Origin of the sequence: Pseudactinotalea suaedae (genome assembly GCF_009733815.1) — a bacterium.
Lineage (GTDB): Bacteria > Actinomycetota > Actinomycetes > Actinomycetales > Beutenbergiaceae > Pseudactinotalea > Pseudactinotalea suaedae.
Window position 1 is genome coordinate 113,376 of record NZ_WNXY01000004.1, and the last position, 113,836, is coordinate 227,211.

The following is a 113,836-nucleotide window of genomic DNA, read 5'->3' on the forward strand; positions in this document are numbered from 1 at the left end:
GAGGGTGAGCTCGCCGTCGCAGGCCCCGACGACCGCGGCCAGCACCGTGTCGGCCCGGACCACGCGGCCGAGCCCGCCGCCCTGGCGCAGCAGGATCACGCTGGGGTCCGGCTGCCCGGGGATGTGGTGCCGCTCCTCCGTGACGTCGGTGGCCACCACCGGCGCCAGGTCGAGCTCGCAGCCGTCGTCGAGGGATGCGAGCAGGTCGGCGACGCGCAGCGAGGTGGCGATGCCCTGCCCGAGCGCGGGTCCGACCGGCCCGTCGAGCTCCTCCAGCCGGTGCCGGCGGGTGCCGTCGTCGGACAGCGGTCGCCGCAGCACCAGGTACCCGAACCCGATGCCCATGACCTGCCGGCTCGCGAAGTCGGCCATCCACGCCTCGGCGGCCGTCTCCCAGTGGGCGCGGTCGCGCTCGGCGGTGATGCCGCCGTCGCGCAACCAGGTCTCGGCGTAGTGCGCCGGGTCGAGCACCTCGCGCTGGATGACCCAGCCGTCGAGTCCGCTCGCATCGAGCCACTCCCGCACCCGCTCCGTCCATCGCCGCCCGCGCGGGATCTCCCAGTTGCCGAGCATCTGCACCAGCCCGCCCGGCGCCAGGACCGAGCCGACCGAGGTGACCAGGTCGCGCACGAGGTCGTCACCGGAGCGGCCGCCGTCGCGGTAGGTGTAGGTGTCGAGCGCACCGCCGCGTGGCGTGATGACGAACGGCGGGTTGGAGACCACGAGGTCGAACTGCTCGCCGGCCACCGGCTCCAGCATCGACCCCTCCCGCCACTGCGCCGTCATGCCGTTGAGGGCGGCGTTGAAGCGGGCGTACGCCAGCGCCCGGGGCGAGATGTCGGTGCCGGTCACGGTGCCGGCGTGCGCGCTCAGCGCCAGCGCCTGGACGCCGCACCCGGTGCCGAGGTCGAGCGCGCTGCCGACAGGTGTGCGCACCGTGAGCTCGGCCAGGGTGCGGGAGGCACCGCCGAGCCCGAGGACGTGGTCGGGCAGCACCGGGCTCGCGGTCGCCGACGAGTCCTGGTCCGAGGCGAGCCACCAGCCCTGCCCGCCGATGTCGACGGGGCTGAGGTCGAGCACGGCCCTGACGCTCTCACCGTCTCCGGTCACCAGCCCGAGCCGGCGGGCGCCTTCGACGCCGAGGCTCGGCAGCGCGCCCTCGGCGAGCTCGACCGGCACCGGGTCGGCCAGCGTGAACAGCCGGGCCAGCGTGGCGGCCGGGTCCTCGGTCGCGCGCGCGGCGAGCACGGCAGGCAGGCCGTTCTCCCGTTCCAGCGCGGCGACCGCGGTGGCCCCGAGGACCTCGGCCAGGTGGCCGACGTCGTAGTGCGCCGCCTCCAGGTCGGCGCGCAGCCGCTCGAGGAGCCTGTGGTCGGTCACCGGAGGATTCACCCGGTCACCCTAGAAGGCCGCGCGTCGCTCGAGCTCGCCCCTGCCTGGCGAGGTCAGCTGCGTGCGGCCGCGCGAGCGGCTGCCGCGGCGCGCTCGGCCCAGGCCGGCAGGTCGCCGTAGCGCTGTGACGGGATCAGCCGGCCCGCGGCGCAGTCGGCCACGAGGGTGGCGAGCCTGTCGGCCCGGGTCTGCTCGCGCTTGGCGCTCGAGAGCCAGCGGATCACGATCTTCCTGTACGACGGCGTCGCCTCCTCCCAGAACGCGCTCGCCGCCGGGTCGGCGGCCAGGGCGGCGGCCTGCTCGGGGCTGAGCTCGCCGGCGGCGTTCTCGTAGGCGTAGACGCCTGACCGCTCGGGGGTGCGGCGCTCGTACGCCGCGATGCCGGCGGGGCGCATCTTCCCCTCGGCGAGCAGCCGCTCGACGTGCGCGATGTTGACGGCGCTCCAGTTCGACGTCGGCTTGCGCGGTGTCCAACGCTGACGGCGGGAGTCCTCGTCGATGCGCTGGCTGACCGAGTCGATCCACCCGAAGCACAGCGCCTCGGGCACCGCCTCCGCCCACGTCAGCCCGCGGTCGGGCACGTGCTTGGCGCGCAGCCCCATCCACAGCTCGGTGGCGGTCTCGTGGTTGACCTCGAGCCACGCGCGGAACTCGTCGGGACCGGTGAAGAAGACCGCCGGCCGCTCGTCGCTGCCGCCGGCGCGCCCGATCGTCGGGTGCTCGCCGCCGTCGGTCCCCGGGGTAGCTGTGCTCACGCGCACAGTCAAGAGGGCGGCGGCACCCGCGTCAACGTGCCGTGACGGCGCGCCGGGGAGCCCGGACCGGGCGTGGAGGTTCAGGGTCGGACGGTGCGGCGCATGACGGTGTTCCTCAGCCCCTTGGAGCGGACGAACTCGAACCCGGCTTCCTCGTACATCGTGCGTGTCCCGTTGTAGACGAACGAGTTGCTCATCCGCTTCTCACCGATCTCGTGGGGATAGCCCTCGACGACGCCGCCGCCCCGCGCCGCGATCAGGTCGAGCGCGCCGGCCAGGGCCACCTTGGCCAGACCGCCTCGGCGGTGACGCTTGTCGACGAAGATGCAGGTGATGCGGTAGTCGGGCAGCACGTCGAGCTCGGCGAGGTACTGCTTGCTGTGGTGGATGTTCGGCAGCTCGTCCGGCGTGCCGAACGCCGCCCATGCGATCGCCTCGTCGTCGAGCATCACCAGCGCGGCATGAGCGCGCCCTGCCTCGACCAGCTGCTTCTTGAACACGCGGCTGCCTTCGTACCCCGGCCCTCGCTCGGCGCACCCGGGGTGGAAGTAGGTGCACCAGCACCCGCCGAAGATCCCGTTGTGCCGCTCCACCAGGCCGGCGAACGCCTCCCACGAGTCAGCGGTCAGTGGCTGGATGGAGTGCTCGGTCGTCGCCATGCGACGACCCCAGCACGACACCCGGACGATTCGCGTCCGCATCGACACTGGTGCGTACGTCGGCTGCGGTGGACGGTGCTCGCGGTGCTGGTTGGCCACCGCCGCCGCACGCCCCTACGTTGTGCGCATGACGAACGTGCCGACCGCGGCGCCCCAGGACGACGAGCTGGCCCCGGTCCCCCGCCGCGTCGTGCGCGCGTGGAGCCTGTGGGACTTCGGGCAGCAGTCGTTCAACACCGTCATCCTCACGTTCGTCTTCAGCGTGTACGTGACCGGCACCGTCGCCGACAGCGAGCTGCGCGGCACCCAGGTGTTCTCGAACACGCAGGCGTGGGCAGGCCTGGCGATCGCGCTGCTCGCGCCCGCGATGGGGACGTTCGCCGACCGGCTCCGCAACTCCCGCCTGCTGCTGACGATCACCACGGTCGCCACCATCGCGTGCATGGCGGGGCTGTGGTTCGTCAAGCCCGAGGACAGCTACCTGCTGCTGGGCTGCCTGCTGATCGCGGTGGCGTCGGTGTTCTCCGAGCTGGCCGGCGTGTTCTACAACAGCATGCTGCTGCACATCTCGACCCCGAAGACCTACGGCCGCATCTCCGGCACCGCCTGGGGGCTGGGCTACATCGGCGGGGTCATCGCGCTCGTGATCGCCCTGTTCGGGTTCATCCTCAACGGCGGCATGCTCGGCCTGCCCACCGACGAGGCGCTGAACGTGCGCGGTGTCGCGGTGATGTGCGCGATCTGGTTCCTGGTCTTCGGGATGCCGTTGCTGCTGCTCGCCCCGAAGGAGCCGCCCTCGACGCTGACCGGCCGGTTCAACCTGCTCACCGCCTACCGCGACCTGGGCAGACGCATCGTGCAGCTGTGGCGCACGGAGCGGTCGCTGCTGCACTTCTTCCTCGCCTCGGCCGTCTACCGGGACGGGCTCGGCGCCGTCTTCACCTTCGCCGGCGTGCTGGCGGCCAACGCCTACGGCTTCAGCACGACGATGGTCATCATCTTCGGGCTCGCCGCGAACCTGGTGGCGGGCATCGGCACCTGGTTCGCCGGCAGGCTCGACGACAAGCTCGGCCCGCGCCCGGTCATCGTCGGCTCGCTCGCCGTCATCCTCGTCATGGGCGCCGGCATCATCGTCTCGGACGCCGACATCGTGTTCTGGGTCGGCGGTCTGGTGATCGCCTCGTGCGTGGGCCCGATCCAGTCGGCGTCGCGGTCGATGCTCGCGCGGATGACCTCCACCGAGACGGCGAGCGAGAACTTCGGTCTGTACGCCACCGCGGGCCGTGCAGTGAGCTTCCTGGCCCCGGCCGCGTTCGCCTCCTTCGTGGCGATCACCGGTCAGGAGCGGCTCGGCATCATCGGCATCGTCGTGGTGCTGGCGCTCGGCCTCGCGCTGTTCCTCTCCATGCGGTTCACCGAGCAGGCCGAGGAGCGCCGCCGCGCTCAGGACCCGACGCCCGACCGACCCTGACCGCTCTCACTCGGACTCCTCCGGCGGCGGCTCCTCCGCCACCCGGGCGTGCCTGAAGCCGGCGGCGAGCAACGACAAGGCCGTCACCAGGAACAGCACCGCCGCGACCAGCAGCATCGGCCCCAGCCCCACGCGGTCCGCGAGCACCCCTGCCACGGGAGAGACGACCACCACGACCGCGCGGTTGAAGGACCTCATCGTGGTGTTGGTGCGCGCCTGCAGGTCATCGGGCGTGAGCGACTGCCGGTAGGACATCTCGTGGCTGTTGCTGAGCCCCATCGCGAACCCGTGCAGCGCCTGACCCGCCCCGAGTGCGATCGCCGCGGCGAGCGGGTTCGCGGCCAGCAGCAGCGCCGAGGCGATCACCAGCACGCCGGCCACGGAGACGCTGTGCGAGAGGATGATCGCGCCGCCCGTGCCGACCCGGTTCCCGATCCGGCCGCTCGTGCTCGCACCGACGAGCGCACCCACGCCGGCCGCGCCGGCGGCGAGGCCGAAGGCCACGGTCGAGAGCCCGAGCTCGCGGAGCGCGAACGGGGCCAGCACCACGCCGAGCACCGCGTTCGCCGCGAACCACAGGTGGGTCGCCAGGGCCAGCACCCGCAGCCCCGACTCGCGGTAGACCCGCTGCACCCCGACGGCGATGTCCCGCCCGAGCGACCGCAGCGGCTTCTCCCGACGCGGCGGGCGCGGCGGCTCCTCGGTCTTGAGCGTGGCCACCGCGAGCACCGAGGCGGCGTGCCCGAACGCCGAGACCAGGAACGTCAGCGGCGCACCGAGCAGGCGGATCAGCACGCCACCCACCGCCGGTCCGCCGGTCTCGGCGACCGCGGCCGCGCCGTCGAGGCGGGCGTGCGCGGGCTGCAGGTGCTGCCGAGGCACCAGCCTCGTGACGAAGGACTGCGAGGCGGCATCGTTGGCCAGCGAGGCCAGCCCGTAGCAGGCGACCAGCCCGAGCACGAGCGGCAGCGACAGCACCCCGGCCGCCCACGCGGCCGGGATCGCCAGCAGCAGGAGCAGCCGGATCACGTCCGTGACCATCATGACCGGCCGCCGTCGGACACGGTCGACGAGGGCTCCGACCAGGAGCCCGAAGGCCAGGTAGGGCAACCACCGAGCAGAGCTGAGCAGACCGGTCTCGGTCGCTCCGCCGTCGAGATCGAGGACCACCAGGGTCTGCAGCGCGAGACCGGTGATGGCGGCCCCGAAGCCCGTGACCGCCTCGCCGGCCCAGAACCGCCGGAAACCCGGCGGCGGGAAGGTCGCGGACGCGGTGGGCGGTGGCGGCACAACCCCTACCCTGCCGCACCGCGACACCCCCGAACCGCCGGCGGGACGGCCCTACGACGACGAGATCGCACCTGCGGTCCGAGATCGCACCGCCGGGGGTGCGATCTGGAACCGAAGGTGCGATCTCGTGGTGAGGGGTGAGGCGATCAGGCGTCGACGGCGTCGCGCTCGGCCTGCTCCTCGTTCTCGGCGTCGGTCCTGGACGCCCGGATCCGCGAGGAGATGATCGCGGCGGCCGCCACGGCTGCGGCGACCAGGGCGATACCGATGCGGAGCGTGTGGTCGCCCTCGATGCTGACGGCCACGATCGCGGGTGCGATCAGCACCGAGACCAGGTTCATGACCTTGATCAGCGGGTTGATCGCCGGACCGGCGGTGTCCTTGAACGGGTCACCGATCGTGTCACCGATCACCGCGGCCTCGTGGGCGGGTGAGCCCTTGCCGCCGTGATGACCGTCCTCGACGATCTTCTTCGCGTTGTCCCAGGAACCGCCGGAGTTCGCGAGGAACACCGCCATCAGCACACCGCACGCGATCGCACCGGCGAGGAAGCCCGCCAGCGGGCCGACGCCCAGGCCGAAGCCCACGGCGATCGGGGCGAACGCGGCCAGCAGGCCGGGGGTCGCGAGCTCGCGGAGCGAGTCCTTGGTGCAGATGTCGACGACCTTGCCGTACTCCGGGCGGGTCTCGCCGGTCATGATGCCGGGGATCTCGCGGAACTGGCGGCGGACCTCGAGGACGATCGCACCCGCGGCCCGGGTGACGGCGTCGACCGCCAGGCCCGAGAACAGGAACACGACCGAGGCTCCGATGATCACGCCGACCAGGGTCATCGGCGAGATGATCGAGTAGCTGAACAGCGCGGCGACCACGTCGTCGGCGAACTCGCTGGTCGAGCCGAGCGCCGTGATGACCGCATCGGCGTAGGAGCCGAAGAGCGCGGTGGCGGCGAGCACGGCGGTCGCGATCGCGATGCCCTTGGTGATCGCCTTGGTGGTGTTGCCGACAGCGTCGAGGTCGGTGAGGGTCTGAGCGCCCTCCTCGTTGACGTCACCGCTCATCTCGGCGATGCCCTGGGCGTTGTCGCTGACCGGGCCGAAGGTGTCCATCGCGACGATGACACCGACCGTGGTGAGCAGACCGCAGCCCGCGAGCGCGATGAGGAACAGCGACAGCCATAGGTTGCCGGAGGCGAGCAGGAACAGGCCGCACAGGGCGGCGCTGATGACGCCGGCGGTGTACACGGCCGAGTGGAACCCGACGCCGATGCCGGACAGCACCACGGTGGCGGCACCGGTCCGGGTGGAGGCGGCCACCTGGATGGTGGGGCGCTTGTTGGTGTCGGTGAAGTAGCCGGTCAGCCAGAGGATGACTCCCGCCAGGACCACGCCGATCAGCACCGCGACGGCGGCGACGAGGCGAGGATCCCCGGTGAGACCGGAGAGGTCGACGATCTCGCTGCCGGGGGTGAGCGAGCTGAACGCGCTCGGCAGGTAGACGAAGGCGGCGACGCCGGCGAGCACCGCACCGACGATCGCGGAGATGTAGAAGCCGCGGTTGATCGCCGTCAGGCCCGACTCGTCACCACGGACGCGCGTGATGACCACGCCGAGCACGGCGACCAGCGCACCGATCGCCGTGACGATCAGCGGGAAGATCAGGCCCTGCTCGCCCATGGTCGCCTTGCCCAGGATGAGCGCTGCGACCAGGGTGACGGCGTAGGACTCGAAGAGGTCGGCGGCCATGCCGGCGCAGTCGCCGACGTTGTCTCCGACGTTGTCGGCGATCGTGGCGGCGTTGCGCGGGTCGTCCTCGGGGATGTGCTGCTCGACCTTGCCCACCAGGTCGGCGCCGACATCGGCGGCCTTGGTGAAGATGCCGCCGCCCACGCGCATGAACATCGCGAGCAGCGCCGCACCGAACCCGAAGCCCTCGAGCACGGCGGGCGCCTCGATGCCGAAGAGGAGCACCACGGCGGCGGCACCGAGCAGGCCGAGGCCGACCACGCCCATGCCGACCACGCCACCGGTGCGGAACGCGATCCGCGCCCCCTCGACCCGGCCGTTCGGGTGCATCGCGGCCGCGGCGACCCGCAGGTTCGCGCGCGTGGCGAGCCACATGCCGAGGTAGCCGATCGCGGCGGAGAACGCGGCCCCGAACAAGAAGGCGACCGAACGGCCGACCTTGATCCCGGTGTCGCCCGGCAGCAGGAACAGCAGGCCGAAGACCAGCACCGCGAAGATCGCGAGGGTCTTGAACTGGCGCGTGAGGAACGCAGACGCGCCCTCCTGGATCGCGCCGGCGATCTCCTGCATCTTGGGTGTGCCGTCGGGCGCAGCGAGGACCTGGCGCCGCAGCACGGCGGAGATCACCAGGGAGGCGATCGCCACCACGCCGATGATCGCGACAATGACAAGACTGCTCGTACCGAGCGAGGGCATCCGTCCTCCATGACGTGGTGCGTACCGGTGGCTGTCGGGGTCATCATCGGGAACGTCCCCCAGCGCCTGAGGCGGCAGTCTAGGCCAGCCCGGAGGTTGCATCGAACACAGGCCCGGGCGCGCCCGGGAACGGCCTCGACGTGCCGCCGGATGGTGTTGGCTACCGTGGCCCGCGTGAGGCAGACGTGGGGGTGCCGGTGCTGATCGCGGGCGCCGTCGGTGCGGCCGTGTTCCTGCTCGTCTCGACGCTCGAGGGACTTGCGCGCCCGGGTTACAGCCTGGTGCGCCACCCCGTGAGTGCACTCGCCCTCGGCAGCCGCGGCTGGGTGCAGACGGTGAGCTTCCTGGTGTGCGGTGCGCTGGTCGCCCTGGGAGGTGCGGGGCTGTGGGCGACGTCGTGGCTGCTGGCCGTGGGTGTGGTGGTGCTCGGCATCGGGCTCGTCGCCTCCGGCGTGTACCCGATGGACCCGGGGCGGGGTTACCCGCCCGGTACCCCCGACGGCGACCCGCCGTCGTTCTCCCGGCGTCACCAGCGCCACGACCAGGCCGGCGCCGTCGTGTTCCTCCTGCTGCCCGTGCTCCCGCTCCTCGCTGCCGCGACGCCGGAGCTGCCGACCGCGCTGCGATGGGTCTCGGGGGTGCTGGCGGTCGTCATCGGGATCGGCGTCGCCGCCTTCGTCCGGGCCTGGGAGGCGGGCTCGCCGCGAGCGGGGATCACGCAGCGGCTCACGCTGACCGGTGCGCTCGGCTGGCTCGCGTGGCTGCTGCTGGTCGTCGCCGCTCAGCCCGGCTGACGCGGGGACGTTCGAGGAGAAGCTGACCCTGTCAGCGGCTCCGTGTGCGCGGTGGCAGCCGGTGCAGCCGGACGTCCTCCACGCGGCCCGCGAGGAGGGTCGCCGTCATGAACGTGCAGTGCGGCTGCCGCCGCCGGTCGGTCGGCGAGCCGGGGTTGAGGAGCCGCAGCCCGTCCGCCTCGGTGTCCCACGGGATGTGGCTGTGGCCGAACACGAGCAGGTCGAGCTCGGGGTACGCCGCCCGCATCCGCGCCTGCCTGCCGGTGCTCGCGCCCGTCTCGTGGACCACCCCGATCCGCACGCCCGCGACCGTCGCGACAGCCAGCTCGGGCAACCGCGCCCGCAGCTCGGGACCGTCGTTGTTCCCCCAGCACGCGAGCAGCCGACGTGACCGGTCGACCAGCTCGTCCAGCAGCCCGGCGGTGACCCAGTCGCCGGCATGGATCACCAGGTCGGCGGACTCGACCCGGTCCCACACCTGGGCGGGCAGCACACGGGCCCGGGCCGGCACGTGGGTGTCGGCCAGCAGGAGGACCCGGACCGGACCCTCCGTCTGCGCCGGCTCGGCGCTCTGGCGGCTCGGCTCGGGCTGGACCTCGCCCCCGGTGGTGCGCACCCGAAGACGATACCGACGGCGGGCTGGCGGTGGTGGGCTGTGGGGTGCGACGGGAGATCCCGCCGTCGAAGTATCGGATGGCCCGCAGGGCGGCTGCACCCCTACCCTCGCCAGCATGCCGACGATCACCGACTCGCTCGACCGTGCTGCCCACGAGAACAGGTTCACGGGGGTCGTCGCCGTCCTCGGCGGGTCCGACGAGCTCGTCCTGCCCTACGGGCTGGCGAACCGGAGCACCGGCACCCCCGTCACCCGTGACACGCGGTTCGCCGTCGCGTCCGGCTCGAAGGGCATGACGGCGCTCGTGATCGCCTCGCTGGTCGAGGAGGGCGCCGTCGGCTTCGACACGCTCGCGCGCGAGCTCCTCGGCGAGGACCTGCCGCTGATCGACGACGCCGTCACCATCCGCCACCTGCTGACCCACACCTCGGGCATCGGTGACTACCTCGACGAGGAGGAGCTCGACACCGCCGACTACGTGCTGAGCCGCCCGGTCCAGGAGTACCTGACGACGTCGGCCTTCCTGCCCGATCTGGCCGGGCACCCTCAGGCGTTCCCACCCGGTGAGCGGTTCGCGTACTGCAACGGCGGATTCCTGGTGCTCGCGCTGCTCGCCGAGCGCGCCTCCGGCAGCATGTACCACGAGCTCGTCCGCACCCGGGTGCTGGAACCGGCAGGCATGGTGGCGTCCGGGTTCTTCCGCTCCGACCGACTCCCCCCGGACACGGCGCTCGGCTACCTCAGCGAGGACGAGGACGCGATCAGCAACGTCTTCCACCTGCCGATCCTCGGCAACGGTGACGGCGGTCTCTACACGACCGTGGCCGACATGCACCGGTTCTGGACGGCGCTGCTGGCCGGCTCGATCGTGACCGCAGGGACGGTCGAGGAGATGATCCGCACCCAGGTCGAGGTCCCCGACGGACCCAGCGACTACGGCCTCGGCTTCTGGCTGCGGCCCAGCGCAGAGGGCGACATCGACCCCCAGCTCGTCGGCGAGGACGCCGGGGTGTCCTTCCTCAGCCGCCACGACCGCAGCGAGGGCGTCACCCGCACCGTGCTGAGCGGCACCACGGAAGGTGCCTGGGAGATGTGGGACACGCTGCTCTGAGCCTGCTCAGCGGCGGCTCAGAACGCCATGCCGCCGCCCTGGTGGAAGAGCAGCGCGTGGCGGCAGCGGTTGCACACCCGGATCGTGAAGATGTGACTGCCCATCCCCCACCGGGTCTGCATGCGGCCCTCCTCCTCGCTGAAGGAGACCCCCGAGCACGCGGGGCACGTCAGCGCAGGGACGGGGTCCGGCTGGCCGAGCACAGGCTCCTGCCGATCCGGCTCGGGTGATCCCCAGGGCGGCACGTCGTGCGTCATGGCGCCATCCTGCCAACGCGGCGTCGCACGCGCGAGGTCACGCTGCCGTGTCCGCGGGTAGTTCTCCCCGCGCCGATGTCGGCGCGTCGGATTAGTGTGCCGAAGGTCTCATGAGCCACGGGATGGTGGCACAGATCGCGGTCGTCGCTGGGGGGCACGGTCGCGTCGGTCGAGCCTGGGACGCCGCGCCGGGGGCGGTCGCGAACGTTGCGACCGCCCCCGGCCGCTGGCCCGCGGTGCGCTCGTGTCGGTGACGGCGCGCACAATGGGTGGGTGCAGGCAGGTGGTGCGGTGGCGGCGTCCGCCTCGCGCACGCTCGGCGTGCTGCTGACCGGTGAGCGCGAGCGCGACTGCCTCGTGCACCTGGAGCACCTGCCGGCACGCGAGGCCGTCACGGGAACCTGGCCCGGGTGGGCCGACCGGGAGCTGGTCGCCGGCTACCGGGCGCGGGGCATCGAGCTGCCGTGGCGGCACCAGACCGAGGCCGCCGAGCACGCGTGGTCGGGTCGGCACGTGGTGATCGCGACCTCGACCGGTTCGGGCAAGTCGTTGCCGGCGTGGCTCAGCGCCGTGACGGCGATCCGGGCATCCCGCCCGGAGGGTCGGTTGTCCGAGCTCTCGCGCCGCCCCACCGCGCTCTACCTCTCGCCCACGAAGGCGCTCGCCGCCGATCAGCTGCACGGGCTGCAGACGCTCCTGGACAGTGCCGGGATCCGTGACGTCCGGGCCACGACGGTCGACGGCGACACCGGCATGGAGGAGCGGGACTGGGCGCGCTCGCACGCGGACATCGTGCTGAGCAACCCCGACTTCCTGCACTTCTCGATGCTGCCGGGGCACCGCAGGTGGCAGCGGCTGCTGCGCGGGCTGCGGTTCGTCGTGGTCGACGAGTGCCACGCCTACCGCGGCGTCATGGGTGCGCACGTGTCGTTGGTGCTGCGGCGGCTGCTCCGGGTCGCCGAGCACTACGGCGCGAGCCCCACGGTGGTGATGGCCTCGGCGACCACCGGGGACCCGGCCGGGACGGCCGCTCGGCTGCTCGGTGTGGAGCCCGGAGCGGTGGCGGCGGTCACCGAGGATGGTTCGCCGGCCGGGCGGCGCACGGTGGCGCTGTGGCAGCCGCCGCTGGTCGACGGTCTCGATCCCGAGGATCCCCACGGCATGAACGGGATCGCCGAGGTCGACGACGACGCCCCGATCTCGGGAACGCCCGACGCCCCACGCCGGTCGACGCTGAGCGAGGTCGCGGATCTGCTGGTGGACCTCGTCTCGGCACGGCGGCGGACCCTGGCGTTCGTCCGCTCGCGGCTCGGTGCGGAGGTGATCGCCGACCACGCGCGCAGCCGGCTGAAGCCGCAGTGGCAGCCGCCAGGTGGGGCCGGCACCGCGCAGCGGCAGGGCCTCGGGCCGGCCGAGGCGGCGGCCGCGGACCCGGGCCCGGGCCCGGACTGGGATGAGCAACCAGCGGTCGGGTCCGGCTCGGTGGCCGCGTATCGCGGCGGCTACCTGCCCGAGGAGCGGCGCGAGCTGGAGCGGGCGCTCCGCAGCGGAGAGCTGCTGGCGCTGGCGACCACCAACGCGCTGGAGCTGGGGGTCGACATCGCCGGCCTCGACGCCGTGCTGATCGCGGGCTGGCCAGGTACACGGACATCGCTGTGGCAGCAGATCGGCCGCGCCGGGCGCGCGGGGGCTGAGGGCCTGGCCGTGCTGGTCGCCTCGGACGACCCCTTGGACACCTACCTGCTCCGCCACCCGCAGGCGATCTTCGGTGCGCCGGTCGAGGCCACCGCGTTCGATCCGGCCAACCCCTATGTGCTGGCGCCGCACCTGTGCGCAGCCGCGGGCGAGCTGCCGATCACCGCCGCCGACCTGCCGCGGTTCGGCCTTCCCGACGACGTCCTGCTCGACGAGCTGGTGGCACGCGGGCTGCTGCGCCGCCGCGGTCGGTCCTGGTACTGGAACTACGACCGCCAGGAGACCCCGCAGAGCCTGACCGACCTGCGCGGTGGTGGCGATGCCGTGGTCGCGGTGGTCGAGGAGGCCACCGGCGCCGTGGTCGGCACGGTCGACGGCGCGCGCGCCGACGCCGTGGTGCACGAGGGCGCGATCTACACCCACCAGGGACGCACGTTCCGGGTGACCCAGTACGAGGACGACGTCGCGCTCGTGGTCAGCGAGCGGCCGCCGTTCCGCACGCGGGCACGGTCCGACCGGCACGTGCGGATCCTCGGGGTCCGGGACCAGCAGGCGTGGGGGCCGTTCACGTGGCATCGCGGATCGATCGAGGTGACCTCGCGGGTGGTCGGGTACGACCGCCGTCGGCTGCCCGGTCTCGACCTCATCGGCACCTACCCGCTCGACCTCCCGGAACGCGTGCTGCGGACCGCGGCCGTGTGGTGGACGGTCGAGACCAGCGTGCTCGCCGACGCCGGCATCGGCCCGGACGAGCTGCCCGGAGCCCTGCACGCGGCCGAGCACGCCAGCATCGGGTTGCTGCCGCTGATCGCCACGTGCGACCGATGGGACATCGGCGGCCTCTCGACCGCGCTGCACCAGGACACCTTCATGCCCACCGTGTTCGTCTACGACGGCTATCCCGGAGGCGCCGGCTTCTCCGAGCGCGGCTTCACCGCGGCGCGCTCGTGGATACGGGCGACGCGTGACGCGGTGGCCTCGTGCCCCTGCCGCGACGGCTGCCCCGCGTGCGTGCAGTCCCCCAAGTGCGGCAACGGCAACAACCCGTTGAGCAAAGCCGGCGCTCGCCGCGTGCTCGACCTGCTGCTCGCGCAGTCCGCCGCTGACGACCGGTCCGGCCCGGGCGCTCGCGCTCGCGCTGGTGCGCCAGCCCGGTAGCGGCTCGACCCGCACCACCACGTCCACCTCGACGTTGCCACCGGGCTGCACCCGACAATGCTGCAGGGCAGCACCGTTGACCCCGACCACGCGGGCGGCGACGGCACACGGGTCGCCGTCGCCTGGCCGCTGCGCTGCCTGCGCCGCGGCGATCGCTGCGAGATCGGCGGCTGCCTGGGCGGTGCCCCGAGCGTTCGCCGCTCTCGCCAGCGCGACGGCTCCCACGGCCACGACCAGCGCGACCGCCACGACGGCCAGGAGCAGGACCGTGGCGGCGCCCCGCTCGGGGTCGCGCCTGCGCGGCGGTGTCATGGGTCGCCCGGCTCTGCGGGGATGCTGACCTCGGCGCGCGCCGTCAGCATCGACCCGCCGAGCCACCCGGTCGAGAGCGGTCGAGTCACGATCACGGTGAGCCACCCGCCGGACTCGCTGACCGCTACCTGCGCCTCCTCACCTGCCAGATCGGTGGCGATCGCGACCACGGTGGCGTGGTCCTCGCCGAGCGCTGCCGCCCGGGCGGCGGCGCGCGCGGCGTCGGTGCACCTCACCTGCGCCACGGCGGCGGCTCCCACGAGCAGCACCACGACGAGGGCGAGCACCACCGCCGGGAGGCCGAGCGCCAGCTCGGCTGTCACCGAACCGCGGTCACGCGGTTGCCGGCGCTGCCTCCCGACGGCGGCCATCTCAGCCGCCGACCGAGAGCGCGCTCTGGACGATGCCCAGCAGCATCGAGCGCACCTGCTCGCTCCGCAGGATCACCAGCAGCAGCCCGGCGAACCCGACCGCGGCCAGTGTGCCGATCGCGTACTCGGCGGTTGCCATCCCCGCCTCGCCGCGCTCCTGCAGCGCCCGCCACCGGACGCGCAGGGCAGCCGCAGTGCGGCTGAGTCGTGAGTCCCTCATCCATGACCTCCTCATGCCTGGGTGGTGCGCGGTTCGCACCACCGGACCACGAGCGTCGCGGGGTCGGGCAGGTTCCCGCTGCGCCGGTGACCCACTGCTGTGGATGCAGGTGCATCGGGGGGTACCTGTGGATGACCGCGGACATCGAGAGCCCCCGAAACCCCAGGGCGGTGGCGAGGAGTCAGCGCACGGCGAGATTCGTCATGTCCACGACGGCGCGGTAGCCCAGTGATCGGTGAACGGGTCGACCCACCCACTCCGGCGCAGGCGCTCGGGAGCAGAGACTCAGGCACCCCAGAGCTCGAGGCCGGCGGCGAGCAGCACCGGTACCAGCCCGAGCAGCACGAACGCGGGCAGCAGACACAGGCCCAGCGGGAGCACCAGGCGCACCCCGAGGCGAGCGGCCGCCTCCCTGGCCCTGGCCTGCCGGGTACGGCGGATCGCCGCTGCCGCGTGAACCAGCAGCGGCTCGGGGTCGACGCCATCGGTCCAGGCAGGTGCCAGCGCGTCTGCGGCCGCCGACGGCACCGGCCAGGCGACCTCCCAGGCGGCGCCGAGCCGCAACGCCTTCGCCGCGCGCAGGTAGGGCGTGCCCTGATCACCGGGCAACGCCGCGCCCACCGCCTCGATCGCACCCACCACGTCGACGCCGGAGGCCAGCGCGGCACGGACGAGGTCGAGCACCACCGCACCGTCGACGAGCTCGCGCGCGGACCGGTGGCGCCGCGACGCGCGGACCGGCAGCGCGCGCGACGCCCGCAGCGGTCGACGTGCCCACGGCAGGCAGGCCAGCACCGCGAGCGCGAGAAGAAGCAGCCCGACGTCGGGCTCCGGCCAGCTCACCTGCCCGCTCGTTCCGCCTCAGCGACGAGCGCCCGCACCCAGCGGTGCCCGAGCAGGAACAGCGCACCACCGCCCACCAGGCACAGCCCGCCCACACCGCCGCCCAGCAGCACCGCGAGCGGGTCAGCACCCAGCATCGTCCCGAGAGCGATCCCGCCGGCGGGCAACCAGGCGAGCAGCCGCGCGGTGGCTCGGGGGCCGGCGAGCGCGGTGCGGCGCAGCTCGTCGGCATCCGCCGCCTCCGCGACACCCGCCACGACCACGTCGATGATCTCGGCCAGCGGCGCACCCGTCCGCGCGGCCAACCGGCACGCCGCCACGGCCGCGGCGACGTCGGGACCGGCGTGCGGCGCACGTCGACGCCACCACCTGCCCGGGGCCGGTGCCCGCGCTCGCGGACCGGTGACAGCGGTCGCCGCGATCATCCCCGCACCGGCCGCGCCCATCACCTCACCCGCCCACGGCGGTGCCGGGTCGGGGAGCGACCGCCGCCACGCCTCGGTCAGCTGGGTGCCTGCGCGTAGCCGCGTGGCGACCTCGACCAGCACCCGGGTCACATCCGGGCGGCCGCGTCGGGTCACCCGACCGAGCCGCCAGGTCCGGAACCGGTGCTGCCACCCCGGCCGGTCCCGCGGGCTGGACCGGCCGGAGACCGTGAGCACCCAGCCCGCCAGCAGCAGCAGCGCCACCACCAGGACCCGCATCAGCGGGCTCCGCGATCGAGGACGCTGCCGAGCTGGTCCCATGCCGCGGCGGTCACCATGCCGCCCGCTGCGCGAGTGAGCGCAGCCTCGCACCGCATGCCATCGGGGCCGTCGGCGACGAGCACACCCACCTGGGCGAGCACGCGGCGACCCTCGGCGTCGCGCCGCAGGTGCAGCACCGCGTCGATCGCCGCGCGCGCCTGCACCGCCACGGCGGCCGGCGTCAGCCCGGCGAGCGCGCCGAGCGCCACCAGCCGCGCCGGCACGTCGTCCGCGGAGTTGGCGTGCACGGTGGCCCAGCCGCCGTCGTGGCCGGTGTTCAGCGCGCCGAGCACCTCCCGCACCTCGCCGCCACGGCACTCGCCGAGGATCAACCGGTCCGGCCGCATCCTCATCGCGGTGCGCACCAGCACGTCGAGCCCGATGCCACCGGCGCCCTGCACGTTCGCGCGACGGACCTGCAGGTGCACCACGTGCGGGTGCGTGGGCGCCAGCTCGGCGGCCTCCTCGATGCACACGATCCGCTCCGTGGCCGGGACCAGGGACAGCGCGCACGCCAGCAGCGAGGTCTTGCCCGACCCGGTCGCGCCGCTGACCAGGACGTTCGCCCTCACCTCCACCAGGCGTTGCAGCACCTGGGCGCCGACGTCGTCGAGGAACCCCAGCCGCCGCAGGTCCGCCACCGTGAACGCCCGACGCCGCAGCGTGCGGAGGCTGATGTGCGCGCCCTCGGCCGCCACCGGCGCGAGCACGGCGTGCAGCCGCGACCCGTCGGGCAACCGGCCATCGACCACCGGCACCGCGTCGTCGAGCCGTTGGCCCGCCAGCGTCGCCAACCGGGCAGCCAGCGCCCGCGCGTCCTCGACCACCACATCCGTGCGCTCCAGACCCGCGCCGCGGTCCACCCAGACGCCGTGCCCGCCGTTCACCAGCACGTCCGTGACGAGCGGGTCCTCGAGCAGGGGTTGCAACGCCCCCGCGCCCAGCAGCTCGGCGCGTGCCGCACGGTCCAGCTGCAGCCGTGCCCGGTCCCCGACCACGCCGCTGCCGCGGACGGCTCGGTCGAGACCCGGCGCGTCGAGCAGCCGGGCACGCACGCCGTCGAGCGGCTGCGTGCTCGTCACGGCGCCAGGCCCAGCGCGTCCACGATCTTCCGGGCGGCACGGACCAGCGGTCCACGGCGGTGATCCCCGGGTGCGACCCCACGCTCCAGCGCTGCGGCCAGCGATCGCTCCGGTGCCATCCCGTGCAGCAGCGGCACACCGCACGTGGCTGCGAGGTCCGCCGGCTGCAGGCCGCCCGGCGCCGGTCCGCGCACCACGAGCCGCAGATCCAGACCGGACAGCGACCGCGCCAAGGCCTGCGCCCCCGCCGCGGACGGCACGTCGCACACGGCGACCGCCAGCACCGTGTCGCACCACCGACCCGCCAGCCCACCCGTGCGTGCGGCAGCCCGCGGCAGGTCGAGCACGACGACGTCGTGCGCGTCACCCAACGCCGTCAAGGTCTCCTCCGAGGGCGGTGAGCCCACCGAGCGCAGGTCGCCCGACAGCAGCCGCACGCCGTGCCACATCGGCAGCCCCGACGCCAGGTCCGCGGGTGCGAAACCGCCCTGCTCGCCGCCCAGGTCGGCCCACCGCAGGCCCGCCTCGTGCTCGGAGCCGATCAGCACGTCGAGGCCGCCGTGGTCCAGATCGAGATCGACCAGCGCCACCGACAGCTCCCTGTCGGCGCACGTGCGCGCCAGCACGGCGGCGAGGCTCGAGGCCCCCGCGCCGCCGCGCGCACCGACGACACCGATCACCCGGGCACGCCGACGAGCGCTGACCGCCCGGATCCTGACCAACAGCTCCTCGGCGGTCTCGGGAAGCACGAGGCACGCTCCGCCGTCGGGCGCCGTCAGGCCACGCTCCACCGCCACCCAGGCGAACCGCCCGCCCGGCCGGCGCCAGTCCGGGTCGTCCGCGCTCACCTCCGCCACGCTGTCCAGCAGCAGACCCGCCTCCGGCAGCGCTGCACCGGGTGGATGCACCACCAGCGGCAGCTCCGCGAGCGCCGCGATCGACCGCACCGCCTCGACCACCGCAGGATCTGACGAGCGCAGCGCGACCGCGACTCCCGACATCACCGACCCCTTCCGTCGTCCTGGCCAGCCAGCATGCGGCGCCCCGCCACGACACGCTCCGGCGCGGTAGGGGTGCTGTGGACAGCGGTGCATCGGGCCGCACCTGTGGACAACCGACGAGCACGGTGCCGAGCCCCGTGGAAGTCCGTCGAAGTCCCTCCAAGTCCTTCCCAAATGCCGCCGAGAGGAGTAGACAAGGAGCACAACTTCATCCCGGCGGTGGGAACCCACGCGCGAACAGTCCACGAATAGGACTGGGCGAACGGCTAGCCCGTATCGACCCTGTGCACGCCTGCTAACCCACCGTCGGATGAGGTCGACGACGGCGCCGCGCAGGCGCCGTCGTTGCGAGGACCGGCTACGGCGCGCCACCCGAGCCGCCAGCACCCCGGCCGTTACCGTGAAGGCGTTCCACGACAGCTGGGAGTACCTCATGAGCACCGACGAGAACCGCAGCGGCCCCGCTGACCACTCGGCCGAGACCGGCCAGGGGTCGGTCGAGCCACGCCCGGTCGAGCAGACCGGTGAGGAGCCCACGCGCGTGGAGCCCCGCCGCGTGAACGAGACGCCCGCGCACGAGGCCACCCTCGAGCAGCCCGCTGAGACCGGCGCGCCCGCGCAGGACCCTGACGAGCGCCCGGGCACCTCCTACCCGGCCTCACCGGCTCCCCTCCCGGACGAGACCCACGTGGGACAGCCCACGCAGCAGCGTGACGACCCGTTCGCCGAGGTCGACGGCGGCGAGTCCGACCGCGGCGCCGCCACGACCGCGTTCCCCACGGCCGAGGAGGACGACGCGATCCGCGACGAGCGCGCCCGCCGCTTCGGCCGGCCCCGCAGCGAGGGCGACGCCGGCTCCGAGAACCAGGCCACGTCCTCCGGCGAGGAGCAGACCTCCCGCGTCCCGGTCGCCGCTGCAGCAGGCGCGGGTGCCGGCGCGGTCGCCACCCGGGGCGCCCCGGGTGTCGCCGACCCGGCCGGCACCGACTCCTCGTCCACCCGGACGATGCCCGCCACCACCTCGACGTCCACCACCGGCGAGGAAGACCCCTTCAAGGACTTCGACGAGGGTCCCGCCTCCCGCGCCGCCGCGCACTGGTGGAGCATCCTCATCTCGATCGTGTTCGCGCCGGTCGCCTGGTACCTGATCGCCGACGGCGGCGAGCGGATGAACTTCAACCTCACCAACGGCGGCGAGTTCAACTGGGCCGGCCCGCTGGAGCTCGCCGGTGGCCTGCTGTGCCTGTTCTTCGTGCTGCTCGCAGCACGCTGGTCCTCGGTCGGGGTGATCCTGGTCGGCACGATCACCGCGGCGGTCGGCATCGCCTTCATCGTCTTCAACACCGAGGCGATGGATCTGGTCACCGAGTACCAGGGAACCCTGGTGCAGGCGCTCGAGCAGCTGGGGCAGAACATCGTCGACCACCTGCTGGCGGACGCCCGTTCCGGCCGCCTCGCCGTCTACGGCGTGGCCCTGATCATGGTCGGCGTGGTCTCGCACGGCGCCCGCCGCCAGGGCCGCCGCGAGGAGCGTCGCAAGGCCGCGATCGGCGCCTGAGGCACCGCTCGACGACCAGGGGTCGAGACGCCGTCGGGCATCTCGCGGCACCGAAGTCGGCCGGTGGTTCTAGGGTGGTCCCGGATTATCACCACCGTCGTCGTTGGAGTGCTGAAGATGACCGACCAGACCCCGCCCAGCTCCCCCGCCCTGGAGAACCTGCTTCACGAGACGCGGCGTTTCCCACCCAGCGAGGAGTTCGCCGCGCAGGCCAACGCCGGACCGGAGCTCTACCAGGAGGCGGCAGCCGACCGGCTCGAGTTCTGGGCGAAGCAGGCCCGCGAGCTGCTCAGCTGGTCGCGACCCTTCACGCAGACCCTCGACTGGAGCAACCCGCCGTTCGCGCAGTGGTTCGCCGACGGCACCCTCAACGCCGCCTACAACGCGGTCGACCGGCACGTCGAGGCCGGGAACGGCGACCGGGTCGCGATCCACTTCGAGGGTGAGCCGGGCGACGTCCGCACGATCACCTACGCCGACCTGCAGCGCGAGGTCAGCAAGGCGGCCAACGCCCTCGGTGAGCTGGGCGTCCAGACCGGCGACCGGGTGGCCATCTACCTGCCGATGATCCCGGAGGCGGCGATCGCGATGCTCGCCTGCGCCCGGATCGGCGCCACCCACTCGGTGGTGTTCGGCGGCTTCTCCGCCGAGGCGCTGTACAGCCGGATCACCGACGCCGAGGCGAAGCTGGTCATCACCTCCGATGGCGGCTACCGCCGCGGCAAGCCCAGCGCCCTCAAGCCCGCCGTGGACGAGGCGCTCGCCAAGGGCGAGACCACCGTCGAGCACGTGCTGGTGGTCAAGCGCACCGGTCAGGACGTGGAGTGGACGCCCGGTCGCGACGTGTGGTGGGAGGAGGCCGTGGGCGGCGCCGCCGAGGTCCACCAGCCGGTCGACCTCGACGCCGAGCACCCGCTCTTCATCCTCTACACCTCCGGCACCACCGGGAAGCCCAAGGGCATCCTGCACACCACCGGCGGCTACCTCGCGCAGTCCGCGTTCACCCACAGGTACGTGTTCGACCTCAAGCCCGAGACCGACGTGTACTGGTGCACCGCCGACATCGGCTGGGTTACCGGTCACAGCTACGTCGTCTACGGGCCGCTGCTCAACGGCGCCACCCAGGTCATGTACGAGGGCACGCCCGACAGCCCGGACAAGGGCCGCTGGTGGGACATCGTGCAGAAGTACAAGGTCAGCATCCTGTACACCGCACCCACCGCGATCCGCACCGTCATGAAGTGGGGAGAGTCGATCCCGGCCGGCTACGACCTGTCCTCGCTGCGCCTGCTCGGGTCGGTGGGTGAGCCGATCAACCCCGAGGCGTGGATCTGGTACCGCCGCGTGATCGGCGGCGACAAGGCCCCGGTGGTGGACACCTGGTGGCAGACCGAGACCGGCGCGATCATGATCTCCCCGCTCCCCGGCGTCACGGAGGCCAAGCCCGGGTCGGCGCAGGTGCCGCTGCCCGGCATCACCGCGCAGGTGTGGGACGACGCCGGTCAGGCGGTCGGCCCCGGTGGCGGCGGCTACCTCGTGCTCAACGAGCCGTGGCCCTCGATGCTGCGGGGCATCTGGGGCGACCCGGAGCGCTTCAAGGAGACGTACTGGTCGCGCTTCCCCGGCACCTACTTCGCCGGCGACGGCGCCAAGCTCGACGAGGATGGCGACGTCTGGCTCCTCGGGCGCGTCGATGACGTCATGAACGTCTCCGGCCACCGGCTCTCGACGACGGAGATCGAGTCCGCGCTCGTCTCCCACCCGTACGTGGCCGAGGCCGCCGTGGTGGGTGCCTCCGACGACACCACCGGTCAGGCCGTGGTCGCGTTCGTGATCCTGCGCGGCGAGGTCGTCGAGCAGGCGGACGAGCCCGGCGAGGGCCAGGACATCGTGCAGGAGCTGCGCAACCACGTCGCCAAGGAGATCGGCCCGATCGCCAAGCCGCGGTCGATCCTCGTGGTCGCCGAGCTGCCCAAGACCCGGTCCGGGAAGATCATGCGCCGGCTGCTGCGCGACGTCGCCGAGAACCGTCAGGTCGGCGACGTCACCACGCTCGCCGACTCCAGCGTGATGCAGCTGATCCAGGCCGGGTTGTCCAGCTCCGCCGGCACCGCCGACTGAGCCACCTCTCGGACGAGAGCCCGACGGCGGAGGTGAGCTCCGCCGTCGGGCTCGCGTGCGTCTGTGGTCGAGCGGGTCCTCAGACCTTCGGTGGTGAGGGTTCCTCCCTACGGATGACGCGCGGGATGACGTGCGCCGGTAGCGTGGTCGGCCGTGACAGTGGACCCCGCGATCGTGACGCCTGCCGGTCCGTGGACGCATCGGATGGTCGCTGCCAACGGCGGCCGCTTCCACGTGGCGGTGACCGGCCCTGACGACGCCGATGCCCCGCTCGTCGTGCTGCTCCACGGGTTCCCGCAGTTCTGGTGGGCGTGGCGGCACCAGCTGGTGGCGCTGGGTGAGGCCGGCTACCGCGCTGCGGCGATGGACCTGCGCGGCTACGGCGCCTCGGACAAGCCGCCGCGCGCCTACGACCTCCCGGCGCTGGCCGCTGACGTCGCCGGGGTGATCCGCTCCCTGGGCTCGAGCAGCGCGGTCGTGGTCGGCATGGGCCTGGGCGGTCAGGTCGCGTGGGCGATGCCCTCGCTGACACCCACCGCGGTGCACGCGATCGGTGTGCTCGGGGCGCCCCATCCGCACTTCCTGTACGACCTGGCGCCACGGGCCCTGTCCGCGGCGACGCTCGCCCGGGTGGCCCAGTTCCAGCTGCCCTGGTTCCCCGAGCGGTCGATGACCAGCGGCGACCTGGTGGCCCGGTTGCTGCGCACCTGGTCCGCGCCGAGCTGGACCAGCCCGGACGTCGAGCTCTACACGCAGGCCGCTCGGCTGCCGTTCGCGGCGCACAGCCAGATGGAGCAGCTGCGCTGGCTGGTCCGCTCCCGCCCGCGCCCCGATGGCCGCCGCTACCGCGAGGCGGTCGAGCAACCGGTCGACGTGCCGGTCCTGTCGCTGCACGGCCGTCTCGACGGAAACATGTCTCCGCGCGCGTGTCGGCGCGACGGCGAGATGGTCGCGGGCCCCTACAGTCGAGTGATCGTGGACGGCGCCGGCCACTTCCTCCCGGAGGAGGCTCCGGAGGCGGTGACCGACCTGCTGCTGAGCTGGCTGCCGCGGCTTCCCGGGAGCTGAGCGGCGCGGCCCGTACGCACCACCCTGTGAACCTGGCAGACTGTGGCCCACGTCACAAGCTGCCCCAAGCCGTCAGAAGATGAGGAGGCGCTCGGTATGGACGAGGCCGTCATTCGCAGCTCACCGCTGTTCGCCGAGCTCAACGACGCCGGATACCTGGCGATCCGTGAACGGATGACGGAGCACACCTTCCGCCGTGGCGAGGAGATCTTCCACGAGGGCTCGCCGGGCGACAAGCTGTTCGTCCTGGGCGCCGGCAAGGTGAAGCTCGGTCACACCGCACCCGACGGCCGCGAGCACCTGCTCGCGATCCTCGGCCCGGGCGAGATCCTCGGCGAGGTCTCGCTCTACGACCCGGGCCCACGCACCGCGACCGCCACGGCGCTGGCGAAGACGGCGCTCGTCTCGCTCCAGCACGCGGACCTGCTGCGGGTCCTGGACGCCCGGCCGGAGATCTCCCAGCACCTGCTGCGCTCGCTCGCGCAGCGGCTGCGCCGCACCAACGCGGCGATGGCCGACCTCATCTTCTCCGACGTGCCCGGTCGCGTGGCCAAGACCCTGCTCGACCTGGGGCAGCGGTTCGGCCAGCCGGCCGACGGCGGTCTGCGCGTCACGCACGACCTCACCCAGGAGGAGCTCGCCCAGCTCGTGGGCGCCACCCGGGAGACGGTCAACAAGTCGCTGGCGGAGTTCAGCAACCGCGGCTGGCTCCAGCTCGACGGTCGCTCGGTCGTGCTCCTGGACATCGAGCGGTTGCGTCGCCGCGGGCGCTGACGCCGTGGACCGGCGCGCCCGGTGAGGTCGCGGTCAGGCGACCTCGAAGACGACCTCGACCTCGACGGGTGCGTCGAGCGGCAGCGCGGCCACCCCGACGGCGGAGCGGGCGTGGACGCCCGCGTCACCGAAGATCTCCTGCAGCATGGTGGAGGCGCCGTTGATCACGGCCGGCTGGCCGGTGAAGGACGGGTCGGAGGCGACGAAGCCGACGACCTTGACCACGCGCGTCAGGTGGTCGACGCCACCGACCAGCGAGGCGGCGGCAGCCACGGCGTTGAGCGCGCACAGGCGCGCCAGCCCGGCGGCGTCCGCGGGCGGCACCAGCCCTTGGGCCTCGCCCACCTTGCCGGTCGAGGCGAGCACGCCGTCGGCCATCGGGAGCTGGCCGGAGGTCATCACGAGGTTCCCGGTACGCACGGCGGGCACGTAGGACGCGACCGGTGGGACGACGTCGGGAAGGACGATCCCCAGATCGGCCAGGCGCTCGGAAGCGCTCACCTCAGGCCTTCTCGCGCTTGAGGTAGGCCACGAGGCCCTGCCCGTCCGGGCCGGGCACCACCTGCACCAGCTCCCACCCGTCGGCGCCCCAGGTGTCCAGGATCGCCTTGGTGTTGTGGATCATCAGCGGGATCGTCGCGTACTCCCATGCGGTCATACGGCGATCCTAGAGCCGCCCCGCAGCGGGCGGCACCTCTCAGTTGGAGGAGTGCTCGTGGCGGGCGGCCTTCGGGACCGGCCAGCGCTGCGTGATCAGCTCGGTGATGTGGTCGCGGTCGAGGTCGGCGAGCGTGGCCCGCCAGGAGTCGACCGACGGCGCCCGGCGCAGCAGGGCTCGCCGCTCACGCTCGGTCATGCCACCCCAGACACCGAACTGGATCCGGTTGTCCAAGGCATCGACCAGGCACTCCAGCCGGACTGGGCAGGCGAAGCAGACCTCGCGGGCCTGGCGCTGAGCCGCACCCTGCACGAACAGCTCGTCGGGTGAACGCCCAGCGCAGGCAGCCTTGGCCGTCCAGCTCTCTTCGTATGTCGTCGTCATATCGACCTCCCCGAGATTGGGTCCAGCGCCTTCGCTGGTACACGGTGACCGCTTGATCCGAACCTAGACCGAAGCACCACTGTTACGCAAAGGTCAGTTCTGGAAGGGGTCACGTGGATGGGGAGAAACGGCGCAGGGTTGCGGCCCTCACGTGGCACCTTCGGGCGCGTTACGTATGATCCGAAGCATGGCTTCGCCCTCACGCGCGTCCGGGCGCTCCGTCAACGTCGCGCAACTCGTCTCCATGTTCCTCGCGTTCCTGCTGGTCGCGGGTCTCGCCGGCGTCCTCTCGGCCGGGTTCGTGATGCCGATGGTGGCCGCGGTCGGCGCCACCTCGCAGGCCGGCGTGGACATGTTCGACGAGCTGGACACCGACATCGGCGACATGACGCTGTCCGAGCGCAGCGTGATCCGCTACAGCGACGGCAGCCTGATGGCGACGTTCTACGCCGAGGACCGCATCGTGGTCCCGCTCGAGGAGATCTCGCCCTACGTGCAGCAGGCCGTGATCGCCACCGAGGACAAGCGGTTCTACGAGCACGGCGCGATCGACCCCGAGGGCATGCTCCGCGCGGTGGTCTCGAACCTCAGCGGTGGCGACCTGCAGGGTGCCTCGACCCTCACGCAGCAGTACGTCAAGAACGTGCTGCTCGAGCAGGCCAAGGTCGAGGGTGACGCCGAGGCGATCGCGGCGGCCACCGCAGCGACGATCGGCCGCAAGCTCCGCGAGGCCAAGCTCGCGATCGCCCTCGAGCAGACCTACACCAAGGACGAGATCCTCACCGGGTACCTCAACATCGCGCAGTTCGGCCCGTCGCAGTACGGCATCGAGGCCGCTGCCCGGTACTTCTTCTCCAAGAGCGCGATCGACCTCAACATCGGCGAGGCGGCGCTGCTCGCCGGGATCACGCAGTCCCCCGGCAGCTACAACCCGATCGTCAACCCCGAGAACGCCCTCAACCGACGCAACACGGTCCTGGGCCTCATGGAGGACCAGGGCTTCATCACGCAGGAGGACTTCGACGCGTTCTCGGCGGTGCCGATCGAGGAGATGCTCGCCGTCCAGCCGATCCCGCCCACGTGCGCCACCGCGGAGATCTCTGCGTACTTCTGCGACTACGTCGTCAAGACGATCCTGACCAGCCCGGAGTTCGGCGAGACCCCCGAGGCGCGCCGTCAGATGCTGCTGCGCGGCGGCCTGGACATCACCACCACGCTCAACCCCACGCTGCAGGACCAGGGCTACGCCTCGTTGACCGCTGCAGTGCCCGTCGACGACGAGTCCGGCATCTCCAACGCCATCTCGACCGTAGAGCCCGGGACCGGGCGCATCCTGGCCATGGTCCAGAACACCCCGTACGGCGAGGGCGGCGAGGAGGGCGACCCGGCCCGCACCACCAAGGTCAACTTCAACGCCGACGCCAGCTACGGCGGCTCGATCGGCTTCCAGACCGGCTCGACGTTCAAGGCGTTCGTGCTGGCGGCATGGCTCGAGGCCGGTCACTCGCTCTACGACACGATCAACGGCGCCCAGGGACAGAGCTTCCCGGTCTCGTCCTGGAACTACGACGGGTGCCAGTCCTTCGCCAGCAAGTACGACCCCAAGAACATCGAGGGCATCGGTACCGGGCGGATGCGCGTGATCGACGCGACCATCCGGTCGGTCAACACCGCGTTCGTCGACATGGCGAACCAGCTCAACATGTGCGACCTCTACGACCTGACGCAGCGCCTGGGGCTGCACGTGGGCTCCGGGATCCACCCCGACTCCGAGCTCGCGCTGTACCCCTCGCCGTCGATGGTGCTCGGGTCGAACAACATCGCCCCGCTGACGATGGCGGCGGCGTTCGCGACCTTCGCGTCCAACGGCACCTACTGCTCCCCGATCGCGATCGACTCGATCATCGACTCCGACGGCAACCCCGTCGCGGTGCCGGCCTCCGAGTGCAGCCAGGCCCTGACGCCGGAGATCGCCTCGACCGTCACCTACGCGCTCCACCAGGTCACGGCGAGCAGCGACCGCGGTGCCACGGGCCGTGAGGCGCGTATCTCGGGCTACGAGATCGCCGGCAAGACCGGTACCGCGAACGACGACTCCGCGGCCTGGTTCATCGGCTACACGCCGCAGGTGACGACGGCGGTGTGGAACGGCTTCTCGGACCGCCTCGACGCGATGATGAACATCACGATCAACGGGCGGTACTACCGTCTGGTCTACGGCGGTGCGTTCGCCGCTCCCATCTGGCAGAACTACATGAGCCAGGCGATCGACACCCTCGGGCTGTCGCCGCAGAGCTTCCCGGACCCCAGCGACAAGCTGCTCTACGGCGAGCGCAAGTGGGTCCCCAACGTGGGTGGCATGAGCGTCGAGCAGGCCACGGCCACGCTCGAGGGTGCTGGTTTCCAGGCCAGGACCGGCAGCGAGGAAGAGAGCGACTCGGTGCCGGAAGGTTCGGTGATCCGCAGCCAGCCCGGTGCCGGTTCGCTGCAGACGCAAGGAACGGTGATCACGCTGGTCACCAGCTCCGGCGCCCCGCCGGAGCCCGACCCCACGCCGGAGCCGCCTGACAACGGTGGCGGCGACGGACCCGGCGGCGGCGGCGGCGGCGGCGGCGGTGGCGGTGGCGGTGGCGGTGGCCGAGACGACGACGACTGAGCCGGCGCCATGACCACGATCGTGAGAGTCCCCTGAGCGCGCGTGCCTGGGCGAACGGTGTCGGTGCGCTCGCCCTGACGGGCGCCGCTGGGCTGACCTGGGCGCTGCTGGAGGCCCAGGCGTTCACGCTGCGTGAGATCCGGGTGCCGGTGCTCGCGCCGAGCGCTCGGGAGATCCGGGTGCTGCACATCTCCGACCTGCACCTGATGCCCGGTCAGCACCGCAAGGTGGCCTGGGTGAGGCAACTGGCGGAGACGCGGCCCGACCTGGTGGTCAACACCGGCGACAACCTGTCGCACCCGGCCTCGCTGCCGGTGCTGCTGCGGGCGCTGGGGCCGTTGCTCGACGTGCCGGGTGTGTTCACGCTCGGATCGAACGACTACTTCGGGCCGGAGCCTCGCAACCCTGCGCGGTACCTGTTGCCGGATGCTCGCAGCGAGGGCTCGCACCGGGGCAAGCCGAACCTGCCGGGCCGGGAGCTGCAGGCGGCGCTCGCCGCTCGCGGCTGGACGGACCTGGCCAACAAGCGTGCCGTGCTCGACGTGGCCGGCCAGCAGCTGAGCTTCGTCGGGACCGCGGACGCGCACATGAACCTCGACCGGATCCCGGCGGCGAGCGACGGCGACAAGCCGAGCTCCGCCGTCGCCCACCTCGGGGTGGCGCACGCACCGTACCGGCGGGTCCTCGACGGCTTCCGCGCCGACGGCTGCGACATGGCCCTCGCGGGCCACACCCACGGCGGCCAGCTGTGCCTGCCGCTCGTGGGGGCGCTGACCACGAACTGCGACCTCGACACCGGCAGGGCCAAGGGCCTGCACGGCTGGCCAGGCGCCCGGCCGGACGAGGACCCGAGCTCGATGTGGCTGCACGTCAGCGCGGGCCTGGGCACCAACCCCTACACCCCGGTGCGCTTCTTCTGCCGCCCCGAGGCCACCCTGCTGACGCTGACGGCCCGCTGATGGCCCCGACGATCCGCCACCCGCGGCCACCGCGCCCGCAGCAGCACCGAGTGCGGCAGTTTCCACCGAGTGCGGCAGGTGCGCCTGCCGTAGTCGGTGGAAACTGCCGTTCTGGGCAGCGCGTGGCGCGTGTCACACCCCGGTTTCAGAGTGGGGCCAACTTGCGGCTATCCTTGCCAGGCTGCTCCGGGGTGTGGCGCAGCTTGGTAGCGCGCTTCGTTCGGGACGAAGAGGCCGCAGGTTCAAATCCTGTCACCCCGACACACTGAGAAACCGCCCGGCGAAGCCGAGGCGGTTTTCTCATGTGTCGGCGGCGACAGGATGCCGGGAGGAGGAGCGTTCAGCGAGGAACGAGCTGGGTGCGACGACGGCTCCTGTCACCCCGACAGATCGACAGACCCGCCCGGTGAAGCCGAGGCGGGTCTTGTCATCTGGCAGGGGTGCGCAGCTGCCGGTCGACGCCTCGGCTCCCGTCAGCCCCCAGCGTCTTCCGCACAGCCGGCCCGTGCGCACCCACCCGTGCGGCCGTGACAGCATGACGACATGCCGATCCCTCCGTTCATCGAGTCTCTCCGGACGAAGGTCGGGACCGACCTGCTGTGGCTCGCAGGAGTCACGGCGGTGGTGCTCGACGACGAGGGCCGGGTCCTCATGGGGCAGCGTGTCGACAGCGGCCTGTGGGCGCTGATCTCCGGGATCCTCGAGCCCGGTGAGCAGCCTGCCGTGGCGATGGTGCGGGAGATCAAGGAGGAGACGGGGGTGGACGCCGTCGTCGACAGCCTTGCCGCGATCCTCGTCCAGGACCCGATGACCTACCCGAACGGGGACCACGCGCAGTACCTGGACCTGCTGTTCGTGTGCCACGCCACCGGCGGCGAGCCGCACGCGGCCGACGACGAGTCGCTCGCCGTCGGCTGGTTCGCGGTCGATGGCCTGCCCGAGAACACCGGGCACTACACGCTGGAGCGGCTGGCGGCGCTCGCCGAGTACCGTGCCAACCCCGGCGCCGGCCCCCGGTTCACCCGCGCCGCGTCGAGCCCAGCCCTGGCCCCTGCAGCCCGCCGGGACGGGACCGCCGTGAGGCAGGCGACCCCCGCGGACGCCGGCACCGTCGGAGCCCTCCTGCACGACTTCAACGTCGAGTTCGAGACCCCCACCCCGAGCGCCGCCGAGTTCGCGACCAGGTTCGCCCGGCTGCTCGAAGGCCCGAACGTCGTCGTGCTGCTCTCGGAGCAGGCTGAAGAGGCGACCGGTTTCGCCTACTTCACCCTGCGCCCCACCCCGTACTACGACGGTCCGCTCGCCCAGCTGGAGGAGCTCTACGTCCGCCCCGACCTGAGGGACCAAGGCATCGGGACCGCACTGCTCACGACCGCCGTCGAGCGCTTCACGAGCCAGGGCGTCGGTGAGATCCACATCAACGTCGACGAGATCGACACCGACACCCGCCGCTTCTACGAGCGGCACGGCTTCGTCAACATCGAGCCCGGTGAGGACTACCGGATGCTCTGCTACATCCGCGAGCTCTGACCCTCGAGATCGAGACGGCCGACAGGCACACTGAGCTCGTGACCACTCCTGTCTGGTACGACGTCTTCCTCGACGTCCCCCGCGCCGGGTGGCAGCGCTCGGTCGAGTTCTGGGCTGCCGCGACCGGTCTCACGCCGTCACCGGCACGGGGCGAGGACGGCCAGTTCCTCACCCTGCTTCCCGGCGGCGGCACCTCCTGCGTGCGGATGCAGGCGATCGACGGCGGCCCTCGAGTGCACCTCGACGTCGCCTCCCATGATCGGGATGCGCTGCTGCAGCGTGCACTCGGCCTCGGCGCGACCCGGGCGTGGCACTACCACGACGTGCCGGTGCTGCGCTCACCCGGCGGCCTGCTGCTGTGCCTCACGCTTGCCGAGCCGGAGCCACACCTGGCTCGCACCGGTGAGCCGATCCTCGATCAGGTGTGCCTCGACATCCCGCCGAGCCAGTGGGAGACCGAGGTCGCGTTCTGGCACCAGCTCACCGGGCGGGACATCACCACCGGCCGCAGCGACCCGTTCGTCCGGCTGGTCGACCCCGACCCCGCCGGCGGGCTGCGGTTCCTGCTGCAGCGTCTCGACGAGGACCGTCCCACGGTCTCCGCCCACGCCGATATCGCCGTGGCCGACCGCCCCGCTGAGGTGGCGCGTCACCGCGAGCTCGGTGCCGAGCAGGTTGCCGAGCACCAGGCCTGGACGATCATGCGCGCGCCCGAGGGCCACATCTACTGCCTCACCGACCGCGACCCCGGGACCGGGCATCCGCGGCCCTGAGGCGTCAGCGCGGCGGCACCTCGCGCCGCTCCGGCCCCACGTACTCGCTGAGCGGGCGGATCAACGCGTTGGAGGCCAACTGCTCGATCACGTGCGCGGTCCAGCCCGTCACCCGTGAGGCGACGAACAGCGGCGTGAAGGTCGGGGTGTCGAAACCCATCAGGTGGTACGCGGGACCGGCCGGGTAGTCGAGATTCGGCTTGATGTTCTTCGCCTCGCCCATCGCCGACTCTAGCGCCGTGTACATCTCGCCGAGGTCGGGGCGCTGGTAGTGGGCCACGAGGTCGTCGAGGACCGCCTTCATCGTCGGCACCCGCGAGTCGCCGTTCTTGTACACGCGGTGCCCGAAGCCCATGATCTTCTTCTTGGTCGCGAGCGCGTCCTCCAGCCACGCGTGCGCCGCGTCGGCGGAGCCGATCTCGTCGAAGGTGTGCATCACGGCCTCGTTCGCGCCGCCGTGCAGCGGCCCCTTCAGCGCCCCGATCGCACCGGTGACCGCCGAGTACAGGTCCGCCAGCGTGGAGGTGATCACCCGGGCGGTGAACGTGGAGGCGTTGAACGAGTGCTCGGCGTACAGCACCATCGAGACCTCGAACGCCTTGACGACCTCCGCTGCCGCGTCCTCCCCGAACGTCATCCACAGGAAGTTCTCCGCGTACCCCAGGTCCTCGCGCGGCGGCACGAGCTCCTGGCCACGACGGCGACGCTGGTCGTAGGCGACCACCGCGGGCAGCATGGCGAACAGCCGCAGCGACTTGGCGAGGTTCGCCTCCACCGACGCGTCCTCGGCCTGCGGGTCGTTGGCGCCGATCACCGACACCGCGGTGCGGCAGACGTCCATCGGGTGACAGGTGGTGGGCAGCGCGCTGATCGCGTCGACCACGAGGTCCGGCAACGCTCGCTGCGCCCGCTCGGCGGCGTTCTGCTCGGCCAGCTGCTCCGCCGTCGGGAGCTCGCCGTGCCACAGCAGGTAGGCCACCTCCTCGAACGAGCGCTGCGCCGCGAGATCCTGCACGGGATAGCCCCGGTACAGCAGGGAGTTGGTCTCGGGGTCGACCTTGCTGATCGCCGTCACGTCGACGACGACGCCCGCCAGCCCCTTCTTGATGTCCTCGCTCATGCTGTGCCTCCTTCTCCCGGCTCCGGCGCCGAGTAGGTGAAGATCTCCGAGTCGAACGTGTTGTAGCCCGCGTAGTCGATGACCTCGTACAGCCGCGCCCGGGTCTGCATCCGCGGCACCAGCCCGGCCTGGGTGCCGGCGTCGCGGATCTCCTCGAGCCCGCGCTCCACCTCCCCCATCGCCAGCCGCAGCAGGGTGACCGGGTAGATGACGACACGCACGCCCGCGGAGGCGAGCTGCGCCGTCGTGAACAGCTCGGACTTGCCGAACTCGGTCATGTTCGCGAGCACGGGCACGTCGACGGCGTTCGCGACCTGCTCGAACTCGCCCAGGTCGGCCATCGCCTCGGGGAAGATCGCGTCGGCCCCGGCGTCGACGAGTCGCTTCGCGCGCTCGACGGCGGCCCTCACCCCCTCGAGCGCTCTCACGTCGGTGCGTGCCATCACGAGGAAGTCGGGGTCGCGCCGGGCGTTGACCGCCGCCCTGATGCGCTGCTCGGCGGTGCCGACGTCGACGACGGCCTTGCCGTCGAGGTGCCCGCAGCGCTTGGGGTTGACCTGGTCCTCGATGTGGCAGCCGGCGAGCCCGGCGTCCTCGAGGACCTGCACGGTCCGGGCGACGTTCATCGGCTCGCCGAAGCCGGTGTCGGCGTCCACGATCGCCGGCAGGTTGGTGACCCTCGCGATCTGCCCGGCGCGGCCGGCGACCTCGGTGAGCGTGGTCAGCCCGATGTCCGGCAGCCCGAGGTCCGCGGCGAGCACCGCCCCGGAGATGTAGACACCCTCGAAGCCCTTGTCCTCGATCAGCTGCGCCGAGAGCGGGTTGATCGCGCCCGGGAGGCGCAGCAGCTCACCGGAGGCGAGCCGCTCCCGCAGCTGCCGGCGCTTCTGGCTCGCGCTCATCCCGGCGTGCAGCATCAGAACAGTCCGCCCGGCGACCGCACCGTGCCCAGCAGCCCGGGCCGTGCCGTGATCGTCAGCTGCGCGAGCTCGTGCGACTCCAGCTCGGGCAGCCGCTGCGCGACCTGCAGGAAGCGGTCGATCTCCGCCGGCTCCAGCACCCCCTCGGCGAGCGTGCGGAACTTCTCCACGTACTGCGCCCGGGCGAACGGACGGGCCCCGAGCGGGTGCGCATCGGCCATCGCGATCTCCTCGACGATCGTGCGGCCGTCGGTGGTGTTGATCTCGATGCGGCCGCCGAACGCCTTCTCGGCCGGGTCGCTGGAGTGGTACCGACGCGTCCACTCCGGGTCCTCGGCCGTGGTGATCTTGCGCCACAGCGCGACCGTGTCCGGTCGTTGCGCCCGCTCGGGCGCGTAGGAGCGCTCGTGGTGCCACGTGCCGTCCTGCAGCGCCACCGCGACGATGTAGGGGATCGAGTGGTCGAGCGTCTCGCGGGTGGCGCTCGGGTCGTACTTCTGCGGGTCGTTGGCGCCGGAGCCGATCACGTAGTGGGTGTGGTGGCTGGTATGGATGACGACGGACTCGATGCGATCCGGGTCGGCGAGCTCGGGCCGCGTGCGGTGCAGCCGCCGGGCAAGGTCGATCAGCGCCTGGCTCTGGTACTCGGCCGAGTGCTCCTTGGTGTAGGTCTCCAGGATCGCGCGCTTGGGCTCGCCGGGCGCAGGGAGCACGACCTCGTAGCTCGCGTCCGGGCCGTCGAGCATCCACGCGATGACGCCGTCCTCGCCCTCGTAGATCGGCTCGGGCGAGGTCTGCCCGCGCATCGCCCGGTCGACCGCCTCGATGGCGACCTTGCCGGCGAACGCCGGGGCGTAGGCCTTCCACGTGGAGATCCGGCCCTTGCGGGACTGCCGGGTGGCCGTGGTGGTGTGCAGCGCCTGCCCGATGGCGGTGAAGATCACCTGCGTGGGCAGCCCCAGCATCGTCCCGATGCCGGCGGCGGCGCTGGGGCCGAGGTGGGCCACGTGGTCGATCTTGTGCTTGTGCAGGCTGATCGCCTTCACGAGGTCGACCTGGATCTCGTAGCCGGTCACGATGCCGCGCACCAGATCGGCGCCGCTGCACGCACGGTGCTGCGCGACGGCCAGGATCGGCGGGATGTTGTCGCCCGGGTGGGAGTAGTCCGCCGCGAGGAAGGTGTCGTGGAAGTCGAGCTCGCGCACGGCCACGCCGTTCGCCCAGGCCGCCCACTCGGGGCTGACGCGCAGGTCGGAGCTGCGTCCGAACACCGTCGCGCCCGGTGAGTACGGATGGGTGAGCGCCTGCGCACGCGCGGCCACCACGGGCGCACGCAGCAACGAGGCCGCTGCCACCGCCGCGTTGTCGATGACACGGTTGACGACCATGTCCACGACGTCGTCGTCCACCGCGACGGGATCGGTCGCCAGCTCGGCGAGCTTCCACGCGAGCTGGTCGGTCTGCTCGAGGTTGTCCTCGCTGCGATGCACACGCAGCTGATGGGTGAGGGGCACGGTTCTCCTAACGCTCTCTCACCCCACCGTAGAGCGGCCGAGCGGTCTCCGGGTCACCGTTCCCCGTGGTTCACCGACACCCCCGGCGGCCGTAGCCTGTGACCGTGGTGCTCTCACGCAGATTCTCGACGGCGTCCCTCACCTTCCTCGTCGTGATGCTCACGACGGCGGTGCTCTGTCTGGTCGTGGCCGGCACGGCTCAGGCGCACAGCGCGCTGGTCTCCTCCACCCCCTCGGACGGCAGCTCCACCTCGGAGATCCCCACCGAGATCGTGCTGGAGTTCAACGAGGACATCCAGAACATCGGCAACGAGATCGTCGTGGTCGACTCCGAGGGCACCTCGGTGACCGACGGCGAGATGGTGGTCGACGGCCCGATCGTCACGCAGCCGATCGGGGTCGGGGCGCCGGGCGCGTACACGGTGACGTGGCGCGTGGTCTCGCTGGACGGCCACCCGATCTCCGGCGAGTTCAGCTACGAGCTGCAGGTGCCCCAGACCGTCGAGGCGACCGAGACCACCGAGGCGTCGCAGGAGCCCACGACCGAGACCACGGACGCCGCGACCACCGAGACCTCGGTGGCGCCCTCGAGCGTCGACGCCGAGGAGGACGACACCGCGAGCGGGCTGGGCGCTGCCGCCCCGATCGCCATCGGTCTGGCGGTGCTCGCGCTCGTGGTGGTCGTCGTGCTCGTGGTCCGCCGCAGGCGCGCCCGATGAGCTCGGCCGCGCGCGACTGGCCGCCTCCCCCGTGGGAGCAGCGGTTCCGCGCGGGGCGCGTCAGGCTGCCGCAGTGGGCGGCGGACAACCCGGACCGCGCTGTCGTGGTCATGACCGACGAAGGTGCGCTGCAGGCGCACTCGTGGACGCCCTCCACCGGCCGGGTGCTCGCGGCGACGGACCGCACCCAGGGCACGAACCTCGCCCAGATCGACCCCGGCGGCAACTGGGTGTGGTGGTTCGACGACAACGACGGCGACGAGTTCGGCACCTGGCGGCGGCAGCCGTTCGGATCCACGCCGGGCCGACGCGTCGAGACACCGATCGACCTGCCGGCCGCCTACCCGCGCGGCCTGCTGATCGGACGCGACGGGACCGCCGTGATCGGGCGGGGCGACGCCCGCTACGGGACCCAGATCCACGTCGTCCCGGTGGGCCGGTCCGCGCACGGCACCGACGGGCCCACGCTGATCTACGCGCACCGCAACTGGGCGGCGGCCAGGGCGATGAGCCACGACGGGCAGCTCGTCGCCGTCGAGCACAGCGAGCACGGCGACTCCCGGCACCCCTCGATCCGTGTGTACCGGCGTGACGGCTGGCCGGTCGCCGAGCTCGACGACGGCGGTGACCGGGGCCTGTGGGCGCTCGGCTTCGCGCCGGCTGCCGGTGACCAGCGGTTGCTGGTCCGGCACGAGCGCGGCAACACCCCGAAGCTGCTGATCTGGGACGTGGCGAAGCTGATCCAGCGGCCGGTCGATCTCGGCGTCGACGGCGAGATCGGCGACGCGTCCTGGTACCCGGACGGCCGGCACCTGCTGGTCTCGGTCGATCATCACGCCCGGACCCGGCTGTACCGGGTCGACCTGTTCTCCGGCTCGGTGCTGGGGGTGGGGCCGATGGAGGGGACCGCGGAGGACGCCGTCGCACGCCCCGATGGTGACGCGTGGGTGCTGCACAGCTCGGCGGCCCGCCCGCCGGCGGTGCTGTCGGCCCGCAGCGGCCGCGAGCTGCTCACGGCACCGGGTGCGGGGTCGCCGTCCTCGGTCGGGGTGCGCGACGTCTGGGTCGACGGCCCGGGCGGTCGGATCCACGCGCTGCTGCGGGTGCCGACCGCGGGCACCGCTCCCTACCCCGTGATCGTCAAGGTCCACGGCGGCCCCACGCTGCACGACTCCGACTCCTTCTCCCCCGCGGCGGCCGCCTGGGTGGACCAGGGCTGGGCGGTGCTCGAGGTCAACTACCGCGGTTCCACCGGGTACGGGGTCGACTGGCGGGACGCGCTGGAGGCGAAGGTGGGCTTCACCGAGCTGGCCGACGTCGCCGCCGTGCACGACCAGCTGATCGCCGAGGGCACGCTCGACGCCGACCGCTCGGTGCTGGTGGGCCGCTCGTGGGGCGGCTACCTGACGCTGCTCGGGCTGGGCACGCAGCCGGACCGGTGGGCCGCGGGTGTGGCGGCGGTGCCGGTCGCCGACTACGTAGCCGCCTACGAGGACGAGATGGGATCGCTGCAGGAGTTCGACCGGGCACTGTTCGGCGGCTCGCCGGAGGAGGTTCCCGAGCGCTATCGCGAGTCCTCGCCGCTGACGTACGTGGACGCCGTCAGGGCGCCCGTGCTGATCAGTGCCGGCGAGAACGACCCCCGCTGCCCGTACCGGCAGATCCTCAACTACGTAGAAGCACGGCGGCGATGCGGGGGAACGGTGGAGACCCACATCTACGACGCCGGTCACGCGAGCCAGGTCGACGACGAGCGTGTCACCCAGATGCGCCTCGAGCTGGACTTCGTGCGTCGGCACGTCTCCTGAGACGCGCGAGGGGAACAGCGCGCGTGAGCCGCGACCGAGCCGTCATCAGCCTGCGCCGCGGGGAGATCTCCGCGACGCCCATCACGCTGCCCGACCCGCTGCCCGCGGGATCGCCGCGCACCCTCGTGCTGCGGGCGATGTGGCGCACCAGGCGGTTCTCGCTGCCTGCTGCCGGGTCCGCGGTGGTGCACCAGGTGTGCGAGGCGCTGGTGCCGGTGATCATGGGCCGCGCGATCGACACCGCGGTCGTGGACAGCGACGTGCGCGGCCTGCTGGTGTGGCTCGGGCTGCTGGCCGTGAACTTCATGCTGCTCGCGCACGTGGTGCGGTTCGGCGCCTGGTACGGCCAGCTCGGCGCCGACACGATGCAGCATCAGATGCGCACCCGGGTCACCGACCGGCTGCTGCACCCGCGGGCGCGTGCCGACCGGTTGCCCGGCAGCGCGCTGTCGCTGGCGACCAACGACGTCCGGCAGCTCACCAGCGCGACCATGCTCATGGTCTACCCGGTCGGGGAGGCGGCGGCGATCGTGGTCGGCGGGACGCTGCTGCTGCTGCAGTCGGTGCCGCTGGGCGTCGCGGTGCTCGTCGGGGCGCCGCTGCTGCTCGTGCTGCTGGACCTGCTGGGCCGGCCGCTGCGGCGCCGCGCGGAGGCGGAGGCCGCCGCGGTGGCCGATGCCTCGGGGGCGGCCGCGGACATGCTGGCCGGGCACCGCGTGCTCGCGGGCATCCAGGCGCAGGACGTCGCGGCCGGCCGGTACCAGGAGACCTCGCAGCAGGCGCTGCGGGCCACGATGAGGGCCCGCGCCCACGAGGCCGGTCTGACGACCGGGCTGGGCGCCATCACCGGGCTGTTCATGGTGGGGGTGGCCGTCGCCGGCGGTGTGCTCGCGGTGCGCGGGGAGATCACGATCGGCGGGCTGATCACGGTCGTCGGGCTCACCCAGCTGCTGCTGATCCCGATCACGGGGTTCGCGCGGAACGTCGCCCCGATCTGGTCCGCGGCGCAGGCCAGCGCGGCGCGCCTGCTCGCGGTGCTCACCGACGACGAGACCACCGGCCGCACCTCCTCCCCGACGGCGACGCCGGGCGCGCTGCCCGTCCGCATCACGGGGGTCGACCTGGGCGACGGCGATCTGCTCGACCTGGAGGTCGAGCCGGGCGAGCTCGTGGGCATCGCCGTCGACGGCTCGCGGGCGGTGGTGCTCGCCGACACGCTCGCGGCACGTCGGGCGCTCGACGACGGCGCCCAGGTCCTGGTCGGTGACGTCGCCGTGATGCCGGAGGCACCCGAGGCTGCTCGGGCACGCATGCTCGTCGCCCCGCACGAGGCGTCGCTGTTCGACGGCACCGTGGCCGAGAACCTGGCGCTGCCCGGGCACCAGCCCGAGCTGCTCGAGCGCGCGCTGCACGCGGCCGCGTGCGACGACGTGCTGCGGGTGCTTCCCGAGGGTCTGGACACGGTGGTCGGCGAGGGCGGCCTGCGGCTCTCCGGCGGGCAGCGGCAGCGCGTCGCCCTGGCGCGGGCGCTCGTGATGGACGCGCCGGTGCTCGTCCTGCACGAGCCCACCACCGCCGTCGACTCGGTGACCGAGGCGGTGATCGCCGAGCGGATGCCGCGGCTGCGCTCGGGCCGCACGACGATCCTGCTGACCACATCCCCCGCACTGCTCGCCGTGTGCGACCGCGTGATCGCCGCGGGCGAGACCGACGAGGTCGCGAGATGAGCGGGCACGCCGAGTCGCCCGAGGCGCCCGCCACCATCCCGGTGGCGACCACGCGCGAGGTCTGGCGGACCTGCGCGGCGCTGCTCCGCCGTCGGACCTGGCTCGTGGTGCTCGTCGGGCTGGCGTTCGTGGTCGCGGCGGCCGCCGGTCTGGTGCTGCCCACGGCGCTGGGGCGCATCGTCGACCTCGCGACGTCGCCGTCGAGCACCGAGGCGGACGTGTGGCGGCTGGGCGGGTGGATGGCTGCCGGTGCACTCGTGCAGGCGGTCGCCACCGGCGCCGGTGCCATCGGGGCGGCCGCGCTGGTGGAGAACCTGCTCGCTGAGCTGCGGGAGCGGCTCGTGCGCCGGTCGTTGCAGCTGCCGCGCCGGGTCGTCGAACGGGTGGGTACCGGCGACCTCACCTCGCGCGCGAGCGACGACGTGGCCCAGGTCGCGATGGGGCTGCCGAACGCGATCCCGACCGTGGCCGCCTCGGGTTTCACGCTCGTGCTCACGGCGATCGCGCTGACGGTGCTGCAGCCCTGGTTCGCGCTCGTGGTGGTCACGGTGGTGCCGCTGCAGGTGCTCGCGCTGCGCTCCTACCTGCGGAAGGCGCCGCCGCTCTACGCCGCCGAGCGCGCGGCCCTGGGCGTGCGCGCCCACCACGTGCTCGCGGCGCTGCGCGGGCTCCCGACCGTGCAGGCGTTCGGGCTCGGCGCGCTGCACGCGACGCGGATCGGCGTCGCGTCCTGGGAGGTGGTGCGGCTGTCGCTGCGGGCGCGCGCGGTCCTCAACACGTTCTTCGCCCGGCTCAACACGGCCGAGCTCGTGGGCATGTCGACGATCCTCGTGGTCGCGTTCGTGCTCGTGGGCCGCGACGAGCTGACGATCGGTGGCGCCACCACGGCGATGCTGCTGTTCCTGCAGCTGTTCGGGCCGATGATGGGGCTGCTGCTGCTCATCGACGAGCTGCAGTCGGCGCTCGCGTCGCTGGCCCGGATCGTCGGCGTGACCCAGATGGAGACCGGGGACGACGACCAGCGCCGGCCTGGCGGATCGACACCGGTCGCGGCCGCGGGCGTCCGCTTCGGCTACGGCTCCGACCCGGTGCTGCACGAGGTGGACCTGCAGGTGGCGCCCGGTGAGCGGGTGGCGGTGGTGGGGACCTCGGGCGCCGGGAAGTCGACGCTCGCTGCGCTCGTGGCCGGCGTGCACGCCCCGTGGTCAGGCAGGGTCGAGGTCAGCGACGACGCCCACGCCCGCACCGTGCTCATCAGCCAGGAGGTGCACGTCTTCGCCGGAACGGTGCGCGACAACATCACGCTGGCGCTCCCCGGGGCCGACGACGACGCGGTCCGCGCGGCGCTGGCCGCGGTCGGCGGCTCGGATGTCATCGCGGCGTTGCCCGCGGGCCTGGACACCGAGGTCGGGCCGCACGCGCACACCCTCACGGTCGCGCAGGCGCAGCTGGTGGCGTTGGCCCGGGCGCACCTCGCCGATCCGGCGCTGGTGCTGCTCGACGAGGCGACCGCCGAAGCCGGCTCCGCCCACGGCGCGATGCTCGACCGCGCCGCCGACGCCGTCATCGCCGGTCGACCTGCTCTCGTGATCGCGCACCGCCTCGACCAGGCGGTCAGCGCCGACAGGGTGGTCGTGATGTCCGAGGGCCGGGTGGTCGAGCGGGGCACCCACGAGGAGCTGGTCGCCGCCGGCGGCACCTACGCCGGCCTCTGGTCGGCCTGGCAGCGCCACCGCCCCTGACCCCGCTTTCACCGCACTTTCGACCGGGCCCCGATTTCACCGCACTTTCGGCGCTCTCCCCAGCAGCCGGTTCGAGGTAATCGAGGACCACCGCGTGGCCGCTGAATACCTCGAACGCGTCCCCGCCGCAGCCGGTTCGAGGTAAACCAGCGCCTTCTCGTGGTCCCGGATTACCTCGAATCAGCGGGGGGGTGTGATGCGTGCCGCGACCGGGGTGAGGGCGCAACCGTGGCGCCACCGCGGGCGCGACCGTGGTCGGCGTCAGGCGCGAGCTGCGACCAGGAGCTCGGCGATCTGGATCGTGTTGAGCGCGGCGCCCTTGCGGAGGTTGTCGTTGGAGACGAACAGCGCGAGGCCGCGGCCGTCGGGCACGCCCGGGTCGGTGCGGATCCGGCCGACGAAGCTCGGGTCGGCCCCGGCGGCCTGCAGCGGCGTCGGCACGTCGGAGAGCTCCACACCCTCCGCCGCGGCGAGCACCTCGCGGGCACGCCCGGGCGAGATCGACCGAGCGAACTCCGCGTTGATCGACAGGCTGTGGCCGGAGAACACCGGCACCCGCACACACGTGCCGGAGACCCGCAGCTCGGGCAGGTCGAGGATCTTGCGCGACTCGTTGCGGAGCTTGCGGTCCTCGTCGGTCTCGCCGGAGCCGTCGTCGAGGAGGTTCCCCGCGAGCGGCACCACGTTGAACGCGATCGGCGCGACGTACTTGACGGGCTCGGGGAAGGTGACCGCCCCGCCGTCCTGCGCGAGCGCCTCGAGGTCCTGCTCGACGGCGGCGCGCACCTGGCCGGCGAGCTCCTCCACCCCGGCCACCCCGGATCCGGAGACCGCCTGGTAGGTCGAGACGATGATCCGTTCGAGCCCGGCCTCGTCGTGGAGCGCCTTGAGGACCGGCATCGCGGCCATCGTGGTGCAGTTCGGGTTGGCGATGATGCCCTTGCGGGCGTCGGCGATCGCGCCCGGGTTGACCTCGCTGACCACCAGCGGGACGTCGGGATCCATGCGCCAGGCGGAGGAGTTGTCGACGACCGTCGCACCCGCGGCCACGAAGCGTGGCGCGTGCTCCTTCGAGGTCGCGCCGCCCGCGGAGAACAGCGCGATGTCGATCCCGGTCAGGTCCGCCGTCGCCGTGTCCTCGACGACGATCTCGCCGCCCTTCCAGGGCAGCGTCGTGCCCGCCGAGCGGGCCGAGGCGAAGAACCGCACCTGCTCGAGCGGGAAGTCCCGCTCCGCCAGCAGGCGGCGCATCACGGCGCCGACCTGTCCGGTCGCACCGACGACGGCGACAGTCACCGACATGGTTCCCTCCCCTATCGTCCGGTGCCGCCGTAGACGACCGCCTCGACCTCGGCGGCGTCCAGCCCGAAGGCCGAGTGGATGCGTCGCACGGCCTCGTCGAGGTCTTCCAGACGCAAGATGACCGAGATCCGTATCTCCGACGTCGAGATCATCTCGATGTTGATGCCGGCGTCGCGCAGCGCGCCGAACAGGCGCGCGGAGACGCCCGGGTGCGAGCGCATCCCGGCGCCGACCAGCGACAGCTTGCCCACGGTGTCGTCGTAGACGATCTCGGCACCCTGCAGCGCGCCGTTGAGGGCCGCGAGCGCGGCCTTGGCGGCGTTCGCCTGCTCCAGCGGGAGCGTGAAGGAGATGTCGGTCAGCCCGGTCTGCGCGGCCGAGACGTTCTGCACGATCATGTCGATGTTGCAGCCTGCCGCCGCAACCGCCTCGAAGATCCGTGCCGCCGTGCCCGGGACGTCCGGGACGCCGGTGATCGTGATCTTGCCCTGCGAGCGGTCGTGGGCGACGCCGGAGATCAGCGGGTGTTCCATGAAGCCATCCTCTGCTGGCTCGTCGGTGACGAGGGTGCCCTCGTTCGAGGTGAACGACGAGCGGACGTGGATCGGGACCCGGTAGCGCCGCGCGTACTCGACTGCGCGCAGGTGCAGGATCTTGGCACCGTGCGCCGCGAGCTCGAGGGTCTCCTCGGTGGTGATCCGGCTGATCTTGCGGGCAGCCGGGACGATGCGGGGGTCGGCGGTGAACACGCCGTCGACGTCGGAGTAGATCTCGCAGACGTCGGCCTTCAGCGCCGCCGCGAGCGCCACCGCGGTGGTGTCGGAGCCGCCGCGGCCCAGCGTCGTGACGTCGTTGGTGTCCGAGGTGACGCCCTGGAACCCCGCGACGATCGCCACCGCGCCGTCGGAGAGCGTGGACTGGATCCGGCTCGGGGTGACGTCGATGATGCGGGCGTTGCCGTGCGCGGTGTCGGTGATGACGCCGGCCTGCTGCCCCGTGAAGGCGCGCGCCTGCACGCCGAGGGCGTTGATCGCGATCGCCAGCAGCGCCATCGAGATCCGCTCGCCGGCCGTGAGCAGGATGTCGAGCTCGCGCTGCGGCGGTGTGTCGGTGATCTGGCCGGCGAGGTCGAGCAGGTCGTCGGTCGTGTCACCCATGGCGGAGACGACGACGACGACGCCGTGGCCGGCCGCCTTGGTCTCGACGATCCTGCGGGCCACGCGGCGGATGCTCTCGGCGTCGGCGACGCTCGAGCCGCCGAACTTCTGCACGATGAGGGACACGGGACTTTTCTCGCAGGTCAAGACAGACAGGGACGATCGAGTGTAGATCCGCCCACCTGATGGACAACGCACCGTCCGTATCGCGGACCGCCCCGGGCGAGCTCACGAGCCCGCGATCACGTCCCACCCGAGCCGCAGGATGAGGGCAGCCACCACGACCACGAAGGCCACCCGGACGAACCGGTTGCCCTTGGCCACGGCCATCCGCGCCCCGATGTAGGCACCGACGAGGTTCGCGGCGCCGACCATCAGACCCACACCCCACACCACGTGACCGGCGGGCACGAAGAACAGCAGCGCACCGAAGTTCGTGGCCAGGTTCACGATCTTGGCCAGCGCGGAGGCGGGCAGGAACGCGTACCCGATCACGCCCACCAGCGCCATCACGAGGAAGGACCCCGTGCCCGGGCCGAGCAGCCCGTCGTAGAGGCCGATCAGCAACCCGATCCCGGCCGCCGCTCCGTAGTGGCGGTTGCCCTCCCAGCGCAGCTCGGTGGTCGCCCCCAGCGAGGGCCTGGCGAGGGTGTAGACGAAGACGCCCACCAGCACCACGATGATGATCGGCCGCAGCGCCGACTCCGGGATGTAGGAGGCGAGGGCGGCGCCGCCGATCGATGCCGCGAGGGCCGCGAGCGCCATCGGCGCGGCCGTTCTCATGTCCGGATGGATGCGCCGGTAGTAGGTGATCGAGCTCGTCGACGTGCCCATGATCGAGCCGACCTTGTTGGTCGCCAGCGCCTGGACCGCGCTCATCTCGGGGAACAGCACCAGCAGGGCGGGCAGCTGGATCAGCCCACCGCCGCCGACCACGGCGTCGATCCACCCCGCTGCCAGGCCCGCGAGGACGAGCAGCAGCACCAGGGTGAGCGTGACCTCGACGTCGCCGAAGCCTGGCAGCGCGAAGGATCCGGCAGCGAGCAGCACAGCGCTTGGTCTACCACGTCGCCGTGGGCGACTCGCTCGGCTCGTCGGTCGGTGGCGCGCTCGGGTCCTCGGTGGGGGCCTCGCTCGGCTCCTCGGATGGCGCCTCGGTGGGCGTCTCGGACGGCGGCTCGGTCGGCTCCTCCGACGGGGTCTCGCTCGGGGTCTCAGCCGGGTCCGACGGCGACTCGCTGGGTTCCTCGGTCGGGGTCTCGTCCGTGGTGGGCACCTCGGCGGGCAGCTCGTCCGCTGGATGCGGGGCGGGGGCGGCGCCGCCGCTGCCGACCTCGGAGATCGTGGTCCCCTCCCGGCCGGACAGCGACTGCCCGGTCGCGAGCTCGAACGCCGTGATGCCTAGCCCGGCGAGCAGGAACACCGCGGCTGCGCTGATGAGCACCCTGGTCCATGCTCGACGGCGGGGCCGTGGTTCCGCCTCGACCTCACCGGCCAGGGCCGCCTGGGTGGGCACACCGGGAGGGACGGCGCCCACGGTGGTGCGCGACGCCGTCGGGCGGGTACGCATCACCAGGGTCGGGGCGGCCTTGACGGCGAGCGGCGCCTTGGCGATCACCTGCCGGCCGCGCTGGAGCGAGGCCGAGTACAGCGAGCCGGTGATGCCGGCGACGATGCTTCCGATCGCGGCGCCGACCACGGTGCCCGAGACGCCGAGGCGGCTGCCGATCACCGCCGCGGTCATCGCCGCGAGGGCGCCGGCGAAGAGCTGGACGAGCGAGAGCTCGATGCGGCCGCGCTTGACCGGTTCGACGTCGTCGGTCGTCTCGGTCTCGGGGCGGGTGGTGGTCTCGGTCTGCGTCATGGGTGCGGCATCGGCTCAGGTCGTGGCGGGGCTGGAGGACGCCGCTGTCCATGGCCCTCAACGGTAGGTCGGCCCGTCATGTTCCACCGCGCCCGGCCGCGGTGAGCCCGCACACAGCAGCCGCGACACGCCGCGGTTTCACGGGATCTCCGCAGCGTCACCAGGGCGCCTGCGCACCCGTGGCGTCGGCGTGCCGTGCACCGCGCGGGCTCCGGCGACCGGAAGCCGGCGACCTAGCTGCTGGTGTCCCCGTAGAGGGCGTCGAACTCGGCGTCGGCGGCGGTCTCGTCGTCGACGTCGAGGCGCAGGTGGGCGATCAGCGTCAGCAGCGCACGGGTGGCGCTGGCGGCGCGCTCGCCCCAGGCCGAGAGGTAGGAGAACTGCCACCACCACAGCGCCTCGGACGCGTGCCCGGCGCGGTGGTGCTGCAGCCCGACGCTCAACGCCTGCGCGATGTCGGCGAGGTCGTTGGACAGGGAGCCGGTGGTGACCTCGGCGGAGACCAGCGGGTCGGCGACCTCGCGGTACTCGTCGATCCCGTCGAGGACGTTCGCCAGCGAGGTGCGCAACGGCTCGTGATCGCGATCTGGGCCGTCGTCGGGCTCGAAACGCTCGGAGGGGACGACGTCGACGATCGCACCGAGCCGGGCCCCGGCGGCGCTCAAATCGGAGACGGCGAGCAGCAGCAGCGGGATCGCGGCGTCGGGTGAGGATCCGGCCGCGACCTCGCGCACGGTGCTGAGGTAGCGCTCGGCGGTCGCCGCGGTGGTGGCGCCGAGCAGCGTGAGGTCGGCGTCGAGCTCGGGTGAGTCAGCACTAGACATCGACGGTTCTCCTTCCTTCGAACGCCCGGCCGAGGGTCACCTCGTCGGCGTACTCGAGGTCGCCGCCGACGGGCAGGCCGGAGGCAAGCCGGGAGACGGTGAGCCCGAGCGGACGCAGCATCCGGATGAGGTAGGTGGCGGTGGCCTCGCCCTCGACGTTGGGGTCGGTGGCGATGATGACCTCGGTGACCTCGCCATCGGCGAGCCGGGTCATCAGCTCACGGATGCGCAGGTTGTCGGGGCCGACGCCCTCGATCGGGTTGATGGCGCCGCCGAGCACGTGGTAGCGGCCGCGGAACTCGCGGGTGCGTTCGATCGCGACGACATCCTTGGCCTCCTCGACGACGCAGAGCACGGCGCCGTTGCGACGGGTGTCGCGGCAGATCCGGCACTGGGTCTCCTCGGAGATGTTGCCGCAGATCTCGCAGAAGCGGACCTTCTCCTTGACCACACGCAGCGCGGTGGCGAGGCGGCTGACGTCGGCGGGGTCGGAGGCGAGGATGTAGAACGCGATCCGTTGCGCGCTCTTGGGCCCGACGCCGGGCAGCCGGCCGAGCTCTTCGACCAGGTCCTGCAGTGCACCATCGAACATCAGCGGCGATCCTCATCGAAGTACTCGTCGATCACGGTTCCGCCCAGCATCCGCGTGACGAGCGGCGCCCCGACCAGTCCCGAGTCCTCGAGGTTGGGGTCGGAGGCATCGGGCTCGTCGACGACGGCGTTGGGCGCGGGGGCTGCTGCGGCCTGGGCCGCCTGGATGCGCTCGCGCGCGGACCGGACGGGCGGCGCGGGCTCGGACGGCGGTTCGGCCGGCGGAGGTTCCTCGGCGGGCGGCTGCCCGGGGTCGTCCTCCCACGGCGGCCGGCGGTCCGGCCCGGAGGCCTGTGGCTGCGGCGCCGACGTGGCGCCGTTGTCGCGGGCGCGCTGCGGGGCGGGCTCCTGCGCGCGGGGCTGCGGGGCCGGCTGGCTCGGTGCGGGCTCGGGCTGGCGGGCCGGTCGGGCCCAGTCGGCTGCGGCTTCGGCGGCCCGGTCGACCGGCGGTGCCGCAGCGGCGGTCGCGACCGGCCCCTCCCCCTCCACCACGGCCTCGATCCGGGCCTCCAGGCCGAGCGTCTCCGTGAGCGCGCGCTGCAGCGGCTCGGTGTGCGGGCCGTTGCGGAAGGTCGAGACGAGGCCGGAGCTGGGGAACCCGATCTTGAGCACGCCGCCGCTGAGATCGACGACCTGCGCGTTCTGTGCGAGTGCCCACGTGATGCGGCGCACCTGCGCCAGTGTGCTCAGCACCTCGGGCCAGCGGTGCCGCACCTGCTCGGTGGTGAGGCCGTCGGTCGCCCCTGCCGTGGGGGTGGCGACGGGCTCGACCTGCTGTACCGGGGCGGGCTGCGGCTCCGGCTGCTGCTCGGCCGGAGCGGGGCGGGACGGCCGCACCGGTTGCTCGGGCGCGGGAAGTGCTTCCGCGGGAGCGGTGGCGATCGGCTGGGGCGCTTCCGCGGAAGCGCTCGGTGCGCTCTCGGCCGCTTCCGCGGAAGCGGCAGGCGGGACGTCCGCGACCGCTGCTCGCGCAGGCTCGGGTGTGGCGGCGACGGGCTGGGCGGTCTGGACGGGCGGGGCGACGACGGCGATCGGCCGGCCGGTCGCCAGGCCGGCCCCGCCGGCCTCCAACCGCTCGAGGCGAGCGTTGACGCCGTCGACCCCGTCATCGGCAGCCGGCAGCAGCAGCCGGGCGCAGAGCAGCTCGAGCTGCAGCCGGGGCGAGGTGGCGCCGACCATCTCGGTGAGTGCGAGGTTGGTGAGGTCGGCGGCGCGGGATGCGTTCGCGAGCCCGAGGTGCTGGGCCTGCGTGCGCATCCGCTCGAGCTGGTCGGCGGGCACGGTGCGCAGCACGGATCCGGCCTGCTCCCCCGCGGCCAGCACCACGATGAGGTCGCGCAGCCGCTCCAGCAGGTCCTCGACGAACCGGCGCGGCGCGTGCCCTGTGGAGATCACGCGGTCGACGACTCGGAACAGGCTGGCACCGTCGCGTGCGGCGAGCGCCTCGGCGGCGTCGTCGAGGAGGGTGGCGTGCGTGAAGCCGAGCAGCGCGACGGCACGCTCGTAGGTGACGCCCTCGTCCGAGGCCCCGGCGATCAGCTGGTCGAGGACCGAGAGCGAGTCGCGGACCGACCCACCCCCGGCGCGCACCACGAGCGGCAGCACCCCGGCGGCGACCTGGACGCCTTCCTCGTCGGCGATCTTGCCGAGGTAGTCGAGCAGCTGCTCTGGCGGAACGAGCCGGAACGGGTAGTGGTGCGTGCGCGACCGGATCGTGCCGATGACCTTCTCGGGCTCGGTGGTCGCGAACACGAACTTGACGTGCTCGGGCGGCTCCTCGACGAGCTTGAGCAGGGCGTTGAAACCCTGCGTGGTGACCATGTGGGCCTCGTCGATGATGAAGATCTTGTAGCGGTCGCGCGCGGGCGCGAACGCGGCGCGCTCGCGCAGCTCGCGGGCGTCGTCGACACCACCGTGGGAGGCGGCGTCGAGCTCGACGACATCGAGCGAGCCGGTGCCACCGCGGGCGAGGTCGACGCACGAGTCGCACGTGCCGCAGGGGGTGTCGGTGGGCCCGTTGGCGCAGTTGAGACAGCGGGCGAAGATGCGTGCGGAGGTGGTCTTGCCGCACCCTCGCGGGCCGGAGAACAGGTAGGCGTGGGTGACGCGGCCGCCGCGCAGCGCCGCCATCAGGGGGTCGGTGACGTGCTCCTGGCCGATGACGTCGGCGAAGGAGTCCGGCCGGTAGCGGCGGTACAACGCGGTGCTCACCCGGCCACTCTAGGCGGGGACACCGACACCGGTCAGCCCGGTCGCCGCGGACCGTGGACGAGGGTCACGCGGAGACGTGAAGACCCCTCGCGCACCCATCAGAGCCCGCCTGCCCTTGCTGCCTTCCGGCCCTGGGGGAGTTCAGCGAGATGACGCCGCGCGAGGGGCTGGCACCCAGTCTAGGCGATGCTCGGAGGTGGCTGATCACGTCAGCGCGGGCCGCCCGCGCCGGGGCCGGGCGAAGTCCTTTCCACACTCGCGACACCGCTGGTCAGGCATCGCCCAGTCCCCGTTCTCGTCGACGGTGACGCAGCACCCGCCGATGACGACCTCACCCCGCTCGGCCGCTTCCATCACCGACGGGTCCGGCATGCCATAAACGATCTTGGCGATGTCACGGCTGCCGCAGCTCGGGCACGTCCTGGCCATGCGCTCCCCTCCCTGGCGCCGGCCCGCCCGACGCGCAGGACCACTCCAGCACCGACCCCCGACATCGCGAGATCGGAAGAGCGTGAGGGTGGGTCGCGTCACCTCTTTGCGGCCAGGAGCACGGCTCGGGTCCGGTATCCTCGTCTGGCCCAGGAGGATTCGCCTAGTGGCCTATGGCGCACGCTTGGAAAGCGTGTTGGGTGCAAGCCCTCGGGGGTTCGAATCCCCCATCCTCCGCCAGCAGTCCTTGAGATCCCTTGGGAATCCGCCGTTTTCGGCTAGATTCCGCGGTTTCTGGACCTTTCCCTGATCAGCACCAGTGGGCACAGATCAGCAGGTTGTGACAGAATTTCTGTCACACAGCTGTCACAGACCGCGCGTGTGACAGCGTTCGCGGAAGGTCCAAGGATGGCCACCGGAGCCCTGCCCCGAGGTATCACAAGGTACCGAGATCGCTACCGGGTGCGCCTGGACGTCAACGGCGCCACCCATGCCCTGGGCGTATTCGACACTCTCGGCGATGCTCGTGCGGCGCTCGACATCGCCAAGGGCGAGCGCGCCCGCGGCACCTTCGTGCCACCGGCCCAGATCCGCGCCGAGCAGCGCGCGGCACGGATCAAGGCCGAGGCCGACGCCCTGACGCTCGGCCAGTGGGCCGAGCAGTGGCTGGAGGCCCTTGCGGCCAACCCCGACCGCTCCCCCTCGACCGTGCTCTCGTATCGGTCGGTGCTGCGCACGCACGTGCTGCCCGAGCTGGGCAGCACCCGCCTGGTCGACCTCACCCCGCAGCAGGTCGCCGCCCACCTCGCGGCGCTGCGCGCCATGCCGTCGAAGCGCCACCCGGGTGCGCGGGCAAACGGCGTGGCACCGAACGCAGCGAGAGTGCTGCGCTCGTGCCTCAATGCCGCAGTCAGACGACCGGACATCGGCCTGGCGTCGTTCACGTTCCCGGAGGCACCGTCACAGACTCAGGTCCGCCCGGAAGAGGACGACGGCGACGTGGCGACGCCCGAACAAGTCGCCGCCATGGCTGCCGCGATGCCTGAGCATCTCCGCGCCGCCGTGTTGCTGGCCGCCTGGTGCGCTCTACGCCTCGGTGAGGTGCTCGGGCTCGAGCGCCGCGACCTGGAACTCCTGGACGACCCGGCGCGCGCCGTGCTGCATGTCCGCCGCCAATGGAACACGAAGGCCGGGCGACTGACGGACCCGAAGCGCGGCAGCAAGCGCAGCGTCGCGATCCCGGCCTCCCTGCTACCGATCCTGAGTGACCACATCGAGACCCACGCGGCCCCAGGCCGCGACGGCCCGCTCTTCACTCTCCCAACGCGCCGCGGCCGCCGCATCTCCCAGACGGCGTTCGACCGCTACTGGCGTGATGCGCGGAAGGCAGCTAGCCGCGAGTCCTTCCGCTTCCACAGCCTCCGCCACACCGGCCTGACGGAGTACGCACGCCAGGGCGCGACCCTCGCCGACCTCCTCGAGCGCGGCGGCCACACGGACGTGTCGGTTGCGCTGAAGTACCAGCACGCCTCGGCTCAGCGAGACCGGGAGCTGACTGCTCGGCTCGATGATGTTGTGGTGATCGCGGCGGTCGCAGACGAAGCCTGACAAGTAGCTGCCCGAACGTCCCAGCATGGCGATCCACCCTTTGAGCGGGCCAACTGCCTGCCGCCCAATACGCACACTTCATCCGCGCGCCTCCTCGCTAAAGAGTCGCGGATGAGGAAGTCTTTCTACTCCGTGGACAGTTAACGAGGCGTCCGTGGGTCGGCCGAGAAGAGAGGCGTGAGCGGTGGGCTCAGCAGCGGCAGACAGTCGCCCCGACGCTATCGAGGCGGACAGACCGAGCGTCGAAGTCTCCGCGATGTACCTGAAAGAACTTACGATCCGTGGGTTTCGATCGTGCGCGGACTTGACAATCCCGCTGTCGCCTGGCGTGACGTTGTTGGTCGGCGAGAACAACTCTGGAAAGTCCAATGTAATCGAGGCGCTTCGACTTGCCACAGCGCCGCTCAATGGGCGACGAACGCGTTACTTCGACCTCGAAGACGTGACACGCGGACACACCGGGCCCGTGCAGATAACCGCCCGATTCGCCGGGCTGACAACATTCCAGCGCGCGCACTTCATCGGAGCACTCGAGCTCGACACAAACGAAGCCGTCCATTGCACGATCTATCGGCCGCCGACCGACAGCATCTCCCGCGGGCGCGTGGATCACCTGGTTGGCGAGTCGGCGGCGCCTGATCCTGAGCCCGAAAAGCGAGACCACATCAACCACGTGTACCTCACGCCCCTACGCGACGCCCAACGCGAACTGGACTCGTACTCGGGGACAAGGCTGGCCCGCCTCATCCAATACTTGGCGAGCCCGGAAGAGCAGGAAGACTTCGTCAGCACCGCCGCGAGCTCAATGGAGGCGCTGGCAAGTCATTCCGTGGTGAGAGGCGTGCAAACAGCGATCCAACGCCATCTGACGGGCCTGACCGCACCTGGGCGCGAGCAGTCCATGGACGCCGCGTACGACCCTCCTGAAATCGTACGACTCGCCAGGAATCTGCGCCTGAAGATGGCTGAGGCAGGCCTCAGCGTTGCGAACCTCAGCGAGTCTGGTCTGGGCTACGCCAACTTGTTGTTCATGGCGACGGTAATCCTCGAGCTCCAGAAGTCCAAGGAGTCAGAGCTCACGCTGTTCCTTGTCGAGGAACCGGAGGCCCATCTCCATCCGCAACTGCAGGCTGTCCTTCTGCAATTCCTTGTCGATCAGGCTGCGGAATCCGCGAGTCGTGACGCCGTTGCGCCAGCCGGCCGGATCCAGGTGATCGCTACGACGCACTCTCCCAACCTGGCTAGTGCCGTGGGAATCGAGGACATCGTGGTGCTCCGTCCTCGAACAGATGACACCGGCGCGAGAGCGGCCGCCTCCACGAGCGTCATCCCGCTCGCTGCGCTGCCCCTGTCGACGGATGAGAAGCGCAAGATCAACCAGTACCTCGACGCGAGTCGCTCCGAACTCCTCTTTGCGCGGCGCGCCGTCCTCGTCGAAGGCATCGCCGAAGCCGTCTTGCTTCCGGTTCTGGCACGCGAGTGCATCCATGCCAGCAGTTCGGACAGCGACATCGCCGCCCGGCGGGCGTTCGCCGGCGCCTCCCTCATCACCGTCGGGTCGGTGGACTTCAAGCCCTACATGAAGCTCCTCCTATCGGCTGTCGATGGCCAGCGACTCGTCGACTCGCTGTGCGTTATCACAGACGCAGACCCAGCTCTGCCGAAGACCGAGACCTCGGCACCTGGGACCTCCGAAGCGGCGCAAGAGGTCGAGGGCCCGCCTGCTGAAGACCACCCTGAAGCCGAAGAGACCGCGACACTCGTTGGTCAAGCGGAACAAGTGGTCGCCAGCACGGGCTCGGACCACGAGCCGACCGGACAGGCGCAGGATGACAGCGGCACGGGTGGCACTGAGCGTGAAGGAGGTGACTTGCACTGCGCGGGCGACGGCGAGCCCGATGAGGACGAGGACGAGGACCCCCTCTACAACCGGTCGGCGGATCTCCAGACCCTCGCGGACGAGCTGGGCGCGGCAGACGTCGTTCACATTGCTGAGGCACCCCACACGCTCGAGGCGGACCTGCTCGGGCCGGCCGAGGAAAATCGGACACTTCTAGGCAAGGCCTATCTACGCCAGAAGCCACGATCGAGCAAGGCGTGGAAGGCAATCGTCGACGCTGATGACCCGCCGCAGGCGTTCTACGAGATGCTCCGCGGGAACAAGCGCCTCATCAGCAAGGGCGAGTTCGCACACGACGTCGCCCAACTCATCGCGACCGGTGGCCCCTTCACCTGCCCGGAGTACCTCGAGAAGGCCATCACCTTCATTACGCTGCCTTCATCTCATGCCTAGCGTTACCTTCACTGACGCACAGATGTCGTTGATTCGCACGGAGATGGCAACGTACGTCGAAGCCTGCCCGGGCGCTGGCAAGACCCAAGCCATCGTCCAGCGATTCATCGACCGGCCGTTGCGGCATCCACGCAAGGGCATCGGCCTGATCTCGTTCACGAACGCCGCCATCGATGAAGCTCGGGAACGATGCACGTCCGAGCCCGGTCTGATGGAAGCGCCGAACTTCATCGGAACCATCGACAGCTTCATCAATCGCTACTTGGTCGGACCTACCTTCCTCGCGCGCCGCGGCATCGCCCCGCGGTTCTACGAGTCGTGGTCAGTGGTGCCCCACAGCCAGGTGAAGGTAGACGGCGTTCCTTTCAGCGCCAGCCTCGACTGGTTCACGATCCGCGACGGCGCCGCGCACCTCGTTCCGGGACGGGTCCCGATCGAACGCCGCAAAGCGGCCGCTGGCCTCGCGGCGGAGAGCCGAGCAAGCCTCGAGGTTGAAGCGATGAGGATCTGGAACCGGTTCGTGGACCGCGGAACGTTGAGCTCCTCGGCTGCCAGGGTCGCGCTGCGGTCCTACCTCGCCGACCCCGGCCGCCGTGAACAGCTTGGCACGTTGCTCTCCGACAGGTTCGTAGAAGTCATCATCGACGAGGTCCAGGACTGCAGCGTAGACGACACACTCGTTCTCAACTTCCTTCACGAGTTTGGTGTGACAATCATTGCCGTCGGTGACCCGGACCAGTCCATCTACTCATTCCGATCCGACGCCCCGGCCGACATCAACACTTTCCTGGACAAGTTGGTATCCGGAGAGCGTCTCAATGGGAATTTCCGATCGTCGCCTGCGATCTGCGCAGCCGTCGATAGCCTGCGCGCAGGGTCTGAACGCGACGACCCCATCGGCCCCCACGTCGACGTCAAGTCGCCTGTGGTTCTGCTGTCGTACCGTCGTCGTCAGAGCCTTCCCCAGTTGCTCACCAGCGTCATCGACGCGCACGAGATCCCCCACAGCGACTTCATCGTTCTCGCTCATAGCGCCGACCACGCACGGATTGCCGCTGGTGCCCCTGGCAGCGGACCAGCCTCAACCAGCAAGCTTGTGATGCTTGCGAAAGCGCACCACGTGATCGGCGATCCCCACCGGTCCGGACCGGAACGCGTCGCGGCTATGCGCTCGGTCGAGCGGACGATCCGAGAACTCGGCGTCTCCGAGATCGTCGAGCTAGACCATCCCGACTACCTCGACGCCTGCGGGCTCTCGGAGCGGACGTTCCGGGAGGCTTGCCTACGGGTAGCCGCGACATTGCCCCGGCCGTTCGAGATGAAGCCGTCGGAGTTCCGCGCAAGTCTTGCGGCGCTCGCTGACTCCCAGGCGCAGTTGCGCTGGACACCTCAGCCGCTCAGATCCCCGGCAGGCGATACCTGGCCGAGCCCGCCCGCCGCCCAAGCGAATGCAGCACCGCTGTCACACTCGACGATCCACGGCCTAAAGGGACGCCAGTCGCCAGCGGTGGCTCTGGTCATACCCGAAAGCCGAGCTGGAGGCGACGGCGTTCAGCAATGGTGCGAGGGGCTAGGCGGGGAGGAACGACGCGTGCTCTACGTCGGGGCGTCGCGCGCCGAGCGCCTGCTAATTGTTGCAGCCCACGAAACGGTCTTCGACGCTGTGAAGAAGCAATTGGAGAGTGACGGAGTCCCGACGACCTTTGGGTGACGGTCATGCCGATCTGAAGTAGATCCGGGAGGTCCACCTCCCACGCCCGCACGCACTCCGTAGGCCATGCCAATATGTGAGCCAAACGTTGCCCAACGACCGAGGTTCGGGTTGAATGGCGCGATGGGAGCCACCAAGCGCCACATGGAGCTTATCGATTCCCGTGGCTGGAGCGACCTCGAGTCAACCATCTGCAGCGGGTGCGTTGCGGACAAGGCCCTCGTTTCTGCCATTCGGGCCCATGGCGGGTCTGACGAGTGCGACTACTGCGAGGAAGAGCCTGTCGCTCCCGAGGCCAGCGCCCCCATCGAACTGGTACTTGAGCTGGTGGTGGACGGTCTGAAGCTCGACTACGAGGACCCTGGCGAGGGCATGGCATGGGACGGCGGCTACGTCGGTGTCGTTCACGACACCTGGGACCTCCTATGGGATCTGGAAGTTACTGAGCGAGAGGACGTGCATGAGGCGCTTCACAGCGCAATCGTCACCGCACAGTGGTGCCAGCGTGACCCGTACGCAGCCACTCCCGCTCAAGCGCTGACCTGGGGATGGGAGGCGTTTCGCAGGTTCGTGAAGCACCAGCGACGCTTCACGTTCCTCACAACGGACCACTCCACGGCAGACGGCGCGGGCATGATGCCCATGCACGCAATGCCGTCAGCCATCGCGCGAGCGGTAGCGGAGGCCGGCCTCGTGACGGAGCTTCCCGTCGACTCAGAGTGGTGGCGGATTCGACCGCACCCCACGACCGAGAGTTACGCTTCTGCAGCCGACCTAGGCCCGCCGCCTGACTCAGTGGCGCGAGACAACCGAATGACGGCGAAGGGGATCGGTGCCTTCTATGGCGCGTCCACCGCCGCAGGCGCACGAGCCGAGGTCGCTGGCTACGCCGATCCAACCTTCGGCGGAACGTGCGGCAAGTTCATGACGACCACATCCCTGACCGTGGTCGACCTGCGCGACCTGCCCGACTATCCGTCGCTGTTCGACCCCGATCGGAGGCATCTGCGCGCCCCGATCGAGTTCCTGTACGGCTTCGTCAAGGACGTGTCAGAGGTGGCAGATCCGACCGACAAACAGAATCTTGAGTACGTACCGACGCAGGTCGTGGCCGAGACCTTCCGCTTCGACCTGCCTGTCGATGGCGTGCTGTGGCGCTCTTCCAAGGACTCCTCCGTGACCTCTTGCGTGCTATTCATACCGAGTACGGAAGTGGCCGAACTTGGAAGCGCGACCCAGCGCACCCGACTGCTGCTGGAACCGTCCAGTGTCGGGCATATTCACGCGCCGCTCTAGTGGCACGCGATCCGCGCACCCCCGTCCTTCCGCCGCTTGTGTGCGTGGTTGATGCGGCCGGGACCTGGCAGGACTTGTCGGCTTCTCATAAAGGTCCACCCAGGCAAGCGCGTGACTACGTCGCTCTCGGCGAGTACTGGCTGGCACGCTGGCATACATGGGAGAACAACGCCAACCATTGTTCGATGACTTCAAGCGAACCGACGCCACGCCGGCGACCCACCAGGAGTCAAGCTTCGAGTTCCTCAACCGCGTCGCCGGTGACTACTGGGAGCACCCTCGTGCCCTCATGCAGGAGTGGCTCGACCGAATCCCTAGCGCGCAGGAGTACGACGACCTGCGGCAGCGGTTCCGGTCCCGCGACGACGAGCAGTTCCGCAGCGCCTTCCTTGAGCTCTACTTGCACGAAATCCTCGTAAGGGCTGGGTACGCCGTCACAATCCATCCCGAGGTGCAGGGCACCGGGCGCCGCCCGGACTTCCTGGCAGAGCGCGACGATCTCCGGTTCTTCGTCGAGGCCATTGCGCCGGGCTCGACTCCAGCTAAGAGGGCGGCGGCGCAACGCAGAGCCGTTCTGTTCGACACAGTGAATCGGTTGGGCGATCCCAACTTCATGCTGTGGCTGGACGAGCTCGAAGAGGGAGCCTCGCCGCCCGCCTCGGCACGCCTTCGAAAGGACCTCCGGCGCTGGCTCGCGGAGCTCGACCCAGATGCCCCGTGGAAGGCGGACGCAGCCCCCACGCATCGGTGGCAACACGATGGCTGGGCGGTTACGTTCAGGGCGGTTCCGAAGAAGCCCGAAACTAGAGGGATGAGGCTGAACGATCGGGCGATTGGTGTCTACGGGCACACGGGTGTCGACCTCATCGATGACGCACCGGCGATCAAGAAGGCACTAGCGTCGAAGCACCAAGAGTACGGGGACCTCGGGGCGCCGTTCATCATCGCGGTCGGCACGTACATCCACGACAAGGACCGTTGGCACAGCAGCAACGCCATGTACGGGCACGTTGCTGTGCGTATCGGCGAGGCGCCCGACGGTTCGATGGTGACCCGGGAAGTCCGGCAGCCGGATGGCTACTTCGGCACGCCACCAGAGTGGACCAACCGCAACGTCTCTGGCGTTCTCCTCGTGAATCAGCTCATGCCGTACTACGTGCAGCGAGCGGAGACGACCCTGTGGCGGCACCCGAACCCAGCCCACCAGCTTCCCGAAGCGCTTGGGTTGCCGGGCGACACGCTGAGTCTCGCCGAGAGCACGCTCGTTGAGGAGTCATCTCCTAACGGGGCAGACGAGTTCTTCGGACTTCCGGAGCCTTGGCCACCTGGCGAGGCCTGGCCCGACGACAAGTAGGCGCATGCCTGATGGAGCGGCGTGAGGATGATTGACTCGTCGGATCAACCGCAAGGGCTGTACCCACGCAATGCGTCGTTCCGCCGCCTATGGCTCAGCCCGGGGCGCCAGCTCTGCGGACCGTGGGTCCTTCGGTCTCGATCAGGGTCGCGTGGCACGTGGTCGCCTCCTACGGTTCTGTGTAGAGAGCTGCATAAGCAGCCAATCACGTAGCGGCGACAGTCCACGTAACGGGTAGCCCACCGTCGGCATAAGGACCGACCTTCCCGACTCTTGCCGCGCCTGACCGGGGCCCCAGCCGGCAGCAACCGCAGCTGTACCTCGCGGCCAGGCGCATCACCCGCGGAGCGCGCTCTACTGGCGCCGCTCGAACGCCCGATCGTGCGATCGGCGATCTCTCGAGGGCCACACACCTCTTGCACCTCCGGTGAGAGGTTCCGTATCGATATCGACCTGTTCGCGCGCGGCCGTACGTGTAGTGGGTGTGATGACGATCCACTCACTGCACGCCGGGAACGGGTATGAGTACCTGACCCGGCAGGTCGCGAGCGGCGACGATGTCCGCCGCGGGCAGTCGCTGAGCGACTACTACAACGCGCACGGCAACCCGCCCGGAAGATGGGTCGGGAGCGGAACGAGAGCGATGCAGATCTCGGGTCAGGTCGACACCCTGCAGATGCGCAGCTTGTTCGCCTTCGGTGCTCATCCGAACGACGAAGCGCAGATGCTTGGCCGGCCGTTCCTGCGCCGTCGCGAGTGGGAGGACGATCCCTACCTGGCTGCACTCGAGCAGGCCTTCACCACGTTCGCTGCAGAGCAGGACCGGGCGCCTCGTGCCGGTGTCGAGCGTGAGCGCATTCGGTGGCACACCGCCACCGAGATGGTGCGTCAGAGCGTCGGCAGGGAGCCGTCCAAGCCCGAGGTCGCCCGCTACCTAGCGGGGCGATCCTCAGCCAACAGGGAGGGCGTGTCCGGCTTCGATCTCGTCTTCACGCCGGCCAAGTCGGTGTCGGTGCTGTGGGCACTCGCCGACGACGATGTGCGGGAGCAGATCAGTCAGGCCCACGCGCATGCGTGGCAGGAGACGCTCGCCTGGATCGAGCAGGAAGCAGCCCTCACTCGTACCGGTCATGGCGGGCTGAAGCAGATCAACACGATGGGTCTGACGGCGGCCGCGTTCGACCACCTGGACTCACGTTCGGGTGACCCGAATCTGCACACTCACGTCGCCGTGTCGTCAAAGGTGCTGGGCGTCGACGGCAAGTGGCGCAGCCTTGATGCTCGCGTGCTGTTCCAGCTGGCCGTGGCCGCCTCGGAGCGGTACAACGCCATGGTCGAGGAGCAGCTCGTGCAGCGGCTCGGCGTGCAGTTCGTGGCCACCCCTCGCCCCGGCAAGAAGGTCCCCGTACGAGAGATCGACGGCGTCGGCGCCGACCTCGTCGCCCTGTTCTCGCAGCGACGTGCAGCGATCACCACGTCGTACGAAGCGATGGTCGCCGAGTACCGAGCCAAGCACGGCCACGAGCCGCCCCGCACCGAGCAGTACCGCCTCGCTCAGGCAGCGACCCTGGCGACCCGCACCGCCAAAGAACCTGGCCGACCGCTGAACGAACGAGTCCTCGACTGGCGCGCTCGCGCCGTCGAGATGCTCGGATCTTCTGAACGATTGCAGCAGCGGCTCGCTTCAGCTTTGCACCGTCAACCGACGCAAACCACCCTCCTGCTGGACGAGCACCGCTTCACACAGGAAGCGGTGACGCAGGTGATAGAGCTGCTTGGCCAACGGCGCGCCACGTGGACCCAGTTCCACGTCCTCGCCGAAGCGACGCGGGTGGTCCGCACGCTGCCCGCCGTCCAGCAGGGATCGTGGTCCGTCACCGACGCCGCGCACGCGGTGACGACCGCCTGCTTGAAGGCCTCCATCCAGCTCACGCGGTCGGACCCCACACCTGTCCCGACGGCGTTGGCCCGCGCTAGCGGCACCTCGATCTACGTGCAGCACGGGACCACGAGGTACACCTCCCGACAGGTGCTGGACGCCGAGGCGGCACTCCTCCAGGCCGCACAGATGAGCGGTGGCTTCGCCGTGCGAGGTAGCACGTTCGAGGCTGCTACTGCTGATGTCCAGATCGACTCCCGACGACGCATGGACACCCACCAGATCGAGCTGGCTCGGCGGTTCGCGTGCAGCGGCCAACAGCTTGTCGCCGGCATCGGTCCGGCCGGTGCCGGCAAGACGACAGCGATGCGAGCCTTCACCTCCGCAGTCCACGGCGACGGCGGCAAGGTCGTCGCCCTGGGGCCCTCCGCCGTCGCCGCTCGGGTTCTCGGCGACGACCTCGATGTCACAGCCGAGACCCTGCACAAGTTCATCGCCAGCCACGATCACAGCACTCCGGTGCCGGAGCATCTGCGCGTCGACGAGCGGACGGTACTGCTGATCGACGAGGCAGGCATGGCCGGCACGCTCGACCTGCAGAAGGTGCTGCGGATCGCCCAGCGCGCAGGAGCGTCGGTACGGCTGCTGGGCGACCCGAGCCAGCTCGGTGCAGTCGGTGCCGGAGGTGCGCTGCGACTCATCGCCAACACCGTCGGCGCCGCCGTGCTCCGTGACGTCCACCGGTTCAGCACGCCCGGTGAAGACGCCGCCGGCCTCCTGGTCCGAGACGGCCGCAGCGCGGGTCTGGACTTCTACATCGATCAGGGCCGCGTCCACCCCGGCACCCGCGATGCCGCGCGGGAGGATCTGCACGCCGCCTGGGTCGAGGACCACGCCGAGGGGCGCACCTCGATCATGGTCGCCGCGACCAACGACGACGTCACGTACCTCAACGAGCGCGCACGCCAGCACCGCATCGCCAGCGGCGAGATCGCCGACGACGGCCTCGCGCTCGCCGACGGCACCGCTGCCGGGATCCGCGATGTCGTCGTGACCCGTCACAACGACCGGCTGCTGCGCCACGGCAGCACTGATTACGTCAAGAACGGCGACCTCTGGACCGTCACCGGCATCCGCGACGACGGCGCACTCGCCGTGCAGCATCGCGAGCACCGCACCCGCACCGTGCTGCCTGCCGCGTACGTGCGCGAGCACGTGCAACTCGGGTACGCCACGACCGTGCACCGTTGCCAGGGCATGACGGTCGACGTCGCCCGCGTGCTCGTGGATAACTCGATGGCCCGCGAGCACCTCTACACCGGCATCACGCGTGGCCGGGAGAGCAACCATCTGTTCGTTGTCACCGAGGAGCTGCTCGACGTCTCGCTGCATCACCAGCCGCAGCCCGACGCCGCGGCCCGCGATGTCCTTGAAGCCGTGCTCAGCCGCGGTGACTCCGACGACGCCGCCCTCACCGCGGTCGTAGCCGAACGGGAGGCATCGGCCTCCCTCGCGACGCTCGTGTCCGCCTACGAGGACGCCTACGCGACCGCGCTCGATCCCAACGCGGTCGCCAGCATGGGCAAGCTCATCCAGGGTGCCTATCCGCCCGACCAAGCCCGTCGCATCCTGGCCGACGACTCGTGGCCACACCTGGCTGGCCTCCTGTACCGCCACCAGCGAAACGGCACCGATGTATCAGCGCTGCTCGCGCACCATGTCGAGAGCCTCGCAGGAGCGCGCTCGCCCGCAGCCCTGCTGGCATGGCAGCTCGATGAACCCGTCAGGGAGGGTGAAGGGTTGCCCGCCTGGATCACTCCACCACCGCCTGACGAGAGCCGACTACGGGGCGCGAGCGACGCCGTCGGGACTCCAGCGGGGACGACCGCGACGGAGGATGCGGCGGTAGCCGCATGGCTGCGCGACCGAGCGCACCGAATCCGCGACCGCCTCGACGAGCTCACCCGACGAGTCGCCGAGCACCCGCCCGTGTGGGCCGCGGCGCTCCCCGAGGCGCCCGGCCTCGACTCCCCGGACCGGCTGCTCTGGGATCACCACGTGCGCCAGATCGTCGCCTACCGCGACCGATACAGCATCGATGCCGACTCGCCCCTAGGAAGGTCAGTACCAGCGGGCAGCCCCATGGGTCGTGCGCGGGCGGCCGCCGAGGCGGCACTCGCCGCGCTCGGCGCCGTCAATGACGCGCCCGACGTCGCCGAACGTGACCGGCTGCGGGACATCGAGCGCAAGCAAGCATTGGAGCAGACCGAGCTCAGTCTCGACGAGCTGCTGCAATGCGCCCTGGATCCGCTCGACCCGATGCACCAGCACCTGGGGGTCATCGGCGACGGCTGGGGGCCGGGTCTGAGTTAGGTGATCGCGAATATCGACCTGTTCGTTTGCGAACAGGTTGATATCGACGCCCGGGACGGCCGGGAAGGCTGCGCGAGGCCGCTGATCTGATCAGGTAGGTACGCTCTTAGTTCCCGACGTCGTCTCCCGAGCGACCATGGACCACGCCGGTCGCGAATCCCAGTCCTGGTCCAGCACCAAGGGTGACGAGCTGGGGCTCGGCCGGAGTGCTTCCGCAGCACGAACCCTCGGCGCTCACCTCGTCCCCATCTCCGCCGAGGTCGGTGGAGCAGACTCCGGTCTCGGGCAGATCGAGCTCGACGGCGTCGGCGCTAGCCCGGTCGCCGGCCAGCGCTGCGGCGATGGAGCGTACTTGTTCGTAGCCGGTGGCCAGCAGGAACGTCGGAGCTCGCCCGTAGGACTTCATCCCGGCCAGGTAGAAACCGTCGTCAGGGTGAGCGAGAACGCGCTCCCCGTGTGCGGGAACGGTGCCGCACGAGTGCTGGTTGGGGTCGATCAGCGGCGCAAGTGCGGTCGGAGCCTCGACCACGGGGTCCAGGTCCAGGCGCACCTCTCGCAGCATGTCCAAATCGGGCCGGAAGCCGGTCGCGTTGACGATGGCGTGCACGGTCAGGTCGAGGCCGCCTTCACGGTTCGTGCCGAGAATCTGGACCGATTCCTCGCTGGGCAGCAGCTTCTCGATCGAGACTCTGGTGAGCAGCCGCACCTGTCCGGCTTCGACGGCCTCCTTCAGGCGGGTGCCGAGCAGTCCACGGGCGGGAAGCTCGTCGTCGCTCCCGCCGCCGAACAGGCGACGCGTGGATCCGCCGCGGATCGCCCAGGTGATCGTGGTCGTCGGCTCATCCCTGGCAAGCTCGACCAGACTCAGCAAGGTGTTCGCCGCAGAGTGCCCCATCCCCACCACCAGTGTGTGCCGGCCGGCGAACCGAGCGCGGTCAGCTCCGAGCACGTCGGGCAGCGGTCCAGTGATGAAGCGCTGGGCCCGCTCCTCACCGGCAGCAGGGAGGCCGCTGATGCCCAAGGGGTTGGAGGACCCGTAGGTGCCCGAGGCGTCTATCACGGCTCGTGCCAGTACGTCACCCACGGCGCCGTTGGCGTCCATGGTCCTCACGCGGTACCCCTGCCGCGCGCGTCCCAGGCTTCGCGTCTTGTCTGCACCGTCCCGAGCGACTGCCAGCACCCGGGTGCCGGTCAGCAGCCGCGACGCGATTGCCTCGGTCTGGGCGAGCGGTGCCAGGTACTGCGCAATGAGCTCCGCGCCGGTCGGCAGCACGTCCGGATCGGGGTGGGACCAGCCGGTCGGCTCCAAGAGCCGCGCGGCCGCCGCGTCGACGTCGTAGCGCCAGGGTGAGAACAGCCGCACGTGCCCCCACGACGCGACGGCTGCCCCAGGCTGGCTGCCGGCCTCCAGAACCAGCGGCTCGAGCCCGCGTTCCAGCAGATGCGCCGCCGCAGCCAGGCCCACCGGCCCGGCTCCGATCACGACGACCGGAAGCTCTGCACGCCCACGCTCAACCATCACCACTCCTCGCATCGACAAACATCAATGAGAGCGATCATGAGCGACGCATCGACGAATGTCAATTCGTGGGATGATGGCGGTATGACGATCACCGAGACCGCTCCCCCCGCGACGGGAGCGAGTTGCTGCGCCCCCGCGGTTGCGCTGGACCCAGAGGTCGCTCGTGAGATCGCGCACTCCTTCAAGGCCCTGTCTGACCCGGCGCGCGTGCAGCTCATGGCCATCATCGCCGCGCAACCGGAGGGTGAGGCGTGCGTGTGCGACCTCACGGGACCGGTCGCCCTTTCGCAGCCCACGGTCAGCCACCACCTCAAGATCCTGGTCGACGCCGGCCTGCTCGATAGGGAGCAGCGCGGGCGCTGGGCCTACTACTCGCTCAAGCCCAGCGCCCTGACCCAACTGGCCGTCAGCATGGCGAGCACCAGCGCTCCGGCGCTGGGTCGGTAGCGCCAGCCCCTTCACGCGCTCACATCTGGCGCCTTGCCGCCCTATATTGATGTGTGTCAACATAGACATATGTCGATACAGAAGACGGTGGGCCCCGCAGACCATGGCAGCGAGTCGCGGCGCGCGAACACCGTCGCCGTCACCGATGAGACCTTCGCCGCGGCGGTCCTGAGCTCGGACCTGCCAGTACTCGTCGACATCTGGGCAACGTGGTGCGGGCCATGTCGGCAGATCGCTCCCATTCTGGAATCCCTCGCCGGCGAGTACGCCGGGCGGCTGGTCATCGCCAAGCTCGACGCGGACGCCAACCCCACGACCGTGGCGGAGTCAGGTGTGGTCTCGATCCCGACCCTGAACTTCTACTCCGGCGGCCAGCTCGTGAAGACCGTGGTGGGTGCGCACCCCAAGAACGTCCTGGTGGCAGCGATCGAGGAAGTCCTCGCGTGAGCGAGACCGCGCTGGCACCTGCCGAGCACACGCAGGAAATCCCGCATCTTTCCACGCTGGACCGATGGCTGCCGGTCTGGATCGGGTTGGCGATGGTCGCCGGCCTGGTCCTGGGCCGGTTCGTTCCCGGTCTCGCCGACGTGCTGGCGGCCCTGGAGGTCGGGGGTATCTCCATCCCGATCGGGCTGGGGCTGCTGGTGATGATGTACCCGGTGCTGGCGAAGGTTCGCTACGACCGGGTCGCCGCCGTCACCGGTGACCGGCGGCTGCTGATCTCTTCGCTGGTGCTCAATTGGTTGGTCGGCCCCGCGCTGATGTTCGCTCTGGCCTGGACCTTCCTGCCGGACCTGCCCGAATACCGAACTGGGCTGATCATCGTCGGGCTGGCCCGCTGCATCGCGATGGTCGTGATCTGGAACGACCTGGCGTGCGGTGACCGTGAAGCCGCAGCGGTCCTGGTCGCGATCAACTCGGTGTTCCAGGTCGTCGCCTTCTCCCTGCTGGGCTGGTTCTACCTCACCGTGCTGCCGGGCTGGCTCGGGCTCGACACCCAAGGCCTGGACGTCTCCGTCTGGCAGATCGCCCTGAACGTACTCGTCTTCCTTGGAGTGCCGCTGGTCGCCGGCTTCGCCTCCCGCTGGGTCGGGGAACGTAGGAAGGGACGCGACTGGTACGAGGGCACCTTCCTCCCGCGCATCGGCCCCTGGGCGCTGTACGGCCTGCTCTTCACCATCGTGCTGCTGTTCGCGCTCCAGGGCGAAGCCGTCACCTCCAACCCGCTCGACGTGGTCCGGATCGCGCTGCCGCTGCTCGTGTACTTCGCCCTCATGTGGGGTGTCGGTCTAGCCGCCGGCAAGGTGCTGCAGCTCGGCTACGCCCGTTCCACCACGTTGGCCTTCACGGCTGCGGGCAACAACTTCGAGCTGGCGATCGCCGTCGCGATCGGCACCTTCGGCGCGACCTCCGGCCAAGCACTGGCCGGCGTCGTGGGACCGCTCATCGAGGTCCCCGTGCTCGTCGGACTCGTCTACGTCTCACTCTGGGCAGCCCGCCGCTGGTTCCACACCGACCCTCGCAGGCCGGCGCCGATCACAAGCACCACCCCCACGAAGGAGTCACAGTCATGACTGACACCGTCCTGGCCAACGGCACTGACGCCCAATGCGAGCCCTCTGTCGATTCCCACGCCATCGGCGTCGAGGTCGCCGAGGTCGTGGCAACTGCACTCAAGGCACTCTCGGAGCCGCTGCGACTGCGCATGCTCTCCTTCATCGCCACGGCACCGGAGGGCGAGGCATGCGTGTGCGACCTCGCCGCCCTGACCGAGGTGTCCCAGCCCACCGTCTCGCACCACCTGCGGCTGCTACGCGAGACCGGCATCCTGAGCTCCGAGCGCCGCGGGACCTGGGTCTGGTACCGCATCGCTCCCGGCTACCGCCGCGCGGTCGCCACGCTGCTGGAGTCCTTCGCGCCCGCCGCACTGGATGCCCACCACGCACCCGGCCCACTCGGCGCGGGCGTGGGTGACGCAGACGCGGTGCTCGACCGGATGGCCACCCAGCTTCTCGGCACCCATCCCGAGCTCGGGCAGGACGTCGTGCTCCGCACGGTCCGAGAGTCCTACACCGCACTGGCGCGCTCGGCCCAGGTCTCCGGCCACCTGATCAACCTGACAGAACGGTTCGCCAAGCAGCGCCTGACCGACCTCTCACGGCGATCCGGAACCGATACCCCCCAGATCCTGTTCCTGTGCGTCGCCAACGCCGGCCGCTCCCAGCTGGCCGCAGCCCTGACGCAGAGCTACGCCGGCGACCGAGTCATCGTCCGCTCAGCCGGATCCACCCCGGCCGCGCAAGTGCACGCAGCAGTCCGGCCCGAGCTCGAGGCGCTCGGGGCCGACGCCGACGCAGCCTTCCCCAAGCCGCTCACCGATGACGCGGTACGCGCCGCCGACGTCGTGATCACCATGGGCTGCGGCGACGTCTGTCCCGTGCTACCCGGCAAGCGCTATGAGGACTGGGTCGTCGGCGACCCCGCCCTCGCATCCCCCGCCGGCGTGGCGGCGATCCGTGACGACATCGATACGCGGGTCCGCGCGCTGCTGACCGAGCTCCTGCCTGACCTGCACCTGCCCATCCGCTAGATCCACTCCCCGTCTGCCCGAGAGGTTCCCCGTGACTGACACCAGCACCGCCCGCCCCTCTGCCCTCTTCGTCTGCGTCCACAACGCCGGCCGCTCCCAGATGGCTGCGGGCTTCCTCCGTGCCCTGGGAGGGAATGCGGTGGAGGTCCGCTCCGCAGGCTCCACCCCGGCCGACCGGGTCAACCCCATCGCTGTGCAGGCCATGGCCGAGGTCGGCATCGACATCACGGCCGAACATCCCAAGATCCTCGACGTCGAGGCCGTGAAGGCCTCCGACGTCGTCATCACGATGGGCTGCGGTGACGCCTGCCCGATCTTCCCGGGCAAGCGCTACGAGGACTGGGAGCTGGCCGACCCGGCCGGACAGGGCATCGAGTCGGTCCGCCCGATCCGTGACGAGATCCGCAGCCGGGTTCTGGTGCTCCTGGAGCAGCTCGGCGTCGACCCGGTCCTCGACCAAGCGAGCACGCCCCGGTAATTCTCGGTGGGTCAGCCTCGGAGCAGCCCGCTAGGCGCAGGGCTGACGCGGGACCAGGCGACGACACGGCGGCTCTGCTGCCCGTGGTATCGGACCCGACGCGACTTCGGTCGATCGGCAGCAGTGTCGAGCATGGCTCCGCGTGGATCACACCTCCCGCCCGACGTGGGTCTCAACGCGCAGCCAACGACGGCTGTCACCGATGACAGGACCGTGCTCGCTCCATGGCTTCGCAGCCGCGCACGGAGCATCGGCGACCGACTAGACGAGCTCACGCGCCGAGTGGCCGAACGACCACCCTTGTGGGCCGGAGCCTGAGCGGGCCGATAGCCGCCTCGCAGCAGATGAAGACTGCTGGCCTGATCAGCGCTTGTCTGATCCTCAGGTTTCGTTGCGTCGTCCCGAGGCTGCGGCTGCCGTGCCGGGTGGTGTGGTGTTCGGGTGATCGTGCGGCTCAGCTTCGGGATTGGACCAGGCGCCGAGCAGCTGAAGGGTTTCGTAGTCGAGGGACCCGGGTTCGGCAGTCAGGACGGTGAGTTGAACGCCGGGGTGTCCGACGATGTCGAGTCCGTCGTAGTGCAGGGTGAGCTCGCCGACGACGGGGTGGTGGTAGCGCTTGGTGCCGCTCTCGTGGTGCCAGACGTCGTGTCGTCCCCACAGCCGGCGGAAGTGGTCGCTGCGGGTGCACAACTCCCCGACGAGCTCGTGCAGGACTTTGTCGCGGGGGTTCCGACCCGCTTCGGTCCGCAGCTGGGCGACATTCACCGCGGCAGCGGTGTCCCAGTCGGGGTAGAACCGCCGGGCGACCGGTTCGAGGAAGATGAACCGCGCGAAGTTGGGCGTCGGTGTCGTGCTCGAGTCGATCATCTCCTGCATGAGGGCGCGACCCAACAAGTTCCAGGCGAGTAAGTCCGTCCTACCGTTACCGACGAGCGCGGCCGCCGTTCCAGCTGAGTCCAGGAACCACTGCAAGCTTGCGGAAGGTCGCCAGCCAAGGACACCACGCTCGCGCCTGGGCGCGCGGCGGCCGGGGGCGTCGGCCCGACTCGCGAGTCGGTAGAGGTGCTCCCGCTCGGCATCGTCCATCAGCAGCGCCCGGGCGATGCCGTCCAGCACCGCCCGGGAGGCACCGCTGATGGCGCCGCGCTCGAGCCGGGCGTAGTACTCGACGCTGACGCCGGCCAAACCCGCAGCCTCGCCGCGGCGCAGGCCTGGCACTCGTCGGTCGCTGCCGCGGGGCAACCCGACCTGCTCCGGCTCTACCCGGGCCCGTCGCGTCATCAGGAACTCCCGGACCTCGGCACGATGATCCATGTCCCGAGCGTAGGGCGCCCGTACGCGCGGTGGGATGCCCTGTCAGGACACGTCACAGCCGGGACTCCCGTGGTCGTCGAGTCTCTTGTTCGGTGAGCTCATGGCACATCGAGCTCGGTTCGCACTCGCCGCTTCGCTGGTTCTCGCGATCGCTGCGTGTTCCACCACAGGAAGCACGACGGATAGGGCCGAGGTGCGGCTGGACGATGCGGCACCGGCGGTGCAGCTGGCCGAGGTGCTCTCGCCGGACGACACGCTCAGCTTCAGCAGCAGTCTGGGTACCGCCCACGTTGCCGACCTCTCACAGCCCCTCGAGGTTCAGGACGGTTCTCCGATGACCAGCTACCGCGCCGGCGACGTCGCCTACTGGCCGAGGCAGCAGCGTGTCGTCATCTTCCTCGCCCACGGCTCGGCCGTGCCGACGGGGGGCCTGATCCAGATCGGTCGGGTCGTGACCGGCCTGGACTACCTCGACGGCTGCGCCCGCGACTGCCAGGTCCGCCTCAGCGCGCCGACCTCGGAACCCCTCGGACTGGGCCGAGATCGCTGAGCTCAGAGCGTCAGCAGGACCTTGGTGGCCCGACGCTGGTCCATCGCTTCGTACCCGGCTGCTGCCTCTTCCAGCGGGAGCATCAGGTCGAAGACCTGTCCAGGGTCGATGGTCCGGTCCCAGATGAGCTGCACGAGGTCGGGCAGAAAGCGCCGAACGGGTGCCGGACCGCCGTGGAGGTGCACCGAGGAGAAGAACAGATCGAGACCGTTGAGCGTGACGTCGTGGGTGACGCCGACGAAGCCGACGTACCCTCCCGGCCGGGCGGCGCCGATGGCCTGCTCCATCGACTCCTGGGTGCCGACGGCCTCGATGACGCCGTGAGCGCCGAGTCCTCCGGTGAGCTCCTTGATGCGGTCGATGCCTGCCTGGCCGCGCTCGGCGACGATGTCGGTGGCGCCGAGCTCGCGCGCCAGGTCCTGTCGGTCGGCGTGACGGGACATCGCGATCACTCGTTCGGCGCCAAGCCTGCGGGCGGCCAGCACTCCCATGAGTCCGACGGCGCCGTCGCCGACCACGGCGATGGTCGTGCCCGGGCCGGCCTCGGCTGCGACAGCGGCGAACCAACCGGTCCCCAGCACGTCGGACGCGGCCAGCAGGGAGGGGACGAGGTCGTCGTCAGGGATCCCGGGGAGGCGGACCAGCGTGCCGTCGGCCAACGGGATGCGAGCACGCTCAGCCTGGGTTCCGATGGCGCCCATCATCACCTGGTGCACGCACCGGGACTGGTAGCCGGACAGGCATATCTCGCAGGTGTTGTCAGAAGCGACGAACGAGCCGACGACGTGATCGCCGACGGCGAGCGTGCTCACCTGGCCGCCGATTTCCTCCACGACGCCTAGGTACTCGTGACCCATCGGCGTGGGGCCGGCGAGCTTCTCGATGCCACGGTAGGGCCACAGGTCCGAGCCGCAGATGCAGGCGGCGGTGAGGCGGATGATGGCGTCGGTGGGCTCGAGGATGACTGGGTCGTCTCGGTCCTCGACCCGGACGTCGCCGGGGGCGTGCATGACTACTCCGCGCATGGATGTACTCCTCTTCTTGGTGACGGCTTCGCGGTGGGGTGGCAGGTGGGGGATCAGGGTGCCGTGATAGTGGCTTCGAACCCGTCGGGCTGGTGCTGGAGGAAGGCCATGTCGGCCTCGTCGAGATGGCCGAGACGCACGATGCCGTTCCAGTAGCCGACATCGCCGTAGTACAGGACGAGGCTCTGCGAGGGGGCGTAGTAGCCGAGGTCGTTCGGCTCGGGGGCAGCACCGTCCGGGACGCCGTCCATCGTCAGCGGAGCTGGCAGGGTGGCGATCTTCTCCACCCCGTTGAAGTCGGCGAAGGTGAGTTGCAGCGGAAGGTGGGAGGCGAGATCGTGGGCCGTCGAGCTGTCGTTGAGCTCGACGACGATCACACGCTCGTCGATGCTCAGATGAAGAGTGCTCATGTCGTGCTCCGCATCGTCGAGGGTGATCGAGCTGGCCGAGCTGTCTGGGTGAGTGGTGGTCGGGGGCGTCGTCGCGGTGGTGGTCTCGGGGGACTCCGTGCCCGTGACGGTCGGACCGTGGGGACCTGTCGTCGCTGCGGAGCAGCCGCCCAGTTGCAGCACCAGCAGACCGGCCAGTTGCGCGCGGCATGTCGGGCGGGGCCGGGTCATGCTGCGTCGACGACAGGCCGAGGGCGGGCGAGCAACCCGAGCGCGAGCGTGGAGGCGAGCACCAGGGCCAGCACGATGACTGCCATCGGAACGGCTGTGGTGTCACCGCCCAGGCCGGTGAGCGGGGCGATCAGTCCGGCCATGGACCACTGCAGGACACCGAGCACCGCGGAACCCGTGCCGGGGTGCTGCGGCACCTGGTCGGAGGCCAGTGCCCCGGCGTTGGGCCCGATGAGACCCTGAGCGCTCATCAGCACGAAGAATCCCACCACAGCCACCGCGAGGGGCATGGCGAACCAGATCGCGCCGACCAGCAGGATGACCCCGGCGACCGCGGTGCCGGTAAGCCCGACGGCGATGACCCGGTCGGTCGAGGTCCGGCCGGCGAGGCGGGCTGCGACCATTGTCGTCAGCGTCAGCCCGGCGGCGTTCGCCGCGAAGACCATGGAGTACTGGATAGGTGAGAGGCCGTTCATCGTCTGCAGGATGAAGGTCGAGCTCGCGACATAGGAGAAGGTCACGCCCATGGACAGCGCCATCACCAGCAGGTAGCCGACGAAGCGGCGTTGGCCCAGGACCTCCCGCGCCGCGGCCGCGAGCGTGCCCAGGCCACCGGTGCGCCGTCGGCTGGGCGGGAGCGATTCCGGCACGGCGACCAGGACCGCGATCACCATCGCGACCGCCAGACCGGCCACGACCCAGAAGGAGACACGCCAGTCGGTCAGCTCCAGCAGCACGCCGCCCAGGAGCGGTCCGCCGACGAGCGCGATTCCGCCGACGCCGGCAACGGCGTTGAGGGCACGCACCAGGGCTGGGCCAGAGGCGAGGTCGATGACGATGGCACGGGCCACCACCATCGCCCAGCCGCCGCTCAGCCCTTGCACGAACCGGGCGACCAGCAGCGGCTCGAGCGAGGAGCTCACCCCGCACACGATCGAGGCGACGGCGAGCACGACCAGCGCGAGCAGCAGCGGTCGCCGTCGACCCCGCCCGTCCGAGAACGGACCGCCGACGAGCTGACCGAGCGCCATCCCGACGAAGAACGTGGTCAGGGTCAGCTGAACCTGGGAAGCGCTGACACCGAGATCGGCCCCGACCGCGGGGAACGCCGGGACATACATATCGGTGGCCAGCGGCGCGATCGCGTTCACGAGCACCACGGCGGCCAGCACGCTGAGGCTCAGCCGTGCAGCCGTCGCCGGTGTGACGCGGGCCGCGGGCGAGGTGACAGGCATGGGTTCTCCGTGGTTCGGGCGGGTCGGAACATCCCATCAGACACGGTGGTGCGACCGGCAGGAAGTCCCTGTGGAGGGGTGTACTGATAGGGCATCCCACACCTGGCGGGGCGGCCATAGCCTGGCGGCATGGACAACAGGGCCGAGGTGCGCGAGTTCCTCATGTCGCGGCGGGCGAAGGTCAGCCCGGCCGCCGCTGGCCTGCCCACCTCCGGTACCCGGCGTGTGGCCGGGCTGCGCCGCAGCGAGGTCGCCGCCCTGGCCGGTGTCAGCGTCGAGTACTACGCCAAGCTCGAGCGCGGCGCGATCGCTGGCGCCTCCTCCTCGGTGCTGGATGCCGTTTCCCGCGCCCTCCAGCTCGACGACACCGAGCGGGCGCACCTGCTCGACCTCGCTCGCGCTGCAGACGGCATCCCCGCCTCCGGGCGTCAGCGCCGCCGATCGATCCCGGCCGCGACCGCCCGTCCCAGCCTGGCGTGGGCACTGGAGTCGATCACCGGAGGCGTGGCCTTCGTGCGTGACTCCCGCCAGAACCTGCTGGCGACCAACGAGCTCGGCCGGGCGTTCTACTCACCCGTGATCGGGACCGGTGGCCGGACTCCGAACCTGGCCAGGTTCCAGTTTCTGGACCCTGCCTCGCGTGACTTCTACCCCGACTGGGACCTGTTCGCCGGGATGTGTGTAGGCATCATGCGCGCCGAGGCCGGCCGAGACCCGCACGATCGCGTGCTGCAGGACCTGGTCGGCGAGCTGTCCACCCAGAGCGAGGTTTTCCGCAGGCTCTGGGCCGCGCACGACGTCCGCACCCACGGGTCCGGCACCAAGCGCTTCGCGCACCCCGTCGTCGGTGAGTTGACGCTGGTCTACGAGGAGCTCGCGATCACCGCCGAGCCGGGTCAGGTCATGATCGTCTACACCGCCGAGCCCGGCTCGCCCAGCCAGGAACGACTGCGACTGCTGGCCAGCTGGGCCGCCACCGCACCCGAGTCAGAGTCGGACGCCGGGGCGACCGGCGCCGATATGAAGCGCTCCTGAGCGCCTCGTACACCGGAAAGCGCACGAGCGACGTCCACACGGTATTGCCCGAGAAGCGGTCTGCCGAGGCGGCAACGACCGTGGTTGCCAGCTCGTGGAGCTCTGGGCTCGATGTACGGCGTCGAGATTGGGACCAGCAGGCCGGTCCAGCGCTGCACGCTCGCCAAGCCCTGTCCGAGCTCTTTACTACACACACGACGCCGAGTCCGACTGGCGCATCCGGCTGGAGTACGTGCGCCGCGCTGACGGCGACGGTCTCGCTGGAGGTGGCCGGGCCAAGCCACTCGACCCGCCCGATCAGCACCTGGGCGCGAAGATCGGCAGACTGCGGCGATCCATGCTGTCCTATACGTCACTCAGGTTTTCGTATACGCTAATGGGATGAGCGAGCACCTCATGCACGGCAAGCCCGTGACAGATGAGCAGATCCAGGCGTGGGCCGACGAGGCTGAGGCTGGCTACACGCTTGCTGACCTCCCGAAGCCTCGTCGGGGTCGCCCGCCCGTGGGCGAGGGTCCGGGAGTGGTCGTCCCGGTGCGACTCGACGCAGCAACCGTCGCGGCTCTGACCGCCCGCGCCGAGGCAGAGGGCATCTCCACACGGTCGGACGCAATCCGGGCTGCTGTGCGCGCCTGGACGCACGTTGCCTGACCTGCACCGCTCTGCCCGCAAGCACTACCGCCGCGACCGGATCGACGATGCTGCCGTTCGCCACGCCGCTTCGCACGTCCTGCAGTCGCGTCCACTCGATGACGGAGATGACCCCAGACGCTGGCTCGCGATCGGCGTCGATCCGGCGGGCCGCCTCCTCGAACTCGTGCTCTTAATCTACGACGACGGCTATGAGTTGATCATCCATGCGATGAAGGCGCGCACCCAGCACCTCGACGACCTCGCTTGAGCCAGCGCCCATCGATCGTCAGTGGTGTCCACAGTTCTGGGATCAACGAGTCGGGCGCCGACATTCGGTCATGCGATTCGGCGCCCCAGCAGGATGTCGGCCTGGCTCCGCCATCCGGTCGATACCGCCGTAGGCGTCGAGGATGACCTGGTCGCGGGCAGCTGCGACGACACTGTTGATCCTCGCGCGGCCGAGCTCGCTCACGCCGTCGAACGGGATCAGCGTGACCCTCATCCCGAACGTCCCCACCTCCTTCCGCACGAGCCCGCCTGCCTCGGCAGCCCGCTCGATGTCGTCGACATAGAGCACGGGCCATGCCTCCCCCGCGCTCGATCGATAGAGGTTCGCCCCGGCATCGCCCGTCAGCGCGTAGTCGAGCCCGGCCGCACCGAACGCGTCCGCAAGTTCGTACGCGCTCGGCCCTGCCTCGAAGCCAACGGAGCCTGGACGGCGGGCGAGTCGGGCGGCGCGTCCGGCACGGAGGAGCAGATCGGCCTCCTTGCCAGGTGCGACTAGCCCGACGTCATCGACCAGACAGATGCACGACCACCGCAGACGCCAGGCTTCGACTCCCGGCGTCACCGGGACAGTAAGCGACGGATCGAGGGCCGACCGCGCTGCGGCGATCGCCTCGGCATCTGACACACCGGTGAAGCCGATCGGCTCCCCAGTACCGTCAGAATCTCCTGGGCCAGATCGAACGACGGACTGACTGCACCCGACTCCATCCGCGTGACCGTCGTCGGCGCGACATCGACCAACGCCGCGACCTGGCGAGCGCTCAACCCGTTCGCGCGTCGCAGCGTCGAGGCGCGCTCGCCGATGTCCATGCGATCACGTTAAGTCGGTGTTGCAGATATGCAACGACGCCTCGATCGGCGACCCTCATGCAACTGTCACACCCCTGTCACGCCGCGATCCGCGGCTGCGATGTCGCAGGTCAGCGCCATTGAGGCGACTATCCCCCATCCTCCGCCAGCAGTCCTCGAGATCTCGAGAACCCGCGTTTCGGCTAGATCGATCCTGGCGACCATCGAAGCCCTCTCGCGTGCAGCTTGGAGGGCAGGGCGCGGTCAGGTCGTCGCAGGTCGCCCGTGCCGCCAGTAGCCGACGAAGTCCACGTTGCGCTTGGGCACTCCCCACTCCTGCACGAGGTGGCGGCGGGCACCTGTGGCGAGAGCGGACTCGCCGATGAGGTGCGCGTGGACCACACCCCTGAGCGGAACGGTCGCCTTGACGGCCTCGAGCGCGAGCTGTCCCGGAGGGCCACCACCTGCGGACGACTCGTTGCGATGGATCCAGCGCACCTCTAGCCCGAGCGGCGCCCGGATCTCCTGTCGATCACCGGAAGTGGGCACCTCGATGATCGCCATCCCCCGGGCATCCTGAGGAAGTGAGGCAATGATGCCGGCCACCGCGGGCAGCGCTGTCTCGTCACCAACGAGCAAGGTCCAGTCGTGCGGGTGGTCCGGGGTGAAGCCGATGCCTTGATCGAGGAATCCGAGGCGATCACCGGGGCTGGCCGCGAGCGCGAACTGAGCCGCCGGTCCGAGCCTGCCTGCCTCGTCCTCATGGATCACGAAGTCGATGTCCACCTCCCCCGTGTCGGGACGGACGTCGCGGCACGTGTACGCCCGGACCCACGGGCGTCGCGCCCTGGGGGTGGCGAGGTACTGGAGGTACCAACCGACCTCGCCGGTGCGCGTCGGCAGCTGCAACGTGTCCTGTCCGTCGCGCGCGAAGAAGAGCCGGCACCAGTGGTCATGCCCGCGTGGTGCCAGCTCGTCCATCCCACCGAGCGTCAGCCGCACGAAGCTCGGGCTGATGCGTTCGACGCGGCGTACGTGCGCCATCGTGAACTGGCGATCGGTCGGAGTGTTCTTCTTTCTCCTCACGCGGCTAAGGATAGCCTTACCTTGGTCAGCAGCCGTCATCCGTCCAGCGATCACGGCTCCGCGAACAGGCTCGATGTCAGCCTCAGTCGGTTGCCCGGATGTCCAGCAGGATCCGGGAGGGGTCGTCCAGGGTGAAGACGCGGTACTCCGCACGCTCGGCCAGTCCCAGGTACAGCGAGGCCGATCCCCCCGATTGCTCGTAGTACCGCACCTCCGCTATGGGGTTGCCGCTCGGGCCCCCGACACTGTGGGCGGCGCCGGTACCCGGCTGCCAGGTGACGCCGACGACGCTGATGTGCAGCACCTCAGGCCCATCGATGGGCGCGACCTCGTCGGTGCCCTCGATCCTCACCTCGCCGGTCCACTCCGCCCATAGGCCGAGCTGTCCGGTACGCGTATCCGGCGAGCTGTACTGCACGATCACCCGCTCGAAGCCATCACAGGCTGCCGATTCGAGCGACTCGAAGAGCAAGCCGCTTTGCCCGTCTCCGTGATGCTGGATCTCTCCCGAGAAGTCCGCCGGCAGGAAGTCGACCTCGCCGTCGGCAACCCTGACGTCACACGGAGCCATCGGTGCTTCCGCCGATGGCGTCGGCAACGGGTCGGTGCACGAGGTAGCCCCGCACACGAGGAGCACGCACAGCACCATGTCCACGCTGCGCCGTCGCCCCATCGGCGAGAGCCTAGCGAGATCCTGAGGGGCGCCAGGAAGGCCTCCGACCGCTCCGCCGAGGTCCATCTCCGGCGAACCCGATCTCAGGGCACACCTGTCCAATGCGACCCGTGCCGAAACGCCCGCCCATCCCTATACTCAGGGCGATCGAGGCGGACCAGCGTTGGCCCGCGACCCTGGGCTGAGCCCAGCACACATCGGCTAGAAGCAAGGGGCAAGACGTGGGACTCATCCAGGCGATCACCGGAGCCATCGGCGGCACGCTCGCAGACCAGTGGAAGGACTTTTACACCGTCCCGCAGGGTCTGAGCCCGACGGCGGCGGTCTTCACCGCTGTGCCGCAGGGCACCAACGCCGGCCGCGGCTCGAACACGCGCGGGTCCGACGGCGTGATCACCAACGGCAGCAAGATCCTCGTTCCCGAGGGCTACGGCCTGATCCTCATGCAGGACGGCGCGATCACGGGCTTCGCGGCTGAGCCGGGCGGGTACGAGTGGAACTCCGAGGCGCAGGACTCGCAGTCGATCTTCGCCGGCAACGGGATCGTCAGCCCGCTGATCACCACGTCCTTCGAGCGCTTCAAGTTCGGCGGCCGGCCCAGCACCCAGCAGCGCGCCTACTTCGTGACGCTCAAGGAGCTGCCCAACAACCGCTTCGGCACACAGTCGGAGATCTACTGGGACGACGCCTACATGAACGCCCAGGTTGGTGCGATCACCCGCGGCACCTACACGCTGAAGATCAGCGACCCGATCCTGTTCGTCAAGAACTACCTGCCGGCCAAGTACCTCGAGCCGGGTCAGGTCTTCGACTTCACCGACATCGACAACGACGCCGCCTCCCAGCTCTTCAACGAGGTCGTCGGCTCGCTCGCACCCGCGTTCTCGATGTACACGAACGACCCGAGCAAGGGCAACCGGATCACCAAGATCCAGCAGGACTCGATCGGGTTCGCGCAGAGCCTCTCGGCCGCCGTCGAGCAGAACTATGGCTGGAGCACCGGGCGCGGCCTGACCATCGTGAGCACCGCGATCATCTCGATCGAGTACGACGAGACGACCCGCGAGCTGCTGCGCAACGTCCAGCGTGCGGATGCCCTCTCCGGCGCCCGCGGCAACTCCAACCTGCAGGCCTCGGTGGCTGCAGGCTTCGAGTCCGCCGGCGAGAACGGCGGCGGCGCAGGCCTGGTCGGGATGGGGCTGGCAGCTGGCACGACCGGCATCGGAGGTCTGCAGCAGCCGGTTCCCGGCGTCGGTGGTGGCGGCGCCGGCTACGGGCAGCAGGTGCCCGCTCAGCAGCAGCCCTACGGTCAGGCACCGCAGGCGCCCGTGCAGGACGCCGAGGACTCCATGGCCAAGCTCGCCAAGTTCAAGGAGATGCTGGACGCCGGCCTGATCACCGAGGACGACTACAACGCCGCGAAGGCCAAGGCGCTCGGCCTGTAGAGCGGCCTCCCACCGATGACGTCAATCCCGCCGTCGCAGCCCCAGGACCAGCCCGAGGTCGTCAACACCCAGAACGCGGATCTGGGCGACGGCGTCAACCGCTGCCCGCGCTGCGGCTCCACCGACATCCAGCTGCGCGCCTCCACCGGCATGCTCATCTGCCTGTTCTGCCGGCACGAGTGGAGCGAGCAGCGGGCCGAGGGTCAGCTGTTCGACGACGGCGACCTCACCCAGCTGCAGGGCACCACGCTCGGCTCGGGCGCGGCGGACATCGCGGCCGACGCGAACGCCGTCGTGACCTTGAAGTGCCAAGGATGCGGCGCTGAGGTCGTGGTCAACACCGCGGCAGCCATGTCGTCACGCTGCCACTGGTGCCGACACGTGCTGACGATCAACAACCAGATCGCCAACGGTGCGGTCCCCGACGCCGTGCTGCCCTTCTCGCTGTCCCATCAGGACGCCGTCGCCCGGATCACCGAGTTCGCGAGCAAGCGCAGGACCTTCGCCAACCGTCAGTTCCTCAAGGAGTTCACGCCCGAGAACGTCGTCGGCGTGTACATGCCGTACATGATCGTCGACGGCAACGTCAGCGGTGACGTGTTCGGCCACGGCGAGATCGAGACCCGCCGCTACACGCGCGGCAGCGACGAGAACCGCAAGACCTACTACGACGCCGACGTCTACCAGATCCATCGCCACGTGGACTTCACGGTCGACGACCTCACGATCGAGTCCTCGGCCGAGCGCGCGATGATGGACGCCTCCGTCAACACGAACAACATCATCAACACGATCCTGCCGTTCGACACCAAGAACGCTGTCCGGTGGAACGCGAACTACCTCAACGGGTTCTCCTCCGAGAAGCGTGACCAGGACGTGGAGCACCTCCGCCCCGCCTTGGAGCACCAGCTGCTCTCGATCGCGCGATCCCAGGCGGCGCCGTCGGTCTCGCGCTACGACCGAGGCGTGCGGTGGGAGGCCGAGAAGGTCGACGTGCACGGGACCCGATGGGTCTCCATGTACCTGCCGGTGTGGCTGTACTCCTACTTCCAGGAGGAGAAGAACATGGTCCACTACATCGCGGTGAACGGTCGGACCGGGGAGACGATGGGGAGCATCCCGGTGGCGCAGGGCAGGCTGCTGGCCGTGTCGGCCGCCGTCGGTGTCGCCGTCGAGGCCGCCGCGATCGTCATCCTGGTGGTGAGCTGATGGGCATCGGCGCCGAGGTCCTGGCCACAGGTCTGCCGATCCTCGCGTCCGGCGGCTCCGGCGACGGCAGCCCTGCCGGCATCCTGCTCGCCGGCCCGATCGCGGCGATCGCCGTCTACGGGCTGCTGTTCCGCTACTACCGCAACACCGACAAGTCACACTCGTTCGAGACCGAGACGCGCATCCAGGCGGCTCCGATCACCGGTGGCGACCAGAAGGTCAACGAGATCCGGGGTACCCAGCAGAGCCAGATCGAGGGCAACAACGTCGGCAGTCACCGGCAGCGGGTGCGCCGGGCGCCCTGACCCGACAGGGATGCGGCACGCACGCCCGGCGTCGTCCTCAGTCGACTGATCGGTCCGCTCGCGCGGGCCGACGACGCCCGCGCAGCAGCATCACGAACACCGCGGCGACGGCGGCGATCACCACACCGTTGACCCCGACGACGGCGGCCCATCCCGACCCGAAGCCGCTCACCGCGACCTCGGGGTCGAGACCGCTGACGTCACCGGTCGCGAGGCGATCGGCCGTCTCGCCGCCGCCGACGGCGCGACCGATCGCGACGGCCAGCCCACCTCCGAAGACGCCGAGCACGATCGACGTGACACCCGTGCGCACCGTGTTGAGCAGACCGGACATCATGCCGACGTGCTCGCTGCCGGCCCTGCTCATCAGCTGGGCGTCGCACAGGCCCGTCAGCGTGCCGGAGGCCACCCCGAGCAGTGCAGTCGGGACGAGGATCGCCCAGGCGGCAGGGTTCGTGGCGAGCGCCGCCAGCGCGAAGAGACCCGTGCTCATCAGACCGAGTGCGAGCGCCACGGCGCGGGCGGGCGACCCACCGCGCGTGACCCAGCGCGAGGCGAGCATCGGCGTCACGAAGATCGGAACGGTGAACGCCAGCATCCAGGTGCCGGCCGGACCGGCCTCGACGCCGCGCACCGTGAGCAGATAGGTCGGCAGGTACACGGTGAAGCCCGCGAGCCCGACCGGGCCCATCACGCTCGCGAGCAGCCACCCCGCGACCTCCCGGTTCTTCACCAGGGCCAGGTCGAGCAACGGCTCCGCCACCCGCAGGCAGCGCACCACGAACGCCGCGAGCACCAAGCACGCCACCACCAGCTCGCCCACGACGACGACGGTGAACCCGGAGGCGGTGCCGGTCGAGATCCCCAGCAGCAGCAGGCTGAGCCCGATCGTGAGCAGCACGGCACCGGCGACGTCGAGGCGGCGCGGCTGCGCTGCCCGGCTCTCCTCGATGAGATAGGTGCTCACGACCATGAGGACCGAGACCGCGGCGAGCACCACGAAGGTGCCGCGCCAGCCCGCCTGCGCCACGATCCACCCCGCGGCGGTCGGCCCGAAGGCCATGCCGATGCCTCCTGCGGTGCCGCACAGCGCGAACGCACGCACGCGGTCCACGCCGTCGAAGGAGCTCGCGAGCACGGCAGCGCCGCACGCCATCAGACCGGCCGAGCCGACACCGGACAGGATCCGGGCGGCGTCGAGCGAGACGATGTCCTGCGCGAGCGCAGCGCCGACCATGCCCGCGGTGTAGAGGATCGAGGAGATCCGCAGCACCAGCCGCCGCCCGTACCGGTCCCCGAGCGCGCCAGCCACCAGGACCAGGCACGTCGCGGCGAGCAGGTAGCCGGTGACGAACCACTGCATCCCGGCGGGACCGGCGCGCAGCTCGGTGGCGATCGTCGGGAGCGCGATCGCGGTGCCCGACGTCGTCAGCGTGCCCACCACGTACCCGGCCAGCACGCACACCAGCGCCGCCCACTGCCGTGGTGTCCAAGGGCGGGCCTCGGCCAATGGGGCGCGACGACGGTGCAGCGAGTAGGTCACGGGCACTCAGGATACGGCCGGAATCGAATCGTTACGACACCGCCGTCGCGCGTGGCCTCGCGGCTAGCATGCGGCCATGGTCAGATCGACCGCCGTCCAGCGACCTGCCGGCCGCCGGGGCCCCGCCGTGGTCGGCTTGGCCGGTGCCCTCATGTCCGCGATCGGCGACGTGCTCATCCTCGGCCGCCCCAGTTCCGGCCGAGACTTCGACCAGGCCGCCGGCATGGTTCCGTCGCACATCGATCCCGACAACGCGTGGCGGTCTTTGTGGAACGGCGCCCGCCTCCCCGTGCGTCGCATCCATGCCGGGACGCTCACCGGCAACGTCGGTATCGGCCTGCTGCAGTGGCTGGCGATGCGGGGCATCAGTCGAACGCTCCCCGCCGGGCGCGAGCGCCAGGTCGCGGAGGCGTCGGCCACCGCGTTCGCCGTGGCCGGCGTCCTCACCCACCAGTGCTGTGCCACGGTGATCCTGGCCTACAAGAAGGCGATGGAAGAGCCTCTCGGGTCCGACGACGAGGCCCGCCGTGCGCCACGCTCTGCGACTCCGCTGCTGGCGATCAGCACCGCTGCCACGCTCGGCGCGCTCGCCGCCTACAGCGCCAGCCTGACGGTGGCTGCGCTGCGTCGGCGCGACTCAGCCGGCGCATGGCAGGCGGTCGTGACGCCCCTTCCGTCGGTGATGGCCACGTTGCTGAGCTTCGGCGCTCTTCCAGCTCCGGTCGGTGGATACGCGCGTCCAGCGTCCATCAGCATCGGCCTGATGGCGTACTTCGCGATCACCGCCGCGTCGGACCAGCGCGACAGCCATCGACGTGCGGCTGGATCGATGGTCCATTGACGTTGCGACCCGCTACCGAGCTCATCGACGAGGGACGCCGTATTCGCGCGCGGGAGCAGCAGCGCCTCGAGCCGCTGCTTCCCGGGGTCGAGCTCCGCTTGACCGGTGGGAGCTCACTGCCAGGAGCGATCACCGGCGGTGATATCGATCTGCACTGCCGCGTCACAGGCGACTTCGACCACGCCGTCAGCGTGCTCACCGACCTCTACGTGCCGGTGAAGGCGGAGATCTGGGGACCGACGCTGGCGACGTTCGAGGTTCCGGACGAGCTCCCCGTCGGTCTCGCAGCCACCCCGGTCGGCTCAGAGCACGACAGGTTCTTCCTGTCCAGCTGGGCGCAGCTGGCCGCCGAACCGGGCCTGCTCGAGGAGTACAACGCCCTCAAGCGGACGTACCACGGCACGGACGTCTACGAGGAGAAGAAGGCGGAGTTCTTCGGCCGGTTGGGCGGCTACTCCTGACAGGCATCACACCTCAGCGAGATCTCGCAACCAGACGAGCAGTGTCGCCAGCGTCCCGTCGGGCCTGACGTCGGTGGTCGACTCGACCTCGCGAGCCAGCGTGAAGCCCGCCTTCTCGGCGACACGCACCGAGGCGTGGTTCTCGGGGTCCACCCGGATCGCGGCGTGACTGCCCTCGGCGTGCTCGGCCATTCGATCGCACAACAGCTGGACCGCGGCGACGGCGACGCCTCGACCTCGCGCCCAGGGGTGCGTCGCGTAGGTGATGTTCACCTCGCCGGGCTCCAGGCCGTCGTCGACGGCGGGGTTGTAGTCCACGTATCCGGCCAGCCGGTCCTCGAGCCAGACACCGAAACCCTGTTGGCCCTGGCCCCGAACGGCGTTCTCGGCCAGCATCGCGATGTGCCTCGCGGTCGAATCGGGGGTGCCCGGTGCGCCCGTCAACCACCGAACGGTCTCGGCGTCCTCACCGTCGTTGTGCGCCTGTACGTCGCTCTCGGTCAGCGGCCGCAGCTCGATTCGCATGCAGCCAACGTAGGCAACGGACGTCGGGCGCGCCGCTCCACTACATCGGGCACCGCACCACGCCCCTGGGAACGCCGAGGACTGGGCCCCCGATCCCCCCGACCGAGCGGATCATCAGAACGTCGCGGTGAGGCCGCCGTCGACCGTCACGACCGAGCCGGTGACGTAGGTGTTCTCCCGCGCGGTGAGGAACAGCACGGCCGGGGCGATCTCCCCGGCCCTCGCACCGCGCCCGAGCGGCAGCTTCCCGCCGTCGACGTAGGTGGCGACGAACGGGGCGGACTCGGTCTCGTCGGTCCCGTCCGCCAGTGTGCTCATCGCGGTGCGCACAAATCCCGGGGCCACGGCGTTGACCAGCACGCCGGAGCGGCCGAGATCGATGGCCGCCGACCGAGTTCCGGCCTCGAGGCCGGCCTTCGCGACGTCGTAGGCCAGGCATCCCGGGCTGCCCGAGCGGGCGTGCACGCTCGTCACGTTGACGATCCGCCCGAACCCCTGCGCGACCATCGTCGGCGCGCACAGCCGCATGAGATGCAGCGGCGCCTCGAGGTCGACCGCCCACACCGGGCGCCAGTCCGAGGGGTCGGAGTCGGTGACTCCGCCCGGTGCGAAGACCCCGGCGACGTTGACGAGGACGTCGATGCCGCCCCACGTCCGGATGACCTGCTCCACCACCTCCACCCGTCGGCGGTCATCGGCGAGGTCGACGCCGATGATGTCGACGTCGTCGACGCGGTCCAGGCCGACGACGTGGTCGCCGCGCCCGCGCAGCGCCGCGGCCACCGCCGCGCCGATGCCGCCCGCCGCGCCGGTGACGAGGGTGCGCAGAGGCGCGGGTGGGGTCTCGGCTCCGGTCACGGGTCGCTCCTGTCGTGGTCGAGGAGCCGCAGCGACGCGCTCCAGGTCATGGTCTTGCCGGGTCCGAGCGGCACCGCGCCGCCCGCCGCGGTGCCCGCGCCGTGGGCCGTGGTCGTCGGCTCGATCCCCATCGCCACCACCGCCCCGTCCCACGGCGACTCGGTGCTGCGGCGCAGCTCCTGCCACAGCAGCGCGTGCGGCAACCCGTCCCACCGGACCTCCACCGACGCGCCGGGTCGGTGAAGCCGGACCCGTCGCGGTCGGGGATGGAGGAGCGCAGCGACGCGTGCCGGGGTCGCCGCGGTCACGCGTGCCCACCTCTCGCGCGGGTCACCGGGCCACGGCACGACGTGCCCGCGGGGGCGGCCGTCGTAGTCGAGATCGGCGAGCATGGTGCCAGGCGCGACGTCGAGGTCGAGCGCGGCGCCGTCCTCGACCACGGGAGCGAGCACGTCCGAGCCCAGCACGAGGTGCTCGGCGACGATCACCTCGCGCGGGCGGGTCCCGACGTTGCGCACGGTCGTGCAGACCCGTGCCCCTGTCGGCTCGAGCGACCAGGACCGGACCACGTCGAGGTCCTCGTCCGACCATGCCAGCCGCACGCCGACGTCCGAGGTGTGGTCGACGCGCCACGGCGCCTGCGACGCCGTCCCGTGGAACCCCTGGGCCGGCTGCGCGTCGGGCTGCGGCTGGCCGGCCGTGGGGAGGCAGAGCTGCCAGCCGCCCCGCCACCGGCGCACCCAGTCGTCCTCGTCCGGCGCGGGCGAGACCTCGTCGACGACGCGTCCGGCCCACGGCGTGCGTGCCAGCAGGTCGATGGAGTCGACCACGAGGTCGACGAGCACGGCGCCCGCACCCGGGAGCACCGACCCCCGCACCTCGTGGCCCCCGCTCGACCGTGCCAGCACGACGGCGGCCATCTCAGCCGCTCGCCGGCCGCTGCCCGCCGAGCGCCCGCGCGAGCGCGTTCTTGCCGTCGAGCACCACCTCGAGCATCCGTTCGGCCGCACGCTCGCCCTCGCCGCGATCGATCGCCCGCAACACGTCGGCGTGCCGCTCGACGTCCTCGGCCAGCACCGGCTCGCTGGCGTCGACCTCCTGCTGGAGCTCGAAGCTCAGCCGCAGGTAGTCCGCCACCACCGCGCCGAACTGTCGCAGCAGCACGTTGTGGGATGCGGCGTAGACGGCCATGTGGAAGTCGACGTCGGTGACGGCGTACGCCTGCGGGTCACCGATGGCCTGCGTCATCGCCTCAACGATCTGGTGCAGCCGGTGCAGGTCGTCCATCTGCGCGCGCCCGGCGGCCAGCCGTGCCGCCTGCGGCTCGAGGATCTGCCGGATCTCGACGAGGTCGCGCAAGATCGACTCGCCGAGGCCCTCCTCGCTGTGCCACCGCAAGATGTCGCCGTCGAAGACGTTCCACTGCTCGCGCTGACGCACCCGCGTGCCGACCTTCTGGCGGATGTCGACGAGACCCTTCGCCGCGAGCACCCGCATGGCCTCGCGAACCGAGGTCCGGCTGACGCCGTAGGTGGCCGAGAGGTCGGCCTCCTTCGAGATGAGCTCGCCGATCGGGAACCGACCCGACACGATCTCCCGGCCCACGGCGTCGATCACCCGACCCTGCTGCCCGCGCATCGAGTACCCGGAGGTCCGGTCCTGGTCGGTCGGCATCGACGCCACCCGTGCCCTCCGCCCCTCGTCGACGCCGTCGGTCAGGATCACCCTAGGTTCCCGGTGGCAGCGGGGCTGCGGAACAGCGACACGCCGTCGATAAGGATCTCGACCGTGCGCAGGTAGGGATCGAGCGCCGCGAGGTCGACGTCGACGCCGAGCCCCGGGGCGTCAGGCGCGCGCACCTCGCCGTTGCCGTCGCGGGCCAGGTGCTCGCGCGTGACCGCCAGCGCCACCGGGCGCGGGTGCACCGGGTACTCGCACAGCCGGTGGTCGGCCAGACCTGCGTACGGCTGCAACGACGCCGACAGGGCCAGGTGGGAGGTGAACGTGTGGTTCACGTAGACGACGCCGCGCATGACCGCGTGGGCCGCGACGTCCGCTGCCGGCCCGATGCCGCCGATCCGGGCGGTGTCGACCTGCACGTAGTCGACGGCGCCGTAGTCGATGACGTTGGTCGCCATCGACGCCGTGTGCGCGCCCTCGCCACCGGCGAGCGCGACCGAGGGGGTCCGTGCCGCGAGCGCCGCGTACGCGCTGTAGGCGTCGGCGACGAAGGGCTCCTCCAGCCAGGTGACGCGTGCCCGGGCGAGCGCCTCCAGCCGCTCGGACGCCGCCTCGACGTCGTCGACCCAGATCTGCCCGGCGTCCAGGAGAAGCTCACCGTCGTCACCGAGGCCCTCCCGTGCGGCCGCGACGTGATCGGCGTCGGAGGCCACCGACGCCCCGAACGCGCCCCACCCGACCTTGACCGCCCGGTAGCCGTCCTCGCGTGCCGCCCGGGCGCGCTCCAGCGTCTCCTGCGGCGTCGAGCCCAGCAGCATCGACGCGTAGGGGACCTTCGGGTGGCTGGTCTCGTAACCCAGCAGCCTCCAGACCGGCTCCTCCCGGCGACGCCCCAGCAGGTCCCAGAGCGCGATCTCGATACCCGACCACGTGTGCGCGGCCTGGAGCAGATCCATGCTGCGGCGACGCACCTCGGACGCGATGCGCCGGATGTCGTCGGGGGTGTCGATCGCTTGGCCGACGACGCTGGCCGAGACCGGCTGGCACACCCCGTGCGAGCGCGGCGTGACGTACGCCGCGATCGAGGTCAGTGGCGACGCCTCGCACTCGCCCCATCCCACGTGGCCGTCATCGCTGACCACGCGCACCAGCAGTGCGTCCTGGCTCCCGTCGGCCTCGAGGGTCACCTCGGGCATCGCGGCGTAGAAGAACTCGACCGTATCGATCTGCATGGGCCCGCCTTCGCAGCGTGTCACGGTCGGGACACCGACCTCTCGCAGCAGCGCGAGTGAATGAACATCGTATGTAACGCTTCGATCACAACCGCTGGTCGAGCGCTTCTTGCCCAGCATGCCATAGAAACCAGAACAAAGGTATGATCTAATGGCGTTGTCGGGATGGACCGACGACCAGGCGAACGGACGATGATGTCGGAACGACCCTCCCGTGGGTACCAGACGAGCGGCGCCGCACCAGCGGGCGCACCGTCGTCGTGCCGCGCGGTCCAGTCACCCGTCGTCGACGCGGTCCCGGCGCCCACCACCACGGGAAGGACACTGAGATGACGAAGCGAACGATCGGTTCCCTGCTCCTCATCACCAGCACCCTCGTCGCGATCGGCGCCTGCTCGGGCGGCGGCGGCGAGGAGGCGGGCGAGAACGAGCTGGTGATCTGGGACACCGGGCTGCTGGGCCGGACGAACGACGACGGCTCCGCCGACATGGACAACTCCTTCATCGACCAGATGGCGGCGGCCTTCGAGGAGGCCAACGAGGGCGTCTCCGTGACCGTGGTGCAGCAGGGCGGTGACATCAGCGCGAACAGCGCACAGTTCCAGGCCGCCTCGATCGCCGGGGACGGGCCGGACATCCGGATCCAGTACGCCGGAGGTCCGACGACCTCGTTCGGCGAGTTCTTCACCGACCTGTCGCCGTACGTCACCGACGAGATGCTGGAGTCGATGGCGGGCTTCAACGTCAACCGCGAAGGCTTCGAGCCCGAAGGCCGCCTGCTCGGCATGCCGTACGGCGCCGGCAACCTGTTCACGGTCTTCACCAACAACGAGATCCTGCGTGAGGCGGGCCTCGACCCGCAGGACCACCCCGAGACGTGGGAGGACATGGTCGACAACGCGCAGACCGTCGTGGACACCACGGACCACAACGGGTTCTGGGTGGCGAACCTCGAGGGCTACCCGGGAGCCTGGATCATCTCCGCCCTCGTCGGCGGTGAGCTCGGCGAGGATGCCTTCACGCAGATGTACAGCGGGGCGATCCCGGTCGACGACCCGGCGATGCTTCAGGCATACACGACGTTCGCCGAGCTCGGCCAGGGCGGCCTGGCGAACCCTGACGCGGGACAGGTCGCCAACGGCGACTCCAGCGCCGGCTTCATCGGTGGCGGAGGTGCGTACTACATCGTCGGGTCGTGGGAGAACAACGCGATGGTCGAGGCGTTCGGCGACGACATCGAGACCTTCTTCATCCCGATGCTCGACGGCTCCCCCTACCCCGCGATGGGTGCCGGCGGACCGGAGATCGCGCTGTCGATCACCGAGTACTCGGAGAAGCAGGACCTGGCGGGCGAGTTCCTGCAGTTCCTCGCCGAGCCGGCGAACCAGGACACGTTCGTCGAGCTGTATCAGACGCAGGCGTCCAACCATGTCGACGGCGACGCCTCGCTGATCCAGAACCCCTTGCTCCAGCAGCAGTTCGCCCAGCTCTCGGAATCCACGGACGGCGTCGTGTTCGCCTTCGACAGCGTGATGCCGCAGGCCACCATCGACCTGTTCTACCGGGTCAACGCCGGCGTCTACCTCGGCAGCATCACGCCCGAGGACGCCGTGGCGCAGCTCGCGGCCTCCTACGAGCAGGAGATCGCGGCGCAGTGACCGCTCCCACCACGCGCCGCGCTCCCGCTCCCGCTCCGGCGGCAGCGGGGGCGCGGGGCGCTGCGCGCCTGTCGGTCGCGAGCCGCCGGCAACGGCTCATCGGTCTGGCAGCGGTGCTGCCGGCGCTGGTGATGGTCGTCGGTTTCATGGCGTTCCCCGTGGCCTACGCGCTCTACATCAGCTTCACCAAGACCAACGGCCTGACCTTCGCGTGGGTGGGCCTGGCCAACTACACCGCGCTGCTCAGCGACCCGGTGGTGCATCAGGTGTTCGGCAACAACCTGAAGTTCCTGGTCTCGGTCCCGCTGGTCATCTTCTCGGCACTCATCGTCTCGGTCCTGCTCTTCGAACGCGTCCGGGGCTGGCGGCTCTTCCGGGTGGTGTTCTTCCTGCCCAACGTGCTCTCTGTCGCCGTCATCGGCCTCATGTTCCGCAACGCCTTCGGCTACTACGGCGGCGTCAACCAGGCGCTGGGGCTCCTCGGCGTCGAGCCTGTGCAGTTCTTCACCGACGGCACGCTGGCGATCTCGGTCATCGTGCTCGCCCTCGTGTGGTCGGGCTTCGGCTACCAGTCGCTGCTGCTCCTCGCCGGCCTCACGTCGATCGACCCCGCCGTGTTCGAGGCGGCCGCGCTGGACGGGGCGGGCTGGTGGAAGCGGCTCTGGCACATCACGATCCCCAACATCCGACGCGTGCTCGGCTTCGTGTTCATCATCAACGTGCTGTACACGTTCACCTCGTTGTTCGGGTTCGTCTACGTGATGACGGCCGGCGGCCCGGGCTTCGACACCACCACGATCGACTACCTGGTGTACCTCCGGGCCTTCTCGAGCACCAACCTGGGCTCCGGGGCGGCACTCGCCGTCGTGCTGTTCCTGTTCATCGGCGTGCTCACGCTTGTGCAGAACCGGGTGTTCCGGCTCCAGGAGGAGGACTGATGGCGGCCGAGCAGGTCAGCACACGCCTGACGCGACGCGGCCGGTGGCCGATCTTCATCGGCCTGTGCGTGGTCGCGGCGACGATCATCTACCCGCTGTTCTTCGTCACCCTGACGTCGCTGCGGCCCAACGCCGACTACCTGCAGGACCCCTTCGGGCTGCCGGCGATCTGGACGCTGGACAACTACACGACGCTGTCCCGCGTCTACGGGGTGGGCGACGCGTTCGTCCGGAGCCTGGCGGTCACCGGTGTGACGGTCTCGATCGTGCTCCTGCTGGCGATCTTCGCCGGGTACGGTCTGGCCAGGTACCCCGTCCCCGGACGCCGCGTGATCACGTCCGTCTTCGTGTCGGTGATGCTCATCCCCGGCCCGGTGCTGATCATCCCGATCTACCTCATGCTCTCGCGCATGGACCTCGTCGCCACCTACCCGGGCCTGATCCTGGTCTACGTCGCCACGGGGCTGCCGTTCTCGGTGTTCTTCCTGACGCTCTCCTTCCGCGGCGTGCCGGTCGAGGTCATCGAGGCGGCACGGATCGACGGCGCCGGCTTCTTCCGCACCTTGGGCTCGATCGTGGTCCCGATGGGGCTGAGCGGTCTCGCCACCCTCGCGGTGCTGCAGTTCCTCGGGGTCTGGAACGAGCTGATCTTCGCGATCATCCTGATCCCCGACCAGGCGGACCGTCTCCTGACACCGACGCTGGCCAACATCGGCGAGCGGTTCGTCACCGACCAGCCGCTGGTCTCGGCGGGCCTGGCGATCACTGCGTCCGTGCCGCTGCTGCTGCTCGCGGTCGCGTCGCGGTACATCATGCAGGGCCTTCAGGTGGGAGTGAGCCGATGAGCGGCGCAGGTGTGCAGGTCCACGAGGACGGCGCCGTCGAGCTCGCCCTCGACGGCACGACGCTCGGGCTGCTACGCCCGGGCCTGGTGGAGATCGACCGCCGACCCCTGACCGCCGACGGTGAGGTGCTCACCGGCGAGGAGCCGACGGTGCGCACGCGCATCGGCACGACGACGGTCACGTGGTGGGCTCGCCGGCAGGACGAGCACGCGGTCTGGGAGATCGGGCTCGACCTGCGCAACGAGGGCTCCGAGCCGATGCTGCTGACGCGGCTCGACCCGCTGCTCCTGGAGCTCCAGCCCGAGCTCGGGCACTGGACCACCACCTGGTACCGCTCGGCGTGGGGCGACGAGTTCCGGCCGCGGCACGGCACCACGCGTCATGACGTGGTGCTCGACGTACGCTCGGGCCGCTCCTCCCACGGCCACAGCCCGTGGCTGGGGCTGGAGGCGGAGGACCACCCGGCCGCGATCGTGATCAGCCCGGCCTGGAGCGGCAACTGGTGGATCAACGCGCTCGCTCACGGCCGGATCAGCGCGGGCATCTCCCCGTGGCAGCTCGGGATCGAGCTCGCACCGGGAGAGACGCTCTCGGCCCCGTCCGTCGTGCTCGCCGTCGGCACCACCACGGACGAGGCGGCGCTGACGCTGCAGCGCGCCGTGCGCGACCGTTGGCTCGCCCGCTCCCCGTGGTCGGACTCCGCCCCACCGGAGTGGAACCACTGGTGGCCCTACGAGGACCAGGAGGTCGACGAGGCCGTGATCGGCGCCAACGCCGATGTCGCCGCGACGCTGGGGCTGCCGGTCGTCACGATCGACGCCGGGTGGTTCGGCGCGGCCGACGCCGCGAGCGACTGGCAGGAGCAGCGCGGGGACTGGGATCTCGTCAACACGGCGCGGTTCCCCTCGGGTCTCGCGGCGGTCGGGGACAGGATCCGTGCCGCCGGTGCCGAGCCCGGCATCTGGATCGAGGCGGAGGCCGTCGGGCGCTCCGCGCTCGTCCGGCGTCAGCGACCGGAGATCCTGGCGCTGGCCACCGACGGACGCCGGCACGACCCCTCCTACCGGGTCACGACGGTCTCCCTCGACGACGACGACCCGACGTTCCTCGGATACGCCTGCCTCGGCTCGCCGGCCGGCCGTTCCCACGTGCTCGAGTCCATGAGTCGCCTCGTCACGACCATCGGCGCCCGCTGGGTGAAGCTGGACTTCAACGTCGACCCGGACGCGGGCTGCACCCGGACCGACCACGGTCACGGGGCCGGCGAGGGTCTGTTCCGTCACTACCTCGGCCTCTACGCCGTGCTGGACGAGTTCCGGAGCCGCCACCCGGACGTGCTCCTCGAGGCGTGCTCCTCAGGAGGCCTGCGGATCGACCTCGGCCTCGCGCGCCACATCCACGGCTTCTTCCTGTCCGACCCGGACTGGACCGAGCACCACCTGCAGGTGCTGTGGGGCGCTGCTCGGATGCTGCCGCCGCTGGGGATCCTGCACTGGTCGCAGTCGCAGTGGCGCGGCGACCACCCGCAGCAGCGCGTCGACTGGGCGACCCTCGCGCCGGAGCGGTTCGACACGATGCTGCGGGCCGCGATGCTGCACCGCTTCGGCGTGAGCATCCGGCTGCCCGATCTGGCTCCGGCACTGCACGAGCGGCTGGCGCTCCACGTCCGCTTCTACCGCGAGCACGTGGCTCCGCTGCTGCCCACAGCTGTCCTGCGCACCCTGACGGCGGCGCCCGGGCGCGGCGGCTCGGGCGAGCGCCGCCCCGCCGCGCAGCTCAGCGACGAGGAGCGCGACGTCCATGTCCTCGGAGCGTTCGACCTCGACGGCACGGGGGCGCCCGTGCTCGGCGTGCAGGGGCTCGACACGCGACGGCGGTACCGCGTCCGGCACGCGGGCCACGACCCCGTCGTCCTCCCTGGCGCCGAGCTCGCCAGCGCCGTCCCGCTCGACGCGAGCACCGGCCAGACGTCGTGGTTGCTGCTCATCGAACCGGTGGAGGACTGAACGATGGCATCCGGACCGACCGAGCGGGTGGTGCGCACCGGTGTCGAGGACATCGTGCTCCGCGTCCGCGACGCGGAGCCACTGGTCTACGGCGCCTTCGTCGACTGCAACATGGCGACGGCGTGGGTGCAGGACGAGTACCGCATCTTTCCCGGCAAGCACGGCGAGGACCCGGTCTGGGGCCCGGCCGACCACCTGCGGATGGGGTCGGGGCCGGTGCCCTCGTCCGCCCTGACGCGGTCCGAGCCGGAGCTGGTCCGGCTCGATCTGCCCCCGAACGCGCCAGCCGGCTCGGCCGGGCTGCACGGCGCCGTGTGGTTCGAGAGCATCCACCAGGACACCCGGGACCCCAGCGGCCACACCCTGTACGCGCTCTACCACAACGAGAACTACCCGCAGACACTCCCCTGGGACGAGGCCTCCGGGACGGGGCTGCGCGATCACGACTGGCCACCCGGGCTCCTCGGAGACGGCTCGGTGCAGGCCGTTCCGCGCATCGGTGTCATGCGAAGCACCGACGCCGGAGCCAGCTGGGACGACCGCGGGATCCTCCTGGAGGACGGCGACGACCGGATGATCCGGCTCCCGGTCAACCGGAACTTCTGCTTCCCGGGTGGTGTCGGCGACCCGAGCGCCGTCGCGTGCGGTGATCACCTCTACGTGTTCTTCGGCGAGTACGCCTACCCCGAGGCGTGGTCCGCGGGCGGCTGGGACGCCCCGACCGAGGCCGCGGCGCAGTGCATCGGCGTCGCGCGCGTCCCGCTCGAGGACCTCGACGAGCCGACGGGCAGGGCGCGCCGCTGGGACGGCGTCGCCTTCGAGGCCCTGTGGGACGGCGCCGGCGCACCGATCAGATCGCTCCAGATCGACGACGCCGACGGCGGCGGCCCGGTCTCGCAGGGCGACCGGCGCTACTACTGGGGTCCGTCGGTGAGCTGGAACGAGCACCTGGGCGTGTGGGTCATGCTCATGGGCCGCGTCGACGGGCCGTTCTGGGTGGGCGACTCGGTCTTCGTGTCGATCAACACCGAGGCCGATCTCGGCGCCGGGGACGCCTCCCAGCGCTGGTCGACCCCGGTGGAGCTGCTGAGCCGCCCCGGTCGCACCCTCTGGTACCCCGCCTTGCAGCCCACCGACGAGCCCGACGACGTGGCCGGCCGCCGATCAGGCATCCGCCTCGGTCGACGAGCGCGGCTGTTCGTCAAGGACATCCCCCGGGGGGACCTCGTCTCGGGTCAGGACCGCTACGGCAGCGACCACCTGGTGGAGCTCGAGCGCGAGGTGCAGCCATGACACGGACGGCGGTGGTCACCGGCGCCGCGAGCGGGCTGGGCGCGGCGACGTGCGTACGGCTGCGCCGGGACGGCGTCCGCTGCATCGGGCTGGACCTGGACCCGAGCGCGGACGAGGTGGTCGACGTGACCGACGCGGCGGCGGTGGCCGAGGTGGCCGCGCGCATCGGCCCGGTCGACGTCCTCGTGACGTCGGCCGGCATCGTCGGACCCAACCGCCCGCTGCTGTCCACCACCACGCAGGAGTGGCAGCGCACCATCGACGTCAACGTGCACGGGACGCTCCACCCGATCCGCGCCTTCGTGCCCGGGATGGTCGAGCGGGGCTGGGGCCGGGTGGTCACGCTGGCGAGCATGGCGGGCAAGGACGGCAACCCCCGGCTCGCGGCGTACAGCGCGACCAAGGCTGCGGTCATCGCGCTCACGAAGTCGCTGGGCAAAGAGCTCGCCACCTCGGGTGTCCTGGTCAACGCCGTCGCCCCGGCGGTGTTCGCGACCCCGATGAACGCCGCGACGGAGCCCGAGGTGCTGGCGCGCATCACGAGCCTGATCCCGATGGGACGGGTCGGGCGGCCCGAGGAGGCGGCCGAGCTGATCGCGTGGCTGTGCTCGGACGCCGTCTCGTTCTCGACCGGTGCCGTCTTCGACCTCAGCGGCGGTCGAGCGACCTACTGAGGGCGGCGGCCGGCGTCCCGACCTACCGCACGCGCTACCTCAGGCGCAGCCGGCGCCATCGGGCCACGGTGAGAGCGCCGAAGCCAACACCCGTGGCCAGCGTCAGCAGCAGCTGGACGGTGCTGGGCGCGCCGGAGCCGGTGCCCGCCAGGCCCGCCCAGGCGCCCGGGGCCGCGAAGGGGAACCAGGGCCCGATGGTGAGCAGCGCGACCTGCGACAGGACCAGCAGGATCACGGCGAGCCCGACGGCGCCGAGCATCCCGCGGCTCACGGTCGCCGCCCACGCGCACGGGACCGCAGCCGCACCCGTCAGCACGATCACAGCAGCGACCTTCGCCGCCAGCGGCCCGACGCTGGCGCCCGTCATCGGGTAACCGAGCAGCAGGCCCGTCACCAGGAAGGCGACCACACCCGCGACGGCGGTGAGCGCGACGAGCGCGGCGTACATCACCAGCTTGGCCGTGGCGATCCGGGCCAGCGGGGTGGGGGTGGCGAACAACGCACCGACCGTCCGCTCGGTGAACTCTCGTCCGAAGCTCCAGCCCAGGTAGACGCCGAAGGCGAGCAGGCCACCGGCCGCGGCGATCACTCCGACCAGGGTGGTGAGGTCGGCCCACGGCTCGCCACGCGTGAAGGGCTCGAGCTGAGCCGTGGCGACGACGTTGCCCGAGCGTGCCGCCACCAGGAGCGTGGCGCTGATCGCCGCAGGCCCCACCACCAGCGCCGCCAGCACCACCCACGACACCAGCCCGTGCACCGACTTCGTCCCCTCGACCCGCAACGCCGCGATCATCCGGGCTCCCCCAGGTCTGCCCGCACCAGCGCGAAGAACGCCCGCTCGATGTCGAACCCGTGGGGGTCGATCGTGCCGATCACCCTGCCGGCGTTCAGCACCGTGACGGTGTCGCCGGTGCGAGCGATCTCATCCAGGTGGTGACTGGAGATCAGGAACCCGACCCCACGTTCGGCACGCGCACGGATCGCGCCGCGCAGCAGCAGCACCCCTGCGGGATCGAGGAACGCCGTCGGCTCGTCCAGGATCACCAGCTGCGGATCGTGCAGGAGCGCCGCCGCGACTCGCACCCGCTGCCTGTTCCCCGACGACAGGGCGCGAGCGCGCCGAGAGGCGAGGCCCGCGATGTCCAGCTCCTCCATGACCTCGCGGACGGCGACGTGGGCTCGGCCGCGCTCGAGCCCTTGCAGCCGGGCGGCCAGGAGCAGGTTCTGCTGCACCGTCAGGTCCGGATAGCTCTCCGCACCCTCCACGGCGTGACCCACGCGTGCCCACTCGGCCGCACCGGCATCGCGCACCGGCACCCCGAGCACACGGATGTCCCCCGACTGCAGATCGATCATGCTCAGAACCAGGCGCATCAGCGAGGACTTGCCCGCCCCGTTCAGCCCCACGATCGCGTGCACCTGCCCCGCGCGCACCGACAGGCTCACACCCCCGACGCCGGCCCCGTTCGGGTAGCGGTGAACGGCGTCAGCGACGGCGAGCAGGGGCCGCCCGGCGGTGGTCATCGCTCGGCTCCGCCAGCTCTCCCGGCCCTCAGGCCGTCTCTTCGGCGATCACCCGGGTGTCGCTGTCGGGGATGCCGTCCTCGTTCATGTCGGCCTTGCGGGCCTTGTGGGCGTCCCACCGGAGGGTCGCGGCCGCCAGCGTGGCTGCGATCACGGTGCCCGCGAGGACTCCCAGCGTCGCCGCGTCGGTGTGCCCGGAGTCGGGGAAGGACAGCTCGGCGATCAGCAGCGAGACCGTGAACCCGATCCCGGTCAGGAACGCCACCGGCACCAGGTCGCGGATCCCGAGCGCGTCAGCCAGCCGCAGCGGCGTGAGCTTGGTGACCAGCGCGGTCACGCCCAGCACACCGATGATCTTGCCCAGCACGAGCCCGACGGCGATCGCCGGCAGCACCGGTTCGGCGAGCAGCGCGCCGAGGCCCTCGCCGTCGACGAGGTTCACCCCGGCGGAGAAGAGGGCGAACACCGGCAGGGCGATCACGGAGGAGATCGGTCGGACCGCGTGCTCGTACCGCAGGGTCCGGGGCTGCGACTCGCCCTGGATCGGGCGTGCCGCGACCACGAGCCCCAGCAGCACACCGGCGATGGTGGCGTGGACGCCGGAGGCGTGCATCAGCGCCCACGCGGCGAACGCCAGCGGGAGCAGCAGCCACCACCGCGCGTGGCGCGAACGCGCGACGAGCGCGAACACGCCCACCACGGCCAACGCTGCCACGAGCGGCAGCCAGGAGATCGAGTCGGTGTAGAACACCGCGATGACCATGATGGCGAGCAGGTCGTCCACCACGGCCAGGGTCAGCAGGAAGACCCGCAGCGCGACGGGTAGCCCCCGCCCGAAGATCGCCAGCACCCCCAGCGCGAAGGCGATGTCGGTCGCCGTCGGGATCGCCCAGCCCCCCACCGCGCTGGGGTCCCCGAGCAGCATCACCATCGCGACGTAGATCGTCGCCGGCAGGACCATGCCGCCGATGGCGGCGAGCACCGGCACGGCCGCCTCCTTCGGGCGGCGCAGGCTGCCCGTGACGAACTCCTGCTTGAGCTCCACGCCGACGACGAAGAAGAAGATCGCCAGCAGCCCGTCGGCCGCCCAGCCCGCCAGCGAGAGGTCCAGGTGCCAGGCCTCGGGACCGATCACGTAGGCGGAGAGCGCCTCGTAGCCGCCTCGCCACGGCGAGTTGGCCCAGAGCAGCGCCACGGCTGCGGCGATCAGCAGGAGCACACCGGCGGTGGTCTCCCGCGAGGCCCAGCGCTGAAGGCGAGCGGGCACGGAGGTGCTGACACGGTCGGACATCTGACTCCTTGGCACGTCGGTCCGACCGGCAGGGTCGCCAGCGGGACTTGCCGACCAGGCTTCCCGGCGCTCCGCCGACCATTCTACGGGCGCCCCGCCCGCTCACGTGCCGAGGGATCTCCCGACGGCGGGACGTCGCCCGGTCCTCCTCCTGCTCAGCGTCGTCGCCGGACCCCACGCACCACGCGCCACGTGATCCACGCGCCAGCGAGCCACGGCGCTGCGAGCACCAACGGATCCATCCAGACGTGGGCGTTGTCGGCGCGGCGTGGGTCGCGCGGCTGGAGCATGCGGCCGCTGCGGAGCTGCTTGATCAGCCCGGTGCCGCCGACGAGCGCTGCGGGCCCGCGGCTCGGCACGGCTTGCAGGCCGGAGAGCGCCGAGTCGACCCGGTCGCCGAGCATGAGCAGCAGCCAGTGGGCGGCGCGCGCCTCGCTGTAGCGCTCGTAGGCGTAGCGCCGGATGGCTCCCGCAGGCCCGTGGAGCGGCTGCGCGGTGCCGAAGACCGGGGTGAGCATGCCGTGCTCGATCGAGCGCTCGCGTGGCTCTCGCTCCTGCTGCCGTTCCGGGAGCACCCAGTGCGCACCGGTCACGACGTCGTCGCGCTCCTTCGGGTAGGAGGGGCGGTCCGCCGGGTCGAGATCAGCACCCCACCCCGGTATGCGGCGGCGGAGCTCCTCGGCGGACGGTGCCGGATCGGGTCGGTCAGCGGTGTAGGGCATGGCTGCTCCTCTCAGGCTGCGGGCGGCGTGAGGACGACCTTGGTGCAGTCGTCGAGCTTCGTGGACATGAGGTGGTAGCCCTCGGCGATGTCCTCGAGAGGGATCCGGTGGGAGATCATGTCGCGGGGGCTGATGTGACCCGCGCGGATGTGCTCCAGCAGTCGTGGCCACTGCCGCCGCACGGGCGCCTGGTTCGCGCGGATCGTGAGGCCCTTGTTGACGGCGTCACCGAACTTGACGGCGCTGAAGATCGGCCCGTAGGCACCGAGCACCGAGATGTTGCCACCCTTGCGTGCGGCGTCGATGGCCCAGTTGAGGGCTACAGGAGAGCCGCCCTGGAGCTTGAGCTTCGCGCCCGTGATGTGCTGCAGGAGGCTCCCGTCGGCCTCGGCACCGACGGCGTCGATGACGACGTCGGCTCCCAGGTGGCCGGTGGTCTCCTTGAGCAGCGCGACGATGTCGGGGTACTGCGTGAAGTTGTACGTCTCGGCGTAGGCGAACTCGGCAGCCTTGCGCAGCCGGTGGTCGACGTGGTCGACCACGATGACGCGGCCCGCGCCCAGCAGCCAGGCCGACCGGGCAGCGGCCAGACCCACGGGTCCGGCACCGAGGACCACCACCGTGTCCCCCTCGGCGACGTCGCCCAGCTGGGCACCGAAGTACCCCGTGGCGAAGGCGTCGGTGAGCATGAGGGCGTCCTCGTCGTGCAGCCAGTCCGGGATGATCATCGGGCCGACGTCGGCGAACGGCACCCGCACGAGCTCGGCCTGGCCGCCGTCGTAGCCGCCCGCGGTGTGTGAGTACCCGTAGATCGCCCCGGCGGCCGTGGCGTTGGCGTTCACGTTGTGACAGTTCGAGAGCAGCCCGCGGGAGCAGAAGAAGCACGTCCCGCACGAGATGTGGAACGGCACCATGACCCGGTCCCCGGGCTTCACGTTCTGCACCGACGAACCCACCTGCTCGACCCGACCGATGAACTCGTGGCCGAACGTGTGCCCGATCCGGGTGTCGGGCAGGAGCCCGTGATACAGGTGCAGGTCCGAGCCGCAGATCGCCGCGAGCTCGACCCGCACGATCGCGTCGTTGGGATGCTCGATCACCGGATCTGGCTTGTCCTCGACCGCGACCCGGTACGGACCGCGATACACCATGGCTCTCACGTGGATCTCCTTCGGTGCCCGGGCGGGCGCCCGCCCGCTCGACCCCGGTTCCCCGGAAGGGGGTGGTCGAAACGAGCGGGCGCCTCCGCTGCGGCTAACCGGTGCCGAGGACGTCCCGACGCCGGAACGCCCTCAGCCCGGCGGCAGCCATCGCCACCGCCAGCAGGGTGAGCACCATCAGCCCCACGCCCGAGACGGCGTCCGACGGGTAGTCACCCACGTGCTCGAAGGGCGAGAGCCACAGCGCGGCGTCCGGGAGATCGAGCAGCGGCCCGAAGAACCCCACGACCAAGCCGTAGCCGACCACCGCCCACACCACCGGCATCGCCCGGGGTGCCACGCCGTAGAGCAGTGCGGCCACGGCCAGCACCACCCAGACCGCCGGCGCGAACACCACGGTCGCGAGCACCATCTCCCCCACCAGGCTGCCGTTCCCCACGCTGAGACCAGCACCGATACCGGTGGCGAGGCCCGACACCAGCAGCAGCCAGAGGCTGCCGAGCGCGACCACGCCCAGGTGGGTGCCGAGCCAGCGCTGCCTGCTGACAGCGGTGGCCAGCACGGGCTCGGCGCGCCCGCTGGCCTCCTCGGCGCGCGCCGTCTGTGCAGCCAGCACCGCGTAGACCGCCACCGTGACACCGAAGGTCAGCGCGAGGACGCCGAGGAACCCGGAGGTGATGTTCTCGGTCCCTCCCATGACCACCAGGAGCTCCTCGGGTGCGTCGTCGAACACGTCGAGAGCCGGTCCCGTGAACGCGCCGTAGGCACCGCCGCCCACCGCCAGCGCCAGGCTCCAGCCCACGAGCTGGGCCCGCTGCAGCCGCCAGGCCAGCGCCAGCGGGCTACGCAGCCAGGGCGCCGCCCGAGACGGCCCCGGCCGCGGCGGCACCAGACCTGCTGCCAGGTCCCGGCGGGTCGAGAGCGTGTAGCCGAGCGCCGCCGTCAGGATCGCGAACGCGACCGAGATGGCCAACGGCCACCACCGGTCCAGCACGTAGGGAGCGGTCTGCTGGGCCCACCCGATCGGCGACAACCAGGACAGCGCGTTGCCGTGCTCGGAGGTCATGTCCCCCAGCGCCCTCAGCGCGAACGCGCCGCCGAGCGCGGCACCCGCAGCGCCGGCGGCTGCGCGGGGGTACTCCGAGAGCTGCGCAGTCGTGGCCGCGACACCGGCGAAGGACAGACCGACGGCCCCGACGCCCACCGCGAACAGCCACGAACCCGCGGTGTCGAAGCCCTGCCCGGTCATGACGGCACCGATCAGCCCGACCACCACCAGGTTCATCCCGGTCGTCAGCACGAGCGCCGCCGTGAGCTGGGCGTGCCGGCCCACCACGTTGGAGCGGATCAGCTCGGCGCGACCGGAGTGCTCCTCGGTGCGCGTGTGCCGGACCACGGTGAGCAGGCTCATCAAGCCTGCCCCGAGCAGGATGTAGACCCCGTACAGACCCGCGAGCAGGTGCTCCAGGCGTGGGTCGTCCATGCCGTAGCCGGGGCCGCCGAAGAGGGCTCCCATGGGCCCGCGCATCAGGGGCGCGATGGCACGGATGTCCTCCGGGGTGGCATAGACCTGCTGCAGCGCCGTCACGAAGTAGCCCATGAAGGCGGCCAGACCCAGTGTCCATGCGGGGAACCGGACGCGGTCCCGGCGCAGCATGAACCTCAGCAGCGTTCCCGTGCCCGTCAGCGCACCCCTGCGGGAGGACGCTGCCACCGCGGTCCGCCTGCGAGGCTCGGTGGCCGTGGACATCAGGCCACCTCGGCGTTGCGCGGGGACAGCTCGTCCCCGTAGTGGCGCAGCAGCAGCTGCTCCAGCGTCGGTGGGTGCGCGGTCATCGCTCGGACGTCGAGCTCGCCCAAGGCCTTGACGACGGCGGCCACGTGGGGGCCGTCGACGTCGAACGTGACCTGCTCGCCCTCCACCCGCAGAGCGTGCACACCTGGGAGGTCGGCGAGCGCCGCCGTCGGGCGCTCGGTCTGGATCGTGACCGACGTGCGCGTGAGGTGACGCAGCTGCGCCAGCGAGCCAGTCTCCACGACCCGGCCCTGGCGGATGATCGAGATCCGGTCGGCCAGCACCTCGACCTGAGCCAGGATGTGGCTGGACAGCAGCACCGTGCGTCCTGCCTCCTTGGACTCCCGGATGCACGACTGGAACACCGCTTCCATCAGCGGGTCCAGGCCGGCGGTGGGCTCGTCCAGCAGCAGCAGGTCGGCGTCGCTGGCCAGCGCGGCGATCAGCGCCACCTTCTGCCGGTTCCCCTTGGAGTAGGTGCGTCCCTTCTTGGTGGGGTCGAGGTCGAACCGTTGGCACAGCTCGTCGCGTCGGGCGTGGTCCGCGCCGCCACGCAGCCGGGAGAGCAGGTCGATCGCCTCGCCGCCGGTCAGGTTCGGCCACAGCTCGACGTCGCCCGGTACGTAGGCCAGTCGCCGATGCAGGTCGACGGCGTCTCGCCACGGATCGGCACCCAGCAGCCGGGCCCTGCCGCCGTCGGAGCGCAGCAGTCCCAGCAGGATGCGGATCGTGGTCGACTTCCCGGCGCCGTTCGGGCCGAGGAAGCCGTGTACCTCGCCCTGGCCGACCTGCAGATCGAGGCCGTCGAGGGCGGTGACGGCGCCGTAGGACTTGCGCAGGTCGTGGATGTCGATCGCGGGCACGTCGGTGTCCCGCACGGGTGCGGACATAGGAGTTCCTTCTGGTGTGGTGGGGAGAGCTCGTCGGCGGGGATCAGGCCGAGGCGGCCTGCTCCGACTCGGGCGGGTCCCCCACGTACAGCAGGTAGGCGTCGAGCATCCGGCGGTCGACCAGGAATCCCTGGGTGTAGAGCTCGAGCGCGGGCAGCATGATGGCGTCGATGTGAGCGCGCATGCTCGACCGCAGCTCCTCGGCGCTCTGCGGCGCATCGAACGAGAGCCGCAGCGCCAGGTGACCGAGGGAGCTCTCGGTGAGGTAGCGCACGCGGGCGCGCTCGTCGCGGCTGGGCAGCAGGGTGCCGGCAGCGACCGCGTCACCGACGTAGTCGAGCGCGTCCTCGACCATGTGATCGATGAACGCTCTGGCCTGCTCGCCGCCTGCCTGGACGCTGCGGGCGACATACGCCACGTACGGGACGTACTCGTCGATCATCGCCAGGTGCTCGAGCGTGGTCGCCGAGCCGTGCGCGCGCACCATCGCGTCCCGCTTGGCCTCGCGAATCACGCCGAACACGTGCTCGTCGCACTCGCGTCGCAGCTCCTCCTTGGAGCCGAACAGCTGCACGATGCGGCCCGCCGTCAGACCGGCCTCGGCGGCGATGGCGCGCAACGACGCACCCAACCCGTCCCGGCCGAACACCGCGACTGCGGAGGCGCGCACCCTGGCCCGGGTGCTCACGTCAGCCGCCTCTAAACGCATGTTTAGGAGGGTACACCCGCCGCGCTCTCGGCGTCCAGACCCCGCTTGCGAGCACGCGTTCGACGGTGCCGGACCCTCAGGCCGGTTGGACGCCGAGCTGGTCGAGGAGACCCAGCACCCGGGTGCGGATCTCGTCGCGGATGGGCCGCACCGCCTCGATGCCCTGGCCGGCGGGGTCGTCGAGCTTCCAGTCCTCGTACCGCTTGCCGGGGAAGACCGGGCAGACATCACCGCAGCCCATCGTGATGACGACATCGGACTCCTTGACGGCGTCGGAGGTCAGCACCTTCGGCTGCTCGGCGGTGATGTCGATGCCCACCTCGGCCATGGCGGCGACCGCGACCGGGTTGATCCGGTCGGCGGGTTCGGACCCTGCCGAACGCACCTCGACCCGGCCGCCGGAGAGCTCGCGCAGGAATCCTGCGGCCATCTGGGAGCGGCCGGCATTGTGGACGCAGACGAACAGTGCGGAGGGGCGGGTTTCGGTGGTGGTCACAAAGATCTCTTCCAGCTAGCGGACGGGTAGGTCGAGGTCGGGCAGCAGGTCAGCGAGCAGTGCCCGGACCCGGGTGTCGAGCTCGACCCGGATGGCGGTCACGCCGGCCGGTGAGGCCAGCGCCGGGTCACCGACGACCCAGTCCTCGTACCGCTTGCCGGGCAGCACCGGGCAGACGTCGCCGCAGCCCATGGTGATGACCACGTCCGCGGCGCGCACCGCGTCGTCGGTCAGCGGCTTGGGGAATGCGTCACCGGCGGGGACGCCGAGGTCGGCGAGCTGCGGCTCGACCCCGTGGTGGATCCGGTCCGCCGGCGTGGAACCCGCCGATCGGACGATCACCCGGTCACCGGCGTAGTGCTGGACCAGGGCGGCCGCGAGCTGTGACCGGCCCGCGTTGGCGACGCACAGGAACAGGATCTGCGGCACACCGGAGGAGGACCGCCGGCTCAGATCCGTCAGGCGCTGCTTGGCGAACCGCTCGGCGAGGTTGAGCAGGTGCCCGGACACGTGCGCCGAGCGGGCGAGCGCGGCGTAGGACTCCCGCACCGTTCCCACGACGACGCTCCGGTCGAGGTCCGGGTGGCGCGAGGCGAGCTCGTCGGCCATCCGGTCCAGCGCGCCGTCGGCGTCCTCGGGGCCGGCCAGCGGGCCGCCGGTCGGGGCGGTGAGGGTCGCGGGTGCGAAGGTCTCCAGCAGCGTGGACACGGCGCGCCGGTACCCCGGTGCGACCCGGTACCAGACCCAGGTGCCGCGCCGCTCGGAGGTCAGGATGCCGGCCTCGCGCAGCAGCTTGAGATGGTGGGAGACGGTCGGCTGGGAGACCTCGGTGAGGGTGGCCAGGTCGCACACGCACGCCTCCCCGGTCGCCGAGCTCGCCACGTAGGACAGCATCCGCAGCCGCAACGGGTCGGCGAGCGCCTTCAGCGCGGTCGTCACCGTCTCGGCGACGGCGGGAGCGATCGCGTGCGCCTCGACGTGCTCGCACGCCACCTCGCCCTCGGTCGTCACGGTGTCAGGGCTCAGGGTCATGACCTCACCTCGTTCGTCAGCTCTGGTTCGGGGTTCTCGGAGGGTGTGGTCGCGCGCGGGTCGATGCCGAACCACCGACGAGCCAGCCACAGCGAGACGTAGACCAGCCCGACGAGCACGGGAACCTCGATGAGTGGTCCGACGACGCCGGCGAGCGCCTGGCCCGACGTCGCACCGAAGGTCGCGATCGCGACCGCGATCGCCAGCTCGAAGTTGTTCCCGGCCGCCGTGAAGGCGAGCGTGGTCGACCTGGCGTAGCCGAGATCGAGCAGCCGGCCGGCCAGCATGCCGACGCCCCACATCAGCGCGAAGTAGACCAGCAGCGGCACGGCGATGCGCGCCACGTCCAGCGGCCTCGAGGTGACGGCCTCGCCCTGCAGCGCGAACAGCAGCACGATGGTGAACAGCAGGCCGTACAGCGCCCATGGCCCGACCGCGGGGAGGAACCGCTCCTCGTACCAGGCGCGACCGCGGCGGCGCTCCCCGATCCACCGGGAGGCGAAGCCCGCGAGCAGGGGGATGCCCAGGAACACGAGGACATTGAGGGCGATCTGGCCCACGGACACGTCGAGACCGGCTGTGTCGAGGCCAAGCCATGCGGGCAGCACCGTCAGGTAGAACCAGCCCAGCAGCGAGAACGCGACCACCTGGAAGACCGAGTTGACCGCGACGAGCACGGCGGCGGCATCCCGGTCGCCGCACGCGAGGTCGTTCCAGATCACCACCATCGCGATACATCTGGCCAGGCCCACGATGATCAGGCCGGTGCGGTACTCCGGGAGATCCGGCAGGAAGGTCCAGGCCAGCGCGAACATCAAGGCCGGCCCCACGAGCCAGTTGAGCGCGAGCGAGGAGACCAGCAGCCTCCGGTCCCCGGCGACCGCGGCAACCCGGTCGTAGCGGACCTTGGCCAGCACCGGATACATCATTACGAGCAGCCCCAGCGCGATCGGTGCCGAGATGCCACCGATCTCCAACCGCGCCAGCACCTCCGACAGCCCGGGCACGAAGCGGGCCAGCAGCAACCCGGCAACCATGGCCAAGCCGATCCAGAGCGGCAGGATCCGGTCGAGCGCGGACAGCCGCGGCCGGGCCTGCTCGAGGACGTCCGCGCTCATGCGGCAGACCGCGCGGAGTCGGTATGCGAGACGCGAGGACCGCTGCTGACCGCAACGGGACCGTGCTGCTGTATCGACATGTGTCTATATTGGCACACATCGATAGGCGCGGCTAGCCTGCGCTCGGTCGAGCACGATCACCACCGGCCGGAGTCGCAGCTGACGTAGCGTGGACACGTGCGTTCGGGCGCCGGCGAGGTGCGCCACCCACTGCGGCAGGAGGACACCATGCCCACTCGTCGGGTCGCGGTCGTCGGCGCCAGCGGGAACGTCGGAACCGCGCTGCTGCGGCACCTGGTCGCCGATCCCGAGTTCTCCGACCTGCTCGGGATCTCGCGGCGGGCGCCGCACGGCCCGCCGTACGAGTCGGCCGACTGGCGCGAGATCGACATCACGGCCGCGGGCGTCGACCAGGTGGTCGAGTCGATCGCTCAGGCGGTCTCGGGCTACGACGCGGTGGTCCACCTGGTGTGGGCGATCCAGCCGAACACGCGCCGTGACGTGATCCGGCAGACCAACGTCGAGGGCACCCGGCGGGTCCTCGAGGCAGCGGCGCTGGCGGGCGTGCCGCACGTGGTCGTGGCAAGCTCGGTCGCGGCGTACTCGCCGTCGCCCGGCCCCGAGCTCCGCGACGAGAGCCACCCGACGCACGGCATCCGGACGTCCCACTACAGCGTGGACAAGGCCGCGCAAGAACGACTGCTCGCGGAGTTCGCTTCCGACCACCCGGAGATCTCGGTCGCCTCGATGCGCACGTCACTGGTGTTCCAGGCCGACGCCGGTGCCGAGGTCGCGCGACTCTTCGTCGGTCCGCTGGCGCCGCTCGGCCCGCTGCTGAGCGGGCGCCTGCCTGTCGTCTCGCTCCCCCTCGGGCTGCGCCTGCAGGCCACCCACGCCGATGACATCGCCGGCGCGTACGCGGCGGTGCTGCGCGCCGGCGCCTCCGGCCCGTTCAACGTCGCAGCCGAGCCCGTGATCGACGGCAACGACCTCGCGGGCATGCTCGGCTCGGGACGTCTCGTCGAGATCCCCAGCCGCGCCATCCGCCCGCTGCTCCACCTCGCGTGGCGGGCACGCCTCGTGGCGGCCGACCCGGGCTGGCTCGACATGGCGATGAACGCCCCCGTGATGGACACGACCCGGATCCGCGAGCTCGGGTGGCGCGAGACGCGAAGCGCTCAGGAAGCCACGCTCGACGTCGTCGCCGGCATGCGGTCCCGGACCGGCACGGGCAGCCCCGCGCTGCGGCCCGGTGACCGCATGCTCGACGACGGCGACCTCCGCAAGCGCTGACCGACCCTCAGCGGACCTCGTTCTCGTGCTCGGCAGCGAGATCCTGGTTCGCCGCCGCGCCCCGGAGCGTGACGAGGGCCCAGATGGCCGCGGCCACCATCACCCCGGCTCCCGCCAGGCCCGTGAGGGTGATCGCGTCGGTGAACGCAGCCTTGGTGATCTGAAGGATCGCCTCGCCGGTGCTGCCGCCGACCTCGGCGGCGACCAGCAGGGCCTCTGCCATCGTCGAGGACGCGCGCTCCGCGAGGGACGGCGAGAGATCGAGCGCATCGGTGCCGGCGCTGACAGCCCTGGTGTACCAGGCGACGAGCACCCCGCCGAGCACGGCCGTGCCGAGCGTCGTACCGAGCTCGTACGCCGTCTCGGAGGTCGCGGCGGCCTGCCCTGCCCGTTCCGGTCTGACGGAGCTCATGATGATGTCGTTGCTCAGCGCGAGCCCGATGCCCGCACCCAGCGAGACCAGCGCGAGCGAGGCTGCGATCAGCGCCGGGCTCGAGGTCGGCGTCAAGAAGATCGTGAGCCCGAAACCGCTGGCCGCGATCAGCAGGCCCGCGGTGATGATGTAGGCGGGAAGGATGCGCTTGGCCAGAAGCGCCGCGCCGAACCCGGCGAACGCGGCAAACACCGCCTGGGGCAGGAGCCAGAGCGAGGCCTCGAGCGGGCCGAGCCCCAGGACGAGCTGGAGGTGCTGGACGAGAGCCACGAGCGCGCCCACCATCGCGAAGATCGAGAGAAGGTCGGCGATGACGGCTCCGCGGAAGTACCGCACCGTGAACAGCCTGACCTGGAGGAGGGGGGTGGGAAGCCTGAGCTGTCTCCGGATGAACGCGGCGACCGCGAGCAGCCCGACGGCGAGGGCCGTGATCCCGAGGGCGATGTCCTTGCCGCCGGTGAGGGTCTTGATGGCGTAGACCACGCCGATCATGCCGACGAAGGAGAGAACGACGCTGACGGCGTCGATCCGCTGCAGCTCGGGGTTCCGGCTCTCGGGCAGCAGGAGCGGGCCGAGCACCAGCAGGAGCAGCATGACCGGGATGTTCATCAGGAACGCGGCCTGCCAGCTGAACGTCTCGATGATCCAGCCGCCGATGATGGGTCCCACGGCCGCACCGACCGATGCCATCGCCGCCCACACAGCCATCGCGTAACGCCGCTGCTCCCGGTCGAGGAACATGTTGCGCACCAGCGACAGCGTCGACGGCATCATGATCGCGCCGCCCACGCCCAGCAGCGCGCGGGCACCGATCAGCATCCACGGCTCTGTGGCGAGCGCGCCGGACACGGACGCGGTTGCGAAGACGACGGCGCCGATGAGGAGGTTGCGTCGCCGCCCGAACCGATCACCCAGGGCGCTCATCGCCACGAGCAGCCCGGCCAGAACCAGCGCGTAGATGTCGATCATCCACAGCTGCTCCACACCCGTCGGGCTCAGCTCGGCGGAGATCGCGGGCAGGCCCAGGATCAGGACGGTGCCGTCGATCGTGATCAGCAGCAGCGGCAGGACCAGGACACCCAGACCGATCCAGCTCCTCGCCGTCGCCTTGGTGGGAGGGGTGGTCGTGGTGGTGGTGTCGTCCATGAGGTTCCTCTGCAGAGGTCGGGTTTGACCTCAGTACAAACGGTGTCCTCACCACACGGTCAAGCGGCTCGGGCGTCGTCGCTCCTCCGGCGTTCAGCGAGGCGGGCCGGAGCGAGTCGCGACCGGATCGGCTCTGGCCTCAGAGGGCGCGAGCGACCCGCTTGACCCCCAGCTCGGGACTGGTCAGGACCGGCACGTCCACCGACACGCCGGCAGCCGCACCGGCCATCGAGGCCTGAGCCAGCACGATCACGTCGTTGTCGGCAGCGAGCGCCACGATCGCCTCACCCACCAGCCGGTCGTGCGTCGCGGCGTCGCCGCCGCTGATCGCCTCGAACGCCCCGTCGACGACCCGGTCGCTCACCTCGATCTCCGCGCCCGCGAGCGCGGCGCGGTCCCGCAGCAGCGCGACGGTGGGCTCCAACGTCGTGGGCAGGGTCGCGATCACCGCGACCCGCCGCCCGATCGCGACGGCCTCGTCGGCCATCGCCTCGTCGATGCGCAGCACCGGCACCCCGAGCTTGTCGCTCAGGCCGGCTGCGTAGCCGCCGATCGAGCTGCACGAGAACACCACCGTGGACGCGCCGGAGGCCACGGCCGCCGCCCCGAGCGCTTCGAGGCGCTCGCGCACCCCGCTGCCCTCGGGGTCGCGCCCGAGGTCACCGACGATGCTCGAGTCCAGCAGGTGCTGCACCTCGACCCCCGGCAGGTGCTCGGCCGACAGCGCCGCGAAGGTCGGGATCACCACCGGACCGGTATGGATGTAAGCCACTCTCGTCATCGCACTCTCCCTCTCGTGAAGATCCTTCACCACATCACCGGCAGCCACACCGACATCTCACCGTCGCCGCGGTTGCCCCATCGCCCGTACGGCACCAGCCGCACCGGCAGCTCCTCCGGCTCGACCGCGGGCAGCTCGCCGTACAGGGTGCCGCCGGGCACGAGCCGTGGAACCCGCCGAGCCACGCCCTCGAGGACCGCGTAACCGGCGAACGGACCGTCGCCCTCGGCCGTGCTGAGCTCGATGGACCGGGGCAGGTACACCTCGTCGATCGCGACGCCCTCGGGGAGGTCGGCCTCCTCCAGGCAGTAGACGATCGGCCCGCGCATCGCCGCGACCTGGTTGGTCGCCTCCTCCACGAAGTGGTGTGCGACCACCAGCCGCGGGTCCATCGGCAGCTCGAGCGTGATCGTGGCGTCGCTCCACTCCCGCTCGATCACCGCGTAGCCGTGCTCGACGGCGGAGATCGCCTCGCCGTCGACGCTCACCCGGGCCTCGTCCCCGGCCCAGCCGGGCACGCGCACGCGCACCGCGGCCCGCACGGGCCGCTCCGCGCGCACGCGGATCGTGACCGACCCGGCCACGGGATAGCTGGTCGACTGCTCGAGACGCAAGGCGACGCCGTCGACCGTTGCCTGGAACGAGCCGCTGACGAACTGGTGCACCCACACGCCGTCGGCAGCGGTCCCGTAGACGTAGTACGGCAGCTCCGCGAGCGCGCGGGCGATGTTGGGCGGGCAGCAGAAGGAGGAGTCCATGAACGCCTGCCGCGGCCGCACGTGCGAGGGCCGCACGCCCTCGGTGGCCCGCAACTGGTCGCCCGCGCGGCGCAGCTCGTACGGCAGGTCCCGGACCTGCCGCAGCGGGTTCGTGTACAGGTAGGTCATGGCATCGGCGCCGATCATCGCGGGCAGCGCGTTGAGGAGCACCCGCTCGATCTCGTCGGCGAACCGGGCCTCGCCGGTGAGCGCGAGCATCCGCCACGCCCACATGATGAAGCCGATCGAGGCGCACGACTCGTTGTAGGCCGTGGTCTGCGGCAGCTGGTAGGAGCGGCCGTAGGACTGGTGGACCTTGGTGACGCTCCAGTAGTCCTGCGCCGCGTCGGGCGAGGCGCCGTCGTAGAGCGCGCCGCAGCCGCCGGTGATGTAGAGCTTGCGGCCCACGAGGTCGTCCCACAGCGAGTCGATCGCCTCGCGCAGGGCCGGGTCGCCGGTCTCCAGGACCACGTCGGTCATGCCCGCGTAGAGGTAGTTCGCGCGCACGGCGTGCCCGGCGGCGACCCGCTGGTCGGCGGCGGCGAGCTGGTCCTGGTTGTCGTCGCTGCCCGCGCGGCCCTTGCCGCCGTGCAGCTCGATCAGCCGGGCGGCGAGCGCGGTGTATCGCGCGTCTCCCGTGGTGCGCGCCAGCTCGACGGTGCCCATGTAGTGCGATGGGCAGATGTTGCAGTCCGAGAACCGCTCGGGCCGCTCGGCGACCGCCTGGATCACCCAGTCGCCGAGCCGCCGGGCCACCCCGAGGAACCGGTCGTCACCGCTGGCCCGGTAGGCGATGCAGGCGAGCGTCATCAGGTGACCGAAGTTGTAGGTCTCGAAGTCGAGCCGGTCCGCGAGCGGACCAGGCCCGCCGTCGCGCTCGCGCACGGTCGTCTTGCTCTGGATGTAGCCGTCGTCCCGCTGGGCCCCGACGACGGCGTCCGCCGCCTTGTCCACGAACCTCACCAGGTCCTCGGCGCCGCTCTCGGAGGCGGCCACCGCGGCGGCCTCGAGCCACTTGTACAGGTCGCCGTCCATGAACGGGGCACCGCGGTGGGTGCCGTGCGTGCCGTCCGTGACCCCGCCGGCCACGAGGAAGTTCTGGTAGGCGTGCGCCCGGTCGCGGTCGAAGAAGATCCTGCCCATCGTGGGGATGGTGGTGGTGAGCGCGTCCGCGTGCATCGCGGCCATCGGCGCGCGGCCGTCGATCGCGACGGAGCCGGCCGGTGCCGAGCTCATCAGCGCGTGTGCGCTCGCACGGGTGTCGGTGAGCAAGAGTCCTCCTAGGGGCGCAGCGGGGTGCCGCTGCGGATGTCGTCGAACAGGTTGTCGTGGCCCATCTGGCCGCCCTTGAGCGCGACCTCGACCCCGCCGCGCAGGTGCTCGGCGCTGCCCTCGGCACGGCACAGCGCGACCATCCCCCACGGGGTGCCGGTGATGCGCAGGGTGTCGACGCCGAGGCGCCGCAGCACGTTGCCCGAGGTGTCGCCGCCGGCGACCACGAGCCGGGTGTCGGGGCGGGTGCGCAGCACCGCGGTGCCGATTGCGGCCAGCCGCTCCTCGACCTCGACGCTGCTCGCCGAGCGCGGCACGTCCGGCCTGCTGGAGAAGACGACGACGGCGCCGTCCTCGCGCGTCAGCCGCACCGCCTCGTCGTGGGTGGCTTCGGCGAACAGGTCGAGCGCGGTGAAGCCTGCGGCGGTCGCGGCCTCGACCTGGCGCCACGTCAGCGCCGACGCCGACCCGCTCAGCACGAGCGTGGGACCAGCCGCCGCCCCCACCCCGGTTTCAACACGATTCTGAACACCCCCCGGTTTCAACGCACTTTCGACCGCCGATGCTCCGGCCTCCGCCTGCACACCGAGGCCGAGCGCGCGCGAGAGACCGCCGGAGCCGAGGACGAAGCGCGACCGAAAGTGCGTTGAAATCGGGACCTGGTCGAAAGTGCGGTGAAATCGGGGGTTCAGGACGGCGCCGATCTCGCGCAGGTGGTCGTCGGTGAGCGTGTCGAGGACGACGACGTCGAGGTCTCCTCCGTCGTTATCCACGGCCTCGCTCCACGCTGCGGCAAAGCTCGGCCAGTGCACGCCGCCCACCCACAGGTCGGTCTGCGCCCCGATGTGGACGCGCAGGTCCGACTCGGTCGCGGGCGTGACCGGGTGGTTCGCCATCGTGGGCTGCCGGTCGAGGCGGTAGACCTCGCCGCGGTCCGCGGCGAAGTGGTGGCTGAAGGCGGTGTAGCGGCCGAAGTCGGGCTGCGCGAGCAGCACCGGCACCGGCGACGTCCCTACGAGCGCGCGACCGATCTCGATCACCCGGCCGAGGCTGCCCATCTCCGGGGAGGAGTCCGCCGTCGAGCACGCCTTGTACTGGAGGACGTCCGGACGCAGCGCCAGCAGCGCCTCGAGCGCGGGCCGAACCTCGGCCTCGAGCTCGGCGGTCGGCAGCGAGCGGGCGATGCCCGCGATCCCGACGACGTCGGCGTCCGTCACGCCTGCGAGCGCCTCCGGGGAGGTGACCAGGACGCCGTCGAGACCCGTCCGTCGGAACTGCAGCAGCGCGTCGATCGACCCGGTGAAGTCGTCGCCGTAGAAAGCGAACCTGACCATCAGTGGCGGCCGAACCGTTCGAGCGCGGTGGCGAGCTCGGGCACGGCGGCGGCGCGCTCGTCCAGGGACTCACCCGCGACCGCGGCGTCCCATGCCTCGCGCATCGCGCGGACACCTGCCGCCGATCCCGCGGGGTGGCCGTGGATGCCGCCGCCCGCGAGCACGAGCAGGTCGGTGCTCTGCACCGCCTCGTAGGTCGCGTGCGCGAGCCCGGCCGACTGCCCCGAGGACAGCACCGGCAGGCACGCGGCGGTGCCCAGCAGCGGGGTGCGCACCTGCACGATCGAGTCGAGCACGGTCGCGTCGTCCTCGTAGAACTTGTTGCGCAGCCCGTTGGTGTGGACGTGGTCGGCGCCCGCGAGCCGCCACAGCTTGGAGGAGGCGTGGAAGCCGATGCCCACCTGGGGCGACCGGTTCATGGCACCGAACATCGTGCGGTGGGCGTGGATCGGCAGCTCCGAGCGCTGCCGGAGGTACTGCAGGCCGGCGATGCCCACGGTGTTGACGGCGACCATCACGCAGGTGCCGCCATGAGCCTTCACGAGGTCGTGGTGCTCGCCGAGGCGACCGATGTCGTCGGTGATGTTGAAGGCATACATCGGGAGCTTGCCGGTGCGCTCCGCGCTGGCGTGCAGGGCCTTCATGACGGCGGGGACGCGCACCGCCAGCGGGAGCGCGGGTGAGTTGCCCTGCAGCTCGTCGTCCTTGATGAAGTCGATGCCGGCGTCGGCGAGCTCGGTGACGAGCTCGGCCAGCTGCTCGGCGTCCAGGCCGATGCTGGGCTTGACGATGGTGCCGATCAGCGGGCCGTCGTGCTCGCGGCCGGCGAGCTCGAACGTGCCGTCGACGCCGAACTGCGGGCCTCCGTAGGCATCGGCGAACGCCTGCGGCAGCTCGAGGTCGACGAGCTTGAGGGCGCCCGCCTCACGGATCTCGAACAGGTTGCCCGCCACCGCGGCCAGCAGGTTCGGGATCGAGGGGCCGAAGTTGTGCAGCGGGAACTCGATGCTCACTCGAGCGCGACGGGCCTGGCTCCAGTCCCCCGAGGCGCCCGGCAGCGGCGGCAGCCCGCTCGGGGGCAGCTCGGCGATGTCCACGACGCGGGCGGCGAACCGTGCCTTCAGCTCCTCGGTCTCACGAGCGACCGCCACGAACGTGCCGCTGCTCTGCTCGCTCGCCATCACGGCGGCGGTCTGCTCCAGCGGGAGCGCGGTCTCGATCTCGTAGACGGCACGGACGACCTCGGCCACCTGCGGCCCTTCCGTCACCAACGGCGACTATCTATGCACTGCTGAATGGTCGTGTCATCCTATCGTCGCCGCCCGAGCGCGGCAACGAGCGTCCACGAAGCAGACCGGACTCGGCCAGCAGCAGCGCGGCGGCGATCAGCGCCGCCACGGCGCCCGGCCGCAGCGCACTGCCCGCGAGCGCCACGGCGCCGACCTGCAGCAGCGCCGCGGAGGGGAGCTGCCAGCGGCCGCCGTTCCGGGACCAGTGCAGGAGGAGCGCACCACCGAGCACGATCGTGACCCGCGCCGAGGTCTGGTAGCCCGCGTAGGCGGCACCCTGGCCGGGGATCACGAACCCGGGGCTGATGTAGCCGTAGGTGCAGTCGAGGTAGCCGTCCCAGGTGGCGATGCAGTACGACGGGTTCATCCATCCGGCCACGTACTCGGTCTCGGCGCCCACCACGCCCCACGGCAACCCGAGCGCGAGCAGCAGTGCTGCCGCGGCCAGCGCCACCCGACCGTTCATCGGGGGCCGCTCATCGACGGGCGCCGCCGAGCCACGCCGCGACCACGGCGCACCCGACACCCAGCGTCTGCAGGAACCCGCCGTTCGAGGAGATGCCCGGCAGCACGATCACCACCCAGTACGCCACCAGCGCGCCGGTGGCGATCATGCGGAGCACGTTCGCCTGAGCCGGGTCTCGCCTCGAGGCGAGCGTGATCAGCTGGGCGACCGCCATCACCGCGGCGAAGACGGCCCACAACGTGTAGTCGGTCCACCCGACCGAGCCGCTCTGCGGGATGCTCAGGCCGGCGATCACGAGGATCGGGCAGAGGATCTGCGCGACCCGTCCGAGGGTGTCCGGGGACGCCGACGGCGGTGCCTGACCTGGTGCCGGACCGGGACCGGGGTTGCCGCCCGGCCACGACGGCGGCGCCTGCCCGCCCCACCCGGGCTGCGCCGTCGGGCCCGCCTGCGGCCACGGACCGGGCTGGGAGGACTGGCCATGCTGGGCCCACGGACCAGGCTGAGAGGACGGCCCGAACCCGGGCTGCGCCGTCGGACCCTGAGGTTGCGGACCGGGAGGGACCGGCGGAGGCATCGTCATGGAGCCATCTTGGCCGCTCGCCGCCGCGGCGTCGATGGTCACGGATATCCACCTCACGACGGACGACGTACCCCGACCCCGGTCTCTTAGGATCAGGTGGTGATCTTCAAGGCTGTCGGCGACGAGCGCCCGTACCCCGATCATGGGCTCACCACGCCGAAGGACTGGGCGGAGGTCCCGCCGCGGCAGGTCCGGCTCGATGAGCTCGTGACGACCAAGTCCACCCTCGACCTGCGCAGCCTGCTCTCGGAGGACTCCACGTTCTACGGCGACCTGTTCGCCCACGTGGTCCGCTGGAAGGGAACCATGTACCTGGAGGACGGGTTGCACCGCGCGCTGCGGGCGGCCCTGGGTCAGCGCAACGTCCTGCACGCCCGCGTGCTGGAGGTGCCGTGACCCGCCATCCCCGGGGTCGGCTAGGTTTCTGCCCGTGAGTCAGAGCACGGAGGCCGTGCGCGCCCGAGCAGCTCGCCGTCGGCACCTGCAGCAACGCCAGACGGTGATCTTCGGCACCCTCGTGGCTGCGTTGCTGCTGGTCGCGCTGCTCGGCGGTGCCGTGTGGTCCGGCGTGATCCCCTCCCCCGTGAGCGTGCCGATCAACAGCGGCGGACCCGCGGCGACCCCGGACGCGATCGCTCCGCCGTGCCCGCCGGCCGACGCCCTGCCGGTGCCCTACGCCGAGATCAACGTGAACGTCCTCAACGGGACCGATGAGCAGGGGCTCGCCTCCCGCACCGCCACGAGCCTGCAGGCCTACGGTGTCCAGATCGGGCAGCAGGCCAACGGCACGCCGTACGGCGGGGTCGCAC

General features: G+C 71.0%; 105 protein-coding genes, 2 tRNA genes, 1 other RNA gene and 2 pseudogenes (2 of these 110 only partly in view). 48 read left to right on the forward strand and 62 right to left on the reverse strand.

What is annotated here, in order from left to right:
* The 3 genes from GPA04_RS08340 to GPA04_RS08350 form a co-directional block, all read right to left on the reverse strand.
* Positions 1–1,380, reverse strand: the 5' portion of a protein-coding gene (locus tag GPA04_RS08340) for a DUF7059 domain-containing protein (protein ID WP_241680672.1). 120 nt of this gene lie to the left of the window's left edge; 1,380 of the gene's 1,500 nt are visible here — the first part of the coding sequence; its start codon is at positions 1,378–1,380; its stop codon lies beyond the left edge, outside the window.
* A gap of 65 nt (positions 1,381–1,445) precedes the next feature.
* Entirely contained in the window at positions 1,446–2,147 is a 702-nt protein-coding gene (locus GPA04_RS08345; RefSeq protein ID WP_241680673.1) for a YdeI/OmpD-associated family protein, read from the reverse strand.
* An 80-nt stretch (positions 2,148–2,227) separates the two neighbouring features.
* Entirely contained in the window at positions 2,228–2,806 is a 579-nt protein-coding gene (locus tag GPA04_RS08350) for a GNAT family N-acetyltransferase (RefSeq protein WP_156223633.1), read from the reverse strand.
* Positions 2,807–2,933: 127 nt separating this feature from the next.
* On the opposite strand from GPA04_RS08350, the gene GPA04_RS08355 reads away from it, so the two are divergent.
* Positions 2,934–4,277 carry an MFS transporter gene (locus GPA04_RS08355; protein ID WP_156223634.1) on the forward strand — a complete coding sequence of 448 codons (1,344 nt, stop codon included), beginning with the start codon at positions 2,934–2,936 and terminating at the stop codon, positions 4,275–4,277.
* Between the two features lie 6 nt (positions 4,278–4,283).
* On the opposite strand, the gene GPA04_RS08360 is transcribed toward GPA04_RS08355, so the two are convergent.
* Positions 4,284–5,567 carry an MFS transporter gene (locus tag GPA04_RS08360; protein WP_156223635.1) on the reverse strand — a complete coding sequence of 428 codons (1,284 nt, stop codon included), beginning with the start codon at positions 5,565–5,567 and terminating at the stop codon, positions 4,284–4,286.
* 146 nt (positions 5,568–5,713) lie between these two features.
* Positions 5,714–8,008 carry a sodium-translocating pyrophosphatase gene (locus tag GPA04_RS08365; RefSeq protein WP_156223636.1) on the reverse strand — a complete coding sequence of 765 codons (2,295 nt, stop codon included), beginning with the start codon at positions 8,006–8,008 and terminating at the stop codon, positions 5,714–5,716.
* A gap of 191 nt (positions 8,009–8,199) precedes the next feature.
* Between GPA04_RS08365 and GPA04_RS08370 the strand changes: the two genes are divergently transcribed.
* Positions 8,200–8,802 carry a DUF998 domain-containing protein gene (locus GPA04_RS08370; RefSeq protein WP_156223637.1) on the forward strand — a complete coding sequence of 201 codons (603 nt, stop codon included), beginning with the start codon at positions 8,200–8,202 and terminating at the stop codon, positions 8,800–8,802.
* Between the two features lie 31 nt (positions 8,803–8,833).
* Here GPA04_RS08370 and GPA04_RS08375 read toward each other — a convergent pair whose 3' ends face one another.
* Positions 8,834–9,331, reverse strand: coding sequence for a metallophosphoesterase family protein (locus tag GPA04_RS08375; RefSeq protein ID WP_241680707.1), 498 nt, complete (start codon positions 9,329–9,331; stop codon positions 8,834–8,836).
* A 202-nt stretch (positions 9,332–9,533) separates the two neighbouring features.
* Here GPA04_RS08375 and GPA04_RS08380 point away from each other — a divergent pair, with 202 nt between their 5' ends.
* Entirely contained in the window at positions 9,534–10,529 is a 996-nt protein-coding gene (locus GPA04_RS08380) for a serine hydrolase domain-containing protein (protein ID WP_156223639.1), read from the forward strand.
* A 17-nt stretch (positions 10,530–10,546) separates the two neighbouring features.
* Here the strand turns inward: GPA04_RS08380 and GPA04_RS08385 are convergent, their stop codons facing one another.
* Entirely contained in the window at positions 10,547–10,786 is a 240-nt protein-coding gene (locus GPA04_RS08385; RefSeq protein ID WP_156223640.1) for a hypothetical protein, read from the reverse strand.
* Positions 10,787–11,059: 273 nt separating this feature from the next.
* Here GPA04_RS08385 and GPA04_RS08390 point away from each other — a divergent pair, with 273 nt between their 5' ends.
* On the forward strand, positions 11,060–13,639 hold the full coding sequence (locus GPA04_RS08390; RefSeq protein ID WP_241680674.1) for a DEAD/DEAH box helicase: 2,580 nt from the start codon (positions 11,060–11,062) through the stop codon (positions 13,637–13,639).
* Positions 13,640–13,651: 12 nt separating this feature from the next.
* On the opposite strand, the pseudogene GPA04_RS08395 reads toward GPA04_RS08390, so the two are convergent.
* The 7 genes and pseudogenes from GPA04_RS08395 to ssd all read right to left on the reverse strand — a co-directional run.
* Positions 13,652–13,951, reverse strand: a pseudogene (locus tag GPA04_RS08395) (Rv3654c family TadE-like protein); the annotation flags it as partial.
* A complete protein-coding gene (locus GPA04_RS08400) occupies positions 13,948–14,274 on the reverse strand; it encodes a TadE family type IV pilus minor pilin (protein WP_241680675.1) in 327 nt (108 codons plus the stop codon). The pseudogene GPA04_RS08395 and the gene GPA04_RS08400, both read right to left, overlap by 4 nt.
* 49 nt (positions 14,275–14,323) lie before the next feature.
* A complete protein-coding gene (locus GPA04_RS08405) occupies positions 14,324–14,542 on the reverse strand; it encodes a DUF4244 domain-containing protein (RefSeq protein WP_241680676.1) in 219 nt (72 codons plus the stop codon).
* A gap of 285 nt (positions 14,543–14,827) precedes the next feature.
* Positions 14,828–15,385, reverse strand: coding sequence for a secretion system protein (locus tag GPA04_RS08410; protein ID WP_241680677.1), 558 nt, complete (start codon positions 15,383–15,385; stop codon positions 14,828–14,830).
* Positions 15,382–16,089, reverse strand: coding sequence for a hypothetical protein (locus GPA04_RS08415; protein WP_156223643.1), 708 nt, complete (start codon positions 16,087–16,089; stop codon positions 15,382–15,384). The genes GPA04_RS08410 and GPA04_RS08415 overlap by 4 nt, the downstream gene beginning before the upstream one ends.
* Positions 16,089–17,213 carry a TadA family conjugal transfer-associated ATPase gene (locus GPA04_RS08420; RefSeq protein ID WP_156223644.1) on the reverse strand — a complete coding sequence of 375 codons (1,125 nt, stop codon included), beginning with the start codon at positions 17,211–17,213 and terminating at the stop codon, positions 16,089–16,091. The genes GPA04_RS08415 and GPA04_RS08420 overlap by 1 nt, the downstream gene beginning before the upstream one ends.
* The gene (gene ssd / locus GPA04_RS08425; RefSeq protein WP_162458556.1) at positions 17,210–18,214 is read right to left on the reverse strand and encodes a septum site-determining protein Ssd; all 1,005 of its coding nucleotides are present in this window, start codon (positions 18,212–18,214) and stop codon (positions 17,210–17,212) included. The genes GPA04_RS08420 and ssd overlap by 4 nt, the downstream gene beginning before the upstream one ends.
* A 433-nt stretch (positions 18,215–18,647) precedes the next feature.
* On the opposite strand from ssd, the gene GPA04_RS08430 reads away from it, so the two are divergent.
* The 4 genes from GPA04_RS08430 to GPA04_RS08445 all read left to right on the forward strand — a co-directional run bounded on the left by GPA04_RS08430 (position 18,648) and on the right by GPA04_RS08445 (position 23,735).
* Entirely contained in the window at positions 18,648–19,772 is a 1,125-nt protein-coding gene (locus tag GPA04_RS08430) for a hypothetical protein (RefSeq protein WP_156223646.1), read from the forward strand.
* A 117-nt stretch (positions 19,773–19,889) separates the two neighbouring features.
* Positions 19,890–21,893 carry an acetate--CoA ligase gene (gene acs / locus GPA04_RS08435; protein ID WP_156223647.1) on the forward strand — a complete coding sequence of 668 codons (2,004 nt, stop codon included), beginning with the start codon at positions 19,890–19,892 and terminating at the stop codon, positions 21,891–21,893.
* A gap of 153 nt (positions 21,894–22,046) precedes the next feature.
* Positions 22,047–22,961, forward strand: a complete 915-nt coding sequence (locus GPA04_RS08440; protein ID WP_241680678.1) for an alpha/beta fold hydrolase — start codon at positions 22,047–22,049, stop codon at positions 22,959–22,961.
* A gap of 96 nt (positions 22,962–23,057) precedes the next feature.
* Complete coding sequence (locus GPA04_RS08445; RefSeq protein WP_156223648.1) at positions 23,058–23,735, forward strand: Crp/Fnr family transcriptional regulator; 678 nt, start codon at positions 23,058–23,060, stop codon at positions 23,733–23,735.
* Positions 23,736–23,768: 33 nt separating this feature from the next.
* On the opposite strand, the gene GPA04_RS08450 is transcribed toward GPA04_RS08445, so the two are convergent.
* From GPA04_RS08450 to GPA04_RS08455, 3 genes are read right to left on the reverse strand one after another with little or no spacing between them, the layout of a single operon-like run.
* Positions 23,769–24,236 carry a RidA family protein gene (locus tag GPA04_RS08450; RefSeq protein ID WP_156223649.1) on the reverse strand — a complete coding sequence of 156 codons (468 nt, stop codon included), beginning with the start codon at positions 24,234–24,236 and terminating at the stop codon, positions 23,769–23,771.
* 1 nt (position 24,237) lies between these two features.
* Positions 24,238–24,393: a Sp36 family protein gene (sp36, locus tag GPA04_RS21100; protein WP_170299350.1), complete on the reverse strand. Its 156-nt coding sequence runs from the start codon at positions 24,391–24,393 to the stop codon at positions 24,238–24,240.
* A gap of 39 nt (positions 24,394–24,432) precedes the next feature.
* On the reverse strand, positions 24,433–24,777 hold the full coding sequence (locus tag GPA04_RS08455; RefSeq protein WP_156223650.1) for a WhiB family transcriptional regulator: 345 nt from the start codon (positions 24,775–24,777) through the stop codon (positions 24,433–24,435).
* Between the two features lie 187 nt (positions 24,778–24,964).
* On the opposite strand from GPA04_RS08455, the gene GPA04_RS08460 reads away from it, so the two are divergent.
* From GPA04_RS08460 to GPA04_RS08485, 6 genes and pseudogenes are all read left to right on the forward strand, one after another.
* The gene (locus tag GPA04_RS08460) at positions 24,965–27,433 is read left to right on the forward strand and encodes a penicillin-binding protein (protein ID WP_156223651.1); all 2,469 of its coding nucleotides are present in this window, start codon (positions 24,965–24,967) and stop codon (positions 27,431–27,433) included.
* A gap of 143 nt (positions 27,434–27,576) precedes the next feature.
* Positions 27,577–28,392 carry a metallophosphoesterase gene (locus GPA04_RS08465; RefSeq protein WP_366464508.1) on the forward strand — a complete coding sequence of 272 codons (816 nt, stop codon included), beginning with the start codon at positions 27,577–27,579 and terminating at the stop codon, positions 28,390–28,392.
* A 187-nt stretch (positions 28,393–28,579) separates the two neighbouring features.
* Positions 28,580–28,653 (forward strand) — tRNA-Pro (locus GPA04_RS08470).
* Between the two features lie 282 nt (positions 28,654–28,935).
* Positions 28,936–29,319, forward strand: a pseudogene (locus tag GPA04_RS21430) (NUDIX hydrolase); the annotation flags it as partial.
* Between the two features lie 150 nt (positions 29,320–29,469).
* Positions 29,470–29,922 carry a GNAT family N-acetyltransferase gene (locus tag GPA04_RS08480; RefSeq protein ID WP_156223900.1) on the forward strand — a complete coding sequence of 151 codons (453 nt, stop codon included), beginning with the start codon at positions 29,470–29,472 and terminating at the stop codon, positions 29,920–29,922.
* Between the two features lie 38 nt (positions 29,923–29,960).
* Positions 29,961–30,695, forward strand: coding sequence for a VOC family protein (locus GPA04_RS08485; protein ID WP_156223653.1), 735 nt, complete (start codon positions 29,961–29,963; stop codon positions 30,693–30,695).
* Between the two features lie 4 nt (positions 30,696–30,699).
* On the opposite strand, the gene GPA04_RS08490 is transcribed toward GPA04_RS08485, so the two are convergent.
* The 3 genes from GPA04_RS08490 to GPA04_RS08500 are packed head-to-tail and all read right to left on the reverse strand — an operon-like array spanning position 30,700 to position 34,249.
* Positions 30,700–31,815, reverse strand: coding sequence for a bifunctional 2-methylcitrate synthase/citrate synthase (locus GPA04_RS08490; RefSeq protein WP_156223654.1), 1,116 nt, complete (start codon positions 31,813–31,815; stop codon positions 30,700–30,702).
* Complete coding sequence (prpB, locus tag GPA04_RS08495; RefSeq protein WP_156223655.1) at positions 31,812–32,732, reverse strand: methylisocitrate lyase; 921 nt, start codon at positions 32,730–32,732, stop codon at positions 31,812–31,814. Before prpB ends, GPA04_RS08490 begins: the two co-directional genes overlap by 4 nt.
* The gene (locus GPA04_RS08500) at positions 32,732–34,249 is read right to left on the reverse strand and encodes an MmgE/PrpD family protein (RefSeq protein ID WP_156223656.1); all 1,518 of its coding nucleotides are present in this window, start codon (positions 34,247–34,249) and stop codon (positions 32,732–32,734) included. The genes prpB and GPA04_RS08500 overlap by 1 nt, the downstream gene beginning before the upstream one ends.
* 104 nt (positions 34,250–34,353) lie before the next feature.
* On the opposite strand from GPA04_RS08500, the gene GPA04_RS08505 reads away from it, so the two are divergent.
* From GPA04_RS08505 to GPA04_RS08520, 4 genes are read left to right on the forward strand one after another with little or no spacing between them, the layout of a single operon-like run.
* On the forward strand, positions 34,354–34,968 hold the full coding sequence (locus tag GPA04_RS08505) for a copper resistance CopC family protein (protein ID WP_156223657.1): 615 nt from the start codon (positions 34,354–34,356) through the stop codon (positions 34,966–34,968).
* A complete protein-coding gene (locus GPA04_RS08510) occupies positions 34,965–36,776 on the forward strand; it encodes a prolyl oligopeptidase family serine peptidase (protein WP_156223658.1) in 1,812 nt (603 codons plus the stop codon). The genes GPA04_RS08505 and GPA04_RS08510 overlap by 4 nt, the downstream gene beginning before the upstream one ends.
* A gap of 23 nt (positions 36,777–36,799) precedes the next feature.
* The gene (locus tag GPA04_RS08515) at positions 36,800–38,503 is read left to right on the forward strand and encodes an ABC transporter transmembrane domain-containing protein (protein ID WP_162458557.1); all 1,704 of its coding nucleotides are present in this window, start codon (positions 36,800–36,802) and stop codon (positions 38,501–38,503) included.
* Complete coding sequence (locus GPA04_RS08520) at positions 38,500–40,245, forward strand: ABC transporter ATP-binding protein (RefSeq protein ID WP_156223660.1); 1,746 nt, start codon at positions 38,500–38,502, stop codon at positions 40,243–40,245. Before GPA04_RS08515 ends, GPA04_RS08520 begins: the two co-directional genes overlap by 4 nt.
* 261 nt (positions 40,246–40,506) lie before the next feature.
* Here the strand turns inward: GPA04_RS08520 and GPA04_RS08525 are convergent, their stop codons facing one another.
* The 9 genes from GPA04_RS08525 to GPA04_RS08565 form a co-directional block, all read right to left on the reverse strand.
* Positions 40,507–41,547 carry an aspartate-semialdehyde dehydrogenase gene (locus GPA04_RS08525; RefSeq protein WP_156223661.1) on the reverse strand — a complete coding sequence of 347 codons (1,041 nt, stop codon included), beginning with the start codon at positions 41,545–41,547 and terminating at the stop codon, positions 40,507–40,509.
* Positions 41,548–41,558: 11 nt separating this feature from the next.
* Positions 41,559–42,830, reverse strand: a complete 1,272-nt coding sequence (locus GPA04_RS08530) for an aspartate kinase (protein ID WP_156223662.1) — start codon at positions 42,828–42,830, stop codon at positions 41,559–41,561.
* A gap of 102 nt (positions 42,831–42,932) precedes the next feature.
* Positions 42,933–43,751, reverse strand: a complete 819-nt coding sequence (locus GPA04_RS08535) for a TSUP family transporter (protein ID WP_436277909.1) — start codon at positions 43,749–43,751, stop codon at positions 42,933–42,935.
* A 13-nt stretch (positions 43,752–43,764) separates the two neighbouring features.
* The gene (locus GPA04_RS08540) at positions 43,765–44,568 is read right to left on the reverse strand and encodes a prolipoprotein diacylglyceryl transferase (RefSeq protein ID WP_156223663.1); all 804 of its coding nucleotides are present in this window, start codon (positions 44,566–44,568) and stop codon (positions 43,765–43,767) included.
* Between the two features lie 233 nt (positions 44,569–44,801).
* Complete coding sequence (locus tag GPA04_RS08545; RefSeq protein ID WP_156223664.1) at positions 44,802–45,392, reverse strand: DUF5063 domain-containing protein; 591 nt, start codon at positions 45,390–45,392, stop codon at positions 44,802–44,804.
* A complete protein-coding gene (gene recR / locus GPA04_RS08550; RefSeq protein WP_156223665.1) occupies positions 45,385–45,984 on the reverse strand; it encodes a recombination mediator RecR in 600 nt (199 codons plus the stop codon). The genes GPA04_RS08545 and recR overlap by 8 nt, the downstream gene beginning before the upstream one ends.
* Entirely contained in the window at positions 45,984–48,194 is a 2,211-nt protein-coding gene (locus GPA04_RS08555) for a DNA polymerase III subunit gamma and tau (protein WP_156223666.1), read from the reverse strand. The genes recR and GPA04_RS08555 overlap by 1 nt, the downstream gene beginning before the upstream one ends.
* Positions 48,195–48,269: 75 nt before the next feature.
* Positions 48,270–48,366: signal recognition particle sRNA small type (ffs, locus tag GPA04_RS08560), an RNA gene on the reverse strand.
* A 32-nt stretch (positions 48,367–48,398) separates the two neighbouring features.
* Positions 48,399–48,623: a hypothetical protein gene (locus tag GPA04_RS08565; protein ID WP_156223667.1), complete on the reverse strand. Its 225-nt coding sequence runs from the start codon at positions 48,621–48,623 to the stop codon at positions 48,399–48,401.
* Between the two features lie 152 nt (positions 48,624–48,775).
* On the opposite strand from GPA04_RS08565, the gene GPA04_RS08570 reads away from it, so the two are divergent.
* The 7 genes from GPA04_RS08570 to mobF all read left to right on the forward strand — a co-directional run bounded on the left by GPA04_RS08570 (position 48,776) and on the right by mobF (position 61,137).
* A tRNA-Ser gene (locus tag GPA04_RS08570) sits at positions 48,776–48,863 on the forward strand.
* A gap of 168 nt (positions 48,864–49,031) precedes the next feature.
* A complete protein-coding gene (locus GPA04_RS08575) occupies positions 49,032–50,231 on the forward strand; it encodes a tyrosine-type recombinase/integrase (RefSeq protein WP_156223668.1) in 1,200 nt (399 codons plus the stop codon).
* 184 nt (positions 50,232–50,415) lie between these two features.
* Positions 50,416–52,524 (forward strand): ATP-dependent nuclease, encoded by a 2,109-nt coding sequence (locus tag GPA04_RS08580; RefSeq protein WP_156223669.1) that lies wholly within the window; start codon positions 50,416–50,418, stop codon positions 52,522–52,524.
* Positions 52,517–54,235, forward strand: a complete 1,719-nt coding sequence (locus GPA04_RS08585) for a UvrD-helicase domain-containing protein (protein WP_162458558.1) — start codon at positions 52,517–52,519, stop codon at positions 54,233–54,235. The genes GPA04_RS08580 and GPA04_RS08585 overlap by 8 nt, the downstream gene beginning before the upstream one ends.
* A 123-nt stretch (positions 54,236–54,358) precedes the next feature.
* Complete coding sequence (locus tag GPA04_RS08590) at positions 54,359–55,531, forward strand: HEPN-associated N-terminal domain-containing protein (protein ID WP_156223671.1); 1,173 nt, start codon at positions 54,359–54,361, stop codon at positions 55,529–55,531.
* 157 nt (positions 55,532–55,688) lie between these two features.
* Positions 55,689–56,885 (forward strand): hypothetical protein, encoded by a 1,197-nt coding sequence (locus GPA04_RS08595; RefSeq protein ID WP_156223672.1) that lies wholly within the window; start codon positions 55,689–55,691, stop codon positions 56,883–56,885.
* A gap of 487 nt (positions 56,886–57,372) precedes the next feature.
* A complete protein-coding gene (gene mobF, locus GPA04_RS08600; protein WP_156223673.1) occupies positions 57,373–61,137 on the forward strand; it encodes a MobF family relaxase in 3,765 nt (1,254 codons plus the stop codon).
* A 106-nt stretch (positions 61,138–61,243) separates the two neighbouring features.
* Here mobF and GPA04_RS08605 read toward each other — a convergent pair whose 3' ends face one another.
* Positions 61,244–62,656, reverse strand: coding sequence for an FAD-dependent oxidoreductase (locus tag GPA04_RS08605; RefSeq protein ID WP_156223674.1), 1,413 nt, complete (start codon positions 62,654–62,656; stop codon positions 61,244–61,246).
* Between the two features lie 84 nt (positions 62,657–62,740).
* Here GPA04_RS08605 and GPA04_RS08610 point away from each other — a divergent pair, with 84 nt between their 5' ends.
* The 5 genes from GPA04_RS08610 to GPA04_RS08630 all read left to right on the forward strand — a co-directional run bounded on the left by GPA04_RS08610 (position 62,741) and on the right by GPA04_RS08630 (position 66,174).
* The gene (locus GPA04_RS08610; protein WP_206674176.1) at positions 62,741–63,106 is read left to right on the forward strand and encodes an ArsR/SmtB family transcription factor; all 366 of its coding nucleotides are present in this window, start codon (positions 62,741–62,743) and stop codon (positions 63,104–63,106) included.
* Positions 63,107–63,175: 69 nt separating this feature from the next.
* Positions 63,176–63,553 carry a thioredoxin gene (trxA, locus tag GPA04_RS08615; RefSeq protein WP_156223676.1) on the forward strand — a complete coding sequence of 126 codons (378 nt, stop codon included), beginning with the start codon at positions 63,176–63,178 and terminating at the stop codon, positions 63,551–63,553.
* Complete coding sequence (gene arsB, locus GPA04_RS08620) at positions 63,550–64,680, forward strand: ACR3 family arsenite efflux transporter (RefSeq protein WP_277754287.1); 1,131 nt, start codon at positions 63,550–63,552, stop codon at positions 64,678–64,680. The genes trxA and arsB (GPA04_RS08620) overlap by 4 nt, the downstream gene beginning before the upstream one ends.
* Positions 64,677–65,696, forward strand: coding sequence for a metalloregulator ArsR/SmtB family transcription factor (locus GPA04_RS08625; protein ID WP_156223677.1), 1,020 nt, complete (start codon positions 64,677–64,679; stop codon positions 65,694–65,696). The genes arsB (GPA04_RS08620) and GPA04_RS08625 overlap by 4 nt, the downstream gene beginning before the upstream one ends.
* A 31-nt stretch (positions 65,697–65,727) precedes the next feature.
* Complete coding sequence (locus GPA04_RS08630) at positions 65,728–66,174, forward strand: arsenate reductase ArsC (protein ID WP_156223678.1); 447 nt, start codon at positions 65,728–65,730, stop codon at positions 66,172–66,174.
* Positions 66,175–66,555: 381 nt separating this feature from the next.
* Here GPA04_RS08630 and GPA04_RS08635 read toward each other — a convergent pair whose 3' ends face one another.
* On the reverse strand, positions 66,556–67,488 hold the full coding sequence (locus tag GPA04_RS08635; protein ID WP_156223679.1) for a helix-turn-helix transcriptional regulator: 933 nt from the start codon (positions 67,486–67,488) through the stop codon (positions 66,556–66,558).
* A 100-nt stretch (positions 67,489–67,588) separates the two neighbouring features.
* Here GPA04_RS08635 and GPA04_RS08640 point away from each other — a divergent pair, with 100 nt between their 5' ends.
* Entirely contained in the window at positions 67,589–68,038 is a 450-nt protein-coding gene (locus GPA04_RS08640) for a cyclophilin-like fold protein (protein ID WP_241680679.1), read from the forward strand.
* A gap of 2 nt (positions 68,039–68,040) precedes the next feature.
* On the opposite strand, the gene GPA04_RS08645 is transcribed toward GPA04_RS08640, so the two are convergent.
* From GPA04_RS08645 to GPA04_RS08655, 3 genes are all read right to left on the reverse strand, one after another.
* Positions 68,041–69,063, reverse strand: a complete 1,023-nt coding sequence (locus tag GPA04_RS08645) for a zinc-dependent alcohol dehydrogenase family protein (protein ID WP_156223681.1) — start codon at positions 69,061–69,063, stop codon at positions 68,041–68,043.
* A gap of 53 nt (positions 69,064–69,116) precedes the next feature.
* Positions 69,117–69,473: a cyclophilin-like fold protein gene (locus tag GPA04_RS21225; RefSeq protein WP_206674162.1), complete on the reverse strand. Its 357-nt coding sequence runs from the start codon at positions 69,471–69,473 to the stop codon at positions 69,117–69,119.
* A 206-nt stretch (positions 69,474–69,679) separates the two neighbouring features.
* Entirely contained in the window at positions 69,680–70,918 is a 1,239-nt protein-coding gene (locus tag GPA04_RS08655; protein WP_156223683.1) for a multidrug effflux MFS transporter, read from the reverse strand.
* A gap of 129 nt (positions 70,919–71,047) precedes the next feature.
* Here GPA04_RS08655 and GPA04_RS08660 point away from each other — a divergent pair, with 129 nt between their 5' ends.
* The 3 genes from GPA04_RS08660 (at position 71,048) to GPA04_RS08670 (ending at position 72,854) form a co-directional block, all read left to right on the forward strand.
* On the forward strand, positions 71,048–71,953 hold the full coding sequence (locus GPA04_RS08660) for a helix-turn-helix transcriptional regulator (RefSeq protein ID WP_156223684.1): 906 nt from the start codon (positions 71,048–71,050) through the stop codon (positions 71,951–71,953).
* A 381-nt stretch (positions 71,954–72,334) separates the two neighbouring features.
* Entirely contained in the window at positions 72,335–72,604 is a 270-nt protein-coding gene (locus tag GPA04_RS08665; protein WP_156223685.1) for a ribbon-helix-helix domain-containing protein, read from the forward strand.
* Positions 72,597–72,854, forward strand: a complete 258-nt coding sequence (locus GPA04_RS08670) for a toxin (protein ID WP_206674163.1) — start codon at positions 72,597–72,599, stop codon at positions 72,852–72,854. Before GPA04_RS08665 ends, GPA04_RS08670 begins: the two co-directional genes overlap by 8 nt.
* 42 nt (positions 72,855–72,896) lie before the next feature.
* Here the strand turns inward: GPA04_RS08670 and GPA04_RS08675 are convergent, their stop codons facing one another.
* The 4 genes from GPA04_RS08675 to GPA04_RS08690 form a co-directional block, all read right to left on the reverse strand.
* Positions 72,897–73,436, reverse strand: coding sequence for a hypothetical protein (locus tag GPA04_RS08675; RefSeq protein WP_206674164.1), 540 nt, complete (start codon positions 73,434–73,436; stop codon positions 72,897–72,899).
* A complete protein-coding gene (locus tag GPA04_RS08680) occupies positions 73,433–73,684 on the reverse strand; it encodes a helix-turn-helix domain-containing protein (protein WP_156223687.1) in 252 nt (83 codons plus the stop codon). The genes GPA04_RS08675 and GPA04_RS08680 overlap by 4 nt, the downstream gene beginning before the upstream one ends.
* 243 nt (positions 73,685–73,927) lie before the next feature.
* Entirely contained in the window at positions 73,928–74,749 is an 822-nt protein-coding gene (locus GPA04_RS08685) for a siderophore-interacting protein (RefSeq protein ID WP_241680680.1), read from the reverse strand.
* A gap of 82 nt (positions 74,750–74,831) precedes the next feature.
* Positions 74,832–75,422, reverse strand: a complete 591-nt coding sequence (locus GPA04_RS08690) for an AMIN-like domain-containing (lipo)protein (RefSeq protein WP_156223688.1) — start codon at positions 75,420–75,422, stop codon at positions 74,832–74,834.
* A 221-nt stretch (positions 75,423–75,643) separates the two neighbouring features.
* On the opposite strand from GPA04_RS08690, the gene GPA04_RS08695 reads away from it, so the two are divergent.
* The 3 genes from GPA04_RS08695 to GPA04_RS08705 are packed head-to-tail and all read left to right on the forward strand — an operon-like array spanning position 75,644 to position 78,381.
* Positions 75,644–76,867 carry an SHOCT domain-containing protein gene (locus GPA04_RS08695; protein WP_156223689.1) on the forward strand — a complete coding sequence of 408 codons (1,224 nt, stop codon included), beginning with the start codon at positions 75,644–75,646 and terminating at the stop codon, positions 76,865–76,867.
* 15 nt (positions 76,868–76,882) lie between these two features.
* The gene (locus tag GPA04_RS08700; protein ID WP_156223690.1) at positions 76,883–78,076 is read left to right on the forward strand and encodes a TFIIB-type zinc ribbon-containing protein; all 1,194 of its coding nucleotides are present in this window, start codon (positions 76,883–76,885) and stop codon (positions 78,074–78,076) included.
* Positions 78,076–78,381, forward strand: a complete 306-nt coding sequence (locus tag GPA04_RS08705) for a hypothetical protein (protein WP_206674165.1) — start codon at positions 78,076–78,078, stop codon at positions 78,379–78,381. Before GPA04_RS08700 ends, GPA04_RS08705 begins: the two co-directional genes overlap by 1 nt.
* 37 nt (positions 78,382–78,418) lie before the next feature.
* On the opposite strand, the gene GPA04_RS08710 is transcribed toward GPA04_RS08705, so the two are convergent.
* Entirely contained in the window at positions 78,419–79,924 is a 1,506-nt protein-coding gene (locus GPA04_RS08710; RefSeq protein ID WP_162458560.1) for an MFS transporter, read from the reverse strand.
* 76 nt (positions 79,925–80,000) lie between these two features.
* On the opposite strand from GPA04_RS08710, the gene GPA04_RS08715 reads away from it, so the two are divergent.
* Complete coding sequence (locus GPA04_RS08715; protein WP_156223692.1) at positions 80,001–80,765, forward strand: DUF6796 family protein; 765 nt, start codon at positions 80,001–80,003, stop codon at positions 80,763–80,765.
* A 2-nt stretch (positions 80,766–80,767) separates the two neighbouring features.
* Positions 80,768–81,226, forward strand: a complete 459-nt coding sequence (locus GPA04_RS08720; RefSeq protein ID WP_156223693.1) for a GrpB family protein — start codon at positions 80,768–80,770, stop codon at positions 81,224–81,226.
* 6 nt (positions 81,227–81,232) lie between these two features.
* Here GPA04_RS08720 and GPA04_RS08725 read toward each other — a convergent pair whose 3' ends face one another.
* The 5 genes from GPA04_RS08725 to GPA04_RS08740 form a co-directional block, all read right to left on the reverse strand.
* Positions 81,233–81,751, reverse strand: a complete 519-nt coding sequence (locus tag GPA04_RS08725) for a GNAT family N-acetyltransferase (RefSeq protein WP_156223694.1) — start codon at positions 81,749–81,751, stop codon at positions 81,233–81,235.
* Between the two features lie 114 nt (positions 81,752–81,865).
* Positions 81,866–82,609, reverse strand: coding sequence for an SDR family NAD(P)-dependent oxidoreductase (locus tag GPA04_RS08730; RefSeq protein ID WP_162458561.1), 744 nt, complete (start codon positions 82,607–82,609; stop codon positions 81,866–81,868).
* Positions 82,606–83,529, reverse strand: a complete 924-nt coding sequence (locus GPA04_RS20995; RefSeq protein WP_162458562.1) for an aldose epimerase family protein — start codon at positions 83,527–83,529, stop codon at positions 82,606–82,608. The genes GPA04_RS08730 and GPA04_RS20995 overlap by 4 nt, the downstream gene beginning before the upstream one ends.
* Position 83,530: 1 nt before the next feature.
* A complete protein-coding gene (locus GPA04_RS08735) occupies positions 83,531–84,334 on the reverse strand; it encodes a FadR/GntR family transcriptional regulator (protein ID WP_241680681.1) in 804 nt (267 codons plus the stop codon).
* Positions 84,331–85,521 (reverse strand): mandelate racemase/muconate lactonizing enzyme family protein, encoded by a 1,191-nt coding sequence (locus tag GPA04_RS08740; RefSeq protein WP_156223696.1) that lies wholly within the window; start codon positions 85,519–85,521, stop codon positions 84,331–84,333. Before GPA04_RS08740 ends, GPA04_RS08735 begins: the two co-directional genes overlap by 4 nt.
* 329 nt (positions 85,522–85,850) lie before the next feature.
* On the opposite strand from GPA04_RS08740, the gene GPA04_RS08745 reads away from it, so the two are divergent.
* From GPA04_RS08745 to GPA04_RS08770, 6 genes are read left to right on the forward strand one after another with little or no spacing between them, the layout of a single operon-like run.
* Positions 85,851–87,179: an ABC transporter substrate-binding protein gene (locus tag GPA04_RS08745; protein WP_156223697.1), complete on the forward strand. Its 1,329-nt coding sequence runs from the start codon at positions 85,851–85,853 to the stop codon at positions 87,177–87,179.
* Complete coding sequence (locus tag GPA04_RS08750) at positions 87,176–88,117, forward strand: carbohydrate ABC transporter permease (protein ID WP_156223698.1); 942 nt, start codon at positions 87,176–87,178, stop codon at positions 88,115–88,117. The genes GPA04_RS08745 and GPA04_RS08750 overlap by 4 nt, the downstream gene beginning before the upstream one ends.
* On the forward strand, positions 88,117–88,962 hold the full coding sequence (locus GPA04_RS08755; protein WP_156223699.1) for a carbohydrate ABC transporter permease: 846 nt from the start codon (positions 88,117–88,119) through the stop codon (positions 88,960–88,962). The genes GPA04_RS08750 and GPA04_RS08755 overlap by 1 nt, the downstream gene beginning before the upstream one ends.
* Positions 88,959–90,968, forward strand: coding sequence for an alpha-galactosidase (locus GPA04_RS08760; RefSeq protein ID WP_156223700.1), 2,010 nt, complete (start codon positions 88,959–88,961; stop codon positions 90,966–90,968). The genes GPA04_RS08755 and GPA04_RS08760 overlap by 4 nt, the downstream gene beginning before the upstream one ends.
* Before the next feature lie 3 nt (positions 90,969–90,971).
* The gene (locus tag GPA04_RS08765; RefSeq protein WP_156223701.1) at positions 90,972–92,261 is read left to right on the forward strand and encodes a hypothetical protein; all 1,290 of its coding nucleotides are present in this window, start codon (positions 90,972–90,974) and stop codon (positions 92,259–92,261) included.
* Positions 92,258–92,935 carry an SDR family NAD(P)-dependent oxidoreductase gene (locus tag GPA04_RS08770; RefSeq protein ID WP_156223702.1) on the forward strand — a complete coding sequence of 226 codons (678 nt, stop codon included), beginning with the start codon at positions 92,258–92,260 and terminating at the stop codon, positions 92,933–92,935. Before GPA04_RS08765 ends, GPA04_RS08770 begins: the two co-directional genes overlap by 4 nt.
* A 34-nt stretch (positions 92,936–92,969) precedes the next feature.
* Here the strand turns inward: GPA04_RS08770 and GPA04_RS08775 are convergent, their stop codons facing one another.
* The 11 genes from GPA04_RS08775 to arsB (GPA04_RS08825) form a co-directional block, all read right to left on the reverse strand.
* The gene (locus GPA04_RS08775) at positions 92,970–93,728 is read right to left on the reverse strand and encodes an ABC transporter permease (protein ID WP_156223703.1); all 759 of its coding nucleotides are present in this window, start codon (positions 93,726–93,728) and stop codon (positions 92,970–92,972) included.
* Positions 93,725–94,459, reverse strand: coding sequence for an ABC transporter ATP-binding protein (locus GPA04_RS08780; protein ID WP_156223704.1), 735 nt, complete (start codon positions 94,457–94,459; stop codon positions 93,725–93,727). The genes GPA04_RS08775 and GPA04_RS08780 overlap by 4 nt, the downstream gene beginning before the upstream one ends.
* Before the next feature lie 28 nt (positions 94,460–94,487).
* Positions 94,488–95,750, reverse strand: a complete 1,263-nt coding sequence (nhaA, locus tag GPA04_RS08785) for a Na+/H+ antiporter NhaA (RefSeq protein ID WP_156223705.1) — start codon at positions 95,748–95,750, stop codon at positions 94,488–94,490.
* Between the two features lie 155 nt (positions 95,751–95,905).
* Positions 95,906–96,472 carry a hypothetical protein gene (locus tag GPA04_RS08790; protein ID WP_156223706.1) on the reverse strand — a complete coding sequence of 189 codons (567 nt, stop codon included), beginning with the start codon at positions 96,470–96,472 and terminating at the stop codon, positions 95,906–95,908.
* 11 nt (positions 96,473–96,483) lie between these two features.
* Complete coding sequence (locus tag GPA04_RS08795; protein ID WP_156223707.1) at positions 96,484–97,632, reverse strand: zinc-dependent alcohol dehydrogenase; 1,149 nt, start codon at positions 97,630–97,632, stop codon at positions 96,484–96,486.
* A 94-nt stretch (positions 97,633–97,726) separates the two neighbouring features.
* Positions 97,727–99,382, reverse strand: coding sequence for an ABC transporter permease (locus tag GPA04_RS08800; RefSeq protein ID WP_156223708.1), 1,656 nt, complete (start codon positions 99,380–99,382; stop codon positions 97,727–97,729).
* Entirely contained in the window at positions 99,382–100,317 is a 936-nt protein-coding gene (locus GPA04_RS08805) for an ABC transporter ATP-binding protein (RefSeq protein ID WP_156223709.1), read from the reverse strand. The genes GPA04_RS08800 and GPA04_RS08805 overlap by 1 nt, the downstream gene beginning before the upstream one ends.
* Positions 100,318–100,360: 43 nt before the next feature.
* Complete coding sequence (locus tag GPA04_RS08810) at positions 100,361–101,026, reverse strand: TetR/AcrR family transcriptional regulator (protein WP_156223710.1); 666 nt, start codon at positions 101,024–101,026, stop codon at positions 100,361–100,363.
* Positions 101,027–101,102: 76 nt separating this feature from the next.
* Positions 101,103–101,522 carry an arsenate reductase ArsC gene (locus tag GPA04_RS08815; protein WP_156223711.1) on the reverse strand — a complete coding sequence of 140 codons (420 nt, stop codon included), beginning with the start codon at positions 101,520–101,522 and terminating at the stop codon, positions 101,103–101,105.
* A 15-nt stretch (positions 101,523–101,537) separates the two neighbouring features.
* Positions 101,538–102,554, reverse strand: a complete 1,017-nt coding sequence (locus GPA04_RS08820) for a metalloregulator ArsR/SmtB family transcription factor (RefSeq protein WP_156223712.1) — start codon at positions 102,552–102,554, stop codon at positions 101,538–101,540.
* Complete coding sequence (gene arsB / locus GPA04_RS08825; protein WP_156223713.1) at positions 102,551–103,672, reverse strand: ACR3 family arsenite efflux transporter; 1,122 nt, start codon at positions 103,670–103,672, stop codon at positions 102,551–102,553. The genes GPA04_RS08820 and arsB (GPA04_RS08825) overlap by 4 nt, the downstream gene beginning before the upstream one ends.
* A 228-nt stretch (positions 103,673–103,900) precedes the next feature.
* Here arsB (GPA04_RS08825) and GPA04_RS08830 point away from each other — a divergent pair, with 228 nt between their 5' ends.
* Positions 103,901–104,965, forward strand: coding sequence for an NAD-dependent epimerase/dehydratase family protein (locus GPA04_RS08830; protein ID WP_156223714.1), 1,065 nt, complete (start codon positions 103,901–103,903; stop codon positions 104,963–104,965).
* Between the two features lie 7 nt (positions 104,966–104,972).
* Here the strand turns inward: GPA04_RS08830 and GPA04_RS08835 are convergent, their stop codons facing one another.
* The 7 genes from GPA04_RS08835 to GPA04_RS08865 all read right to left on the reverse strand — a co-directional run bounded on the left by GPA04_RS08835 (position 104,973) and on the right by GPA04_RS08865 (position 113,027).
* The gene (locus tag GPA04_RS08835) at positions 104,973–106,544 is read right to left on the reverse strand and encodes an MFS transporter (protein ID WP_156223715.1); all 1,572 of its coding nucleotides are present in this window, start codon (positions 106,542–106,544) and stop codon (positions 104,973–104,975) included.
* Between the two features lie 139 nt (positions 106,545–106,683).
* A complete protein-coding gene (locus GPA04_RS08840; protein ID WP_156223716.1) occupies positions 106,684–107,325 on the reverse strand; it encodes an aspartate/glutamate racemase family protein in 642 nt (213 codons plus the stop codon).
* A gap of 26 nt (positions 107,326–107,351) precedes the next feature.
* Positions 107,352–109,355, reverse strand: a complete 2,004-nt coding sequence (locus GPA04_RS08845; RefSeq protein ID WP_156223717.1) for a glycoside hydrolase family 127 protein — start codon at positions 109,353–109,355, stop codon at positions 107,352–107,354.
* 8 nt (positions 109,356–109,363) lie between these two features.
* Positions 109,364–110,689: a four-carbon acid sugar kinase family protein gene (locus tag GPA04_RS08850; protein WP_156223718.1), complete on the reverse strand. Its 1,326-nt coding sequence runs from the start codon at positions 110,687–110,689 to the stop codon at positions 109,364–109,366.
* Complete coding sequence (locus tag GPA04_RS08855) at positions 110,689–111,957, reverse strand: RuBisCO large subunit C-terminal-like domain-containing protein (RefSeq protein WP_241680682.1); 1,269 nt, start codon at positions 111,955–111,957, stop codon at positions 110,689–110,691. The genes GPA04_RS08850 and GPA04_RS08855 overlap by 1 nt, the downstream gene beginning before the upstream one ends.
* 13 nt (positions 111,958–111,970) lie before the next feature.
* Positions 111,971–112,444: a hypothetical protein gene (locus tag GPA04_RS08860; RefSeq protein WP_156223719.1), complete on the reverse strand. Its 474-nt coding sequence runs from the start codon at positions 112,442–112,444 to the stop codon at positions 111,971–111,973.
* Between the two features lie 10 nt (positions 112,445–112,454).
* Positions 112,455–113,027, reverse strand: coding sequence for a hypothetical protein (locus GPA04_RS08865; RefSeq protein WP_156223720.1), 573 nt, complete (start codon positions 113,025–113,027; stop codon positions 112,455–112,457).
* Positions 113,028–113,126: 99 nt separating this feature from the next.
* Between GPA04_RS08865 and GPA04_RS08870 the strand changes: the two genes are divergently transcribed.
* Both GPA04_RS08870 and GPA04_RS08875 read left to right on the forward strand, forming a co-directional pair.
* A complete protein-coding gene (locus GPA04_RS08870; RefSeq protein WP_156223721.1) occupies positions 113,127–113,423 on the forward strand; it encodes a type II toxin-antitoxin system VapB family antitoxin in 297 nt (98 codons plus the stop codon).
* Positions 113,424–113,457: 34 nt separating this feature from the next.
* A protein-coding gene (locus tag GPA04_RS08875; RefSeq protein ID WP_156223722.1) for a LytR C-terminal domain-containing protein crosses the window boundary here: on the forward strand, positions 113,458–113,836 show its 5' portion. The gene runs 227 nt beyond the window's last position; only the first 379 of its 606 coding nucleotides appear in the window; it begins with the start codon at positions 113,458–113,460; its stop codon lies off the right edge, out of view.

Excerpts from the sequence above, each read along its gene's own strand:
- GPA04_RS08350 (WP_156223633.1), bottom strand. The coding sequence starts at position 2,806 with ATGGCGACGACCGAGCACTCCATCCAGCCACTGACCGCTGACTCGTGG.
- GPA04_RS08355 (WP_156223634.1), top strand. The coding sequence starts at position 2,934 with ATGACGAACGTGCCGACCGCGGCGCCCCAGGACGACGAGCTGGCCCCG.
- GPA04_RS08365 (WP_156223636.1), bottom strand. The coding sequence starts at position 8,008 with ATGCCCTCGCTCGGTACGAGCAGTCTTGTCATTGTCGCGATCATCGGC.
- GPA04_RS08380 (WP_156223639.1), top strand. The coding sequence starts at position 9,534 with ATGCCGACGATCACCGACTCGCTCGACCGTGCTGCCCACGAGAACAGG.
- GPA04_RS08385 (WP_156223640.1), bottom strand. The coding sequence starts at position 10,786 with ATGACGCACGACGTGCCGCCCTGGGGATCACCCGAGCCGGATCGGCAG.
- GPA04_RS08405 (WP_241680676.1), bottom strand. The coding sequence starts at position 14,542 with ATGAGGGACTCACGACTCAGCCGCACTGCGGCTGCCCTGCGCGTCCGG.
- GPA04_RS08415 (WP_156223643.1), bottom strand. The coding sequence starts at position 16,089 with ATGCGGGTCCTGGTGGTGGCGCTGCTGCTGCTGGCGGGCTGGGTGCTC.
- ssd (WP_162458556.1), bottom strand. The coding sequence starts at position 18,214 with ATGTCGGGAGTCGCGGTCGCGCTGCGCTCGTCAGATCCTGCGGTGGTC.
- GPA04_RS08430 (WP_156223646.1), top strand. The coding sequence starts at position 18,648 with ATGAGCACCGACGAGAACCGCAGCGGCCCCGCTGACCACTCGGCCGAG.
- acs (WP_156223647.1), top strand. The coding sequence starts at position 19,890 with ATGACCGACCAGACCCCGCCCAGCTCCCCCGCCCTGGAGAACCTGCTT.
- GPA04_RS08445 (WP_156223648.1), top strand. The coding sequence starts at position 23,058 with ATGGACGAGGCCGTCATTCGCAGCTCACCGCTGTTCGCCGAGCTCAAC.
- sp36 (WP_170299350.1), bottom strand. The coding sequence starts at position 24,393 with ATGACCGCATGGGAGTACGCGACGATCCCGCTGATGATCCACAACACC.
- GPA04_RS08455 (WP_156223650.1), bottom strand. The coding sequence starts at position 24,777 with ATGACGACGACATACGAAGAGAGCTGGACGGCCAAGGCTGCCTGCGCT.
- GPA04_RS08460 (WP_156223651.1), top strand. The coding sequence starts at position 24,965 with ATGGCTTCGCCCTCACGCGCGTCCGGGCGCTCCGTCAACGTCGCGCAA.
- GPA04_RS08490 (WP_156223654.1), bottom strand. The coding sequence starts at position 31,815 with ATGAGCGAGGACATCAAGAAGGGGCTGGCGGGCGTCGTCGTCGACGTG.
- prpB (WP_156223655.1), bottom strand. The coding sequence starts at position 32,732 with ATGCTGCACGCCGGGATGAGCGCGAGCCAGAAGCGCCGGCAGCTGCGG.
- GPA04_RS08510 (WP_156223658.1), top strand. The coding sequence starts at position 34,965 with ATGAGCTCGGCCGCGCGCGACTGGCCGCCTCCCCCGTGGGAGCAGCGG.
- GPA04_RS08520 (WP_156223660.1), top strand. The coding sequence starts at position 38,500 with ATGAGCGGGCACGCCGAGTCGCCCGAGGCGCCCGCCACCATCCCGGTG.
- GPA04_RS08525 (WP_156223661.1), bottom strand. The coding sequence starts at position 41,547 with ATGTCGGTGACTGTCGCCGTCGTCGGTGCGACCGGACAGGTCGGCGCC.
- GPA04_RS08540 (WP_156223663.1), bottom strand. The coding sequence starts at position 44,568 with ATGACGCAGACCGAGACCACCACCCGCCCCGAGACCGAGACGACCGAC.
- GPA04_RS08545 (WP_156223664.1), bottom strand. The coding sequence starts at position 45,392 with ATGTCTAGTGCTGACTCACCCGAGCTCGACGCCGACCTCACGCTGCTC.
- recR (WP_156223665.1), bottom strand. The coding sequence starts at position 45,984 with ATGTTCGATGGTGCACTGCAGGACCTGGTCGAAGAGCTCGGCCGGCTG.
- GPA04_RS08565 (WP_156223667.1), bottom strand. The coding sequence starts at position 48,623 with ATGGCCAGGACGTGCCCGAGCTGCGGCAGCCGTGACATCGCCAAGATC.
- GPA04_RS08575 (WP_156223668.1), top strand. The coding sequence starts at position 49,032 with ATGGCCACCGGAGCCCTGCCCCGAGGTATCACAAGGTACCGAGATCGC.
- GPA04_RS08585 (WP_162458558.1), top strand. The coding sequence starts at position 52,517 with ATGCCTAGCGTTACCTTCACTGACGCACAGATGTCGTTGATTCGCACG.
- GPA04_RS08590 (WP_156223671.1), top strand. The coding sequence starts at position 54,359 with ATGGGAGCCACCAAGCGCCACATGGAGCTTATCGATTCCCGTGGCTGG.
- GPA04_RS08595 (WP_156223672.1), top strand. The coding sequence starts at position 55,689 with ATGGGAGAACAACGCCAACCATTGTTCGATGACTTCAAGCGAACCGAC.
- mobF (WP_156223673.1), top strand. The coding sequence starts at position 57,373 with ATGACGATCCACTCACTGCACGCCGGGAACGGGTATGAGTACCTGACC.
- GPA04_RS08605 (WP_156223674.1), bottom strand. The coding sequence starts at position 62,656 with ATGGTTGAGCGTGGGCGTGCAGAGCTTCCGGTCGTCGTGATCGGAGCC.
- GPA04_RS08610 (WP_206674176.1), top strand. The coding sequence starts at position 62,741 with ATGACGATCACCGAGACCGCTCCCCCCGCGACGGGAGCGAGTTGCTGC.
- trxA (WP_156223676.1), top strand. The coding sequence starts at position 63,176 with ATGTCGATACAGAAGACGGTGGGCCCCGCAGACCATGGCAGCGAGTCG.
- GPA04_RS08625 (WP_156223677.1), top strand. The coding sequence starts at position 64,677 with ATGACTGACACCGTCCTGGCCAACGGCACTGACGCCCAATGCGAGCCC.
- GPA04_RS08635 (WP_156223679.1), bottom strand. The coding sequence starts at position 67,488 with ATGGATCATCGTGCCGAGGTCCGGGAGTTCCTGATGACGCGACGGGCC.
- GPA04_RS08640 (WP_241680679.1), top strand. The coding sequence starts at position 67,589 with ATGGCACATCGAGCTCGGTTCGCACTCGCCGCTTCGCTGGTTCTCGCG.
- GPA04_RS08645 (WP_156223681.1), bottom strand. The coding sequence starts at position 69,063 with ATGCGCGGAGTAGTCATGCACGCCCCCGGCGACGTCCGGGTCGAGGAC.
- GPA04_RS21225 (WP_206674162.1), bottom strand. The coding sequence starts at position 69,473 with ATGAGCACTCTTCATCTGAGCATCGACGAGCGTGTGATCGTCGTCGAG.
- GPA04_RS08655 (WP_156223683.1), bottom strand. The coding sequence starts at position 70,918 with ATGCCTGTCACCTCGCCCGCGGCCCGCGTCACACCGGCGACGGCTGCA.
- GPA04_RS08660 (WP_156223684.1), top strand. The coding sequence starts at position 71,048 with ATGGACAACAGGGCCGAGGTGCGCGAGTTCCTCATGTCGCGGCGGGCG.
- GPA04_RS08665 (WP_156223685.1), top strand. The coding sequence starts at position 72,335 with ATGAGCGAGCACCTCATGCACGGCAAGCCCGTGACAGATGAGCAGATC.
- GPA04_RS08680 (WP_156223687.1), bottom strand. The coding sequence starts at position 73,684 with ATGGACATCGGCGAGCGCGCCTCGACGCTGCGACGCGCGAACGGGTTG.
- GPA04_RS08690 (WP_156223688.1), bottom strand. The coding sequence starts at position 75,422 with ATGGGGCGACGGCGCAGCGTGGACATGGTGCTGTGCGTGCTCCTCGTG.
- GPA04_RS08700 (WP_156223690.1), top strand. The coding sequence starts at position 76,883 with ATGACGTCAATCCCGCCGTCGCAGCCCCAGGACCAGCCCGAGGTCGTC.
- GPA04_RS08705 (WP_206674165.1), top strand. The coding sequence starts at position 78,076 with ATGGGCATCGGCGCCGAGGTCCTGGCCACAGGTCTGCCGATCCTCGCG.
- GPA04_RS08715 (WP_156223692.1), top strand. The coding sequence starts at position 80,001 with ATGGTCAGATCGACCGCCGTCCAGCGACCTGCCGGCCGCCGGGGCCCC.
- GPA04_RS08725 (WP_156223694.1), bottom strand. The coding sequence starts at position 81,751 with ATGCGAATCGAGCTGCGGCCGCTGACCGAGAGCGACGTACAGGCGCAC.
- GPA04_RS20995 (WP_162458562.1), bottom strand. The coding sequence starts at position 83,529 with ATGGCCGCCGTCGTGCTGGCACGGTCGAGCGGGGGCCACGAGGTGCGG.
- GPA04_RS08740 (WP_156223696.1), bottom strand. The coding sequence starts at position 85,521 with ATGCAGATCGATACGGTCGAGTTCTTCTACGCCGCGATGCCCGAGGTG.
- GPA04_RS08745 (WP_156223697.1), top strand. The coding sequence starts at position 85,851 with ATGACGAAGCGAACGATCGGTTCCCTGCTCCTCATCACCAGCACCCTC.
- GPA04_RS08755 (WP_156223699.1), top strand. The coding sequence starts at position 88,117 with ATGGCGGCCGAGCAGGTCAGCACACGCCTGACGCGACGCGGCCGGTGG.
- GPA04_RS08760 (WP_156223700.1), top strand. The coding sequence starts at position 88,959 with ATGAGCGGCGCAGGTGTGCAGGTCCACGAGGACGGCGCCGTCGAGCTC.
- GPA04_RS08765 (WP_156223701.1), top strand. The coding sequence starts at position 90,972 with ATGGCATCCGGACCGACCGAGCGGGTGGTGCGCACCGGTGTCGAGGAC.
- GPA04_RS08770 (WP_156223702.1), top strand. The coding sequence starts at position 92,258 with ATGACACGGACGGCGGTGGTCACCGGCGCCGCGAGCGGGCTGGGCGCG.
- GPA04_RS08775 (WP_156223703.1), bottom strand. The coding sequence starts at position 93,728 with ATGATCGCGGCGTTGCGGGTCGAGGGGACGAAGTCGGTGCACGGGCTG.
- GPA04_RS08780 (WP_156223704.1), bottom strand. The coding sequence starts at position 94,459 with ATGACCACCGCCGGGCGGCCCCTGCTCGCCGTCGCTGACGCCGTTCAC.
- nhaA (WP_156223705.1), bottom strand. The coding sequence starts at position 95,750 with ATGTCCGACCGTGTCAGCACCTCCGTGCCCGCTCGCCTTCAGCGCTGG.
- GPA04_RS08790 (WP_156223706.1), bottom strand. The coding sequence starts at position 96,472 with ATGCCCTACACCGCTGACCGACCCGATCCGGCACCGTCCGCCGAGGAG.
- GPA04_RS08800 (WP_156223708.1), bottom strand. The coding sequence starts at position 99,382 with ATGTCCACGGCCACCGAGCCTCGCAGGCGGACCGCGGTGGCAGCGTCC.
- GPA04_RS08805 (WP_156223709.1), bottom strand. The coding sequence starts at position 100,317 with ATGTCCGCACCCGTGCGGGACACCGACGTGCCCGCGATCGACATCCAC.
- GPA04_RS08810 (WP_156223710.1), bottom strand. The coding sequence starts at position 101,026 with ATGCGTTTAGAGGCGGCTGACGTGAGCACCCGGGCCAGGGTGCGCGCC.
- GPA04_RS08820 (WP_156223712.1), bottom strand. The coding sequence starts at position 102,554 with ATGACCCTGAGCCCTGACACCGTGACGACCGAGGGCGAGGTGGCGTGC.
- arsB (WP_156223713.1), bottom strand. The coding sequence starts at position 103,672 with ATGAGCGCGGACGTCCTCGAGCAGGCCCGGCCGCGGCTGTCCGCGCTC.
- GPA04_RS08830 (WP_156223714.1), top strand. The coding sequence starts at position 103,901 with ATGCCCACTCGTCGGGTCGCGGTCGTCGGCGCCAGCGGGAACGTCGGA.
- GPA04_RS08835 (WP_156223715.1), bottom strand. The coding sequence starts at position 106,544 with ATGGACGACACCACCACCACGACCACCCCTCCCACCAAGGCGACGGCG.
- GPA04_RS08840 (WP_156223716.1), bottom strand. The coding sequence starts at position 107,325 with ATGACGAGAGTGGCTTACATCCATACCGGTCCGGTGGTGATCCCGACC.
- GPA04_RS08850 (WP_156223718.1), bottom strand. The coding sequence starts at position 110,689 with ATGGTCAGGTTCGCTTTCTACGGCGACGACTTCACCGGGTCGATCGAC.
- GPA04_RS08860 (WP_156223719.1), bottom strand. The coding sequence starts at position 112,444 with ATGAACGGTCGGGTGGCGCTGGCCGCGGCAGCACTGCTGCTCGCGCTC.
- GPA04_RS08865 (WP_156223720.1), bottom strand. The coding sequence starts at position 113,027 with ATGACGATGCCTCCGCCGGTCCCTCCCGGTCCGCAACCTCAGGGTCCG.